Below are 115,343 nucleotides of genomic sequence, written 5' to 3' on the forward strand. Positions count from 1 at the left end.
TGGCCATTGCCAGGGCGGTGGCGGTGAATGCCGAACTGCTGGTGCTGGATGAACCTACCGCTTCCCTACCCGCCAACGACGTACGCCACCTGTTTGCGGTGATCAACCGGCTGCGTGCCAAAAAGGTCGGCATGATTTACGTCACCCATCGCCTGGATGAGGTGATTGAAATTGCCGATCGGGTTTGCGTGATGCGTGACGGGCGCTACGTTGCCGGGGGCAATACCGCCGATTATTCCCTGCGCGATCTGGTGCAGATGATCGTGGGTGAAGCGATGGCGGAAGATCAGCGTGAACCGCTGCCGCAGCACCAGCCGCCGGTATTGCAACTGCATAACATCACCGTCGGGGATATCGGCCCGGTCAGCTTTGAATTGCAGCCGGGTGAAATGCTCGCTCTTGCCGGGCTACGCGGCGCTGGCCAGGAGGAGATTGGCCGCCTGCTGTTTGGCCTGCGCCAACGGGACAGCGGAGAAATCCAGTTTCGCGATAAACCTTACTCAGCCACCACGCCGCAGCAGGCTATGGCCTGTGGAGTGTCGCTTGTCGCTGGCGATCGCACCGGCGAAAGCCTGGTGATGTCGATGAGCGTACGGGAAAACCTGTTTATCAACCCCTGCGCCAGCGGCCATAAGCTGTTCTCGCGCTATAGCCGCCGAGCCGAAATCGGTGCCAGTTGGTGGAAGGTGCAACTGTTCGACGTGCGGCCCAAAGACGTCAATATCGATATCAGCGCCCTGTCCGGCGGCAATCAGCAAAAAGTGGTGATGGCCCGCTGGATGCATCTTGCGGCACCGTTGCTGATCCTGGAAGACCCTACCGCTGGGGTTGACGTGGGCGCCCGCGCCGAAATCTATCATCTGTTAAATAAATCCCTGGCAGCCGGCGTGGCGGTATTGGTGATCTCCAACGATTTTGAAGAGATCGCGCATATCTGTAACCGCGCCCTGGTGTTTAACCGGGGGAAAGTGGTGGGCGAATTGAAGAACCAACAAGTCTCGTTCGCCAATTTATTGGAGCTGGCCTCTGCCAGCGCTGGGGAAGCCGTTGTGGAGGAATACCATGTCGAATAAAACGTCCGTCAAATCAACGGCGCTGGAACAGCGCGTCAGCCTGGGACAGGACGGCGTTGGCCCATGGCTGATGCAAATCATTACCCGTTATGGCCTGCTGCTGCTGTGTATTGCGTTAGTGATCGTCTTCTCGCTCACCACGCCGTCGTTCGCCTCGATGCTGACGGTACAGGCGATCCTCTCCAGCAAGGCCAAGATCGCCCTGCTGGCGCTGGCGGCCACCATTCCGATGATCGTCGGCAAGATCGACCTGAACGTCGGTTTCGGTATCGTACTGTGGCACATTCTGGCGATCACCTTACAGGTGGAATATGGCTTCTCCTGGCAGATGGCGGTGCTGACCGTGTTGGTCATTTCCGCGCTGTACGGCCTGCTTAACGGCATCCTGGTAGCGCTGGCGGATATCGACAGCTTCGTGGCCACCCTGGGTTCAGGCACCGTGCTGTATGCGCTGGCGCTATGGCACTCCGGCGGGCGGCAGATTGTCGGCGACCTGCCCGACGCCTTTATCGCCCTGCATCACACCGAAATCGCCGGGATCCCGATTGTGGCCTTCTATGTGCTGATCGTCGCCGTCATCCTGTGGCTGATCACCGAACATACCCCGCTGGGCCGGTGCATGTATGCGGTAGGCGGCAATCCGGCTGCGGCGCGGCTCAACGGTATTTCGGTCAATCGCTTCACCATTGGCGCCTTTATCGCCTCGAGCGTGCTCACCGGTTTTAGCGGCGTGCTGATCGCTGCCGAACAGGGCGTAGGCCAGGCCAGCGTCGGGATGGATTACCTGTTACCCGCCCTGGTGGGGGCATTTCTCGGCAGTACCACCATTCGTCCAGGCCGAGTGAACGTCTGGGGCACCGTGGTCGGCATTGCCATTCTGGCGATCGGCATCGCGGGGATCCAACAGTTTGGTGGAGAGTTCTGGGTCGAACCGTTATTCAACGGCGCAACGCTGCTGCTGTCCATCACATTGGCCGGTTATGCCCAACGCCGTCGGTTACTCAATCAGAAAGCAGTACAACGCAGTCAGGCGGCATCTGCCGACAACAACAACCAAAAAGCGATCAATCCTTAATCAGGAGCACAGCCATGAAACATTGTTGGATTTTGCCCGGGATCACCACTCTGCTGTTGGCCACCTCACCGGCCTGGGCAGATGCCTATCTCGATCAGGCCACGGCGGCGGTAGCCAAAGCCACGGCCAGCAGTACCCAATGGGATGGCCCTACCAGCGGGCCGCAGTTGCAGGCGAACAAGAAAATCATCTTTATTGCCTCTGACATGAAAAACGGCGGCGTGCAAGGAGTGCAACAAGGGCTGAGCGAAGCAGCCAAGGTGGCGGGCTGGCAGTTGGAAACGCTGGACGGCGGTGGTTCGGTGAAAGACCAACTGTCGTCGCTGAATCAGGCCATTGCCCAAAAGCCGGACGGGATCGTGATCGGCGGCTGGAACCCCAACGTGGCTAAAATCCCGCTGAAAAAGGCGGTGGCTCAGGGGATCGTTCTGACGGCCTGGCACGCGGTGCCGGAGCCCGGCCCCATCGCCAAATACGATGTGTTTTATAACGTCACTTCCGATTCCAATGAGGTAGCACGCATCGCCGCACAGTACGCGGTCGTGAAATCCGGTGGGCAGGCCAGCGTGCTGATCTTTACCGATTCGCTGTACCAAATCGCTCTGGACAAGGCCAACGTGATGAAAGAAGAAGTGGCCAAATGCAGCGGCTGTAAGCTGGTGGAGTTTATCGACACCCCGCTGGCAGATACCGCCAGCCGCATGCCAGCCATGACCTTCAGTCTGTTGCAGAAATACGGTGACAAGTTCCAGTACGCGCTGGCGATCAACGATCTGTATTTCGATTTTATGGCCCCGGCGCTGAAAACTGCTGGTAAAGGTGGCAGCAATGCGCCGTTTAATATCTCGGCCGGTGACGGCTCTATTTCTGCCTATCAACGCATTCGTTCCGGTGACAGCCAGTCTGCCACCGTGCCCGAGCCGCTGAAGCTGCACGGCTGGCAGTTGCTGGATGAGTTTAACCGTGCCTTCGCCAAGCAGGCACCTTCCGGTTACGTGACTCCGGCCCATCTGGTCACCCGCGAGAATATCGCCAATGACGGTGGCCCAAATAACATGTATGACCCACAAAATGACTATCAGGGGCATTACAAAACGATTTGGGGCGTGAAGTAATCAGGAGGCTGAGATGATCGAACAACGACTGGAACGTTTGTGTTCCCCCGCCGTTTGGGCCGAAGGCCCGGTATGGCTACCACAGCAGGATGCGGTGGTATTCAGCGATGTAAAAGGCAACCGCATGTTCCGCTGGGCCCGTAATGGCGAGCTCAGCGTATGGCGAGCGGCATCCAACTATGCCAACGGTAACGCCCGTGATGCCGAGGGGCGTGTCATCAGCTGTGAACATGGGCGACGGGGTATCAGCCGCACCGAGCACGACGGCAGTGTACGACTGCTAGTCGACCGGGTGGACGGCAAACGCTTCAACTCACCAAACGACATCGTGGTGCGCTCCGACGGCACATTATGGTTTACCGATCCACCGTACGGCATCATCGGCGATGAAGAGGGCTACAAGTCCGAAAGCCAGGTGATCGGCTGCTATCTGTATTGCTTCGATCCCCGTGATGGCTCGCTGAACATTGCCGCCAGCGATCTGCAGCGGCCCAACGGCCTGGCCTTCTCTCCGGATGAAAGCCTGCTGTACGTGGCGGATATGTCGATTATTGACTTCCCTACTCTTGGACGTCGCGAACTGCGGGTGTATCAGGTGGAAGGACGGGAGTTGAAGGCTGGCAGGCATTTTGCCCAGGTCGCACCGGGGATCCCGGACGGCTTCTGCCTGGATAGCGCCGGTAATCTGTTTTGCAGCTGTGCCGATGGCGTGATTATCTTTAATCCTCAAGGGGAACAAATTGGCAAAATCCCGGTGCCGGAGTGCGTTTCCAACTGTACCTTCGGCGGGCCGGAAGGCAATGAGCTCTACATTACCGCCACCACATCGCTGTACCGCATTGTCCTGAATACCCACGGGTAATCATGGGCTGGTCATCACGCAGGGGGAGTTCGCCTCTCCCTGCTTTGTCACGTCTGTAGCACGTCAGCACCCTCAAACTGTGTTGCCGATCACATAATCACCAGGTTAATTTAACTGACTGTTTTTCAATAAAAATTTACTTCACTCTGGCTTTGACTTCATCCCGACAGGGGTATAGCATTTATTTGAAATGCAATTTCGCATATTGAAATTAAAAGAACACAAAACACCCAGTTCACCATAAGGGAGAAGCAGTATGAGAGTGAGCTACACCGAATTAAAGCAGCAATTCAAACGCGTGTTGCTGGCACGGGGAGTGGCGGAAACCACGGCAGATGAGTGTGCCACTCTGTTTGCCGATACCACCGAAAGCGGCGTCTATTCCCACGGGGTCAACCGCTTCCCACGTTTCATTCAGCAGTTGGACGCAGGTGATATCGTGCCTGACGCCGAACCGAGCAAGCTACTGTCGTTAGGCGCCATCGAACAGTGGGATGCCCATCAGGGCATTGGCAACCTCACCGCCCGTAAGATGATGGATCGTGCCATGCTATTGGCGGATCAACACGGAATTGGCCTGGTGGCGTTACGTAATGCCAACCACTGGATGCGTGGCGGAGGTTACGGCTGGCAAGCTGCAGAACAAGGCTATATCGGCATTTGCTGGACTAACTCGATCGCCGTCATGCCGCCTTGGGGGGCTAAAGAGTGCCGTATCGGCACTAACCCGTTGATCGTCGCCGTGCCAAGTAACCCGATCACCATGGTAGATATGTCGATGTCGATGTTCTCCTACGGCGCGCTGGAAATGAATCGCCTGGCGGGCAAAAAACTGGCGGTAGACGGCGGATTCGATAACGACGGCAACCTGACGCGCGATCCGGCCACCATTGAGGAAAATCGGCGTATCTTGCCAATGGGCTATTGGAAGGGGTCTGCGCTGTCGATAGTGCTGGATATGATCGCTACCCTGCTCTCTGGCGGTTCATCAGTCGCAGAAGTTACCGAAGATAACCGTGATGAATACGGCATTTCGCAGGTGTTTATCGCCATTGAGATCGACCGCCTGATCGATGGCAAAACCCGTGATGAAAAGCTGCAGCGCATAATGGATTACGTTACCAGCGCCGAGCGTGATAACCCAGAAGTCGCCATTCGCTTGCCAGGCCACCGCTTCCCGCACGTCCGCGCCGAAAATCAACGCGAAGGCATCCCGGTAGACGATCGCGTCTGGGCCCGCATTCAGGCACTTTAAGGAGCTGTTTATGATCTTCGGCCATATTGCCCATACGGCAGCAGAACACTACCCCCCGGCGATTGCCAAAGCCGTGGCCTATTTGCAGAACACCGACTTTACCATTCTGTCTGCCGGGCGTTATGAGGATCCGCAAACCGGTTATGTAGTGCAGGTGCTGGATCTTCACACGCAACATAAAGATGAGTTGCGCCCTGAAGTACACCGTAAAAATATCGACGTGCAGTTCCTGGTAAGCGGCACTGAATTAATAGGCGTTGCGGCAGACAGAGGAAATAACGTTATTCATCAGGAATTATTAGCGCAGCGTGACATTATTTTCTATCAGGACGTAGAAGACGAATCCTGGTTAACCATGCAGCCCGGTAATTTTGCGGTATTTTATCCGCAGGATGTCCATCGCCCTGCCTGTATTAATCAAACGTCCTGCGATATCAGAAAGGTGGTAGTGAAAATACCGATAACATTACTTTCCAGCACGATGAATTAAAGACTATCTCATAACGTGAATTTAGCCGTTTCATTGATTGCGATAATATCAGGTGAAAAATATGGAAAACACAACGCCGGGCTTTATTATTGGTGCTTATCCTTGCGCCCCTTCATTTCATCAGCTCGAACGTGAGAAGGAAGTTCAATTCTGGGATCGGCTGACTGAACTGCCGCTGATCCGTGGGCTGGAGCAGCCTTGCCTGGACGAACTGCATCCTTATGGTGACGATTTCTTGCTTAAGCAGATCCCCAGCCACTGGCAACTGGTGCTTACAGCAGTAATGGGGACCATGCAACGACGCGGCAGCGGGCGGGATTTTGGCCTCGCCGCCCGTAATGAGGAGGAGCGCCAGGCAGCGGTGGATTATATCCGTTCAATACATGACAAAGTTAAGCGCACCAACGATCGCGCCGGTCGCCAACAGGTGGTAGCCCTGGAGCTTCAATCGGCCCCCAACCGGCAGGAAAAAGACAGTGCCGCGGCGCGGCAGGCCTTCATTGCCTCGTTGGAAGACATTGCCGGTTGGCACTGGGAATGCGATTTGGTGATTGAGCACTGCGATGCACTGACCGGGCCCAAGCCACGCAAGGGTTTCCTGACGCTGGAAGATGAGATCATCGCGGCACAGGCGATTAACCGCCACTTTGGCGATACGCTAACCCTGGCCATCAACTGGGGCCGCTCTGCTATTGAAGGGCATAATGACCTCCTGCCTTTACAACAGGTGAAACAGTGTCAACAGGCAGGGTTATTAAGCGCCCTGATGTTCTCCGGCACCGCCAGCCACGGTGCTTATGGCGAATGGGAGGATACGCATGCACCCTTTGCTTCATTTGATGGGAGTCATTATGTTTGTCATGAATCCTTAATGACGCTGGACAGTGCGCGGCAATTATTTAATCAGGCTCCGTTGGCAGAATTAAACTATGCCGGTATCAAATTACTGTCCACCTCGGCACAAGAGAGTATTGAACAACGGATCGCTATTATCAAGGATGGTATCAACGCCTTGGCGTTAAGCAGCGGCCTAATTACGACACCAATAAGATAGAACATCACATAATACCCATAAAACGGTAAACAATAATACGGATTTATTCCGAGCCCCCTACATATGCGAAGGTATCAATAACATGAATACTGCTTCTGTTGCTGTTAGCCAAAATCAGGCCATACCCAAATTACGCTGGCTGAGAATTGTGCCGCCTATTCTGATCACCTGCATTATTTCTTATATGGACCGCGTTAATATCGCCTTCGCCATGCCTGGCGGCATGGACGCTGAATTGGGGATCACCGCCTCCATGGCCGGCTTGGCGGGCGGCATCTTCTTCATCGGTTATCTGTTCCTGCAAGTGCCCGGCGGCAAGCTGGCGGTTAACGGTAACGGCAAAAAGTTTATTGGCTGGTCGCTGCTTGCCTGGGCGGTGATCTCGGTGCTGACCGGTTTGGTGACCAATCAATACCAACTGCTGTTCCTGCGCTTTGCTCTGGGTGTTTCAGAAGGCGGTATGCTACCGGTAGTGCTGACCATGATCAGCAACTGGTTCCCGGACAAGGAACGTGGCCGCGCCAATGCCATCGTGATCATGTTCGTGCCGATCGCCGGTATCCTCACCGCCCCGCTCTCCGGCTGGATCATCACCGCCTGGGACTGGCGCATGCTGTTCCTGGTGGAAGGTGGTCTATCACTGGTGGTGATGGCGTTATGGTGTTTCACCATCAGCAACCGCCCACAGGAAGCCAAGTGGATCTCACAGGCTGAAAAAGACTACCTGATCAAAACCCTGCATGACGAACAGTTGCTGATCAAAGGCAAAACGGTGCGCAATGCTTCGCTGCGGCGCGTGCTGGGCGACCGGATCATGTGGCAACTGATCCTGGTTAACTTCTTCTACCAAACCGGGATCTACGGCTACACCCTGTGGCTGCCCACCATTCTGAAGGGCCTGACCAACGGCAATATGGAACAGGTGGGCTGGCTTGCCGTGCTGCCCTACATTGGCGCCATTTTCGGCATGCTGATCGTTTCCGCCTTGTCCGATCGCACCGGTAAACGCAAAGTGTTCGTTGCCCTGCCGCTGGCCTGCTTTGCTATTTGCATGGCGCTTTCCGTACTGCTGAAAGATCACATCTGGTGGTCTTATGCCGCGTTAGTCGGTTGCGGCGTGTTTATTCAGGCGGCCGCAGGCGTGTTCTGGACTATTCCCCCCAAATTATTCAACGCTGAAGTGGCCGGTGGCGCACGCGGTGTGATCAATGCCTTGGGCAATCTTGGCGGTTTCTGCGGCCCCTATATGGTCGGCGTGCTGATCACTCTGTTCAACAAGGACGTTGGTGTTTATAGCCTGGCAGCCTCACTGGCGATCGCCGCAATGCTGGCGCTGATGTTGCCAAACAGGTGCGACCAGGTCGCCGGGAGCGAGCAATGAAATACTGGCTCGGGCTCGATTGCGGCGGCACCTTTATCAAGGCCGGATTGTATAACGCCGAAGGTAAAGAACTGGGCATTGCTCGCCGTAATTTGGCGATCGTCGCCCCACAGCCTGGCTGGGCGGAACGGGATATGCCCGCACTATGGCAAACCGCCGCCAGCGTGATCCGCGAGGTGTTGGAACATAACGGTGTCACCGCGGCAGCCGTTCACGGGCTGGGGATTTCGGCCCAGGGCAAAGGCGTGTTCCTGTTGGATAAACAGGGAAAACCGCTGGGTAACGCCATTCTGTCTTCCGATCAGCGGGCACTGGCACAGGTGATGGCCTGGCAACAAGCGGGCATGCCGCAAGCGCTGTACGAGCAGACTCGCCAGACGCTATGGACCGGCCATCCGGTTTCGTTGCTGCGCTGGATCAAGCAGCATCAACCCGAGCGCTACACACAGATCGGCAGCGTGCTGATGGCGCATGACTACCTGCGCTACTGCCTGACGGGCGAACTGGCCTGTGAAGAAACCAATATCTCCGAATCCAACCTGTATCAGATGGAGCGCGGCTGTTATGACCCGGCGCTGGCACAGTTGCTTGGCATCGACGAGATCGTGCCAACCCTACCGCCGATTGTCGGTTCTGCCGAGATCGCCGGGCGCGTTAGTGCTGAAGCCGCGGCGTTGACCGGCTTGCAAGTCGGCACCCCGGTGGTGGGCGGTTTGTTTGACGTGGTATCCACTGCACTCTGTGCCGGGTTGCAGGATGAAACCCGACTCAACGCGGTGATGGGCACCTGGTCGGTCACCAGTGGGATAACCGCAACGATCGCTTCCGACTCCGGCTATCCGTTCGTTTATGGCCGCCACGCCGAGCAAGGTAAATACATCGTCCACGAAGCCAGCCCTACCTCCGCTGCCAATCTGGAGTGGTTTTGCCAGCAATGGGGCTTGCACGACTACGCGCAACTCAACCGCTGGGTGGCAGACCTGCCCAAGGCTGGCAGCCAGTTGCTGTTTGCCCCCTTCCTTTATGGCTCCAACGCCGGGCTGGGATTGAGTGCCAGCTTCTACGGCATCCAGGCCTTCCATCAGCGCGAACATCTGGTCCAGGCGATTTTCGAGGGCGTGGTGTTCTGCCATATGACCCACCTGAACCGTATGCGGCAATGTTTCCCCCAGACCAAGGCACTGCGCGTCACCGGGGGGCCAGCTAAATCGGCCCCCTGGATGCAAATGTTTGCCGACGTCAGCGGCTTACCGGTCGAGCTGCCGCAGGTGGAAGAAACCGGCTGTCTGGGCGCGGCGATGGCCGCCATGGTGGGTACCGGCGCTTTTAGCGACTTTGCCGCCGCGCAGCGGGCATTGGCTCCACGCATCGAAACCGTTCTGCCAGATCCCGCTGCTCAGGATGTTTACCACCGCAAATACCAACGTTATCAGGCGCTGGTTGCCACGCTACAAACGTTGCAACACGGCAATTTCAAGGAGGCTGTATGACCATCAAACCGCGCCTGCAACTGGCGCTCGATCACACCCGGCTGGATGCCGCTCTGCAAACGGTCGACCGTCTGCATCCGTACGTCGACATCATCGAGGCAGGCACCATTTTATGCATCAGCTCAGGGATCCGGGCCGTGAGCGCCCTGCGTGAACGTTGCCCGCAACATACGCTGGTCGCCGATCTGAAGGTGGCCGATGCCGGAGCAACTCTGGCCGAACAGGCTTTTTCGCAGGGCGCCGACTGGATGACCGTGATATGTGCAGCTCCCCTGGCCACCATGGCTAGCGCGCTGGAGGTGGCCGAACGCTACCGGGGCGAAATCCAGATCGAACTGTTTGGCCGCTGGACGCTGGAAGATGCCAAAGCCTGGCGCAATCTGGGTATCAAACAGGCGATTTACCATCGTGGCCGCGATGCTCAGGCCAGCGGGCAAACCTGGGGTCAACAGGATCTGGACACCATGAAGGCGCTGTCCGATCTGGGGATTGAGCTTTCGGTTACCGGCGGGATCGTCCCGGCCGATTTGCCGCTGTTTAAAGACATCGCCGTGACGGCGTTTATTGCCGGGCGTGCGCTGGCCGAGGCTGCCGATCCGGTGGTGGCCGCACGTCAGTTTCATACCGCCATTGATGACATTTGGAGATCTTGATATGCGCCAGCATCCGTTGGGAATTTACGAAAAAGCGCTGCCGAAACACCTGAGCTGGCCAGAGCGGCTGGCATTGGCCAAGGCCTGCGGCTTTGATTTTGTCGAGATGTCGATCGATGAAAGTGATGAACGGCTGGCACGTCTGAGCTGGAGCAAAGAGCAGCGTCTTTCGCTGGTCAGCGCCATGTTGGAAACCGGCATCAGCATCCCCTCGATGTGCCTTTCCGGCCATCGCCGTTTCCCGTTCGGCAGCCATGACGAGGCTACGCGGCAACAGGCTTATCTGATCATGGAACAGGCTATCCAACTGGCCAAAGACGTTGGCATTCGCACCATTCAGTTGGCGGGTTATGACGTTTATTACGAGCAGCAGGACGAAGGAACTCTCGCCCGCTTTACCGAGGGTATGCAATGGGCGGTGGAACGTGCCGCTGCCGCACAGGTGATGCTGGCGGTCGAAATCATGGATACCGAATTCATGAGTTCCATCAGCAAGTGGAAAAGCTGGGACTCCCTACTGGCTTCTCCTTGGTTCACGGTATATCCAGACGTTGGCAACCTTAGCGCCTGGGGTAACGACGTCGCGCAAGAATTGCAGCTCGGCATTGACCGCGTCGCGGCCATTCACCTCAAAGACACCTTCCCGGTCACTGAGACGTCACCGGGTCAGTTCCGCGATGTGCCATTCGGTGAAGGCTGTGTGGATTTTATCGCCCTGTTCCGCACGCTGAAGCAGCTCAACTATCGCGGCGCTTTCCTGATTGAGATGTGGACCGAAAAGGCCGACGAACCGGTTGCCGAGATCGTGCAAGCCCGCCGTTGGATTGAACAACAAATGCAGCAAGGAGGAATGACATGCTAACTCTGCCACAGCTTAAACAGCAGGTATTGGAGGCCAACCTCGACCTTCCGCGCCACAAGCTGGTGACCTTTACCTGGGGCAACGTCAGTGCCGTTGACCGTGAACGCGGATTGGTGGTGATCAAGCCTTCCGGCGTGGAATATGCGCATATGCAGGTGGAGGATATGGTGGTAGTCAATCTGGCCGATGGACAACGAGTTGAGGGTAACAAGAAGCCTTCTTCAGATACCGCTACCCATTTGGCGCTGTACCGCGAGTTTGCTGACATCGGCGGCATCGTGCATACCCATTCACGCCATGCCACTATCTGGGCACAGGCCGGGTTGGATATCCCTGCCTGGGGGACCACTCATGCCGACTATTTCTACGGCGCGATCCCTTGCACCCGGTTGATGACCGCAGACGAGATCGAGCACGATTATGAACTGGATACCGGCAAGGTGATTATTGAAACCTTCCGCCAGCGCGGCATCAGCCCAAGCGCCATTCCGGCGGTGCTGGTCAATGCCCATGGGCCGTTTGCCTGGGGTAAGGATGCGCATGACGCAGTGCACAACGCGGTCGTACTGGAAGAAATTGCTTATATGGGGATTTTTTCGCGGCAGTTGACGCCGGGGATTGGCAACATGCAGCAGGTGCTGTTGGATAAGCATTACCTGCGCAAGCATGGCAAGAACGCCTATTACGGCCAATAGCATCCCCTCACCCCAACCCTCTCCCACAGGGAGAGGGAGCTGTTAGCCCCTGCGCTTTTGGAAGTAAAGAGGTCATCTCAGCAAACTCGATCGCTCCTCCTTCAAAGTGAATTACTACCATTTCAAACACACTCGATCGGTCCTCATTCAAAGTGGGTTACTACAATTTCAAACACTCTCGAACGGTCCTCATTCAAAGTGGGTTAATACAATTTCAAACACTCTCGAACGGTGCTCATTCAAAGTGAGTTACTACACTTTCAGCCCAACTCGATCGGTCCCCTCTCCCTGTGGGAGAGGGTTAGGGTGAGGGGTCAGTTCGATAAAAAAATGCCAGCCACTGAAAAGTGGCTGGCATTGTGTTTTTCCTACAGTGATATTACAGCGCGCGCAGGATCGCTTCCACGCTGGCCTTGGCATCGCCAAACAGCATCTGGGTGTTCTCTTTAAAGAACAGCGGGTTCTGCACACCGGCATAGCCGGTATTCATCGAGCGTTTGAACGCGATAACGTTTTGCGCTTTCCACACTTCCAGCACCGGCATACCAGCAATTGGGCTGCGCGGATCTTCCAACGCCGCCGGGTTCACCGTGTCGTTGGCACCAATGACCAGGACGGTATCGGTGTCCGGGAAGTCATCGTTGATCTCGTCCATTTCCAGCACCACATCGTACGGCACACGGGCTTCCGCCAGCAGCACGTTCATGTGGCCCGGTAAACGACCCGCCACCGGGTGAATACCAAAGCGCACCTTGATGCCGCGCGCGCGCAGCTTCTCGGTGATTTCCGCAACCGGATACTGCGCCTGCGCCACCGCCATGCCGTAGCCTGGGGTGATGATCACCGAGGTGGAGTTACGCAGCTGTTCGGCCACTTCTTCCGCCGTGGTTTCGCGGTATTCGCCCATTTCTTCTGCGTCGCCGGTTGAGGAACCATCGGTACCAAAACCACCGGCAATCACGCTGATAAACGAGCGGTTCATCGCTTTACACATGATGTACGACAGGATCGCACCGGAAGAACCGACCAGCGCACCGGTTACGATCAGCAGATCGTTGCTCAGCATAAAGCCTGCCGCCGCTGCTGCCCAACCGGAGTAGGAGTTCAGCATCGACACTACCACCGGCATGTCTGCCCCACCGATTGACGCCACCAGATGCCAGCCGAAGCCAAGAGCAATCACGGTCATGATCAGCAGTGCGAACACTTCCCAACCAACGCTGTTGGTACGCACGAACAGCACCATCAGCAGGAAGGAAACCACCAGAGCAGCCAGGTTCAGCTTGTGACGATTAGGCAGCATCAGCGGCTTGGAAGAGATGATGCCGCGCAGTTTGCCAAAGGCCACGATAGAACCGGTAAAGGTCACCGCACCGATGAAGATGCCGAGGAACACTTCGGTAAGATGGATATTTTCCATCACCGGTTCCATGGCCACCGTACCGTGATCCAGGTAGCTGTTGAAGCCGACCAGCACCGCAGCCAGACCCACAAAGCTGTGCAGCACCGCCACCAGCTCTGGCATTTCGGTCATTTCGACCTTCTTGGCCAGATACACGCCAATGGAACCACCGATGATCATCGCGATAATGATCCAGCCCACGTTACCGGAATCCGGCCCGAGGATGGTGGCGATCAACGCGATCGCCATCCCGGCCACGCCGAACAGGTTACCTTGCTTGGACGTTTCATGGCGCGAAAGACCGGCCAGGCTGAAAATAAACAGAATAGCGGCAACAATGTATGCAGCTGTAACTAATCCACCAGACATTTTTGCTACCCCTTAGTTTTTGCGGAACATCTTCAGCATGCGCTGAGTGACGGTGAATCCACCAAAAATGTTGATGCTGGCGATCAGTACCGCGACAAAGGAGAGGAAACTCACCCAGCCGCCATGACCAATCTGCAACAACGCACCGACCACGATAATCCCTGAGATCGCGTTAGTGACCGACATCAACGGGGTATGCAATGCATGGCTGACGTTCCAGACCACGTAGTAACCTACCACGCAGGCCAGCGCAAACACGGTAAAGTGAGACAGGAATTCTTTCGGTGCCGAATTGGCAAACCAACCGAACAGGATGATCGCCAGTGCGATCAGACCGTATTTCACTATTGGTGAGGTTGGTTTCTTTTCAACTTTCTCGATTGGCGCGGCGGCAGCCTGCTTAGGCTGGGCGGAGACCTGGATCGGCGGTGCTGGCCAGGTAACTTCGCCATCGCGAACTACGGTCACGCCGCGGATCACGGTGTCTTCGAAATCGATATTGATTTCGCCGTTTTTCTCTTTCGACAACAGCTTCAGCAGGTTCACCAGGTTGGTGCCGTATAGCTGTGAGGACTGCGTCGGCAAGCGGCTTGGCAGATCGGTATAACCGATAATCTTCACGCCGTTTTCGGTAACGGTCACCTGATCGGCCACGGTCAGCTCACAGTTGCCACCGGTTTGCGCGGCCAGATCGACAATCACGCTGCCCGGCTTCATGGAAGCCACCATCTCTTTGGTAATAAGCTTTGGTGCCGGGCGGCCAGGGATCAGCGCCGTGGTGACGATAATGTCTACTTCCTCTGCCTGAGCGGCAAACAGCGCCATTTCCGCTTTGATAAAGGCTTCAGACATCACTTTGGCATAGCCATCGCCGCTGCCTGCTTCTTCCTCAAAGTCCAGCTCGAGGAATTCTGCGCCCATACTCTGCACTTGCTCTTTCACTTCCGGGCGGGTGTCGAAGGCGCGAACGATCGCCCCCAGGCTACCAGCCGCACCGATAGCGGCCAAGCCAGCAACCCCAGCACCAATGATCATCACTTTGGCCGGGGGAACTTTACCGGCGGCGGTGATCTGGCCGGTGAAGAAACGCCCGAATTCGTGCGCCGCCTCAACGATAGCGCGATAACCGGCGATATTGGCCATTGAGCTCAGAGCATCCATGGACTGCGCACGTGAAATACGTGGCACGGAATCCATGGCCATAGCGGTCACGTTGCGGGCCGCCAGCTTCGCCATCAATTCTGGGTTTTGTGCCGGCCAGATAAAGCTGACTAACGTACTGCCTTCACGCATTAACGCAATTTCTTCCTCAAGAGGTGCGTTAACCTTCAGGATCAGATCCGATTGCCACACATCGGCTGTATCGGTAATTGTCGCCCCTGCGGCTTGATAAGCTGCATCTTCAAAGCTTGCCAGTTTTCCCGCCGCGCTTTCGATCGCGACGGTAAAGCCCAGTTTCAGCAGTTGTTCTACCGTTTTCGGCGTTGCTGCAACTCGGGCTTCATTGGCCAACCGTTCTCTTGGTACACCAATACGCATAATGTTCCCTTCTCACCTGTTCTGATGATGTTTATTATCGTGTTACCCATAGCGATAGCACCGGCTGGCAAGTTTTTTATCAGCCTTGCCTGTCAGCAAATTAAGGTGCCACCTATAACCTACTGAAAATGTGATCGATGATCCATAATTGCTTACGTTTACCCGTCAGTTTTTACATAAAAATGCAGCTAAGGCTATGACAAATCTCAAATCTGGATGCAAAAACTGCCCGGAAGGCCCTTTTCAACGCACTATTGTGCAGAACCCGCCCTAAGCCATTTCCTGTCAGCCGCGGACAGCGAGCATAAAAGTTATAAAATTGTGAATAATTAACATTAATGAGATTAAACGCTTTATTATTGAAACTTATAACCTGTTGGCCCAACGTGGCTCATCTAGTGTGGCTCGGCTTTGTCGCATCGCATCACATAAAATGCTGAGACACCTGCCAAGGTTACATGGCATAATCTGCGGCTGAATTACACCTAAACTGTTCAGCACGTTATCAACGTTACTGCGCTTGGCGAAAGGATTTTTTATGAAGCTGAAGACCACGATCATCGCATCAGCCTTGTTATCACTTACTGCGCTGTCTGTGCATGCCGCGCAAGAGTTAACTCCTGAGAAAGCAGCGGCCATCAAGCCGTTTGATCGCATCACCATTACCGGCCGTTTTATTGCCATCAACGAAGCTGCCGATGCCGTATCCCGCCGTGCAGATAAAATGGGGGCCGACGCCTTCTATATCCAGGACATCAACAACAGCAACAATGGCGGCAACTGGCGCGTCACCGCAGACGTCTATCATAAAGATGCCCCAGAAGTCAGCAAAGAGACCAAATACCGCGTGATTAACGGCGTGAAAGAACTGCCGAAAGACGAAGCCTTCCTGCTTGAGCCTTACGATACCGTCACCGTCAGCGGCTTCTACCGCAGCCAGCCAGACATCAACGACGCCATCTCCAAAGCCGCACAGAAGAAAGGTGCTGCCTCGTTCTTTATCGTGCGTCAGGTGGATGCCAACCAGGGCGGCAACCAGTTCATCACCGCTTACATCTATAAAGCCGATGCGCCGAAGCGTGTGGTGCAAAGCCCGGATGCCGTACCTGCCGATTCTGAAGCCGGTAAAGCCATGTTGGCTGCTGGTGGTGCAGAAGCCGCCAAGGTCGAGATCCCAGGCGTTGCCTCATCCGGCTCACCAGCCCGCGACGTTGGCCGCTTCTTCGAAACTCAGACCTCTACCGGCCAGCGTTACACTGTAACCTTGCCGAACGGCACAAAAATTCAGGAAGTGAATAACGTCACCGCCGCGCAGATGGTGCCGTTTGATTCCGTGACCTTTACCGGCCACTTCAACAGCATGACCGACGTCTCTACCGAAGTGGCGAAACGTGCCGCAGAGAAAGGCGCCAAGTACTACCATGTGACGCGCCAGTGGCAGAACAAGAGCGGCGGCAACCTGACCGTCAGCGCCGATCTGTTCAAATAATCCCCGCTGTCACCTTGAGCGAAGGGCTGCCACCGTGCAGCCTTTTTTTATGCCGCTGCTGAATAAGTTTTTATCCATTGCGCATAACCAATCATTGCATCTGCAAGCATCTCCCCTTAGAATTTGCGCCAATTTTTAGCTCTATTACCTGCCCTTGCGGTAATTGCCATGACGTTATGGCTGGCCTGCACGGAACGCATAGTTGTTTATTCTGTCTCGGGATCCATCATTGGAAAGAAAACTTGGTCTTACCGCGTTAACCGCCTTGGTGCTCAGCTCAATGCTGGGCGCAGGCGTCTTTAGCCTGCCGCAGAATATGGCCGAGGTTGCCAGCCCGGCGGCCTTGCTGATTGGTTGGGCCATCACCGGCGTCGGCATTCTGTTCCTGGCGTTTGCCATGCTGTTACTGACCCGCCTGCGCCCCGACCTGGATGGTGGCATCTTCACCTACGCCAAAGAAGGCTTTGGCGAACTGGTGGGCTTCTGCTCTGCGTGGGGTTACTGGCTGTGTGCGGTGATCGCCAACGTTTCTTATCTGGTGATCGTGTTTGCTGCACTAAGCCTGTTTACAGACCGCAGCGGCACGGTGATCCTGGGCGATGGCAACACCTGGCAGGCGTTGATCGCCGAATCCTTGTTGCTGTGGATCGTCCACGCCTTGGTATTGCGCGGCGTGCAAACGGCGGCCAGTATCAATCTGGTAGCCACCCTCGCCAAGTTGCTGCCGCTCGGCCTGTTTGCCGTGCTGGCCGCTATCGCGTTCCGCATGGATACCTTCACGCTGGATTTCCACGGTGTTGCTCTTGGTACGCCAGTTTGGCAGCAGGTTAAAGACACCATGCTGATCACCCTGTGGGTGTTTATCGGTGTTGAAGGAGCCGTAGTAGTTTCCGCCCGCGCCAGACAGAAAAAGGACGTTGGCCGCGCCACCATGCTGGCCGTGATTTCCGCTTTAGCGGTGTATCTGGTGATCACCCTGCTGTCGCTCGGCGTGGTGCCACGCAGTGAGCTGGCTGAAATGCGCAACCCGTCAATGGCGGTGCTGATGGTTGACCTGATCGGCCCTTGGGGTGATGTGATCATCGCCACTGGCCTGATCGTTTCGGTTTGCGGGGCCTACCTGAGCTGGACCATCATGGCGGCCGAAGTACCTCTGCTGGCCGCTCAACACGGCGCATTCCCCAAAATTTTCCGCAAGCAAAACCAGAACCACGCCCCGTCAGCCTCTTTGTGGTTGACCAATGGTGCGGTGCAAATTGCGCTGGTAATTATCTGGCTAACCGGCAGCAACTACAATTCGCTGCTGACCATCGCTTCCGAGATGATCCTGGTGCCGTATTTCCTGGTGGGAGCCTTCCTGTTCAAGGTGGCCCGTCAGCGGCAGGACAAGCGGCTGATTTTCGCCGCCAGCGGTGCCTGCCTGTATGGGCTGTGGCTACTCTATGCTTCAGGTCTGATGCACCTGTTGATGTCGGTGCTGCTGTATGCACCTGGCTTGCTGGTGTTTATGTATGCCCGCAGTGGACATCAGGAGGTGAAATTGCTCAACCGACTAGAGAAAGGCACCGTTATGCTGCTGTTGGCTGCAACCCTCCCGGCCGGATGGTTTATGTTGCATTGATCGACTCAATTAACCGGGTGACCTCACCCGGTTAATTGCCAGGCACCGGTTGGGCGTTAATGGTGATCCTCTCACCCACCTGCGTCACTAGCACTGATTCGCCGCACTTTTTCTCAATGGCGTCCAACTGCTCCGCCGCCAGCGGATACGGCAGTTGAATATCAAACACCACCAAACGCTGCTGCCGAGCCAGATCGATCAGGCGAATAATATTGACCTCATCGCTGACCTGCGTCGAAACCACCTGTAACGCCAACTCTTTCAACTGATCCTGACGCGAGCGTGAGTCTGCCACGCGCGATTTCACGACCATGCCAAAAATGGGCATCACACCATAGATTGCATCTATAAAGCGCCACTGCTTCTTGCAGGAAGCAGATAAAAAATGGGTGTAGTCAAAACAGACTCTCTCACTGCGCGCGACGAATGCAAGATGATCGTTGTTCATCTTCGTTACCCTTCTGGTGGCCAGTGCTGAAATGTTATCGATGGCAAGCGTTATCCGCTTTCTGACGTATAATGGCATAATTACCTTAATATTTGCCAGTTTGCTCAGGAGCTTTACTCGATGGTCTCTCACAACTCGGCCCCTGTGCTGATCACCGGCGGTGCCCGCAGAATTGGGCTGGCTCTGGCCAAGTCGTTCTTACAACGGGGCTTTCCGGTCATTATTGCCTATCGCAGTGAATACCCTGCATTAGCCGAACTCCAAGACCTTGGTGCGATCTGCCTGCAGGGTGACTTCTCTGCCCATGAAGGGATCTATCGTTTTGCCGATCAGGTAAAACAGGTTGCCCCAAAGCTGCGTGCCGTGATCCATAACGCCAGTGCCTGGTTGGCAGAATCGGCCGATACTCCGCCGGAACAGGTTATGGCTTCGATGCTCCAGATCCACGTTTACACGCCCTACCTGCTAAACCAACTGCTGGAACCCTGCCTGCTTGGCCAAGGGCAAGCCGGTGCCGATATCATCCACCTGACGGATTATGTGGTGGAGAAAGGCAGCGACAAGCACATTGCCTATGCCGCCAGTAAGGCCGCGCTGGATAATATGACCCGTTCCTTTGCCCGCAAGCTGGCCCCCGAAGTCAAAGTGAATGCGATCGCCCCGGCGCTGATCATGTTCAACACCGGTGATGATGAAACCTATCGTCAGCAGGCACTGACCAAATCCCTGATGCAGATCGCCCCAGGGGAAAGTGAGGTAGTCAACCTGGTGGATTATCTGATGGGTAGCCGCTACGTTACCGGACGCACTCACGGAGTAGACGGTGGGCGACCACTGCGTTAAATAATGGGCATGGCGCAACACCGAACAGCGCGCTATGCTGAATGCCGTTTTTCCTATAAAACCACCCTATTATGACTAAAATTGTTTTTGTAGAAGACGATCCTGAGGTTGGCAAACTGATTGCCGCCTATCTGGGCAAACATGACATCGACGTCATCATCGAACCCCGTGGCGATACGGCACAGGCCTGTATTGAGCGGGAACAACCAGACCTGGTGCTGTTGGATATCATGCTGCCCGGCAAGGACGGCATGACGCTGTGCCGCGATCTGCGCCCGGTTTATCCCGGCCCGATCGTGTTGCTCACCTCGCTGGACAGCGATATGAATCACATCCTGTCATTGGAAATGGGTGCGCATGACTACATCCTGAAAACCACGCCGCCTGCGGTGCTGCTGGCACGCCTGCGTTTACACCTGCGCCAACACGGTGGCAACCAGCCAAAAGAAGAGCAAACGCAGAACATCACCCAACATAATGCCGTGCATTTTGGTTTGTTGTGCATCGATCCGGTCAACCGCCAGGTGACGCTGGGGGAAGAAATCGTCACCCTCTCCACTTCAGATTTCGATCTGCTGTGGGAGCTGGCCACCCATGCCGGGCAAATCATGGCCCGTGAAGCGTTGCTGCAAAACCTGCGCGGTGTCAGCTACGACGGTATGGATCGCAGCATCGATGTGGCCATTTCACGCCTGCGCCGCAAACTGTATGACAATGCCCTGGATCCGTTTCGCATCAAGACCGTGCGCAACAAGGGCTATCTGTTTGCCCCCAACGCCTGGGCATCGGTGCAACAATGAGAAAATTGTTCGTGCAGTTCTTTTTACTGCTGTTCGTCTGCTTTCTGGTAATGGCGATGCTGGTTGGACTGGTTTACAAAGTCACCGCCGAACGCGCCGGGCGCCAATCGATGGACGACCTGATGAAGAGTTCGCTGTATCTGATGCGCAGCGAACTGCGGGAGATCCCGCTAAAAGACTGGAACAAAACCATCGCCACCCTGGATCTAAACTTATCGTTCAAACTGCATATCGAGCCGCTCGGTAAGCAGAACCTGAATGAAGATCTCACCAAGCGTCTGCACATGGGAGAGATTATTGCACTGGACGATCGCTACACCTTTATGCAGCGCATTCCCCGTAGCCACTACGTGCTGGTCGTTGGCCCCATCCCTTATCTGTTTTATCTGCACCAGATGCGCATCCTGGATTTGGTGCTGCTGATTTTTATCGGCTTGTCGCTGGCCCTGCCGGTGTTCCTGTGGATGCGCCCGCATTGGCAGGACTTGCTGAAACTGGAAAATGCCGCCCAACGCCTGGGGGCCGGGCATCTCGATGAGCGTACACACTTTGTACCCACCTCGAGCCTTTACCGGCTTGGCGTTGCCTTTAATCAGATGGCCGATAACGTCAACACGCTGATTGTCAGTAAAAAACAGCTGATTGACGGTATTGCCCATGAGCTACGGACTCCGCTGGTACGCCTGCGCTACCGATTGGCCATGAGCGATAACCTGACCGACGGCGAGCAGCAGGCATTGAATCGGGATATCGGCCAGCTAGAATCCCTGATCGACGAGCTATTGACCTATGCGCGTCTGGATCGGCCTCAGGTCGCGCTAAATATCGAGCCTATCGATTTGCCCGGCTGGCTACAGGATAAGGTGGCCGATATCCAGTTGATCCACCCAGAGCGCGACATTGAGCTGAACATCCCGCATGTCGGTGACTTTGGCGGTGTCGATCTGCGGCTGATGGAGCGCGTGTTGGACAACTTGGTCAACAATGGCCTGCGCTATAGCGAACGGCGTTTACGCGTCGGCCTGTGGTTTGACGGTGACGCCGCATGCTTGCAGGTGGAAGACGATGGCCCTGGCATTCCGCCAGAAGAGCGCGAACGGGTATTCGAGCCCTTCGTCCGCCTCGATCCCAGCCGCGATCGCGCTACCGGCGGCTGCGGGCTTGGATTGGCGATCGTGCATTCCATCGCCGTGGCTTATCAAGGCCAGGTCTTTGTGGAGGCCAGCTCTTTGGGCGGCGCCAGTTTCCGCTTCTGCTGGCCGATTAAACCCCCTTTAGATACCAAAACAGAGCCGGCATAACGATCCGGCCCCGTTGGCTCAACGGATCCACTATGGAGTTGAACAAATGACATCTGCATCATCCACTACGGCCTACGGCCAACTTCGCGCCCTATTCACCCGCCTTTCGCGTTTTGACCATCTCTCGGCCATCAGCGGCTGGGATATGCAAACCATGATGCCGCCGGGGGGCAACAAGGCGCGTTCCGAAGCCCTGGCGGAATTGAGCGTGTTGAAGCATCAAATCCTGACGGCACAGAAAACGTGTGAACTGCTCGACCGCGCGCAACAAGAAGCGCTAGATGAATTTGACCGTGCCAACCTGCTCGAAATGCGCCGCCAGTATGACAATGCCGTGCTGGTGCCAGAAGCGCTGGTCGAAGCCAAATCCCTTGCCGGTGCGCGCTGCGAACATGCCTGGCGAGCACAACGCCCGGCCAACGACTGGGAAGGTTTTAGCGATAACCTACGCCAGGTGGTCAAGCTAAGCCGTGAAGAGGCGCAGATCCGCGCACAGGCAGCGGGCGTCAGCCGTTATGATGCGTTGCTCAATCTGTATGAGCCTGGCATGCGCAGCAGCGATCTGGACCGTATCTTTGGCGATCTGAAAACCTGGTTGCCCGACCTATTGCAAAAGGTGGTCGCCAAACAGCAACAGGAGACTTGCCTGATCCCGCAAGGTCCGTTCGATGTCGACACCCAGCGTAAGCTGAGCCTGAGCGTGATGAAACTGCTCGGCTTTGACTTCGACGGCGGCCGGGTTGACGTTAGTGCTCATCCGTTCTGCGGCGGCGTGCCGGAAGATGTGCGTATCACCACTCGCTACAACGAGAAAGAGTTCCTTACCGCGCTGCTTGGCATCGTGCATGAAACCGGCCACGCCCGTTACGAACAAAACCTGCCGCGTGAGTGGCTAGGCCAGCCAGTAGCGCAAGCTCGGTCGACGGCGATCCACGAATCACAGAGCCTGTTCTTTGAAATGCAGCTGGCTCGCGGTAGTGACTTCCTGAAAGTCCTGCGGCCGCTGATCGTCAATCAGTTTGGTGAACAAGCGGCCCTGGAAGAGAGCAACTTTATTCGCCTTAATCAGCGGGTGAAGCCGGGTCTAATCCGCGTCGATGCCGACGAGGTCAGCTACCCTGCCCATGTGATATTACGCTATGAAATCGAGCGCGCATTGATTGAGGGCGAGATCGAGGTAGAGGACATTCCAGCGCTGTGGAATGAGAAGATGCACAGCTACCTTGGCTTGGATACCGTGGGCGATTATCGCAACGGCTGTATGCAGGACATCCACTGGACGGACGGCGCCTTTGGTTACTTCCCAACTTACACCTTGGGTGCCATGTATGCGGCCCAACTGTTTGACAGTGCACGCAGCGCAATGCCAAAACTGAGCGAAGATATTGCTGCCGGTAATTTAACCGAGCTATTCCATTGGTTACAGCAAAATATCTGGCGTCACGCCAGCCGTTACCCTACCGATACGTTGATCACCAACGCCACGGGTAAGACGTTAGACCCAAGCTATTTCCGCCGGCATCTGGAAAGCCGTTACCTGTAATCTCCGCCCCCTCCGTACGTTAAGGTGTTGCTGGTATAACTTAACGTACGGATTTGCAAAATAGAGTCCACATGACTTTAACCATCAATGTGTTACTTGAAAATCGCCTGGCTGCCGGGGCGGATAAAGCGTTAATCGCCAAAGCCGGGTTGAGCCTGCTAGTTCAGGATGAATCGGACAGCGTACTTTTTGATACCGGTCCGGACGGCAGTTTTTTAAAAAATGCGGCTCAAATGGGGATTAGCCTCAACGACCTGACCGCTACCGTGCTCTCTCATGGCCATTACGATCACAGCGGTGGTGTCCCCTGGTTGCCCGATAACAGCAGAATCATTTGCCACCCCGGCGTGCAAGACGTGCGCTATGCCGCCGTTAATCTTCTGGGCCGGATAAAGAAAATCAAACGGTTATCGCCGGAAGTGGATTACTCGCGCCACGCCATGGAGCTGACCAGAGCCCCAGTGCAAATCAGTGAGCGGTTCCTTTGGTCCGGTGAAATCGAGGTGCCTACCCCCAAAGCCTACGGCATTATTGAAAATGCGCAACAATCCCCTGATTACATCGCCGATGAAGGTGTGCTGATTTATAAATCCGATCGAGGCCTGATAATCATCACTGGCTGCGGCCACCGGGGAATAATCAATATTGTACGGCACTGCCAGAAGATCACCGGTATCGATAAGATCCACGCGCTGATTGGCGGCTTTCACCTGAGATATGCCTCGCCTCTGCGATTATTGCAGGTACAGCGTTTTCTCAAACAAATCAAACCTGAGAAAGTGATGGGCTGCCATTGCACTGGCTCTTGGGGGCAGCTGTGGTTGCCTAATACGATTAGCCCGGCGACGGGGGATAGGATTTCGTTGTTGTAAATCTTCCGGGGCATTGCGCCCCGACACGCCTGCCGTAATAGCGTCCCGCCTTATTCTTACCTGTTAGGCTTAATGATGCCACATAGTGCACACCCTATCCTCGAGCGCAGGTGTTGCAGGCTCGTGGTTTTTACGACTACTTATGTATGTTGTAACTAATGATACCAAGCATAATTACGCTATACAGTATTGACGGAAAGGACGGCCGTCATGCGATAGAATTTTAGCGCAATTTCAATTGGCTCAATCCACATTTTCTTATAGATAAATCATTCGGTCCACGGTTCGTAACGTTGTTTCCCTATGTGCGATTATCACTCTGGTGATATTCAACCTCTTTATTGCCACATTTACGAAACGTTCGCTTTCGCTATCGAGAGAACTCGTTGCTTCATCCATGAATAAAATCCCCGGTTTCCGGTATAGTGCACGCGCAATGAATATACGTTGTTTCTGCCCGCCGGAAAGCCCCTCACCGAGCTCACCTATCAACGTTTCGTAACCCATGGGCATTTTCATTATCACATCGTGGATATAGCTAGCCTTGGTGCACTCCACCATCCAAGCTTCGTCCATCTCTTCGGCAAATCTATATCTCTAATTTCTCTCATCTTCTACTTCCTCCATTTTTTGAAAAAAAACGAATACAAAGCCCACAAAAAAACAACCAAATAGTACAGTTAAAAGATTAATAATATTATTTGAATTAAGATTATTACCTAGAAAGTTCCCTCCTGAGAAAATAAGGAATACATATGTTGAGATTCGCATCCAGTTATTAATGAAGCGGTGAGTGAAATTTTTTATCTTCATAAAATCTCCCTTTTCGCATAAAACAAAAAAGTTAAATTTACATCAAGGTTTTTTGTTTATATTAAAAGAAACCACATTAGCCATACTGGACCTAAAATTTATCACACAATATCTCGAGCCTGCTCATTTCCCAAGACTTGACGCGTTACGTCAGTTAATACCTGGAGCAACAAAGTTTCAGCGACATCCCATGAAACATGCTCTATGGCTGAAACTAGTTGGATCGCTTCCTTGAGAACAAACTGTTTGACTTCATCGACCTTCCTCTGCTCCAAAAACGTATGCAGTAAGATGTCACCAAACACAACACTTCTCAAATCTTCGAGTGTCTTGCATGACATCAGACGATCGAATCCGTGATCATAGTCATATGGGCCAGTACAAAAAAAGGCCGTCCCCATTGCAGTCCTCTTAATGGCTATTAATTGTAGCCTCTCCATAATTATTCCTCATATAAAGAGTGTCCAATTTTCAGTCGCCGATTGCAGGTCAGGCCTCAGCATTTTCCATCAGCACCTTATTAACATACCAGCTTTCACCACAAAATTAAGCCCTCTGGCTTTGTATTAAATAGACCAAGGCCAAAAACTGGACGCCCTCACCCACTGATCATTTCTTATACAGTAAAACATTGATGGGATTATGTAAATTATTTTTTTACAATATTTTCATGCCACTCAACTTACTGATTTTTATTAAATTAAACCTTAAATTACTCTCGTTTTAATCTACTCAGCATGAGCGGGCACGCGATATGTCTCGCCTGGAAAAAACGGATGGGAACCTGAAACTGCAACATAAATCGGAATTATCTTTTTCATTTCGGAATACCTATCTCCCTTTAATACTGCTCCATACTCACTAAGCTCAACTTACTTATACTGTTATCCCAAAGCGCATAACAGCAGTTGCTATCGAAAGGATGATGTAGCTACTACCGTTAAGCACATCGACGCACGAATTCACAGCGTATCAGCGTTCAACATCATCCCCACTAATGGCTAAGTTATAAGAAGCAATTACGGCTACGACTACTACGATCGCACTTCGACTTTACACCTAGCTTAGCCCCTCCTCCCTGACCGATCACATATACTAGCGATAACCTCCCCTAATCGCTCGTACATTAGGTTACACGCCGAAACCAATCACTCACGGAAAGTATTCTTCTGTTTGCATAAGATTGTTTCAACGGCCCCGCAGTGGGGTTACAAACCAACAGATAGTTGAGGATCTACCGATGAAAAAAGTATTAGCTCTGGTTGTTGCCGCTGCAATGGGCTTGTCATCTATCGCTTTCGCCGCTGAGGCCGCCGCTCCTGCTGCTGCACCCGCCGCCACTACCCAAGCCGCACCAGCGAAAACCACCCACGTGAAAAAACATCACGCCAAGAAAACGACCGAGCAAAAAGCTCAGGCAGCCAAGAAGCATCACAATGCCAACGGTAAAAAAGCCCCGGCCCAGAAAGCTCAAGCAGCTAAAAAACATCACAAAAAATCCAGCAACAAAGCAGCAACTCCGGCAGCCTGATAGTCAACCGGCGTGAGGCACCCCTCACCTGTTTTGATAAGAGTTGTCAACACCCGGTTCGCCGGGTGTTTTTTCATCGGGGGTTGTCTATGCTGCGTCGCTATCGGTTCGAAATCATCCTTGGCACCCTGATCGTTTGCGGGCTCATCGCCAGCTTTTTTTATCTGTAATCTCCGATTTTTCTCAGGAAATTATCGGAAAATCAATCACCGACCATCTACACCGCGGCTAAATCAGTCTATAGTTAGCATTCAGTGTGTCTATGGATGATCCGAATTTGTCAGGCAAGAAACCTATGCGCATCTCTGTTTTACTGTTGTTGTGCTCATTTCCTTTGGCTTTATCCCATTCTGCGCATGCTGATAGCCCTTCCGAGGCGTCTGCGGCCGATCAAACCCGTCTGTTTTTTGGCAAAGATAACCGTATTAAAGTCACCGAAACCAGCGGTTGGCCGTGGCAGGCTATTGGCCAGGTAGAAACCGCCAGTGGTAACCTGTGTACCGCTACGCTGATCTCTCCCCATCTGGCGCTAACCGCAGGCCACTGCGTACTGGCCCCTCCTGGCAATCTTGATAAGGCCGTGGCGCTGCGCTTTATTTCCGGTAGCAAAGGCTGGCAATACCAGACGGAAAATATAGAAACGCTGGTCGATAAGTCATTAGGTAAAAAGCTGAAGGCGGATGGCGACGGCTGGATCGTGCCACCAGCGGCGGCAGCGTATGATTTTGCGTTGATCAGGCTAAAAGATAACAAACCGCTGGCGATTAAACCGTTGCCATTATGGCAAGGTGACGGAAAAGCGTTAACGCAAACCTTAAAGTTGGCAAAGCGCCTGGTCACCCAGGCCGGTTATCCAGAAGATCATCTGGACGATCTGTACAGCCATCAAAATTGTAAAGTCACCGGTTGGGCACAACAAGGCGTGTTATCACACCAGTGCGACACCTTACCCGGTGACAGCGGCTCCCCATTGATATTAAAGACCGCCGAAGGCTGGCGACTTATCGCTATCCAGAGCTCTGCACCCGCAGCACAAGACCGCTACCGGGCCGATAACCGCGCACTGTCAGTTACCGGCATTCGCGATGCTTTGGATCTCTTAGCCGCCGGTAAGTAACTCCTCCGAACAGCGCAGGCCACCATTATCCCACCGGAGGGTAATGGTGGCGGGCAAACTGTGCTGCAATACCCTATCAACGTTTGGCCCATCGGTTCGCTGATAAAAGGTGCCGGCCTGCTCCAGTGATGAACCACCACGCATTTTACGCTCGATCAGCCGTGCCCGCAGTTGCTGTGCTGGTGCCTGAATAAATAGCGTTAAGTCGCTGTGACGGGCCAGATCGCGCCAACCTGGCTCATCAAGCAACAACCAGTTACCTTCTACGATCGTTACCGGTGCAGTCACCTCGATAGCGTTGGGTACCGGATCGTGCAACACGCGATCGTAAGTAGGCCACAATACACGTGGTTGATCGAGTGAAGCCAACGCCAACTCAAGCTGCTGACGATCAAAGGTTTCTGGCATTCCCTTCTTGCTGCGCAACCCTTGTGCATCAAGCCAGGAGTTAGGACGGTGAAAGCCATCCATCGGCAGAGTTTGCAAGGCCGGTAATTCATCATGCTGTGCCGATAAATGCTGCCAGAAGGCCGTCAGCGTCGATTTACCGCTGCCAGGAGGTGCCGCCAGGAAAACCACCAGGCGCGCCCCCTTTTGCTGCTGCTTTTGGGCCAACAGGCGCAGTAAAGGTAAGTGCACCTGTTCGACCTCCTCATCGTTAAAAAAGGCATCGATCGTCAGCCCATTAACTGTTAGCGCTATTTTCATTGGTCAGTTCCTTTAACAGCGAAGTCACCGCCAGCGTTAATCCGGTTTTAATCATGTTGCCGTAGCGCTCGTTATTAAAAACCTCAAAGCTGGAAAACTTCATCTTTCTTATCGCACTGAAAAGTTGTTCGTTTTCCGTAATGGCATTCAGGTTGGAAATAAAATCAAAGGTCATTTCATCATGAAAGCTCAGCGAGCTATTTTCCGCCTGCACATGCTGGCTAAATTGTGAAAGACAGATGATATCGGCATAAACGGTTTTTTTGATTTTCCCCAGTGCATACAATAAGCGCAGGGAGACATCCATATTGTCCAAAGGGCCGGATTTTGCCAGCAATGGCTTTACCGCATATTCGAGTATGTCGGGATCGTTATTGACAAACACCTGTGGCAAATAGGTTTTGACAGCAGAAAATAAAATCTCATTTGCCTTCTGTAACCAATTGAGCAATTGTTCCTGCTCGTCCAGTCGTTCAATTATTTCATCTTCTGTCAGCGTTTTCATTCGTCCTGCGATACCATCAATGCAAGTGTAACGTATGAATTCTATTACACGACCCGTCGGTACCATTAATCATAAGGGTTTCTGTGCTCAAGTACCCCTCTTTTTGTTTTATTCCGCCGATAATGTCACCTTTGGTTATCCCGGTTGCCGAAAAAATCACCTCATCACTGGCGATCAGGGCATTGAGCGGCAAAATGGTGTTAATCTCAATTCCCATATTGCTGCAGCGCCGCCGTTCTTCCTGCGCCAATAATCTGTGCTCTGGCGTATCGCCTTTCGCCTGGCAGAAATCGATCAGCTCGGCTTGCATATCTCCGCCCAGCAGACGCACCGCACAGGCCGATATGACCCCTTCCGGCGCGCCACCCAAGGTATACATGATGTCGGCTTCACCACCTGGTAGGCAGGTCATCAGGCTGGCGGCCACGTCACCGTCAGGAATGGCAAAAATCTTCACCCCCAGCGCCTGCGCCTGTTGGCGGATCAGTTCATGGCGCGGTTTATCCAGCGTGATCATGCGCAGTTGATGCAATGGCTTACCCAATGCCTGCGCTACTTGCCGCAGATTTTGCTCCAGAGGCAACCGCAAATCGATAGCCCCTTTAGCTCCTGGCCCCACCACCATCTTGCGCATATACATGTCTGGGGCATGCAACAAAGCATTGTGTGGGGCAAAGGCGATCACGGCCAGCGCATTATATTGGCCCATGGCCACCATCCGCGTGCCTTCGATAGGATCAACAGCAATGTCCACGGCCGGGCCATTCCCGCTCCCCAACCGCTCACCGATATACAGCATGGGAGCCTGATCGATTTCGCCTTCACCGATCACAATCTGCCCCTGCATGGCCATACCACTCAGTTGCTGACGCATGGCCGCGACGGCCACCCCATCAATTTGATTTTTATCACCACAGCCCAGCAGCGGCCAGGCAGCCAATGCAGCCTGTTGAGTGGTGCGTACAATGTCATAAGCCAGCGATTTCATCGGCAGTTATACCCCTGTTTCCACACCAAAATGTTGCAGCAGGAAACGCTCAGCCTGTTCGTTCCAAACGCCGTGGCTTTCAGCCACCAGTTCCGCCAAGCGGGCATAGAATGGGTCTGTTTTCCCGAGTTCTGGGAAGTCGGCAATTGCGGTTAACGGCATGGTGGCAAAGTTATAGATCAGCTTTTTCCCGCCGGGGATCGAAGGTAGATTGATGATGGTTTCCGGCACGGCATCCAGCCCACCTATATGGGTGATCATCACCGAAGGATTAATGCGGCCTTCAGCGGTCAGTTGCAGCGCCTCCAACATATCTCCCGTCGAGCCCCCCGAAGTGCCCACGACATGTGTGGATGCATAATGCACGTTGTAAAAGTTAAACGGCACTTTGAATTCACTGTCGGTTGGGCCCGCAAAGAAATTCAGGCAACCGTCTTCAGCCAGCAGATCATCCCCCAGCACCAGCACATCGGCCACCGCAGCATAAACGAAGACATCGTCAAAGCCGTGGCCCTGCGTCAGGTCACGTAAGGCAGCCACCGGGTCGGTAACCTTGCTGCTGTTGAAATACACCAGTTCAACGCCTTTTTCACGCGCTACGCTTTCCGGCAATAGCAATCTGGCCCGCGCCAAACGCGCCTCGTCGATATCCACGACCACTACCCGCGCAGGGCGGATGTTACCGTTGATGGCATAATCGATCGCACCAATGCCCATCGGCCCGGCACTGGCCAATAACGCCACGTTGCCGCCGGGTTTGATCCCCATGCGATGCTCATAGACATATTGCGTCGTATGGTAATTGGCATGGTAGGCACCTATGATGCAGCACATCGGCTCTGCCAAAGAGGCCGCCGCAAAATAGCTGCCTTCATACGGTAATACACAACCTAGCTCCACAGCCTGCTGTGGAATAATCATATAGGTGGCATTGCCGCCGAAAAACTCGTAGCTATAACCCGCCGAATAACCACTCGGCAATCCCATCGCCGGTTGCAGCACAAAACGTTGCCCAGCCCGGTAGCGTTGCTGTAGGTTTTTGCCCACCTGCTCAATGATCCCGGCACATTCATGGCCAGTGATCGCAGGGTGTTCGGCAACGTCATCAGGTACCCGCTTGTGGTTAGCCCCCAATTTGGCGGCCTTCCAGGTAGACAGGCACACACTGTCGGAAATGACCTTAACCAACAGTTCATCATCACCTAGAGGCGGTAATTCAAACTCACGCAGGCGAACGTCGTTTTGGCCATAAATAGCGGCGGCTTGGGTTTTCATACGGCTTCCTTTTCTGAGTGTGTGGCAACCAGTTGTTCCAACAAACGATCGAGATTGCTGTCACCGAGATAATTGCTGATCAATACTTTGGGTTTATCGCTCACCCGTTCGGCTCGCCCTTCCAGGCTAGAGTGCGTCACGATCAGGTCGGCTTCCGGCGGAATATTTTCAATGGCGTAGTGCTTCACGCTGATCGGCACCCCGGCTTTCTCCAAACGTTTACGGAAGGTGGTTGCCCCCATCGCGCTGGAACCCATGCCTGCATCACAAACAAATGCGATGTGACGGATCGGTTGTGTTTGCCCTTTGCCCGCAGCTTTCAAGGCTTTCACCTGCCGCTGTGAGTCATCAAAACTATCTTCGGTCACCTGCTTTTTCTCGGTTTTCAGGATCAGTGCGGCAATCAGGAACGAAACCAGCGTCCCGGCGGCGACGCCTGCCAAGGTACCAGCAAAGCCACCACGCGGCGTCAGAGCCAGATAGGCAAAGATTGAACCCGGGCTTGGCCCGGCAACCAAACCAGCACCCATCAGATCAAACACGTAGATCCCCGCCATCCCGCCAGCAATCATGGCAATGATCATCAGCGGCTTCATCAGCACATACGGGAAGTAGAGTTCGTGAATACCCCCGAGGAAATGGATAATCATCGCGCCCGGTGCCGACTTTTTGCTCATACCCTGGCCAAATAGCGAAAACGCCAGCAGGATACCAAGCCCTGGCCCTGGGTTAGAGGCCACCATAAAGAACACCGAGCGGCCGTTCACCGCCGTATCCTGCATACCCAGCGGGTAATACACCCCCTGGTCGATGGCGTTATTCAGGAATAACACCTTCGCCGGTTCGTTGATAATCGACAACAGCGGCAGGTATCCAGTGGCTACCAGAGATTCAATGCCAGCACGTACCAAATGGTTAGCCTGCTGTACCGCTGGGCCAATCACCTCGTAGGCAAACAGGCACAAGAACATGCCGACAATCCCCAGTGAGAAGTTATTGACCACCATCTCAAAGCCAGCGGGGATACGCTTATCCAGCTTGGTGTCGATATATTTGATGATCACCCCGCCCAGCGGCCCCATCACCATCGCGCCGATGAACATAGGAATATCTGCCCCCACAATCACGCCGATGGTGCCAATCCCCCCCATCACCGCGCCACGTTTTTCCGCGATCAGGTAGCCACCGGTGGAGCCGATCATCAGCGGTAGCAAATAGGTGATCATCGGACCGACCAGTTGCCCAAAGTGGGCGTTAGGCATCCAGCCGGTGGGAATAAACAGTGCCGTAATAAATCCCCACGCAATAAATGCGCCGATATTAGGGATTACCATAGCCGTCAGGAACCCGCCAAAAGCTTGCACTCTGGCTCGCATTGTTTTATTGGCCATTATAATGATCCTTGAGTGTATAAAATCAGAAGCGCAGAATGATTTCTTTTATTTCTGATACCTTGGTTGCCTGAGTAAGCTGTTCAATTGCCTGGTCATCACAGAACATTTCACTCAATAACTGGATGGCATTGATATGGCTGTCGGCATCTTTTGCCGCCAGGCCGATTAACACTTTCACCTGCGGATTGTCATCATTGAAATAAACCCCCTGCGGCAATACCGTTAGGGTTAATGCCGTGCCCAAAGCCCCTTCTTCCGGACGTGCATGGGGCATAGCCACTTCCGGTGTAAGAATATAATAGGCGCCATTATTTTGCGTACTGTGCTTTATTGCCGCCACATAACGTGGCTCAACGATATTATTTTCCAGCAGACAGCACATCGATAAATCAATAGCCTGCTGCCAGTCGCAATTTTGCTGGTGAACGGTAAATGCATTTTCCGGGAAGTAATCTATCAATCCATTCATGTGTTTTTCCTATCGTTATTCCAAGAGGATTGGGAATTGCTTTGCAGCTTATGGAGTAATAATGGGAAACGCAATCCGATGCCATTTCGTGATTGAAATCACTTTTAATTTGAAATACATTGCAATTGAAGATCTGGTTCACAAAAAATTGATTGAAATTTTCAAATTATAGATTTGTCAATAGTTAAAATGTGACCACTATTGCATTTAACTAATTTTATAAAAATAGAAATATTGTGACATTAATCACCATTGCAGTATTGCCAATCAAGAAAAATAGCAGGAATTACTCCATACTTCGTATCCCACCCGCCATAAACCGCTTTGGCGTGGTGCCGGTATACTGGCGGAAAAAGGCGATAAATGCGCTGTCGCTAGAGAAGGCCAACCGCTGTGCAACCGCGCTTACGGAAGGCAATTGCGCCAGTAACTCAATGGCGTGCATCAAACGCCATTGCTGGCACCACTGCTGATAGCTCAGCCCGGTTTCCCGCTGGAAGATTCGCGTTAACGTTTTAGGATGGAGATTGATCGCCTTGGCTAATACCACCAGCCCAGGGAGCTGATCGACGCCGTTTAAGCTATCAATCCAGGCCGCTATGCGCGGTTCGCTCGGCAGTATCAAGCTGGTATTTTCCTGCTCCGCCACCCTCAGTTCATTGCGCAAGACTCGCAACAGATCTTCCGCCTGGGGATGCTGCTGCGCGTAGTCAAACGGCCAATGTGCGATGCGTTCTATCACCGCGGCCAGTAACGGATTGGCGGCTAACACCGCACTGTGCGGCATTGCCAGCATCGCGGCATCCGTAAAATAGAGCGAACGGTAAGCCACCTGCCCGCGCAGTTGCACGCGATGCCTCACGCCGCTCGGTATCCAGATAATGCGCGTTGGCGGCAGGATCAGCCAGCGTTCGGCTAACGTCACCGTCATACAGCCACGTGGGGCATAGAGGATCTGGGCCCGTTGATGCTGATGTACGCCAGAATCATGTTCCGCCAGTTCGGCACTAATTCCCACCACCGGAGCGAAGTAACTATCCGGATCAAAAACCTGATGTTGCAGGATCAGTGCCATGCCGCAGTCCCATTTTCATTGTTTTTTGTCCTGATGATTGTAATCGAACAATCGCCATCTCCCTATACTGCTGTCACTTATTTGGGAGAATGCTATGTCCGTCAAAAATCTGCCTCTGCCACTGATCATCGTGATGATCATGGCACCACAAATCCTGGAAACGCTCTATAGCCCGGCGTTAACCGCTATCCGCTTTGATTACCATATCGATGCCACGCAGGCCGGCCACACGCTGTCGGTCTATTTTTTCGCCTTCGCTTTCGGCGTGGCGTTTTGGGGAACGATCAGCGACAAATATGGCCGTAGAGCCGCCATGCTCGCCGGTTTGCTGCTGTATACGGCAGGAGCCTTGCTGGCGTTGCTGAGCAACGCTTTCACGTTGCTCATCGTCTCGCGCGCCGTTATCGCCTTTGGTGCCGCCGTTGGTTCTGTGGTGACGCAGACTATGCTGCGCGATGTCTATCAGGGGCAGGCATTAGGCAAGATGTTTGCGATAATTGGTATGGCATTGTCGATAAGCCCGGTGTTGGGGATGTTTAGCGGCGGAATGCTGGTGTTTTGGGGCGGTCGCATGGCCATTTTCTCCGCGCAAGCAGGATTGGCGCTGTTGTTGCTGATCTGGTGTTGGCGAGCGCTGCCAGAAACCCGCCAGCAAACCGCCGGTATCGCTTTACTCTCCTGTTTACAGGAGATGCTGCGCGATAGGCAAATCTGGTGCTCGGCGTTGCTGGTTGCCAGTTTCAACATCATGGCGTTCAGCTACTTCAGTCTGGCCCCGTTTATTTTTGAGACCTTGGGGCTGACCAGCGAACAGTTTGGTTATTCGGGGATTGTTTTGGCCTTTGGCAGCCTGTGCGGCGCAGCGGCAAACCGCTATCTTCTGCAAAAAGGATTATGCGCTTACCGGCAGATCCAAATGGCCAGTCTGTTAGCCCTATTGGCCGCAGTGGGTGCGTGGTATTGGCAGGCAAGTCTGATGATCCTGCTGCCCTGCATGGCGGTGACCGTTGCCTTTGGCTTGGCCATTCCCAATATTCTCAGCCTGGCGCTGAAGCATTACCGCAACCGGCTGGGTGCTGCCGGAGCGGTATTGGGATTACTCTATTATCTGCTGATCGCTGGCGGCCTGGCACTGGCCGCCATGGGTCAGCACCTGCCGTTAACGCTGCTGGGATGTAGCCTGTTAAGCCTCGCCTGTTCAGCAAGGCTTAAAGGTTACGCAGAGAGCTGATCGATGGTCTGCAAGATACGCTTCTCAGAAATCGGGTAAGGCGTACCCAACTGCTGAGCGAACAGGCTGACGCGCAGCTCCTCAATCATCCAGCGTACTGCCTTCACCTCTTCATCCTGCTGGCGTTTTGGCGGCAGCTTGTTCAGCCACTGCTGCCACGCCTGTTGGACCTGCTCCACCCGGATCATCTGAGCGCGATCGCGGTGCGGATCGATCGCCAGCTTCTCCAGGCGGCGCTCAATCGCTTGCAGATAACGCAAGGTGTCCGGCAGGCGGCTCCAACCGTTATTGGTGACAAAACCACGGTAAACCAGGCCATTGAGCTGGGCCTTGATATCGGACAGCGCCAACGCCAACGAGATATCAACGCGCCCTTTCAGACGCTTGTTGATGTTGAAGACCGTCGTCAGGATCTGTTCCACCTGTTTGGCCACGCCCACAACGGTTTCGTTCAGCTCGGCCCGCACCAACTCTTGCAGCCGGGCAAAGTTCTCTTCCGCCCACACCGGCCCGCCGTGTTCGGCAATCAGCTTGTCGATGCCACAGGAGATACAGTCGTCGATCAGATCCAGTACCTTGCCATACGGGTTGAAATACAGCCCAAGCTTGGCCTTGTTCGGCAACTTCTCATGCAGATATTTGATCGGCGACGGGATGTTCAACAGCAACAAACGGCGCGTACCTTGCCACATGGCCTGCTGCTGCTCCTGTTCGCTGTCAAACAGACGGATGGCTACGCTATCTTTTTCGTCCACCAGCGCCGGATAGGCCTTGACCGAGTAACCACCACGCTTCTGCTCATAAAACTCAGGCAGTTTGCCAAAGCTCCAGATATGCAGATTGCTCTGCTCCAGGCCATCATCAGCCACGGCCGACAGCGTCTCTTGCACCTTGTCTTTGAGCTGGGCCCTCAGCGCGGCCAGATCTTTACCTTCGCGCAGGGTTTTGTGTTTCTCACCCACCACGCGGAAGGTCATTTTCAGATGATCGGGCACCTGATCCCACTGCCAATCCTCACGTGACACTGTCACACCAGTTATGCGGCGTAGCTCGCGTTCCAGCGAATCCAGCAGCGGCATCTCCAATGGCGTTGCCCGGCCAAGGAAAGCTTCAGCGTAGTTCGGGGCTGGCACAAAATTGCGGCGCATCGGCTTAGGCAACGATTTGATCAACGCGATCACCAGTTCACGGCGGATACCGGGGATTTGCCACTCAAAACCGGCCTCTTCCACCTGATTGAGGATCGGCAACGGGATGTGCACGGTAACGCCATCGGCGTCAGTACCCGGCTCAAACTGGTAGGTCAGCCGCAACTTGAGGTTGCCCTGATACCAGTAGTTCGGATAATCCAGCGCGCTGACCTTGTTGGCTCCGTCCTTGATCAACATCTCTTTTTCGAAGTTGAGCAGCTCAGGGTTCTGCTTCCCGGTAGTTTTCCACCACTGGTCAAAATGACGCCCGGACACCACGTCGCTCGGAATACGTTGATCGTAGAAACTGAACAGCGTCTCGTCATCCACCAGAATGTCGCGGCGGCGCGATTTATGTTCCAGCTCTTCCACTTCGGCACGCAGCTTCAGGTTGGCAGCGAAGAACGGGTGCCGCGTTTGCCAGTCACCTTCCACCAGCGCATGGCGGATAAACAGTTCACGGCACAGCAGCGGATCGATGGTGCTGTAATTTACCGGGCGAGCTGCGACGATCGGCAGACCAAACAGCGTGACCTTTTCACTGGCCATCACCGCGCCCTGGGATTTGGACCAGTGCGGTTCGCTGTAATGATGCTTGACCAGGTGCTGAGCCATCGGCTCAATCCATTCTGGCTCGATACGCGCGGCAATGCGCCCCCACAGGCGGCTGGTTTCCACCAGTTCTGCCACCATCGTCCATTTCGGCGGCTTCTTGAACAGCCCGGAGCCCGGGAAGATGGAGAAACGGGCGTTGCGCGCACCGGTAAACTCTTGCTTATCCGCATCCTTCTGGCCAATGTGCGAAAGCAGGCCGCTCAGCAGCGCGGTATGTACGCTGCGGTAGTCCGAAGGCACGCTGTTGACCGGCAGGCCCAGCTCTTTCACCACCTGGCGCAGTTGGGTGTAGATATCCTGCCATTCACGTACCCGCAGATAGTTGAGGAAATCGTTGCGGCACAGGCGGCGGAACTGGCTGGAAGAGTTTTCCTTCTGCTGTTCCTTGAGATAATCCCACAGGTTGACGAACGCCATAAAATCGGAGTCTTTGTCGGCGAAGCGGCGGTGTTTTTCATCGGAGGCCTGTTGCTTATCCATCGGCCGCTCGCGCGGATCCTGGATCGACAACGCCGAGGTGATGATCATCATCTCGCGCACGCTACCACTCTTCTGGGCTTCCAGCACCATTCGAGCCAAACGTGGGTCGATCGGCAACTGCGCCAACTGACGGCCCTGTGGGGTCAGTTGATAGTGGCCGTTCTCCGCGGTTTTGATGGCCCCCAACTCTTCCAGCAGGCGCACACCGTCCTGAATATTGCGGTTATCCGGCGCTTCGACAAACGGGAAGGCGGCAATATCGCCCAACCCCAGCGAGGTCATCTGCAATATGACCGAGGCCAGGTTGGTTCGCAGTATTTCCGGGTCGGTAAACGCCGGGCGAGACAGGAAATCCTGCTCCGAGAACAGGCGGATACATATACCGTCCGATACACGACCACAGCGGCCCTTACGCTGGTTAGCAGAAGCCTGCGACACCGGTTCGATAGGCAAGCGCTGCACTTTGGTACGGAAGCTGTAGCGGCTGATGCGCGCCGTACCTGGGTCGATAACGTACTTGATGCCCGGCACGGTCAGCGAGGTTTCTGCCACGTTGGTCGCCAGCACGATGCGGCGGCCATGGTGCGACTGGAACACCCGATTCTGTTCACTGTTGGACAGGCGGGCATACAGCGGCAGTACCTCGGTATGCGGCAGGTTGAGCTTGGTCAGCGCATCGGCGGTGTCACGGATTTCACGTTCACCGCTCATAAAGATCAGGATATCACCAGGTCCTTCACGCCCCAATTCGTCCACCGCGTCGAAGATAGCCTGAAGCTGATCGCGTTCAGTATCGTCGGCGTCGTCCACCACTGGCCGGTAACGTACCTCGACCGGATAGGTACGGCCAGAAACCTCAATGATCGGCGCATTGTTGAAGTGGCGAGAAAAGCGCTGCGGATCGATGGTGGCCGAGGTAATGATCACCTTCAAATCCGGGCGTTTTGGCAACAGCTCCCGCAGGTAACCCAAGATGAAATCGATGTTCAGGCTGCGCTCGTGCGCCTCATCGATGATCAGGGTATCGTACTGCATCAGCAGGCGATCCTGCTGGATTTCGGCCAGCAAGATCCCGTCGGTCATCAGTTTGACCAGGGTATTTTCACCCACCTGATCGTTGAAGCGCACCTTGTAACCGACGCTGCCACCCAGCGGGGTTTCCAGCTCATCGGCAATGCGGTTGGCAACGGTGCGTGCAGCCAGGCGGCGCGGTTGCGTGTGGCCAATCAGGCCTTTGACGCCACGCCCTAACTCCAGGCAGATTTTCGGTAGCTGTGTAGTCTTCCCTGAGCCGGTTTCACCCGCCACGATCACCACTTGATGATCGCGGATGGCGGCAAGAATGTCCTGCTTCTTCTGGCTGACCGGCAGGCTTTCAGGGTAAGTGATTTTCGGGCACGAGGCCGCGCGGGAGCGCACCTTCAGCATGGCTTGCTCGATATCACCCGCTATTTCTGCGGCAACCGCCTGTTGAGCTTCAGGGCTTTTGACTTTGCGCGCACCTTGCAACCGGCGTTGCAGGCGCTGCTGATCACGGAGCATCAAGTCACCCAGTTGGGATGACAATGCCGCGAGCGTAGATTTCACGTTCGGTGTTCCTTGTTTCTTCGCAGCTACTGCTTAACGTCAGGGACTAGGTTTGATGTTATAGCTGACGTGTCGGTGCCAATAACTGCGTTTATTAAATTAGGTTTATCGATTTTTTGACTTAGCGCAGCAGGATACCACAATGGCATTTCTCCCCATAATCCATCCATTTAACCTGGGTTTTCTTGTTCAATAAAATCGAACGTAGATCTCGAAATATTCCGCTATCCCTGTTGGAACAATATGAATAGAGTGTACCTCATGCAACGGGCGACCAGCCCTGATGTCACAGTCAACACGAAAGGAATTATCGATGAGCAACGTATTGGTTCTAAAATCCAGCATCCTGGCAACTTATTCTCAGTCTAACCAATTGGCTGATTTCTTCGTTGAGCAGTGGGCCAATGCTCACAGCAACGATACCATCACCGTGCGTGACCTGGCTGCACAGCCAATCCCGGTGCTGGATGGCGAACTGGTTGGCGCAATGCGTCCTTCAGATGCCCCGCTGACTCCACGCCAGAAAGAAGCTCTGGCCCTGTCAGACGAACTGATTGCCGAGCTGCAAGCCAACGATACTATCGTTATCGCCGCTCCGATGTACAACTTCAACATCCCAACTCAGTTGAAGAATTATTTTGACCTGATTGCCCGTGCCGGAGTGACCTTCCGTTACACCGAGAACGGCCCGGAAGGCCTGGTAAAAAACAAACGTGCCATCATTCTGACCAGCCGTGGCGGCATCCATAAAGGCACCCCAACCGACCTGGTAGAACCTTACCTGCGTCTGTTCCTGGGCTTTATCGGTATTACCGAGGTTGAGTTCGTCTTTGCCGAAGGGATTGCCTACGGTCCAGACGTTGCGACCAAAGCCCAGGCCGATGCCAAAGCGTTACTGGCCGAAGTGATCGCCGCTTAATTAGCGATGCCAGGGCGCAGAGATTGCGCTCTGGTAAGTCACACACCTGCAAAATCCGTTTTACCCTCATAACAATAAGTCGTTTAAATTCCGTTGCGCGCCTAGAGGCGCGCTTTTTTTATTTCTGCAACCACTGGCCGTTAATGCCACGGACATATTCCCCTGCTGGCGCTCGTGTCACCAGCTTCTGCCCGGCCATCCGCGCAACTTCATCGATGGCGATATGATTGCTGGCGGCCACCTGCTGATATTTCTCGGCGCGTCCGGCATTGATTTTTTTCACCAACGCCTGAGTCTCCGCGTCCTGCTTCACCGGAGCGATATAACCACTGAGCGTTTCACCAACCCGCCCCTGCTGTTTGGCTTCATCCAGCGTCAACGCCTGAGCCATCCCACTGAATAACCAACCGGCGGCAATCAACCACAGATAACGTTTTTTCATGCTGGCTCCTAGAACAGACCGCTTTGGTCTTTCAGCAGGTTCTCAACGTCCTTATCCACTTTGATACGGATCTCATGTTCAATTTTGACGTTCATATTGATGGTGATGGGATCTTTAGGCGTCGCCACCTCAATGCGCGGTACGCAACCGCTCAGCAAGGATGCGCCCAACACGGCGGCCAGCAATGGCCCTGTCGCGTTCTTCATTGTTGTTCCTCGGGTTTAGAGAGCGTCTGCTCCAGCCACTCTTGTAAATTGTCGCCGAAGCGCAGGCTGCGCCACAGCTGAAACACGTTTTCCTGATGGCTATAGTTAAGGATAACCTCACGCTTGGCATTTTTCTGCGGATTTACGCCATCGATATGCGCCTTTAGCGTCAATTCGCCCAGGTTATCGAGATCGACCCGCGCCTTTGAGCGGTTGATTTCCATGTAGCGTAGCCAGTCGATGGCGGCACCGGTGGCCAGGTTATTGCTGCCAATGGCATCGGCCATATCTTTATCCAGCCGCAGCGTCATGACCCCCGCATTGGCGATCCAGCCATTTTGCACCAGCCATTTGGGGTGGTTCAGGTAGAGCGGCAACTCGCCGTTGATGCGGCCAGACATGGCGAACTGCTTCGGTTTGAGCGCGGTAAACAGTGCGCTGAGGTCGATTTCTTCCAGTTTGAGCACCGCCGCATCATGCTGCGGCATCCGTAATGCCGAAAGGCTGATATGACCGTTCAGCATATCCACACCGATGTTGCTCAACGTCAACGGATACGCTTCGCTGTAGGGATAGGTACCTTGCAGATCGGCGGTAATATTCTGCATCTCAAACAGCGTCTTTATGGATTTGATGCGCAGCATGATCGGCCGTTTGGCCCCAAGCTGCCACAGGTGGTTCTTAAACCGATAGGGCAAGACAAAGTCCAGCCCGCTCAATTCGCCATCTTGCAGCCACATGCCGCCATTGCGCACCACCCAGTGGCCACCGGCTTCAAACCCCTGCACTCGCGCAGCAGAAAATGCCGACTGTGCATAGAACTCGCCTGCCCGCAGTTTGATGTTCAGATCGGGTGAAATCAGCGGTTGGAATACCGTTAACGACTGTTTTGGCCACCAGCCTTCACCCCGCAGGCGTTCACCATCCCAGCGGCCCCGCAACTTGATTGGCCCAATCTGCTCGGCCTGCAAAGCGCCTTGCCATTGGAAACTGTCTGGCCCCGTACCTTGCAACTGCAAATCCAGTACCGAAGGCGGCAAATAACGGCCTGCACCAAAACTGGTTTTGTCAGCCACCAGTTGCACACCGCCGGTAAGGCTCGGTGCTTTGCTATCCCGCTGCCACTGGATCGGCTGGCTGAGCGTCATGCGCGGCGTCGCGACTGTGACCATGCCGTACTTCAACCGATCAAAACCGGTGGAAAGTCGATCCAGGGTGATGCTGGTGTCCTGCCAACGCCCACTGCCTGCAACATCCCAGGCGGCCTGTAGCGGGGGTAACTTGCCGTTACCCCAAGAGCGCCATTGCCACTGACCATGGTCTGGCCAGAAATCTTGTGCCTGGCCGTCCAGATGCAGCTTGAAACGGCCCCAGTAACTTTCGCTGGCGCTGATAATCGCCTGCAAACGGCCACTGATCCCAAGAGCGGTGACTTTTACTCCAGCCAGCGGCAGCCGAGCCTCATCCAGTTTTATGTCCGGTGCCGGGCGGCCCCAGGCGCGCAGTAAAGACCCCGGCTGTAGCACCAGCGTTGGGTTAAGGACCGAGCCGCTGATAATGCCGGGGATTGACGCCGTAAGCGAGAGATTGGCCAGGTTTGCCTGCCCGGTAAGCTGGAATCCCAGATCGCTGTTGGTCAGACTCAGGCTACCCGGCCCCAACGTCAGCACCGCGTTACCCTTGCCGTTGTGCCCGGCAGTGATCACGTTCAAACGTGCGGTAATTTGGGTTTCGTCAAACCCCTGGCTCCAGTCATGCAACGCCACATTCAAACCACCACTGAGCGGTTGATCCAGATAAGGCCAGCGCCATTCGCCTTTTTCGATGCTGATCTGTTTTGGCGTTAGTGCCCAAGGGAGCGTCGCCAACGGTTGGTCGCTGCCCTTTTCCGTCAGGGTCAATACGCCCTGCTGCTGTTGCCAGTGCAAATCCAGCAGCAAGGGTTTTTCCAGATAGGCGGTTTGTATCTCACCTTGCAACGCCCCTTGGATCGGCAAACTGTCCATATCCAGCGGTACGGTGACTTTGCCTGTCAGTTGAACAGGAACCGTGCTGTTGGGTGGCGTGATGCTAAGCTTGCTTAACGTCAGTTGCTGATGTTCATCCAACTGCGCCTCGGCGGTGACGTTCTTACCTTGATAATGCAACCGTTGGCCAGTGGCCGCAGACGACAGTTGCAATTTACCGGCGTAGGCTTGCCATGGGGTGAGCGTGAGAAGATTGATATTCAGGTCAAACGGCGGCAGCATCGCTTGCAATCGGTCTAGCGCCAATGGCGTGCTGTCCCCCTCGGAGGGGGGCAATTTTGACAGGCAGGCGGTATCCACGTCCGCTCGTTCACCCTTTAAATGCCAACTTCCCATTTGGTAGGCGAGTTGCAGTTCACTGACATTGGCGATGGCGCAGCCTTGGGCGCTAAATTTTAGCCCATCAAGATGCAAAGCCCCCTGCTGCCAACGCAAGGGCCCTTGTAAAACCAGCTGGCTACCCTGCGGTAACCAAGGCGCTATCGCACGCGGCAACCAACGAGGCAAGGTTTGCCACAGCGCGATGATCAACAGGATGATGCCCGTTACGATCGCTACGAATACTTTTAATCTCTTGGTCATTAAGCGCAGGTTTAGTTCCTGATAAACATCGATTAGCCAGGCGCAATGATGACACGGATCCCCTGGCAGGTGAAGGTGAACCCATCTCATCATTTATAGAGCAGGTTTCGCAATTTTGATATTTACCCAGTGAATACAGAAAATGGCTAATACACTGATTATCAGCATAAAACCCTAAAAGGCCTGCCCCGCCACAGGTCGCTAAACCATTGTCGTATTTGGCAAAATATGTTAATTTTATCACATAATCACGCGGGAGAAACCACGATGAAAATGGCGATTTACAGCACCAAACAGTATGACCGTAAGTATCTTGAATTGGTAAATCAGCAGTTTGGTTATGAGCTGGAGTTTTTCGACTTTCTGCTAAGCAAGAAAACCGCCAAAACGGCTATCGGCTGTAAGGCCGTATGCATCTTCGTCAATGACGACGGTAGCCGGGAAGTGCTGGAAGAGCTGGCCGCGCTTGGGGTCGAGATCCTCGCCCTGCGTTGCGCCGGGTTCAATAACGTCGATCTGGATGCGGCGAAAGAGCTGGGTATCAAGGTGGTGCGCGTTCCGGCTTATTCACCTGAAGCCGTCGCCGAACACGCCGTGGGCATGATGATGTGCCTGAACCGCCGCATTCATCGTGCTTATCAGCGCACCCGCGATGCCAACTTCTCGCTGGAAGGGCTGATCGGCTTCAATATGCATAACCGCACCGCAGGCGTGATTGGCACCGGTAAGATCGGCGTAGCCACCATGCGTATTCTGAAAGGCTTTGGCATGAAGCTCTTGGCCTACGATCCCTACCCAAGCGCGCAGGCGTTAGAACTGGGTGCCGAATATGTCGATCTTAAAACGCTGTATGCCCAGGCGGACGTGATCACCCTGCACTGCCCGTTGACGCCGGAAAACCATCACCTGCTGAATGCGGACGCGTTCTCCATGATGAAGGACGGCGTGATGGTGATTAACACCAGCCGCGGTGCCTTGATCGACTCTTCCGCCGCTATCGATGCCCTCAAACAGCAGAAGATTGGTGCGCTGGGGATGGACGTATACGAGAACGAACGCGACCTGTTCTTTGAAGACAAATCCAACGACGTGATCCAGGACGACGTTTTCCGCCGCCTGTCCGCCTGCCATAACGTGCTGTTTACCGGGCACCAGGCGTTCCTGACGGAAGAGGCGTTGACCAGTATCTCGCAAACCACGTTGAAAAATATTGAACAGCTTGCGCGGGGTGAAGCCTGCCCTAATCAGCTTAATGCCTAATACTTTGGGGCGCGCTTAGCGCCCCTGATCCTTCAGACCAAACCTGAACAGGTTCACAATAATGAAAAAACTGATCCCTTTAGCAATGGCCTGTGCGCTATTGGCTGGCTGTGGTTCCGCGCAAACCAAACAACAAACCGTAGTAGAAAGCGATCTGCTGCATCACAACTTTGTGTTGCAAAGCGTGGATGGTGTAGCGGTTGAGGCGAAACAAGGCAGCGGCCCGAGCATCGAGTTCGGCGAGAAAATGAATATTTCCGGATCTATGTGCAACCGTTTCTTCGGCCAGGGCCAGTTAGAAAACGGCGTGCTGACGGTGAAAAACCTCGCTACGACCCGCATGATGTGCGCGGATCCGCAACGTAACCAATGGGATCAAACCATAGGCACACTGCTGGCTAACGGTGCAAAAGTCTCGCTCAACGGCCAACAGCTGACCCTGAGCGGCAGCGATCACCAACTGGTATATACCCTGAAAGACTGGGTCAATTAATTTTCTCCCTCACCCCAACCCTCTCCCAAAGGGAGAGGGAGCTGGCACGGTGATGAAGGTAACAACGGTTGCCAATCTGTCGCACGCTACGTCCGGGATAAATTGGACTTACCGGGAACAGGCTCCACGGCCCAGCGCCGACTCTTCGCACTGTTTGCCGTTCGGCATCTGACACATTCTGAGCGTATCGCCGTTGAGCGAATGGGCAATGGTGGTTACCCCGCCCACGCTGGCACAGCTTTCGCTGGTAGGTATCGCACCAATATTGGCACTGGTGGCGATCTGCTGTGGTTCTTGGTCGTTATTGCTGCTGCAGGCAGCCAAAGAGAGTATGGCGCCGGCAAGCAGCCATTTTGCTGTGATCATTATTCATACCCCTGAACCGAAACGATGCTGTGTAATTTTGCCATTGCTGATAACCCGAGCCACTGGAACGATGGGCCCGTTTGGTTATCTTTGATGTCCACCCGTTGAGCTTCAAGTTGCCGCCTGCTCATCATCAAGCGGCAACCGGAAAGACAACTTTAGTAATCTAGCTTGTTAGCTTAATAATAGAAATATGATTAGCCATTAATTTGGCTTTTTTTTGACCTGAAAGCATTTCGCTCCCGATCAGTGCCCTGCCGACTTGGACAGCAGATTAATCACCAACACACCGGCAATAATCAGCCCCATACCAACCACCGCAGGCAAATCCAGCTTTTGCTGGTAAATAAACACCGCGGCAATCGACACCAGCACGATCCCCAATCCCGACCAGAGGGCATAGACAATCCCTAGCGGCATGGTTTTTACCACCATCGAAAGCCCCCAAAATGCTACCGCGTAACCCAACACGACAAACACCGATGGCCACAAGCGGGTAAACCCTTCAGAGGCTTTCAGCAAGGTGGTGGCAATCACTTCGGCGATAATCGCCATGGCTAAATAGATAAATGCGGTCATTTTCAACTTCTTCTTTCTGTTTCGCGTCACATCAATATTAGGACGCGGAGATTAAATTAGCGTTACATCGCGGCAACGCTTTACCATTACGCTGCAAATAGTAATTATTTTTTAACGAAATATCACCTTACATCCAGATTTTTGTGCGCCACACAAATGCGATAAAGCACAAATAACCCCCTCTGTTAGACTTTACTGATGATTATAAGAAGCTGACTTTTGCAGCTTTGTGAGCACAGAAAGGTACTGCAGATGATTACTACAGATGGTAATAACGCTGTCGCTTCCGTGGCTTATCGCACCAGTGAAGTGATTGCCATTTACCCAATTACCCCGAGTTCGACCATGGCGGAACAAACCGCTGCCTGGTCCAGTGACGGCAAGAAAAACATTTGGGGCGACGTCCCCAACGTGGTGGAAATGCAGTCCGAAGGCGGAGCCATTGCTACCGTGCACGGTGCGTTGCAAACCGGCGCACTTTCCACCTCCTTCACCTCGTCCCAGGGATTGCTGTTGATGATCCCTTCGCTGTATAAGCTGGCCGGGGAGCTAACGCCATTTGTCCTGCACGTTGCCGCTCGCACCGTCGCCACTCATGCATTATCCATCTTTGGCGATCACTCCGACGTAATGGCCGTACGCCAGACCGGTTGCGCCATGCTGTGTGCCAGCAACGTGCAAGAAGCGCAGGATTTCGCGTTGATCGCCCAGACGGCCACGCTAAACAGCCGCCTGCCGTTCATCCATTTCTTCGATGGTTTCCGCACCTCGCACGAAATCAACAAGATCGCCCCGCTGAGCGACGAAACGCTACAGCAGATGATGCCGCAGGACGCCATCGACGCCCACCGCAGCCGGGCTCTCTCACCGGATCATCCCGTCATACGCGGCACGTCAGCCAATCCGGATACCTACTTCCAATCGCGGGAAGCGACCAATCCGTGGTACGACAATACTTACCAGCATGTGCAGCAGGCGATGGACAAGTTTGCGGCCATCACCGGCCGCAGCTATCAGCCGTTTGAGTATTACGGCCACCCGCAGGCCGAACGCGTGGTGATCCTGATGGGGTCCGCCATCGGTACCTGTGAAGAAGCGATCGACCACCTGCTGACGCGCGGTGAAAAAGTGGGCGTTCTTAAAGTTCGGCTTTACCGTCCTTTCTCCGCCAAACATCTGCTCGCCGTACTGCCGGAAAGCGCACAAAAAATTGCGGTACTTGACCGCACCAAAGAACCGGGTGCTCTGGCCGAGCCTTTATACCTGGATGTAATGACCGCGCTGGCAGAAGCCTTTAGCCGTGGCGAACGCGCCAGCATGCCGATGGTGATTGGCGGGCGCTATGGGCTGTCTTCCAAGGAGTTTGGCCCAGACTGCGCGTTGGCCATTTTCCGCGAGTTGATGCTGGATAAGCCCCGCCCCCGTTTTACCGTGGGTATTTTCGACGATATTACCGGTCTGTCACTACCGCTCCACGAAGAAACGCTCCCTCAGCGGGCCTCGCTGGAGGCGCTGTTCTATGGTTTGGGCAGCGATGGCTCGGTTTCTGCCACCAAGAACAACATCAAAATTATCGGCAACAGCACGCCGATGTTTGCCCAAGGCTACTTTGTCTACGACTCGAAAAAGGCCGGTGGCCTGACCGTGTCACACCTGCGGGTTAGCGATAAGCCGATCAATTCGGCGTACCTTATCGACCGTGCCGACTTTGTCGGTTGCCACCAATGGCAGTTTATCGACAAGTATCAAATGGTGGAGCGGCTAAAACCTGGCGGTATTTTCCTGCTTAATACCCCTTATAGCGCGGATGAAGTCTGGTCACGCCTGCCGCAGGAGGTCCAGGCGATCCTGCATCAGCGCCAGGCAAAGCTTTACATCATCAACGCGGCCAAGCTGGCGCGCGAATGTCATTTGGGTGCCCGCATCAATACCGTGATGCAGATGGCCTTCTTCCATCTGACAAAGATCCTGCCGGGTGAAGTGGCGTTGCAGGAGCTACAGGGAGCGATTGCCCGCAGCTACAGCAACAAGGGCCAAGAGGTGGTCGAACGTAACTGGCAGGCCTTGGGCGCCACGCTGAGTGAGCTGACGGAAATCCCGCTGCGCCCACTCGACAGCAACAGTCCGATACGTCCTCCGGTGGTTTCCGACGCCGCGCCGTATTTTGTCAAAACCGTTACCGCCGTGATGCTGGCGGGGCTGGGCGATACCCTGCCGGTTTCTGCATTCCCGCCGGACGGCACCTGGCCTGTAGGCACCACGCAGTGGGAAAAACGCAATATCGCCGAAGAAGTGCCGATCTGGCAGCCGGACCTGTGTACCCAGTGTAACCACTGCGTCGCCGCCTGCCCGCATTCTGCCATTCGCGCCAAAGTGGTTCCACCAGAAGCCATGGAGTACGCCCCTGCCACGCTGCAATCGCTGGATGTAAAATCCCGTGATATGCGCGGCCAGAAATACGTATTGCAGGTCGCCCCTGAAGATTGCACCGGCTGTAACCTGTGCGTAGAGGTTTGCCCGGCGAAAGATCGCCAGAACCCGGAAATCAAGGCGATCAATATGGCATCCCGCCTCGATCATCTGGCAGAGGAAAAGGCTCATTATGACTTCTTCCTGCAACTGCCAGAGATCGACGCCTCGCAGTTGGAACGCATCGATATCCGCACCTCACAGCTGATCTCTCCGCTGTTTGAATATTCGGGTGCCTGTTCCGGCTGTGGCGAAACGCCGTATATCAAGCTGCTGACCCAGCTATATGGCGACCGGTTGCTGATTGCCAACGCCACCGGCTGTTCTTCTATCTATGGCGGTAACCTGCCCACCACGCCTTACACCACCAACGCCGATGGCCGTGGCCCAGCCTGGGCAAACTCGCTGTTTGAGGATAATGCCGAATTTGGTCTGGGCTTCCGCCTGACGGTGGATCAGCACCGCCGCCGCGTATTGCGCCTGCTCGATACCTTGGCTCCGCAATTACCTGCCCAGTTGGTGGCCTCATTGCAGGCAGACGAGATCGCCACCGGCCCGCGCCGCCAGCAGATCGCCGAATTACGTAGCCTGTTGGCTAACGTGGCAGGTAACGACGCCCGTCAGCTAGCTACCGATGCCGACTATCTGGTAGATAAGTCTATCTGGCTGATCGGCGGTGACGGCTGGGCCTACGATATCGGCTTCGGCGGTCTGGATCATGTGCTGAGCCTGACGGAAAACGTCAACGTGTTGGTGCTGGATACGCAGTGCTACTCCAATACCGGCGGGCAACAATCCAAGGCCACTCCACTGGGGGCCGTGACCAAGTTTGGTGAACACGGCAAGCGCAAGGCTCGTAAGGATCTTGGCGTCAGCATGATGATGTACGGCCATGTGTATGTTGCGCAGATCTCGTTGGGGGCGCAGCTTAACCAAACGGTGAAAGCGATTCAGGAAGCGGAAGCCTATCCCGGCCCTTCCCTGATCATCGCCTACAGCCCTTGTGAGGAACACGGTTACGATCTGGCACTGAGCCACGACCAGATGCGGCAGCTAACCGCGACCGGCTTCTGGCCGCTGTATCGCTTCGATCCACGTCGTACTGCGGAAGGCAAAGCCGCGTTGGCGCTGGACTCCCGGCCACCGAACAGTGAGCTGACGGCGACATTGAACAAGGAACAGCGTTTCCGCCGCCTCAACACGCAGCAGCCTGAGGTTGCCGCCGCGCTGTATGAAGCAGCAGAAAAAGAGCTGAAGGAGAAATATGATTTCCTAAGCCTGCTGGCTGGGAAGTCGGAGAAGGCAGCTTCGGAGTAACACTTTTGAGGGCGCGGTTTCGCGCCCTTTTTTGCTCTGGTTCGCCATGAAGAAGCGCTGCATGCTACGCCCATACAAACGATCGTGGTCACCTGAACACTTACGAGCTGTTTTTTAATATCAGTGAGCAAGTGTATTCGCACTCCAAGAGCCAGAAAAAGCGCTTTGCGGTTGCCCTGATGTAATCACACTGTTTTTGACGTGGAATGTCGAAGTGCCTTGGGAACATAACATGTAAATAACCATACTCCTCATCAAAGCAATCAACGAAATCGCTTCGGACTCCATTCCAATAGTTAACAATTCGACTTAACATTGGGCTATCAAAATCATACCAGCGATCGAACGTGTCGATTAACGCGCCCCAAACGACATTTTCATCCTCAGACCAGGCCAAAATCTTAAAGCATCGTCGAAAATAGTAGACCGTGGCCTCCAAGCTATCTGGATAGGGCTTACCGATATCTTTGAGGTATGCAGCAAAATAAGTTTGTACCTCTTCCCTGACTAAATCCTTGTCCAGCCCTAGCGAAGCCAATATCAGCAAATTGCTAGAAGGATCACCAGCCAATACCCTCTGTTCAGCCCAGTCAGTGAAGTCACGTAAGTTTTGAATGGTAAAATCAGGTCTCGTCTTTGCGAGGAGATCCTTTAAATCTGTTGCGATGCCAACCACAGTCTATCCCTGAATGGCTATGAGCCTTGACCTGACATTACCACAGCTCAAACGAATAATGACCAAATCCTCCCAGAGAATGCTAAACTTGCCCGCTAAAAGTGTCATACCGCCGTAGCGCACCCAAATGAGAACGAGCACGATTTAAATGTCAGAAAATCAAACAATTAGCCAAAAAGCTCAGTACAACCTGAACAAACTGCAAAAACGCCTGCGCCGCAACGTGGGTGAAGCCATCGCCGCCTACAACATGATTGAGGAAGGCGATCGCATCATGGTTTGCCTGTCCGGCGGGAAAGACAGCTATACCATGCTGGAAATCCTGCGCAATCTGCAAAAAAGCGCTCCGGTGAATTTCTCACTGGTCGCGGTGAATCTCGATCAGAAACAGCCCGGCTTCCCCGAGCACATCCTGCCAGCCTATCTGGAAAGCCTGGGGGTGGAATATAAGATCGTTGAAGAAAACACCTACAGCATCGTGAAGGATAAGATCCCGGAAGGCAAAACCACCTGCTCGCTGTGTTCACGCCTGCGCCGCGGTATCCTTTACCGTACCGCCACCGAGCTGGGTGCCACCAAGATTGCCCTTGGCCACCACCGTGACGATATCCTGCAAACGCTGTTCCTCAACATGTTCTACGGCGGCAAGCTGAAAGGTATGCCACCCAAGTTGATGAGCGACGATGGTAAACACGTGGTGATCCGCCCGCTGGCCTATTGCCGCGAGAAAGACATCGAGCGTTTCTCGGTAGCGAAAGAATTCCCGATTATCCCGTGCAACCTGTGTGGTTCACAGCCAAACCTGCAACGCCAGGTGATTGGCGATATGCTGCGCGATTGGGACAAACGCTACCCAGGCCGCATCGAAACCATGTTCAGCGCCATGCAGAACGTGGTGCCTTCGCATCTGTGCGATACCGAACTGTTTGACTTCAAAGGTATTCACCACGGCAGCGAAGTAGTTGATGGTGGCGACTTGGCGTTTGACCGTGAAGATATTCCACTGCAGCCGGTGGGTTGGCAGCCGGAAGACTCGGATGACAACGGCTCGCCCGCGTTTGAACGCCTGAACGTGCTGGAAATCAAATAGTCCCTCTCTCCGCCTGTGCCCGCAGGCGGAGGTTTTTTCTCCGCTTAATGTTAGATCCTGTTCACAATTCACGCATAAAGTGCCTGACAGTGCGGTTTTTACCTTATACTGTTTATTTATACAGTCAAAGGAGACCAACGATGAATATCACCCCCTGCCTTTCCCACGTCTCGCTGGGAACCAACAATTTCGATGCCGCTGCACAGTTTTACGACCGGGTTCTCGGGGCGTTAGGCTGCCGACGCGTGCTGGAACACCCTGGCGCTATCGGCTATGGCCGTGACTATCCTGAATTTTGGTTGCAACTGCCGATAGATGGCAAACCCGCAGGCACCGCGAACGGCGTGCATATTGGCTTCTTCGCCACCAGCAAGCAGCAGGTTGATGAGTTTTATCAGCAGGCGGTCGCCGCTGGGGCACAAGGAGACGGTGCACCGGGCTCACGGCCACATTACGGTGCCGCCTATTACGGCTGTTTCGTCCGCGATCTGGATGGCCACAAGATAGAAGCCAGCTTCTGGGACGAAAGCGCGGCTTAGCCTAATCGGGCGGCGTGTTGTTAATTGGGCGATCTTGGACGGCATGTCTCTAACTGGGCGCAGCATGTGAGCGCCCCTACGGAGTGAGCCGGTTGTTTGGGATTCGCCAAAGGGAAAAAAGCATAAAAAAATGCCGGTGATTAAACCGGCATCGTATTGAATTAAATGTGCTATGCAATAATTCTAAAAATAAGTAAATAAAACAATTATGGAGCGCAACGCCCATCGCTTGACGTTGCATTCACCTGCGGGAGTAAGAATGCCGCAGTTCGCGTAAGCAAATGTTGATACTGCTCAACTTTACTCGCGTTTTCGCCACTATTTGTCGTTACAACCAGCGGCTACGCCTCAGCCACCAGGCAACGCCCCCGACCAATGCCACTAACATAAAGCAGAAAGAGGCAAACGCCAGCGGGCTACCGCTGCCTGGGATCCCCCCCAGGTTGACCCCGAACAGCCCAGTCAGGAAAGTGGTTGGCAGGAAGACCATCGCCATCAGCGACATGGTGTAAGTACGGCGGTTCATGGCATCGGCCATCACGGTAGTGATCTCATCAGACAGGATCGCCGTACGGGCGATACTGCCATCCAGATCATCTAATCCGCGCCCCAGGCGATCGGCAATGTCCTGCATGCGGCGACGCTCATCGTCATTCATCCACGGCAGGCGGTCACTCGCTAAACGCGAGAAAACATCGCGCTGCGGGGCCATGTAGCGGCGAAGCACAATCAACTGTTTGCGGATCAGCGCCAATTGCCCACGCTCAGGGATTTGCTGCTCTAATAGTGCATCTTCCAGATCGATGATCTTGTCATGCAGATCTTCGATGAATTCACTGGTGTGATCGGTGAGAGCATCAGCGATTTCTACCAGCCAGTTACCGCTATTAATCGGCCCCTGGCCATTGCGCAATTCATTGACCACCTCATCGATCGAGTAGACCTTACGATGGCGGGTGGAGATAATCATCTTATCGTTGATATAAACGCGGAACGTCACCAGTTGGTCAGGCCGCGAGTCCGTGTTGAAATTGATGCCACGCAGCGTGATCAGCGTCCCGTCGCCCAACCGGGTGACGCGTGGTCGGGTGCTTTCCCCCGCCAGCGCTTGTCTTACCAGATCCGGCAGCAGAGGCGTGTTGGCAAGCCACTCGGCGCTGGCCGGGTGGGCGTAGTCCAGATGCAGCCAGCACGGCTCCTCGCTGGTGATCTTATCGTCATTCTCAATTGGCGTGGTGCCACCCTTGCCGTCGAGTTGATAGGCATAGACCGCGTCGGGCACCTGCAGTTCGCGCCCCTCAATGACATCCATTCAAAACCCTCATTATTTTGCCGTTGATACAGAGTCTAGCGTTATTGCCTTAGGGATCAAAGTGGCAACGCCATAACGGGATCTTAAAGTAAAAAGCCCCCGCGTTGGCGAGGGCTTGGGCAGGCGTCAGGACTCTGAACATCAATGTTTCAGAATATACATTTCCTGACTGTAGGCGACATCTTCTGGGTTAGTGATTGGGTAACCTTTCACCCAAGGCTTGATCAGACGCCCGTTGGTATATTGATAGATCGGGGCGATCGGGGCCTCGGCCGCAATCATCTGCTCGGCCTTGTTATAATCCGCGGTTAACGCCGTTGGATTAGTCTCGCGACTGGCATCGGCCAACAGACGGTCGTATTGCGGGCTGTTAAATTTGGCGATATTCCCGCTGTGTGAAGAGGTCAGCAGTGACAGGAAGGTCGAGGCCTCGTTGTAATCCCCCACCCAGGAGGCGCGAACCACGTCGAAATTGCCGGTGTTACGGCTGTCGATATAGGTTTTCCACTCCTGATTTTGCAGTTTAACGTCAACACCCAAGGTTTGCTTCCACATTGACGCCACGGCAATGGCAATCTTTTGGTGGCTCTCTGAGGTGTTATACAGCAGGGTCAATTTCAGGGGATGGTTCGGGCCATAACCTGCCGCCTGCATCAGCGCCTTGGCTTGCTCGTTCAACTCTTCCTGGGACTGTTGCTGCAGCAGGCTGGTTTCCGGCTTAAAGCCCGCAGTGACATCAGGGGTGAAGTGGTAGGCCGGTTTCTCGCCGGTGCCCAGCACTTTTTCGGCAATGATCTTGCGATCGATAGCGTAAGACAAGGCTTTGCGCACCCGTACGTCATTGGTTGGCGCACGTTGGGTATTGAACGCGTAGTAATAAGTGCCAAGTTGATCCGGCGTGTAAACCTGGTCTGGGATATCCTTCAACAACTTCTGGTACATGTTTTTCGGGAAGGATTCGGTAATATCGATATCACCAGCCTGATAACGCTTGGTGGCGTTAGATTCCTGGTTGATCGGTACAAAGGTCACCTTGGTCAACACGGTGTGTTTATGATCCCAATAATGGTTGTTCGGCACCAATACCAGTTTCTCGTTAACCACTCGCTCTTGCAGTTTGAATGCGCCGTTGCCAACCAGATTGCCCACTTTGGTCCAATCGTTGCCGTATTGCTCAACCACGGCTTTAGGGACTGGGAACAGGCTGAAGTTCGCCGTCAGGCTGACAAAATAGGGCACAGGCTTGTTCAACTGCACTTTTAGCGTATGGTCATCCACTGCCACCACGCCAAGCTTATCGATGGGCAGCTTACCGGCGATAATCTCTTCGGCATTCTGGATCCCGGCTAGCTGAGCAAACCAGGCAAACGGCGACAGGCTTTTCGGATCGACCAGCCGTTGCCAGCTATAAACGAAGTCTTTCGCCGTGACAGGGTCACCGTTGGACCAGCGGGCATCTTTGCGCAGCGTGAAGATATAGGTCTGGTTATCCGAGGTCTGCCAGCGGGTGGCGACACCGGGGATCACTTTGCCATGCGCGTCCTGATTCACCAGCCCTTCAAACAGATCGCGTGCCACCTGCGCTTCTGGCAGGCCCACGGCTTTAATCGGATCGAGCGACGCCGGCTCATCTTTGATGTGCCGCACGATCTCCTGTTTCTCCGCCAGAGCGGTACCTGGGGGAACCTGAGCTGCCATAGCACCACTAATACCCGCGCTGATGGTGACCGCGCAAAGCGTTAAACGAAAACTCGCCAGAATTTTTCTTCTCGTCATGTTAGATATGCCCCAGTTAACCCCATGAATTTTTTATCATATAGCACAAAGATGCCCGCCACCTATAGCCTGGCGTAACAAGAATGTAAAAAGTGGATGTTTGATCCAAAAAAAAGCCCGCAGCCATTATCGGCAATGCGGGCTGATTGCTTAGGCAGGATCAGTCGTAAAGATGAATACTGGCGATCTTATAGCTGAACTCTTCCCCTTCTTCTTCATCGAAGATGGTGAAATAGCCTTTCTCTACCAACGGGTTGAGATGGATATCGGTTTTTTGCAACTGGCGTGATTCGGCGTCGTCAAAACCATAATCGAGGAAAAACTCCCCTTTCTGATGATCCACGTGCAAGGTGAACGGATAGTTGGACTCGTCACCACGCCCATCGTCATTTTTCACTACGCCAAACCATTCACCCTGGCGGATCTGGTTTTCTGCATCCACGCCGCACAGTAGGGTGATGGTGTCTTTTTCATTTTCGCTGTAACGCGCGACTATTCTGGCAACTGGCATGTTAAATCCTCTTTATCGTTAGCACTTGCCGATAGTATAACAATAGACATCACTTTATTCGCTTAACAGACTGGGAAAGATGAGCGAAAGCGTAATACACTCAATAACATCGCATTTCTTTCTGACTTTGGCTTAAAGGGAAACCCCATGACCCAACACAGACCGCGCAGTGAGCGTGGCCAGCTGGCAGTTGCAGGTGAAACTTACGGTAAATCGATGTTAGGCGCCCCACTGCTGTATTTCCCGGCGGCCAGAAGCGGCCCGGATACCGGGTTGGTGATTGCAGGCACCCACGGGGACGAGACTGCCGCAGTGGTGACGTTATCCTGCGCATTGCGCAGTATCGCCCCCGCCCAACTGCGCCATCATGTGATCCTGGCGGTCAATCCGGATGGTTGCCAGCTTGGGCTGCGCTCCAATGCCAACGGCGTCGATCTGAACCGTAATTTCCCGTCGGCCAACTGGCGCTCAGGCGATACGGTCTACCGTTGGAACAGCGCGGCGGAGGCTCGTGACGTGCGGCTCTCCACCGGCGGCAGGCCAGGTTCCGAACCGGAAACCCAGGGATTATGCCATCTGATCCATCGCCTGAAGCCACGCTGGGTGGTGTCCTTCCATGAGCCATTGGCCTGTATAGAAGATCCGGAAAGCTCCGCGCTGGGCGTTTGGCTGGCGCATAAGTTTGCCCTGCCGCTGGTGACCAGCGTTGGCTATGAAACCCCGGGTTCATTCGGCAGTTGGTGCGCAGACTTGTCCTTGCCCTGCATCACCGCCGAGTTCCCGCCGATCTCAGCCGACGCCGCTAGTGAAAACTACCTTGCCGCCATGGTCGAGTTGCTGACCTATGCTGACTAGCGTGAAAGCTCAATAGCACCGCACTCAAAGGCCAAACCGGGCACTACGTCTTTTGCCAGCCAGGTTGGGCCATCGAGATCCACAAAACGGGCACCAGGCACCAACGGCAACGCCGCCGTAATGGCTCTTGAGGTGCAGAGCATACAGCCAAGCATGATCTCGAAGCCCTGAGCGCGCGCCTGTGCGGCAAGCTGTAATCCTTCGGTCAGCCCACCGGTTTTATCCAGCTTGATATTGACCATCTGATAACGCCCCACCAACCGAGGCAGATCGCCGCTGGTATGGCAGCTCTCGTCGGCGCAAATCGGTAATGGATGGATGAAGTTTTCCAGGGCGCTGTCGTCGCTGGCCGGTAAGGGTTGCTCCAGCATCGCCACGCCTAAATCCGCCAGCAGTTGGCAACGCGATGCCAAACCTTCCGCCTGCCAGGATTCATTGGCATCGACGATCAACGTCATCTGCGGCACCGCCGTGCGGATCGCCACCAGCCTTTCGCTGATCAGATGATCGTCGAGCTTGATTTTCAGCAGCGTCGCGCCCTGTTGTTCCAGCTCTTTAGCGGCAAACGCCATCGCCTCCGGCGAGCCAATGCTGAGCGTTTGCGCCATCACTACTCGTTCCGGCTCGGTAACTCCGCTCAATTGCCACAGATCTTTGCCCGCAAGGCGGCATTCCAAATCCCATAATGCCGAATCGACCGCGTTACGAGCCGCCCCCGCAGGCATCAGGCGTTGCAACTCCTGCCGGGTTACCCCTTGTGCGATGGCCGTGGACACTTCGGCCAGTTGCTCCATCACTGAGGTTTCGCTCTCGCCATAGCGCGGATAAGGGGTGCATTCACCGACACCGCACATCCCCTGCTGTTCAATCTCTACCACCACGACTTTGGCTTCGGTCCGGCTACCGCGTGCGATCACAAAGGCGGTGTGCAATGGCCAGGCTTCAGGGTAAAAACGCATGCTTCTCATAACGGCTCCCGAGCGAAAAAACCACATAAAGTCAGTCCACTATACCTGCAGTTGATAAACTTTATCTATCCAAGGTGCGATTGTTGCCTTAAACTGCTTCGAGATTGTGAACTCGGTGTTAATCGGCTTCACATCTTTGTATAAACATCGTTGAAAGGAACCGAGCAATGACTCAGACCGTACATTTTCAAGGCAACCCTGTCACTGTAGCAGGCAAACTGCCACAGCAGGGCGAGCAGGCAAAAAGCTTTACCCTGGTTGCCAAAGACCTGTCAGACGTTGCCCTGAGCAGCTTCGTGGGTAAACGCAAAGTCCTGAACATCTTCCCAAGCATTGATACCGGCGTCTGTGCCGCATCGGTGCGTAAATTCAACCAGTTGGCGAGTGGCCTGGATAACACCATGGTCCTGTGTATCTCTTCCGACCTGCCGTTCGCCCAGTCACGCTTCTGTGGTGCTGAAGGCCTGAACAACGTGGTTACTCTGTCTACCCTGCGCGGCGGTGATTTCAAGCAGGCGTATGGTGTAGAGATTGCCGAAGGCCCGTTGGCCGGTCTGACCGCACGCGCCGTGGTGGTGCTGGATGGCCAGGACAACGTGCTGTATAGCGAGCTGGTAAACGAAATTACCACCGAGCCAGATTATGATGCCGCGCTTGCCGCGCTGAAATAAGCCTGTAAATACCAAAAAGCCCGGTTTATAAACCGGGCTTTTTTATACCTGAAATAAAGTAGCGCTATTCTTCGCTGTCGTCGGTCAGCTTGCGATTGCTCAGCCCGTATTCCCGCAGCTTATTGGCAATTGCCGTATGCGAGACGCCCAAGCGCTTGGCCAGTTTGCGGGTGCTGGGATAAGTGCGATACAGACGAGTCAGCACCGAGCGTTCAAAACGCTTGCTGATATCATCCAGCGAGCCTTCCATCACTTCATCCCCTAACGCTATCTCCACCTCAAAATCCGGCAGAATGATATCTTGCGGGCGCAGCTCGTAACCGTCCGTTTGGGTCAGAGCACGATAGATGGCGTTCTTCAACTGTCGCACGTTGCCCGGCCAGCCGTACTTGCAGAGGAAGCTACTGAGATCGTTGGCCAGTTTCGGCCTGGCGACCCCTTGTTCATCGGCAAAACGCGCCACAAACAGCTCGGTGAGCGGCATGATATCCTGCGGGCGTTCGCGCAGCGGTGGGATGGTGATGGTCAGCACGTTCAAGCGGTAATAGAGATCTTCACGGAATTCACCGCGCTGCACGAGTTCGGTCAGGTTTTTCTGCGTGGCACAAATCACCCGGACATCCACATGCACCTCATGCTCTTCCCCTACTCGACGGAAAGTACCGTCGTTGAGGAAACGCAACAGTTTGGTTTGCATGCGTGGCGACATCTCGCCAATCTCATCGAGCAGCACTGAGCCACCGTTGGCCTGCTCAAAGAACCCCTTCTTACCTTCCAACGCATTCGGATAAGCGCCCGGCGCATGGCCAAACAGTTCGCTCTCCACCACATCATCAGGCAAGGCGGCACAGTTCAGCGCCAGGAACGGCTGTTTACCACGTGGGCTGCGCAGGTGGCAGGCCCGCGCCAAAATATCTTTCCCCGTGCCGGTATCGCCCACAATCAGCAATGGGGCATCCAGCATGGCCAACTTGCGCGCCTGCTCCAGCACGTGGCGCATCTTCGGGCTGACGGCGACAATATGGTCAAACTCGGTATCATCATTGACCGACAGGTTCTGCAGTTGGCGGCCCATGCGGGCGGTGGATTTGAGCATGACCACGGCGCCCACAGGGGAATTCTGTTGTTGCTCATCTTCCAGATAGATCGGGGTGATATCCATCAGGAAATCCTGGCTGCGGATCACCACCCGCTCGGAATGCGGCTTAGTATCTTCACTCTCCAGCCAGCGGCTGAAGTTGTAGCCGCCAATCAGCTGGCTCGCCGTTTGATTGCGGATCTTGTCTTCGCTGAAGTTGAACAGCGTCTGGGCCGCCGGGTTAGTCAGCTCCACCTTGCCTTTCATATCGATGGAAAACACCGGTTCCGGCATCGACTCCAGCAACGCACGTAACGCACGGTGTTCACGTTCAGAAGGCATAAAGTTAACGGTGCGCACATCGGTCACACCGCTGATGCGCCGGATCTCCGCCATCAGCGCGCGGAAGGTATCAAAATCCAGCTGGGAAAAATTGAGGTAAATACGGCCGATAGGATCTATTTCGATGCCGCGCAGGTCGATACTGCGCGATACCAAAAGATCGAGTAATTCTCGAGTGAGACCGAGACGGTCTTCGCAAAATACTTCCAAACGCATCAGTATTGGCCTTATCTCTGCAGGTGCGGGGATGTCTGGTGATGATGATAACCTCTCCCCCCGGAAGGAAGAAGCGATCTGTCAGCAAAAGTTGACAGAGCTCCAGTTTATCACTGCTATTAGCGGTTTTAAACGCCAGCCAATAACACCATCGGCGTAATTTTAGCTTATTTCTAGAGAGTTATTATATTCTGCATTATTTTGGCAGCGGATTATCACGCGATTACAGGCGGATGTTCTTTCGTCAATCTGTGGTTACAAACTAAAAAAAGCGACCTCACTGGTTACAAATGATAGTAATTCTCGTCTGACTATTTTATAGTTGCGCAGAGTAACTATTAACGGGAAATTGACCATGCTTAGAAAGCATACACTGGCAGCATTCTGCTGCACCACGCTGTTGTTGAGCGCCCCAACCCAGGCGCTGGACCTATCCTACAAGGCGCCGGAACCCAGCATTAAAGACGCCCCCGCCCCCAAGGCGACACCAGGGCCCGCAGAAAAAACTGCCAAGGCACCAATGGTTTGGTCAGAATCAAAAGATGAAACCGGCTTCAGTGCCAATCTTGAATGCGACCATCCCAGCTGCAGCCGCCCACGCGACAAATCGTATTCTAGGCTTAATGGCCCGGTGAAAAAAACCGATCGCCTGCGCCAGTCCGATCCCTACTCCACCAATCAGGATCCTGATTACAGCGTGAACATGGGCTATAAATGGTAATGATGCTTTAAGCGTCCTGATAGAAGACCTGTTCAGCCGCATGATCGTGGGTGTCCAAGTAACCTTGCTTACCCAAAAGAGCAACCCCTCTCGCTCATTGAGAGGGTTGCAGGGAGAGGTCATTAATTGAGCGGCGTCTGGCTGGTTTCCTTGATGTACAGGAAGGCAAACAGCGATAAAACACAGCCAGCAATCACGTAAAACGCCGGAGCCGTAGTATTGCCGGTTAGCTTGATTAGATAGGAAGCCGCCGATAGTGAGAAACCACCAAAGATCCCCACGGCAACGCTATACACCAACGATAACCCGGTGGTTCTTACCCGTCTTGGGAATATTTCCGGCAAAATGGTGATGGAAGGCGAAGCACCGATAATATTGATAATGCTCAGCACAATCATCACCGCAAACAGCATTTCAACACTGGGGTGAGTGCTGAGTAAATAAAAGGCCGGATAAATCAGTACAACAATCGCTATTCTCGCCCACGCAATCAACCGAACTCTGCCGACCTTATCTGACCACATCCCGGCCAGCGGGCCACCAATCAACGTAATCAAACCGGCGACGGCACCAATCAACATGCTATAGCTGGTATCCAGCTTTAATATGCTGATGGCGTAGTTGGGAATATAAAACATGATGATCATATGCGGAATGGTTCCCCCCATCGTCAGCAAAATTCCCGCCAAGGTTTCTTTATAGTAGGTAGTTATCACTTCCAGCAGGGGGATTTTGCTGACGCTTTCGCTGGCCGTTGGTAAGGTGTGAGTGGCGGTTTCTTCCAGCTTAAAGCGAATATACAGCCCCACCGGAACAATCACGATGCCAAACAGAAACGGAATACGCCAACCCCAGGCTTCCACACTCGCCTCTGGCATACAATTGACCAGGATCACCAACGTCATGGCGGCAAATACGTTGCCCGCACCTTGGCTCGCGACCTGCCATCCCCCGTAAAACCCGCGATTATGGGGTTTAGCATACTCCACCAGCAGGGTGGTTGATGCGCCTAACTCACCGCCTGCGGAGAAGCCTTGCATCAGCCTGGCCAGGGTAATAATGATCGGGGCCGCAGTCCCGATGCTCTCATATGACGGGGTGATACCAATCGTCAGGGTACTGAGCCCCATCAGCAGGAACGTCAGCGTCATGGCGGGCTTGCGCCCTTTTTTATCGGCATAATGGCCGATGACCAGCGCCCCCAACGGCCTGGCAAGATAACCCATCCCAAAGATCAGGAAGGTCATCGTCATGCTCACCAAAGGATCTGTCGCGGGGAAATAAGCTTTTGCAATGTAGGTCGCAAAAAATGCGTACAGCACCAAATCAAAAAACTCTAAGCCATTGCCTAACGTGGTAGCCACAATGGCCCTTGCCGGGGACTTTCTTTCCTTGACGCTATCCATGGCCTGTCCTTTTATGTAGGAACGCCACATGCGGCGTCCGTCCAGATAATCGATGTTATGCCAGGATCAAACATGTTCGACCCCGACAAATTCAGCAGCATTAGCAAGTTATTAAAGGCCGAGGTTTATTCCTTCAGGAATTCCTGCGTCAACGCAGACCAATAGGCGATCCCTCTGAGTATAATTTCATCATTAAAATCATAGCCGGGGTTATGTACCATGCAGCTGTTTTCACCCTTGCCGTTACCTAATAGTAAATAACTGCCAGGGCACTGGTTCAGCATAAAGGCAAAGTCTTCGCTGCCCATCAACGGTTCTGGAATATCAATTACCTGCTGCGGATGGCTTTCACCCATTAAATTTTGCGCCACCTGCTTGGCAAAACGGGTCATCTCCGGTTGGTTAACCAACACGGGATAGGTGTGATCATAGTCAATATCGATCCTGGCACCGTATGAGGCCGCCTGGGCCGCCACTAACGTCTTGATGCGCTCTTCCAACAGCTCCCTGACTTGCGGATCCAACGCGCGTACACTGAGTTTTAATACCGCAGAGTCGGCGATGACATTACTGGCCATGCCTGACTGGAATGAACCTACGGTGATCACGCCCGGCTCTTGCGCCCCCAAATTACGCGCGACGATCGTCTGCAATGCCATCACAATGCTAGCTCCGACGACCACGGCATCAACGGTGCCTTTCGGCATCGCTCCATGGCCCCCTTTGCCGTGAATGGTGATGGTGACCGTATCACTGGAAGCCATAAACGCCCCCTCACCAAAGACAAACTGCCCCTGCGGGAAGCCCGGCATGTTGTGCATGGCAAAAACGGCGTCACAGGGGAAGCGTTTAAACAGGCCATCGTCGATCATCTTCTGGGCACCTGCCAACCCCTCTTCTGCAGGTTGAAAAATGAGATGCAAGGTGCCATCGAAACAGGCGTGATCGGCCAGATAATGTGCCGCACCAAGCAACATCGCGGTGTGGCCGTCATGCCCACAGGCATGCATGATGCCTTCGTGCTGACTGCTGTAAGGGAGTTGCGTATTTTCCAGGATCGGCAAGGCATCCATATCTGCCCGAATACCTAACGTGCGGGGGCTGTTACCTCTTTTCAGCGTCCCAACCAGGCCGGTGATACCGAGCCCACGTGTCACCTGATACCCCCACGCCTCAAGCTTTCCCGCCACCAGATCGGCGGTTTGTCGTTCCTCAAATCCCAGTTCAGGGTATTGATGAATATGTCGACGGAGGGTTTGGCTTTCATCGGCATAGGGTTGGAAGGTCTCTAAATTCGGCTCACGGTGCGGCATGTTCATTACCTCCTGTCCTTGGGATTGATGTCTTGGTGCTGAAGCAGCAAGTGAATACGGCGGGATTACCCGCTGGCGTAGTCAGATATTCAGATTAATTGTTAGTCAAATATACCGTCTTCTTTGCCGCGGTCCGTGGGATTTTTCGTGACCAAGACCGCAAAACAAACACTTGATTAACTTATCATTAACAATTAATGGGTATTGCAGCGGTGTACAAAAAGAAGGGAGTTTTGGACGGTGCGGCCACCAGGCTGCGTCTGATTGACGCAGCCTGGTGGAGTCAGACCTTGCTTTGACCTTTTTTCATGGTGTCTTTCAGTTGGTTAATCAATTGACCACGGAAATCACCCAGTTTTGGCTTATCGCCTTCTAACCAGGGTAACGGGCGGCACAGTTCCATCGCCTTGATGCCCAATCGCGCCGTCAACAGACCTGCCCCAATCCCCTGCGCTGCCCGCGCAGACAACCGCGCCGCAATATCCTGCGACATCCAGTCCATGCCCACTTCCCGCACCAGTTCAGAAGCACCAGCAAAGGCGATATTCAGCAACACCAGACGGAACAGACGAATACGGCTGAAATAGCCCAGTTCGATGCCATACAGGGCCGCAATGCGGTTAATCAGGCGGATATTGCGCCAGGCGATAAAGGCCATGTCCACCAAGGCCAAAGGGCTGACGGCGATCATCAGCGTCGACTCTGCCGCCGAACGGCTGATTTCGCGCCGCGCCTGATTATCTAACACCGGCTGCACCAGCTTGGCATACAGCGCAACCACTTCGCGGTCGTTCTGGGTTTCATGTAATGAAGCCTGCCAGCGTTGCAATGCGGGGTGCCCTTGATCCAACCCGGCCTGACGCGCCAGCTTTTCACAAAACTCGCGCCCTCTCCCCAGGCCGTGACTGTGCAGCAGTTCCCGAGCTTCGTCACGCTCTTCTGCCCGTTGGCGTAGGCGGTATAGCCTGCGCCATTCCCCGACCACCGAACCGATACCGGCGAAGACGATCAACCCACCGGCGATCCCACCACCCAGCGCAATCCAATCCTGCTGCACCCAGGAGGTATGCACCCACTGGACACCTTGAGCCACCACGCTGACGCCAAACAGCATCAGCCCGGCGTTAACCATTTTACGCCACAAGCTGCGCTTGGGTTTCAACGCTGCGTTAACGATACCTTCCGCGCGCCCTTCCTCTTCTTCCTGCTCCATCTCTGGCGCTGCCGGATAGAATTTCTCGGCTTGCTGTTCGTCAAATTCCAAGCCTGCGCGCAACACCGGTTCCTGTGGCGGCTGCAACGGCTCGGCAAAATCGATACGCGGTTTTAACGGCTCGCTCATCGTAATTTATCTCCCAATAAAAACTCCATCACCGCGTCCAGACGGATATGCGGCAGCGGGCTGTCAACGCTCATCATACGTGGGCGGAACTGGTCAAAATGGAACCCTTGTTGCTGCCAGAACGCCGGGCCAGGCAGGCGCGCAGGCACTTCGCCGGGGAAGACCGTCAGCGGTGCACCATCGTCCAGGCGGTGGCCTTTCAATGCCGGGATCGGCTGCCCATGATGATCGACAATGCCGCTTTCGGTCGCCTGTACCGAAGCCAGGCCGACGCAGTCCATGCTGATGCCTTCAAACGCGGCATTCTGCCAGGCCTCCTGCACCAGTTGCTGTAACAGCGAAACCAGATTGGCGTGCTGATCGGCGGTGATATGATCCGCCTTGGTGGCCGCAAACATCAGTTTGTCGATGGTCGGCGAAAACAGGCGGCGGAACAGCGTACGCTTGCCGTAGTGGAAACTTTGCATCAACTGAGTCAGCGCCAAACGCATATCATTAAACGCCTGCGGCCCGCTGTTGAGCGGTTGCAGGCAATCCACCAGCACGATCTGGCGATCGAAACGAACAAAGTGCTCTTTATAAAACGCCTTGACGATCGACTGACAGTAATAGTTAAAGCGGGCGCGCAGCATACCCGCATTAGTATGTTTGTCCGCCTGTGCCAGGCGCGATTCCCCTGCCGCATCGACGTTCGGCCACGGGAAGAACTGCAGCGCAGGCGCTCCGGCCATATCGCCAGGCAGCACAAAGCGCCCAGGTTGGATAAAGTGCAGCCCTTCAGCCTTACAGCGCAGCAGGTAGTCGGTATAAGCCTGGGCGATTGCCGCCAGCTTGTTTTCATCCGCCGGGACCAACGGATCGAGATCTTTGCACAAGGCCAGCCAAGGCTCGGCCCAGCGCGCGCGGTCGCCCTGCAACAACCCAGCCATCTGACGTGACCAGGCCAGGTAGTCCTGTTCCAGCATCGGCAAATCCAGCAGCCATTCGCCCGGATAGTCGACGATCTCCAGATACAGCGTGGAGGTTTCTTTAAAATGGCGCAGTAGTGAATCATTGGAGCGATAGCGCAGCGCCAGGCGGATTTCGCTGACGCCACGGGTTGGCGTTGGCCAACTTGGCGGATTGCCATACAGCTGCGCCAGGCCTTCATCGTAGGTGAAACGTTGGATACCGAGGTCGCGTTGAGGAATGCGTTTCACCCCCAACAGCCTTTCTTCCCGCACAGGGGAAAACAGCGGCATACGTGCGCCGCTGTGAACATGGAGTAATTGATTGACCAATCCGGTGATAAACGCCGTCTTACCACTGCGGCTCAAGCCGGTGACTGCCAGCCGCAGATGACGATCCATCCCGCGATTGACCAGCGAAGTTAACTCATTTTGCAGTCGTTTCATTGTTCTCCTTGGCATAGCGCCCGAACGCCTTGTTCAGCCCTTTGCGAACCAGCGGTTCCAGCAACAGGGCCAACACGTAACGCAGCGGTTTGCGGCTGACGGTTTTCAGCAACCACGCGGTTGCCCCCGCCGGGCCATAACTCATTAGCGCTATGATGATGACTTTCGACAAGGTCTTCAACAATGCACCTACTCCCCATTTTGGTGAAGCAGTTTTTGGGGCATTAATCGCATAGGTTTTGCTCATGGTTGCGGCCCTCTGGCAAATGTTGGGGAAAAAGTCGGTGCAATGCCTGACCTGCGGCATACGCAGGCCCGTGCATCGTTAAGAGAGGTTACAGTTGGCGAAAACGGCTCTGCACGCCAAAGGTGTCAGACGTGACGTAGCGCTCGACCTTGCGCAACTGCTGCTCCCCGCTGCTCAATTCGTATTCCAGCTTATCGAGCAACTGGCGCGGTGTGGCCTGATGTTCATCCTGATAACGGCTGGCTGGAGCCTCCTCAAGCACGAAGACCAAGGCGATATAGGCGACTACCGTAATGAAGAACAGCCCGAAGAACAGCGACAGCACGGCAATCACCCGGATCAAACGCACGGGCACGTCAAAATAGTGGGCAAGGCCAGCGCAAACGCCCTTCAGCATGCCTTCTTCAGGCACACGGTACAGTTTTTTACTGCCTAACGTGTTGCCCTTGTATGAACCGCTGTCGTCGTTGTAGTAAGAACGATCGTGACGATCGCCAAACTTTCCTCTGTCCTGGTCTCTACGCATTACGACTGCCTCCAATTCGGGTGTTCCGCATCAAGAATGTCTTCCAACGCCTGAATACGATCGCGCATGCGTGAGGCCTGCTCCGCCAGCTGCGTCAGACGTTGCATCTCCTGATGACTCAGTTGAACGCCGCTCTGTTGCCGGTTGCTGTAATGCAACCAAAGCCAAATCGGTGCGACAAACAACACAAAGATTGTCAACGGGATGGCAAGTAATAGAGCACTCATCTCAATTCCTTCTTATTGGCCGTAGTGTGGCGGCCACGCTGGGTGGCCGCTTAAGCATTATTCCGGGCGGTTCATCTTGGCTTTCATTGCCGCCAGTTGCTCACTGATAGCATCGTCCGCCTGCAGTTCGGCAAACTCCTGATGCAGGCTTTTCTTTTTGCCAATGCTGACGCTTTCCGCTTCGGCTTCCATATGGTCGATACGGCGCTCAAACTGTTCAAAACGCGCCATCGCCTCATCCAGTTTACCGCTGTCCAGTTGGCGACGTACATCCCGTGAAGAAGAAGCCGCCTGATGGCGCAGCGTTAATGCCTGCTGACGCGCACGCGTTTCGGTCAGCTTGTTTTCCAGCTCGCCAATTTCACTCTTCATGCGGGCCAGCGTCTCTTCTACGGTAGCCACTTCCTGGCTCAGTGTAGCAAGCAGATCGGCCACTTTCTGTTTTTCGATCAGCGCCGCACGGGCCAGATCTTCTTTATCTTTACGCAGCGCCAGTTCGGCTTTGTCCTGCCAGTCATTGATCTGGTTTTCACCCTGCTCAATGCGGCGCAGCAGCTGTTTTTTCTCCGCCAGGGCACGCGCTGAGGTGGAGCGCACTTCAACCAGCGTGTCTTCCATTTCCTGGATCATCAAACGCACCAGCTTTTGCGGGTCTTCTGCTTTATCGAGCAGAGTATTGATGTTGGCGTTCACGATGTCGGCAAAACGAGAAAAGATACCCATAATTTACTTCCTCTTGGTTCTGAAGGCGTCTGAAGCGCCGAGTTAAGTTATACAACTTGCCCTAAGAGTTAATCAAGAAGCGTGCCAACTTTTATTTCATTGAAATACAAAGATTATTTGTTTTTGACTCTCGCCACGCTTGCTGTAGAGTGAGTGTTTTCACCAAACATTGGCGAATTTCATCATGAGCGAACCGTTAGAGAACCTGTTGGGCGAGGCCAACGCCTTTGTGGAGGTGCTGGAGCAAGTTTCACAGTTGGCCAAGCTCAACAAACCGGTGCTGGTGATCGGTGAGCGCGGCACCGGTAAGGAGCTGATCGCCCACCGATTGCACTATCTGTCCAACCGTTGGCAAGGACCGTTTATCTCCCTCAACTGTGCGGCGCTGAATGAAAACCTGCTGGATTCGGAGCTGTTTGGCCATGAGGCTGGCGCGTTTACCGGCGCACAAAAACGCCATCTTGGCCGCTTTGAACGTGCCGATGGCGGCACCCTGTTTCTGGATGAATTGGCAACCGCGCCAATGCTGGTGCAAGAAAAGCTGTTGCGGGTGATTGAATACGGCCATCTGGAGCGCGTGGGTGGCAGCCAACCGCTGCGGGTGGATGTTCGGCTAGTGTGCGCCACCAATGACGATTTGCCCGCGCTGGCCGCCGCCGGTAAATTCCGTGCCGATCTGCTGGACCGCCTGGCGTTCGACGTGGTGCAACTGCCGCCGCTGCGCCAACGCCAGCAAGACATCATGCTGTTGGCCGAGCATTTCGCCATTCAGATGTGCCGCGAGCTGTCACTGCCGTTGTTCCCCGGCTTTAGTGAACATGCGCGGGCGACGCTGCTCGGCTACTCCTGGCCGGGTAACGTGCGTGAGCTGAAAAACGTGGTTGAGCGCTCCGTTTACCGCCATGGTTCAGGCCAGGATGAACTGGATGAGATCATCATTAACCCCTTTGCCAAGCGTTCAGCGCCGCTTGATGATGAGGCAACCGCGCCGACCAGTGAGTTACCTGCATTGCCGCTGGATTTTAAAAGCTGGCAGCATCAACAAGAGAAAACCCTGCTGGAAATGGCATTGAAACAGGGCCGTTTCAATCAGCGCAAAGCCGCCGATTTACTGGGGCTGACCTATCATCAGCTCCGCGGCATGTTGAAAAAGCATGCGCTGCTGCAAGGTAGCGACCCTGAGGGAAGTTAAACCGACTGGGCGATCAATTCGCGTAACCATTGATGGGCGGGATCGCGATGCGAACGCTCATCCCATAGCATTGCCAGCTCATAGCCTGGGATCTCCACTGGTGGCTCGGCAATCTGTACTTCAGGGCTGTCGCGTACCAGGCGTTCGGGCAGCATCGCCACCAGATCCGTCTTGGCGATCACCGATTTCACAAACAGAAAATGCGGGACGGAAAGCACCACCCGGCGCGAAAGCCCAACCTGATCCAGCGTGTGATCGGTGATGCCGCTAAATCCCCCGCCGTTTGGCGAAACCACTACGTGCTCCAGTTGGCTAAATTGCGCCAGCGTGGGGCGAGCCATCAACGCAGGATGACCGAAGCGGCCCACCAACACATACTTCTCCTTGAATAACACGCGTTGACGCATCCCCGCCGGTGCACTGTCCGGAGTGTGAAAGGCCAGATCGATCTCCCCCAACTCCGCCTGCCGGGCAATCCTGGTCGGTGCCAGTTCCAACACCGCCAATCGGCTGTTGGGGGCAGCCTGACGAAGCCGTGCCAATGTGGGTAACAGCACCGTGGATTCGCCATAATCGGATGCGGCAACGCGCCAGGTGATATTCGCGCTGGCCGCCTCAAAAGGACTGATGGGTGAAACGGTGTGTTCGAGCACTTCCAACGCTTGCCGCAAAGGTTCACGTAATGCCTCCGCTCTGGCCGTTGGCCGCATTCCTCTTGGGCCAGGTAGCAGCAGCGGATCGTCGAAAAACGCTCTCAGTTTGGCCAGATGAGCACTTACCGAAGGTTGCGACAGCGACAACCGCTGCGCCGCGCGCGTAACATTCAATTCCATCAGCAACACATCCAACGTCACCAATAGATTGAGATCCAGTCTGCCGAAATTACTCATGCAAATACCTGTCATCATCTAAATCAATTTTAACTATACCTGGCGCTAACCTACTCTGTTGCTCTCTTTACAGCAATGGAACTTAATGATGAATATTCTGCTGGTCTACGCTCACCCGGAAGCTCAATCGCTTAATGGCTCACTAAAAAACTTTGCGGTCAAACATCTGCAGGACGCTGGGCATCAGATACAGGTTTCCGATCTGTACGCCATGAAATGGAAAGCTTCTTTGGATGGTGAAGACCGTACGGATCGGGATAGCGCTGCCCGGTTTAATCCGGCGATGGATTCCCGGATCGCTCTGGAGCAAGGAACGCAAAGCGCAGATATTGCGCTAGAACAGGAGAAGTTACTCTGGGCGGATACCGTGATCCTCCAGTTTCCGCTGTGGTGGTTCTCCATGCCAGCCATCCTCAAGGGTTGGGTAGAACGCGTGTATGCCTATGGCTTCGCGTACGGCGTTGGCGAGCATTCCGATACGCATTGGGGAGATCGTTATGGCGAAGGTACGCTGGCAGGGAAACGGGCTATGCTGCTGGTCACTGCGGGCGGTTGGGAGTCTCATTACAGCCCACGCGGTATCAACGGCCCGATAGCGGATATTCTGTTCCCGATTCACCATGGCATTCTGTATTACCCCGGCTTTGACGTGCTGCCACCGTTTGTGGCGTACCGTACCGATCGCTTCGACGAGGCGAAATTTCCTGAGCTTTGTGCGGCACTGGGGGAACGACTGGATACGCTGGCAAGCACCGAGCCTTTGCCATTCCGTAAGCAAAACTTTGGCGATTATGCGATCCCACAGTTAACGCTGCGAGAAGACATTGCCCCTGGCCGCGCCGGTTTTGCCGTTCACCTGAAATAGAGGCAAAAAAAAAGCCAGCACCCGAGCTGGCTAAGTAAACACTGGAAGCAATGTGAGCAATGTCGTGCCTTCCACAAAGGGCCACAAGGTGTGGCCTTCCGTGAACTGCCAAATGATGATAATAGTTCTCAGTATCATCTGTAAAGCACTTTGTTGAGAATTTTTCTCATTACCACACTAAGCTTGGGTCATTATCCACCAGCACGGATTTCGGACGGAGGCCGACACGCCAGAAAACAGCGGCAAGCTTAACCAAACCGCCGAAATTTCAGCCATTTTGCTCAAGGAATTGGGCTGTTGGTCAGAGTGCGATACACTAACGTTATTGCTTAATAACCCATGAAGCGTCTATGCGTGGTTTACCTCTTTGGATAATGTCGCTCGGCTGCCTGGCAACGTCTGCCCTGGCCGCGACACCGGCTGTGCCCAGCGCAGCACCACCGCCAGCAGACATCCGCCAGAGCGGCTTTGTCTATTGCGTCAGCGGCATTCTGAACACTTTCAATCCGCAGATGGCCAGCAGCGGTCTGACGGTCGATACTCTGGCCGCCCAGCTTTACGATCGGCTGCTGGACGTCGACCCTTACACTTACCGCCTGATCCCAGAGCTGGCGGAAAGTTGGGAAGTGCTGGACAACGGCGCTACCTACCGCTTCCACCTGCGCCGGGATGTGCCTTTCCAGACCACCGCCTGGTTCCAGCCCACCCGCAAAATGAACGCCGACGATGTGGTATTCAGTTTTCAGCGGGTGTTTGATCAGAAGCATCCGTTCCACAATGTCAACGGCGGTGAATACCCGTACTTCGACAGTTTGCAGTTTGCCGACTCTGTGCAAAGCGTGAAAAAGCTGGACCCATACACCGTCGAGTTCCGCTTGCAGGCGCCGGATGCGTCCTTCCTGTGGCATCTGGCGACCCATTATGCACCGGTGCTATCGGCAGAATATGCCGACAACCTGACGCTGGATGGCACCCAGGAAATGATCGATCGTGAACCGGTCGGCACCGGCCCATTCTTGTTGAACGAATACCGTTCCGGGCAATATATTCGTCTGGCACGTAATGACGTTTACTGGAAAGGGAAACCGCGCATGCCGCAGGTGGTGATCGACATGGGGGCCGGGGGTACGGGCCGCCTGTCTAAATTGCTGACCGGCGAGTGCGATGTGCTGGCCTACCCCGCCGCCAGCCAGCTTTCGATCCTGCGCGACGATCCGCGTTTACGCCTGACGCTGCGCCCTGGGATGAATATCGCCTATCTGGCCTTCAACACCCGCAAGCCGCCGCTGGATGACCTGAAGGTGCGCCAGGCCATTGCGTTGGCCATTAATAACCAGCGCCTGATGCAATCGATCTATTACGGCACGGCAGAGACCGCCGCCTCGATCCTGCCACGCGCCTCCTGGGCCTATGATAATGATGCCCACGTCACCGAATACGATCCGGCCAAGGCACGAGAAATGCTGCGTGAAGCCGGTGTGGGGCCATTGGATCTGAAGCTCTGGGTGCCAACCGCATCGCAATCCTATAACCCCAGCCCGTTGAAAACGGCGGAACTGCTACAGGCGGATTTGGCTCAGGTCGGCATTAATGTCACCATCGTGCCGGTAGAAGGCCGCTTCCAGGAAGCCCGGCTGATGGAAATGAACCACGATCTGACGCTCACCGGCTGGTCAACCGACAGTAACGATCCGGACAGCTTCTTCCGTCCGCTGCTGAGCTGTGCGGCAATCCGTTCGCAAACCAACTATGCTCACTGGTGTGATCCCGCTTTTGATGAACAGTTGCAGGATGCCCTGTTGTCACAGCAGTTATCACAGCGTATCGAGCATTATCAGCAGGCGCAGAAGATCCTCGAACAGCAGTTGCCGGTATTGCCGCTGGCCTCCTCTTTGCGTTTGCAGGCCTACCGTTATGATATTAAAGGACTGGTGTTGAGCCCGTTCGGCAACTCATCATTTGCCGGGGTATACCGTGAACCGGCGGAGGCCGCGAAAAAGTGATTATCTTTACCTTACGCCGCATCCTGCTGCTGCTGATCACGCTGTTCTTCCTGACGCTGGTCAGCTTCAGCCTGAGCTACTTTACCCCGCGCGCGCCGCTAAACGGTGCCGCCTTGCTGGATGCTTACCAGTTCTATTTCGTTAGCCTGCTGCACTGGGACTTTGGCGTTTCCAGCATCAATGGCCAGGCGATCAGCGAACAGCTGCGCGAAGTGTTCCCGGCCACTATGGAACTGTGCATTTTAGCCTTTACGCTGGCCCTGTTTATCGGCATTCCGCTGGGCATTATTGCCGGTGTGATGCGCGGCAAATGGCAAGATACCGCCATCAGTACCTTTGCCCTGCTGGGCTTTTCCATTCCGGTGTTCTGGCTGGCACTGCTACTGATGCTCTATTTTTCACTGCATCTTGGCTGGCTGCCGGTGTCGGGCCGTTTCGATCTGCTGTATCAGGTCAAGCAGGTCACCGGTCTGGCGCTGGTTGACGCCTGGCTGTCTGACTCGCCTTATCGCAATGAGATGATTGCCAGTGCACTGCGCCATATGGTGCTGCCGATTGCCGCTCTGGCGGTGGCCCCAATCACCGAGGTGATCCGCTTGATGCGCATCAGCACCGACGATGTCCTCAGCCAAAACTACATCAAGGCTGCCGCAACCCGTGGCCTGTCGCGCTTTACCATTATCCGCCGTCACGTGTTGCACAACGCGTTACCGCCGATCATCCCAAAACTCGGTCTGCAATTTTCGACCATGCTCACGCTGGCCATGATCACCGAGGTGGTGTTCAGTTGGCCAGGGCTGGGGCGCTGGCTGATTAACGCCATCCGCCAACAGGACTACGCGGCCATCTCCGCAGGCGTGATGGTGATCGGCACGCTGGTGATCACCATTAACGTGCTGGCCGACATTCTGGGCGCGGCAACCAACCCGCTGAAACATAAGGAATGGTATGCCCTTCGATAACGTATACCGCGAAAAGAAAATGCCTAGCCCGCTGCTCTATACCTGGCGGATTTTCTACGGCGATACTTTGGCGATGATTGGTTTTTATGGGGTGCTCGGCCTGCTGTTTCTCTCCCTGTTCGGCAGCCTGCTGGCACCTTATGCCCTCGATCAGCAGTTCCTGGGATATCAGTTGCTACCGCCGTCCTGGTCACGCTACGGTAATGTGTCGTTCTTCCTGGGCACCGACGATCTGGGCCGCGATATCCTCAGCCGCTTGCTGACCGGCGCCGCCGCCACCTATGGTTCGGCACTGATTGTGACCATTGCCGCCGCCGTCTGTGGCGTGATCTTGGGCGTGTTTGCGGGGGTCACCCGTGGCCTGCTGTCTGCGATGCTCAACCATATTCTCGATACCCTGCTCTCCATCCCTTCACTGCTGCTGGCGATTATCGTGGTGGCCTTCCTCGGGCCGAAGCTGGAGCACGCCATGCTTGCCGTCTGGCTGGCGCTGTTGCCACGGATGGTGCGTACCATCTACAGCGCAGTGCACGATGAGCTGGAAAAAGAGTACGTGGTCGCAGCCCGTCTGGATGGCGCTTCGACGATGCAGATCCTGTGGTACGCCGTGGTGCCAAACATTGCCGCCGTACTGATCACCGAATTCACCCGCGCGTTGTCGATGGCCATTCTCGATATCGCGGCGTTGGGCTTCCTCGATCTGGGGGCGCAGTTGCCTTCCCCGGAATGGGGAGCCATGTTAGGCGACTCGTTGGAATTGGTCTATGTGGCACCTTGGACCGTGATGCTGCCCGGTGCCGCTATTCTGATCAGCGTATTGCTGGTTAACCTGTTGGGCGACGGAATACGCCGCGCGATCAATGCGGGAGTGGAATAATGCCGTTACTCGATATCCGCAATCTGACGATTGAATTTATGACCGCCGAAGGGCCGGTGAAGGCCGTCGATCGCGTCAGCATGACGCTGACCGAAGGTGAAGTGCGCGGCCTGGTAGGCGAATCCGGCTCAGGAAAAAGCCTGATAGCCAAAGCCATCTGCGGCGTGACCAAAGATAACTGGCGTGTTACCGCCGACCGCTTCCGCTTTGACGACATCGACCTGTTGCAGCTCAGCCCGCGCGAACGGCGTAAACTGGTGGGCCACAACGTTTCGATGATCTTCCAGGAGCCGCAATCCTGTCTTGACCCTTCCGAAAGTATTGGCCGCCAGTTGGCCCAGGCCATTCCCGGCTGGACTTACAAGGGCCGTTGGTGGCAGCGCTTTAACTGGCGCAAACGGCGGGCGATCGAGCTGTTGCACCGCGTCGGTATCAAGGATCACCTCGATATCATGGGCAGCTTCCCTTACGAACTCACCGAAGGGGAATGCCAGAAAGTGATGATCGCCATTGCGTTGGCCAATCAGCCAAGATTGCTGATTGCCGATGAGCCAACCAACGCCATGGAACCCACCACGCAGGCGCAGATCTTCCGCCTGCTGGCGCGTCTGAACCAAAACAATAACACCACCATCCTGCTGATCAGCCACGATTTGCAGATGATGAGCAAATGGGCCGACAGGGTTAACGTGCTGTACTGCGGTCAGACGGTGGAGAGTGCGCAATGTGAAGATCTGCTTGCCGCCCCTCACCATCCTTATACCCAGGCGCTGATCCGCGCCATGCCGGACTTTGGCCGTTCACTGCCGCATAAGAGCCGCCTGAATACGCTGCCGGGAGCGATCCCCTCATTGGAGCATCTGCCGATCGGTTGCCGCCTGGGGCCACGCTGCCCGTATGCGCAAAAGCAATGTATTGAAACCCCTCGCCTGCGCCCGGTGAAGAATCACCTGTTCGCCTGCCACTTCCCGCTGAACATGGAGGAGCAATAACATGGAAACGCTGTTGGAAGTGCGCAACCTGACCAAAACCTACCGCTATCGCACCGGGCTGTTCCGCCGCCAGCATGTGGAAGCGGTCAAGTCAGTCAGTTTTACCCTGCGTGAAGGCCAGACGCTGGCGATCATCGGTGAGAACGGCTCGGGTAAATCGACCTTGGCGAAGATGCTTTCCGGCATGGTGGAACCCTCTTCGGGTGAAGTGCTGATCGACGACCATGCGCTGGCCTATGGCGATTATCGCTACCGCAGCCAGCGCATTCGTATGATTTTCCAGGATCCGAGCACTTCGCTCAACCCACGCCAGCGCATCGGTCAGTTGCTTGATGCACCGCTACGTTTGAACACCGACCTGGAAGCCGCAGAGCGCGAGGTGCGCATCAACCAGACCCTGCGCCAGGTGGGGATGCTGCCGGACCATGCTTATTATTATCCGCACATGCTCGCCTCCGGGCAGAAACAGCGCGTGGCGCTGGCGCGGGCGTTGATCCTGCAACCCAAGGTGATTGTTGCCGACGAGGCGCTGGCTTCGCTGGATATGTCGATGCGTTCGCAGATCATCAACCTGATGCTGGAGCTCCAGGAAAAGCACGGTATCGCCTATATTTATGTGACGCAGCATCTGGGGATGATGAAGCATATCAGCGACCAGGTGATGGTGATGCATGAAGGGGAAATCGTGGAGCGTGGCAGCACCGCCGAAGTGCTGGCCGCACCGCTGCACGACCTCACCAAGCGGCTGATTGCCAGCCACTTTGGCGAAGCGCTCACTGCCGATGCCTGGCGACGTGACGGCGGCAGGTTTTAATTCCGCTAACACTCGATATCTTACTGTGCCGCAATTAGTTGCCAAAATCCGTGATAATTACCCATAACTGGCGCTAATCTAGCGCCATTACAACCATGGCACGGCGTAGTTATGCCGTGCCATGGTGCAAATCTTGAGCAAGGTTACATCATCTCAGTAAACGTTCAATTACCAGCCATGTTGTATGCTGCGGTAGTTGGAGCCTTGGGGATGCCATCTTGCTACTCATCGATCCGACCGCTAACTATTTTATTCCTTTACGTTATTAATTAGCACTTAACATTATTTTATCTCGCCAAACGAATCGGTGAGGATATCCGCTACGTTGAGCCATGCAAACAACAGGATATCGCGCTGATGAACAATGCTCGCCACCAACGCCTCTCACAACTGATGCTCATCTTCGCCGCCGGCTTCGCTATTTATGGTCATGGTCTATGCAGCCATGACTGACGCCTGCTCCGTGGTTTTTTACCCTGCCACCGTTGCCAACCGCAGCGGTGGCTTGTTGTATTGAAGAAGGATTTTATCCGATGGACCATCGCCTAACCCCTTTCCAGTGGTACCACGAAACCCAGCGTAGTTCAGGCGACAGTTCGCCACTCGAGCCTGCCGCCGCAAGCTTGCGGGAGCGTTTTTTGTTAGGCCTGGGTACGTTTACCGACGAGGGATTGAACGCCGCCCTCAGCCATCGCATTGACGTTTTTACTGCGTCTTCGGCCTGCTATTCAGTGCTGTTCCCCGAGCAAGTTATCGCTTCGCGAGAAGTGACATTGTCACCTTACGATCGTCTGTCGACGGCCCTGACGGTGGCGCAGGTCACCGGCGTACAATCGCTTTGTAGCCATTACGCCGCTCGCCTCGCCCCTCTGGACAGCCCGGATGCTACGCGGGAAAGCAATGTCCGCCTGGCACAAATCACCCAATACGCCCGCCAACTCGCCAGCCAGCCGACCCTGATTTGCTCCAAGGCTATACAACAGCTCGGCGAAGTTGGCCTGAGCACGCAAGATACTGTGACCTTTTCGCAAATCATCGGTTTCATTAGCTATCAAGCACGGGTGGTCGCCGGTATTGCAGCACTTGCAGGCAGACCCGCCGTGGTGTTACCCGGTTTTCCCCAAATCGAAGATGCCGCTCCGGCAGGATTTTCCTGTACGGAACGGTCATGGCAAGCTCGCCTGCCGGAGATCGTTGTCGAGCAGGCCCAGGCTCGGCAGCTCGACATTCTGGACCAAAGCCACCCGGACGCCCGCAGCGAGTCTTATTACCTGCTGTTGGCTCACGACGCGCCTGCCCTACATGAGCGCAATGCGGTATTTAACAGTATTAATCACCCAGTTAACGGACTATCTGCACGCCTGAAGGCTTTGGTTGCTCTGGTGACATCACGCATTAATGGCAGCCATTACTGTGCCGGCACGCTAGCCCATAACATTGCCGATCGGGAGTTGGCACTGGCATTAGTGGCTGGGATTGATAACGCGCTTGAGGTGGCCGACGATCCGGTGACCGCTGCCGTGATCGGCGTGACAGCCGATCTGACGCGAACACCTGAGAAATTCACGGCACAAAACGTGCAGCCGTTGCTTAACAGCGGATTGGATCGGTCGCAGGCATTGGACGTAATTTTAACCGGCGCGCTGTACGCCTGGGAAAACCGGCTGCGTTACAGTCTTGGCGATGCAGTAGAAGTCGAGCTAGCGCAATAACCACGCCTGAGCCGCATCAAAAAAGTGCTGTGCCAGCGGCGTGGCCCTTGCTGGCTCGGCGATCACCAAGGCGGCATGACGTGACATCGGCGCAATGGCAACGCTGCGCCGTTGCAGCTGCGGCACCATTTCCATCTGCAAATTTCCGCTGGGGAATAACCCGCATCCCAAACCGACAAAAATCCCCTGTAGCAGTTGGAAGATCGAGGTGGTTTCCATCCGGGTATGCAACGTTAAGCCCTCATCACGAAACTGCTGATCCAGGTAACGACGGAAGTAACGCGTCGGTTCAGCCAGACATAATGGCAGCTCGGCCACGGTTGCCAGCGTTAGTGGACTTTCCCCCACCAGCTCGGGGAAATGCTGCGGATGAAACACCAGGTCAATGCCGCTGTCGGCCAAAGATTGGGACTGGAAATGCAGTTCCTTGAGCGTTGGTAGCTCAAAGAAACCGATGCCGATATCCACCGTGTGCGCAGTCAGCGCTTCCAACAGTTGATCGGCGCTCAATACCGCTACGCGATAGTCCAACTGCGGGTAACGCTCGCTGACCGCCTTTAACATCTGCGCTAGCGAAATGCTGCACTGCGGCACGGTGCCGATGCGCAACGTGCCGTTCAACCCGTGTTTCAGCGACTCTACTTCCAGCTTCAGCCCCTGATAAACGGAAACAATTTCCCGCGCCCAAGCCAAGACCCGCTCACCTTCGGCGGTGAAGCCCTCAAAGTTGTTGCCACGGTTGATCAACGAGACACCCAGCTCTTTTTCCAGATTTTTCAGCCGCATGGATAAGGTCGGCTGGCTGACAAAGCTGGCCTCTGCGGCGCGGCCGAAGTGGCGTTCCCGCTCAAGATTACACAGGTAGATCAGTTGCTTAATATCCATGTATTGGCTCGGAAAATGGTTTCTGCACGAAGTATATCATTTGCTATGGCCTTGCTGGCAGTTGCGATAAGTGTCGTCTATCCCATCATTGCTCTATTCGATTAGACGCCAAGCCCTCACGCCCCTAGACTTGCCACATAAATACTCAAAATGCTTAAAAAGGCATTCACCTTTTAGCTACATTAATCACCTGCGAAGAAAATCATGAAATTTAAACCGTCAATCAAGCCTTATCGCGGCGCGGCGGGCGGCTGGGGCTCATTGGAAGCCACCACCCGCTATGTGTTCGACAGCAAACAGGCGCTAAAAAATCTGCGCAACCTGATGCGCGTTAACAAAGCGCGCGGTTTTGACTGCCCCGGCTGTGCCTGGGGCGATGACAACCACAGCACCTTCAGCTTCTGCGAGAACGGGGCCAAGGCGGTCAGTTGGGAGGCGACCCGCAATGCGGTGGAACCGGCATTCTTTGCGGCCCACAGCGTCAGCACCCTGCGCGAGCAAAGCGACTACTTCCTGGAGTATCAAGGCCGGTTGACGCACCCAATGCGCTACGACGCCAAGACCGATCGCTATCAGCCCATCACCTGGCCGGATGCCTTCAAACTTATCGCCAGCCATATCCAGGCAATGGATAATCCCAACCAGATTGAGCTGTACACCTCAGGCCGCGCCAGCAATGAAGCCTCCTACCTTTATCAGCTGTTTGGCCGGATGCTGGGCACCAGCAACTTCCCAGACTGTTCCAATATGTGCCACGAAGCCAGTGGCGTAGGCCTCAAGCAGAGCATTGGCGTCGGCAAAGGCACCATCCGTATGGATGACTTCGAGCAAGCCGACGCGATTTTTGTCTTTGGCCAAAACCCCGGCACCAACCATCCCCGCATGCTGCACAGCCTGAAACACGCAGCCAGCCGGGGGGCACGCATCGTCAGTTTCAATACCCTGCGCGAACGCGGGCTGGAAAGGTTTGCCGACCCGCAAAACCCGATCCAGATGCTGACGCCCATATCCTCCCCCATCAGTTCGGCCTACTTCCAGCCCAACCTGGGTGGCGATATGGCGGCAGTGCGCGGCATGGTGAAAGCACTGTTGGAAACCCATCGCCAGCGGATTGCCGCCAATAAACCAGGGCTGTTCGACCAGCCGTTTATCGATCGGCATTGCGTGGGCATCGAAGATTATCTGGCTCAGGTGGATGCCACCTCATGGCAACAGATCACCACGCAATCCGGGTTGAGCGAAACCCAGCTACGTCATGCGGCGGCGATTTACCAAGGCGCAGAGCGTGTTATCTGCACCTGGGCGATGGGCGTGACGCAGCATAAGCACTCCGTACCGACGGTGCGCGAGATCACCAACCTGCAATTGCTGTTCGGCCAGTTGGGCAAGCCAGGTGCGGGCCTATGTCCGGTACGCGGCCACAGCAACGTGCAAGGCAACCGCACCATGGGCATCGATGAGAAAGCCCCCAAGGCGCTGTTGGATAGTTTGGAGCAGCATTTTGGCTTTAGCCCACGCCGCGAGATCGGTCACAATACGGTCGAGGCCATTGAAGCGATGCTGCGTGGTGAGGTCAAGGTGCTGATTGCGCTCGGGGGCAACCTGGCAGCAGCGGCACCGGATACCGAGCGTACCGCCCAAGCCCTACGCCGTTGTGATTTGACGGTGCATATCAGCACCAAGCTGAACCGCAGCCATCTGATCACAGGTAAAGATGCGCTGATCCTGCCGACGCTGGGGCGTACCGAGTTGGATATGCAGGCCAGCGGCCCGCAATACATCACGGTGGAAGATTCCTTCAGTATGGTGCACGCCTCCGAAGGCATCGGCAAACCGCTGGCAGACACCCAGCGTTCTGAAACCGCGATTGTTTGCGGCATTGCCGACGCGGTACTTGGCAACCAACAGCTGGACTGGCTGGAGCTGGCCGACGATTATTCACTGATCCGCCAGCATATTCAGGCCACCATTCCCGGCTTTGACGATTTTAACCAGCGCTGTGAGCAACCAGGAGGGTTCTATCTGGGCAACGCCGCTGCCGAATTGCGCTTTGCAACTCAGAGCGGCAAAGCTGAGTTCAGTGCCGCTCCACTACCCGATACGTTGTTCCCGCAAATCGGGGCAGAAAAAGCGCCGTTCGTGCTGCAAACCCTGCGTTCACACGATCAGTACAACACCACCATCTATGGACTGGACGATCGCTATCGCGGTGTTTACGGCCAGCGCGAAGTGCTGTTTATTCATCCCGAAGATTTAGCCGATCTTGGTCTGCAGGATGGGGAGTTGGTGGAAATCGAAACCTTGTGGAACGATGGCGTAACCAGAAAGGTCAGCGGCTTCAAGCTGGTTAGCTACGATATCCCACGCGGTAATCTGGCAGCCTACTATCCCGAAACCAACCCGCTGGTGCCGCTGGCCAGTTTTGGTGATGGCACCGGCACGCCGACCTCCAAATCGGTTCCCGTCGCCATCCGCCGCTGCGCTCAAGCACCTACGTTGCGTATCGTTTAGTTCGAACGGACGTGGCATGTCGCGTCCCTGGAGCAGTATTGCGTTAATAATCGCGAGCCTTCGTCGGAAAAGCGTGACGTTTGGCTTGCCCGCAAGGAGTGATTCGCGTAAAACTGTCAGCCGCAAATCTTGCCACTCACAACCCATTCACTGGACGATATGTTTCAAGATAACCCGCTGCTGGCGCAGCTTAAACAGCAACTTCACTCTCAAACCCCGCGTGTTGAAGGCGTAGTAAAAGGGACTGAGAAAGGTTTTGGCTTTTTAGAAGTCGACGGGCAGAAAAGTTACTTTATTCCGCCGCCGTACATGAAAAAAGTCATGCATGGGGATCGTATCGTCGCCACCCTGCATACCGAAAAAGAGCGCGAAATCGCTGAACCGGAAACCCTGGTTGAGCCTTTCCTGTCGCGCTTTGTTGGCCGGGTGCAGAAAAAAGACGATCGCCTGTCGATTATCCCCGATCATCCGTTGCTGAAAGACGCGATCCCATGCCGTCCGGCGCGTGAAGTCACCCATAACTTCCAAGCCGGTGACTGGGCCGTCGCAGAAATGCGCCGTCATCCACTGAACGGCGATCGCACTTTCAATGCCGATCTGACTCAGTTCATCACCGACGGTGAAGATCACTTCGCGCCGTGGTGGGTCACGCTGGCTCGTCATAATCTTGAAAAAGAAGCGCCAGACATGGTCGCGATCTCCGAACAAGAGACCGCTCTGATCCGTGAGGACCTGACCGCGCTGGACTTCGTCACCATCGATAGCGCCAGCACCGAAGATATGGACGATGCGCTGCACGTGCAAGACAACGGTGACGGCTCGCTGCTGTTGACCATCGCCATTGCCGATCCTACCGCCTACGTCGAGCAAGGCAGCAATCTGGATGAAATCGCCCGCAAGCGCGCGTTCACCAACTACCTGCCGGGCTTCAATATTCCGATGTTGCCGCGCGATCTGTCCGACAACCTGTGCTCGCTGCGCCCGAATGAGCGCCGCTCGGTGCTGGCTTGCCGCGTGACTATCGCCGCAGACGGTGCGCTGGGCAACGATATCCATTTCTTTGCCGCCGAAATCGAGTCCAAAGCCAAACTGGTTTATGACGAGGTTTCTGACTGGCTGGATGGCGTCGCAGGCTGGCAACCACCGAGCGAGAGCATCGCACAGCAGATCACCTTGCTTAAACAGGTTTGCGATGCACGCAGCGCCTGGCGCCATCAGCATGCGCTGGTATTCAAGGATCGCCCGGACTATCGCTTTGTCCTCGGCGAGAAAGGCGAAGTGCTGGACATCGTGACCGAACAGCGCCGCACCGCCAACCGTATTGTTGAAGAGTGCATGATCGCCGCCAACGTCTGTGCCGCCCTGGTGCTGCGCGATCGTCTGGGCTTTGGCATCTATAACGTGCATAACGGCTTTGATCCGGCCCTGGTTGAGCAAGCGGTCGCCGTATTGCAGGCCAACGGCGTTGAAGCCGATGCCGAGAAGCTGCTGACCCTGGAAGGATTCTGCGAACTGCGCCGTCACCTCGACTCGCAGCCAACCCAGTTCCTGGACAGCCGCATCCGCCGCTTCCAGACCTTTGCCGAGATCAGCACCACGCCTGGCCCGCACTTCGGTCTGGGGCTGGAGGCGTACGCCACCTGGACCTCTCCGATCCGTAAGTATGGCGATATGGTCAACCATCGTCTGCTGAAAGCCATTATCAGCGAGCAGGCAGCGGAAAAACCGCAGGACGACGTCACCGTGCAACTGGCCGAGCGTCGCCGTTTGAACCGCATGGCAGAGCGCGACGTTGGTGACTGGTTGTATGCCCGTTTCCTCAAGGATAAGGCCGGAACCGATGAACGTTTCAACGCCGAGATCATCGACGTAACCCGTGGTGGCCTGCGCGTACGCCTGTTGGACAACGGCGCGATGGCCTTTATCCCTGCCCCGTTTATCCACGCGGTTCGCGACGAGATGGTGTGTAGCCAAGAGACCGGCACCGTGCAGGTGAAGGGCGAAGTGGTTTATCGCCAGAGCGATAGTCTGCAGGTGAACATTGCCGAAGTGCGTATGGAAACCCGCAGCGTAATTGCCAGACCGGTGGCCTAACGTTATCCGTGTTCGATCAAGGCGATACTTCGGTATCGCCTTTTTTTATGCCTGCAACAACCTATTCTGTCCCCGTATGGCACGCTTCTTTCAGCAAACTCCAACTGAGTTCACATTTCTGATCCGACCAGCCACCGTCCGCGTTCAAACCTCCTACGTTTAATGAGTCGTTAACGTTTTGACGTACTCACAAACTAAAAAAATCACCTTTCTACCTCTGCACAACAAGGAGTTGCGGAACATGAAAAACGTCAAGTCAGCCATAATCTGGCTCGCGGTGGCGCTGGTCGGTGCCTTCGCTTTCGGCATGCTTGCCTTGAGCCGTGGGGAACACGTCAACGCTGTCTGGCTGGTGGTGGCTTCCGTCGCCTGCTACAGCATTGCCTACCGCTTTTATAGCCGGTTTATTGCCAAGAACGTCTTTGAACTCGATGACCGTCGGTTAACGCCGGCGGAACGCCATAACGATGGCCTGGACTATGTACCGACCAACAAATGGGTGCTGTTTGGTCACCACTTTGCTGCGATTGCGGGTGCTGGCCCGCTGGTTGGGCCGATCCTGGCAGCGCAGATGGGCTTCCTGCCTGGTACCATCTGGATATTGGTTGGGGTGATGTTGGCTGGGGCGGTGCAAGATTTCCTGATCCTGTTTATCTCCACCCGCCGCGACGGACGCTCGCTGGGGGAAATGGCCAAGCAGGAGTTAGGCGCCTTTGCCGGTGTGGTAACCATGCTGGGCGCACTTGGGGTGATGATCATCATCCTCTCGGCGCTGGCGTTGGTGGTCGTTAAGGCGCTGGCAGACAGCCCTTGGGGTCTGTTCACCATTGCTGCCACCATCCCGATTGCGCTGTTTATGGGCGTTTACATGCGCTTTATCCGCCCAGGCAAGATTGCCGAGGTTTCGCTGATCGGCTTTGTGCTGATGATGATGGCGATCATCTACGGTGGCAACATCGCCATGCATCCATACTGGGGGCCGTTCTTTACCCTGCACGGCACCACCCTGACCTGGGTGCTGGTGATTTATGGTTTTGTCGCTTCGGTGCTGCCGGTGTGGTTGTTGCTTGCTCCGCGTGACTATCTTTCTACCTTCCTGAAAATCGGTGTGATCGTGGGGCTGGCGGTGGGCATTGTGTTCGCGATGCCGGAAATGAGAATGCCGGCGGTGTCACGCTTTATCGATGGCAGCGGCCCGGTGTTTGCCGGTTCACTGTTCCCGTTCCTGTTTATTACCATTGCCTGTGGCGCAATCTCCGGGTTCCACGCCCTGGTCTCCAGTGGCACCACACCGAAGCTGGTTGAGCGTGAGAGCCATATCCGCTTTATTGGCTACGGCGGCATGCTGATGGAGTCCTTCGTGGCCATCATGGCGCTGATTTGCGCTTCGGTGATCGACCCAGGCGTCTACTTTGCCATGAACTCACCGGCGGCGCTGATCGGCACCACGGTGGAAAGTGCTTCACAGGCAATTAACAGCTGGGGCTTTATGGTCACCCCGGAAACGCTGACGCAGATTGCCCATGATGTGGGCGAGAAGTCAGTGCTGTCCAGAGCCGGTGGCGCGCCAACCTTTGCCGTTGGCATGGCTCATATCATCAGCGAGGTGTTTAACAGCCGGGCGATGATGGCCTTCTGGTATCACTTTGCCATCCTGTTTGAAGCCCTGTTTATCCTCACTGCGGTGGATGCGGGCACCCGCGCCTGTCGCTTTATGGTGCAGGATCTGGTTGGCGTGGCCATTCCGCGCTTGGCGAACAACCGCTCCTGGTTCGGCAACCTGGCCGGCACCACCGTGGCCGTGGCCGGTTGGGGCTTCTTTGTTTATCAGGGCGTCGTGGATCCGTTAGGTGGGATCAATACGCTGTGGCCGCTGTTCGGCATTGGTAACCAGATGCTGGCTTCAATGGCGCTGATCCTGGGCACCGTAGTGCTGTTCAAGATGAAGAAACAGCGTTACGCCTGGGTGACCATTTTGCCGACCATCTGGCTGTTTATCACCTCAATGACGGCGGGCTGGCAAAAGATTTTCCATGAAAAACCAAGCATCGGCTTCCTGGCGCAGGCGAAGAAATTCTCTGCCGGGATTGAATCGAACACGGTTATCGCCCCGGCCAAATCCATTGCGGATATGCAGACCATCGTGTTTGCCAATCAGATTAACGCCGCGTTGTGCGCCTTCTTTATGCTGGTTGCGGTGACGATGCTGGTTTCGGCCTTCTTCGTGGTGCGCCGCGCGTTGGGTTCCAAAACGCCTACGGTACGTGAAAGCACTATTGTACTGCGTGAGGAAACCGGGCGTGTCTAACTGAACGGCCAGGCTACGGGATGAGCCAGTTGAAACAGTCTCATCGAATGCCTACAAGGGCGGCCAGGTGCCGCCCTTGTCAATGCACTTTAGCTTATCAGCGTCGTGCCGAAAGCCCCCTGCCAATCCTGTTCAAACTTCTCTACCGCCGCCTGAACCGCCGGAGTGGAAATAAACTGTTCTGCCACATCCACCGGTAAAGTGATCGACTGGCAACCTGCCAACAGACACTCCAACGCCTGACGTGGCGTTTTGAAGCTGGCCGCCAACACCTTGGCGTGAGGAGCATGCAGCGACAACAGCTGTTGTAACTCGTGCACCATTTCAACGCCGTCGCCACCCTGTGCGTCCAGACGGTTAACGTAAGGTGCCACATACTCTGCCCCGGCCAACGCCGCCAGCAGCCCCTGACCAGCGCCGTAAACGGCGGTACCCAAGGTGGGGATCGACATGGATTTCAGCTTCTTGATTGCCGCCAGCCCTTCTGCGGTGGTGGGGATCTTGACTACCAGGCCCGGCACCCGTTGACTCAGCAGGACGGCTTCGGCAACCATACGTTCTGCGTCGTTAGCCATCACCTGGGCAAACAGCTTGCCGGTACCGCCTAACGCATCACGCAAGGCCGGCAGAACCTCCCAGATCGGCTTGCCTTCTTTGGCAACGATGCTGGGGTTGGTGGTCACGCCGTGCAGCGGCAAGACGCGCGCCAAACGTTTCACTGCGCTGACGTCGGCGGTATCGAGATACAGTTCCATAACCTTCTCCTGATTCTTTTGTGGGCAGATTCAAACTGTGAACATAATAAGCGAAAAAAGCCGCCATCATTTGATTAAAATCAAATCAACTTTCATTCGAAACCTATTTAATTTACGTAAGAAGATTTTAGACTTCACAGGTGACGAATGCTTTTCAATCTACAGCGCTACTCAACACATGACGGCCCAGGCATCCGCAGCGTGGTGTTCCTTAAGGGCTGCTCACTTGGCTGCCGCTGGTGCCAGAACCCGGAAAGCCGTTCGCGCCAGCAAGAACTGCTGTTTGATGAGCGCCTGTGTCTGGCGGCCTGTACCCTGTGCAGTGAGAGTTGCCCGCACGCTATCACCCGCGTTGACGACAACACCCTAACCCTGCAACGTTCGTTACTGACTGCCGCCGATTATGACGCATTAAACGGCTGTTGCCCAACTGGCGCGCTGAGCGTCTGCGGCACGGCGCTCGACCTTGATGCGGTGATGGCCGAAGTGATGCGCGATAAACCTTACTATCTGCGTACCGGCGGTGGCCTGACGCTATCCGGTGGCGAGCCGTTTATGCAGCCAGAGGTTGCGGCTGAACTGCTCAAACGCGGGCGCGAGGCCGGTATCCATACCGCCGTAGAATCTTGCCTGCATACGCCTTGGTCCTATATCGAGCCATCTCTGCCCTGGCTAGACCTGATGCTGGCCGATCTGAAACACGTCGATCAAGTTCGCTTCAAGCAATGGACCGAAGGCTCCGCCAAACGGGTGATGGATAACTTCCTCCGTTTGGCCGCCGCTGGCACTCAGATCACCGTGAGGGTGCCGTTAATCCCCGAATTTAACGCCGATCGCGACTCAATCCGCGCCATTACCGACTTTGCCGCCGATGAAATCGGCGTCAAAGAGATCCATTTTTTACCGTACCACACGCTGGGGATGAATAAATACCATCTGCTCGGCGCGCCTTATTACGCTTCCCGTACCCCACTTGACGACCCCGAACTGCTGGCCTATGCCGAAGATTACGCCAGCGCCAAAGGTCTGACCGCCATTTTGCGAGGATAACACCATGACAACGCTGGATCTGACTACCCTGACCGAACGCACGCTAGCGCACAAGAACGCGCTGATCCATATCGTCAAGCCACCGGTCTGTACCGAACGCGCACAGCACTATACCGAAACGTACCAGCAGCATCAGGATAAGCCGCTGCCGGTAAGGCGTGCCATGGCGTTGGCCAACCATCTGGCCAAACGGAGCATCTGGATCAAGAATGATGAGCTGATTATCGGTAACCAGGCTAGTCAGCTACGTGCCGCGCCTATCTTCCCGGAATACACCGTCAGTTGGATCGAAAGCGAAATTGACGAGTTGGCCGATCGCCCCGGCGCTGGCTTCTCCGTCAGCGAACAGGATAAAAAGGTATTGCACACCCTATGCCCATGGTGGCGTGGCCAGACCGTGCAGGATCGCTGCTACGGCATGTTCACCGATGAGCAAAAAGCCCTGCTGGCTACCGGTATCATCAAGGCGGAAGGCAACATGACGTCTGGCGATGCGCACCTGGCGGTCAACTTCCCGCTGTTACTGGAAAAAGGTCTGGATGGCCTGCGTGAGAAAGTGGCTGAGCGCCGTGAGCGCCTGCACCTGACGGACTGGGACGACCTGCATAAGGAACAGTTCCTCAAGGCCATCGACATCTCGCTGGACGCTCTCAGCGAGCACATCCTGCGCTTTGCCCAGTTGGCCCGTGAAATGGCCCAGGCAGAGCAACGCATCTGGCGGCGTGAAGAGCTGTTGACCATGGCAGCCAACTGCGAACTGATCGCCCATCAACCGCCACAGACCTTCTGGCAGGCGCTGCAACTGTGTTACTTCATTCAGCTGTTCCTGCAGATCGAATCCAACGGACACTCGGTATCCTTCGGCCGCCTAGACCAATATCTGTATCCTTGGTATCGCCGTGACGTGGAGTTGGAGCAAAGCCTGCCGCGCGAAAAAGCCATCGAGATGCTGCACAGCTGCTGGTTGAAACTGCTGGAAGTGAACAAGATCCGTTCCGGCTCGCACTCCAAAGCCTCCGCCGGTAGCCCGCTGTATCAGAACGTCACCATCGGCGGCCAGAAACTGGTCAATGGCCAGCCTTGTGACGCGGTCAACCCGCTCTCTTACACCATTCTGGAATCCTGTGGCCGTCTGCGTTCAACGCAGCCTAACCTCAGCGTGCGCTATCACGCCGGGATCAGTAATGATTTCCTTGACGCCTGCGTGCAGGTGATCCGCTGCGGCTTCGGCATGCCGGCGTTTAACAACGATGAGATCGTGATCCCCGAGTTTATCAAGCTGGGCGTCGAACCACAGGACGCCTATGATTACGCCGCGATCGGTTGCATCGAGACCGCCGTTGGCGGCAAATGGGGCTACCGCTGTACCGGGATGAGCTTTATCAACTTTGCCCGCGTGATGTTGGCAGCTCTGGAGCAAGGGCGCGACGCCACCTCCGGCAAGATTTTCCTGCCGCAGGAGCTGGGGCTGTCTCAGGGTAACTTTAGCCAGTTTGACCAAGTGCTGGATGCCTGGGATACGCAGATCCGCTATTACACCCGCAAATCGATTGAGATTGAGTGTGTAGTCGATACCGTGCTGGAAGAAAATGCCCACGACATTGTGTGCTCGGCTCTGGTGGATGATTGCATCGAGCGCGGCAAGAGTGTCAAACAAGGCGGTGCGAAATATGACTGGGTATCCGGTCTGCAGGTCGGGATCGCCAACCTGGGTAACAGCCTGGAAGCGGTACGCAAGCTGGTGTTCGATCAGGGGATTATTGGTCAGCAACAGCTGGCTCAGGCTCTTGCTAACGATTTTGCTGGCCTGGACGGCGAACAGCTGCGCCAACGCTTGATCAATGCGGCGCCAAAGTACGGCAACGACGTGGATGATGTCGATCAGCTGCTGGTACGTGCCTATCAGACCTATATCGACGAGCTGAAGCAGTATCACAACACCCGCTTTGGCCGTGGCCCGATCGGCGGTACCTACTATGCGGGCACCTCCTCCATTTCGGCCAACGTTCCGTTTGGTGCTGCCACCATGGCTACGCCAGACGGCCGTAAAGCGCATACGCCATTGGCGGAAGGGGCTAGCCCGGCTTCCGGCACCGACCATCTAGGCCCAACGGCAGTGTTCAACTCGCTGAGCAAACTGCCTACCGAATCGATTCTGGGTGGCGTGTTGCTGAACCAGAAGCTGAACCCGTCAACGCTGGAGAACCCGCGTGATCGCGAAAAACTGATGCTGATGCTGCGCACTTTCTTCGAGGCTTACCATGGCTGGCACGTGCAGTATAATATCGTGTCACGGGAAACGCTGTTGGCCGCAAAGCAACATCCTGACCAATATCGCGATTTAGTGGTACGCGTAGCTGGATATTCTGCCTTCTTTACCGCATTATCCCCAGATGCGCAGGATGACATTATCGCGCGTACCGAACATACTCTTTAATCAGTGAATCGTTGCGGTCACCCTTTGGTGGCCGCCTATCAGGCCGCTATGAATTCAAGACAACAAACCATTTTGCAGTTGGTGAATGACCGCAGGCGCATCAGCGTTGGCGAACTGGCGCGCGCCTCTGGCGTTTCTGAGGTGACGATCCGTCAGGATCTCAATCTGTTAGAAAAACGCAGCTATCTGAAACGCGTTCACGGTTCTGCCGTTGCGCTGGAAAGCGACGACGTTGATGCCCGCATGATGTCCAACTTCACGCTTAAGCAGAAGCTGGCACAATATGCTGCATCGCTGGTCAACGATGGCGAAACCATCTTTATCGAGAGCGGTAGTGCCAACGCCTTACTGGCCCGCTATCTGGCCGAGCGCAAGCGCGTCACGCTGATCACCGTCAGCCATTACATCGCCCATCTGCTGAAAGAGACCGACTGCGATGTGATCGTTCTCGGCGGCATGTTCCAGAAGAAGAGTGAAACCGTGGTCGGCCCGTTAACCCGCATGTGTATCCAGCAGGTGCACTTCAGCAAGGCGTTTATCGGGGTGGATGGCTATCACGCGGAGACCGGCTTCACCGGCCGCGATATGATGCGTGCCGACGTGGTCAATGCGGTATTAGCCAAAGGCGTAGAGAACATAGTGCTGACCGACTCGTCAAAATTCGGCCAGATCCAACCTAATCCATTGGAACCCATGAGCCAGATTGGGCGGGTGATCACCGACTCGCGTATCGCCAACGACTACCAGCAGTTGCTTAAACGCCAGGGTATCAAGTTGGATCTGGTTAACCAATAACGGCTGCGGGGCCGTTCGGCCCCGTGGTGAGATTACTGCCCATAATAGGCATGTGCTCCGTGCTTGCGCAGATAGTGCTTGTCCAACAGGCTCTGCTGCATATTGCCCAGCCCCGGTGCTAACTGACGCGAGAAGATCCCCATATAGGCCAACTCTTCCAACACCACGGCATTATGCACCGCGCCGTCAGCATCTTTGCCCCAGGCAAATGGACCGTGGGAATGTACCAGTACTGCCGGTATCTGAGCGGCATCCAACCCACGCTCTTTGAAGGTTTCGACGATCACCTGCCCGGTCTCCCACTCATAACGGCCGTTGATCTCTTCGTCGCGCATTAGCCTAGTACAGGGAATATCACCATAGAAGTAGTCCGCATGTGTCGTTCCCCACGCGGGGATGGCTAATCCGGCCTGTGCCCAAATGGTGGCATGGCGCGAGTGGGTATGAACGATCCCACCCGCTGCAGCAAAGTTCAGGTACAGCACCCGGTGGGTATCCGTATCGGAAGAAGGCTTTTTACTCCCCTCCACCACCTTGCCGCTCTCCAGTTCCACCACCACCATATCCTCACGGGTCATGGCATCATACTCAACGCCGGAAGGTTTGATCACCATCAGCCCCTGCTGGCGGTCTACGGCGCTGACATTGCCCCAGGTAAAGGTCACCAGATGATGGCGCGGAAGTTGAAGGTTGGCTTCCAGCACCTGTTGTTTTAGTTCGTTGAGCATGATCTTGTCCTTGTGGCTTGGTCTGCGACTATTGTCAGCAGGCATGCCACTGGGCGGTATGGGATAGATCGCTAAAGACCACGTAGATTTCTGCTGGATACACCAAGATGTGTGGCGGCGGATTCGGAATAATCGCCTGCCGACCCGGGCTAAATTAAGACTATTTCCCTATTTATCCCTCGTCAGAGATTTATACTGAAACAAGGCGAAAAAAACGCCCTGATTTTTTATTTGCCCTGTTTTGTGCAATAAATGCCATTTTTTATTTCAAGGTCGTCTGGAAGACAGTCTCAGGCCAGTTTGCTGATTACTGCCTATACTAAAGCTGTGCTATGCCAGTAAAGTAGTTCCATATAGCCGATGCTAAGGAGAATTCATTATGATCATTAATCAACGTTTGGCCACTGCCGCAGTGGTGATCACCCTGGCTCTGTCGCTGAGTGCCTGTTCGAATATGTCTAAACGTGACCGCAACACGGCGATTGGTGCAGGTGCAGGTGCGGTAGGCGGTGCGGTGCTGACTAACGGCAGCGCGTTGGGGACCGTCGGCGGTGCCGCTGTTGGTGGCATCATCGGTCACCAGGTGAGTAAATAAGCCACGGCTTGCTGATACCTCTGCCGATAGGCTGACAAAAGCGTTCACGCTTTGACGTCTAATTGAAAAAAACTTTCAGGTCTATTTTTACGTTTATCGTTTCGATGAATGCAGCCGCAGTGACACACTGCGGCATATTTCATTTAGCTGCTCAACCGCCAGCCAGCTTAACCTTCATGCCCTTGGCTTCCAGTAATTGCTTTAGCAGGTCACGTTTGTCGCCCTGGATTTCGATCACACCATCCTTCACCGAGCCACCACAACCGCATTTCTTTTTCAGTTCGGCAGCCAGTTTATCCAGTGCCACATCATCCAGATCGACACCGGTGATCAGGCAAACCCCCTTGCCTTTTCTGCCGCTGGTCTGGCGTTGAATACGCACGATGCCATCGCCTTTGACACGCTCTGGCTTGGCTTCTTCCTGCTTGATACGCCCGCTGTCGGTAGAGTACACCAGGCGGCTGTTATCATCATTCATGCTGGGTTCCTTAAACCAGTGAGGCTCGAATAGCGCTGAGCGCTGCCGCGGGATCGGCGGATTGCGTAATCGGACGGCCGATCACCATATAATCAACTCCGGCGGCCAGAGCCTGCACCGGTGTCATCACGCGGCGTTGATCGCCTGCGGCACTGCCTTCAGGGCGAATACCAGGAGTAACCAGTTGGAACTGGTCGCCACAAGCAGCTTTCAGGCGTGAAGCTTCCTGCGCAGAACAGACCACACCGTCCAGGCCACAGTCGCGCGTCAGGCGAGCCAGTCTTTCCGCCTGCTCTGCCGGGCTGAGTTCGATACCAATGGCGCGCAGATCTTCCGCCTCCATGCTGGTGAGCACGGTGACGGCAATCAATAGCGGTGCATCCGCGCCATAAGGCAGCAGCGCCTCTTTGGCTGCGTTCATCATGCGAGCACCACCGCTGGCATGTACGTTCACCATCCATACGCCCAACTCCGCCGCAGCGGCTACGGCATGCGCCGTGGTGTTAGGAATATCGTGGAATTTCAAATCGAGGAACACCTCAAATCCGCGCTGATGCAGATCGCGCACGATCTCAGGCCCGAACAGGGTGAACATCTCTTTACCCACTTTTAGCCGGCAATCTTGCGGATCGATACGGTCGGCAAAGGCCAATGCGGCGGAACGGTCGGCGTAATCCAATGCCACGATGATGGGCGATGATTTTAAGTCATTGTTATTTGAGTTATTTTCAGACTTCATAGCTTCTACCTTGTGTGAAATGGACGTGATGAGTGAGCCGCCAGCAAAACTGACCGCCGCATTCTACATGCCAGACAGCGGAAATCCCAGTCACGCAACCCGTTGCCGTTACGTAATGTTAACACAGCGTTGGTCATCGACTGTCAATAACGCCTTGCGCCCTTAACCCAGGGTGAGTAAAACGCGGTAAAGAAGCGTAAATTCTTAATCAAATAATTTGATTAACATGCTCAAGCCTATCCGATTTCATCCGTTTATAAATGCTATATCATTCAACACATCGAAAGCGGAAACACTTTCACCCTCAAAACCAAATTGGAGATACTCATGAAAGGCATCAAATATTTTGCAGCAGCTACCGTTCTGGTCCTAACCTCATTTGCCAGCGTTGCCGCTGAGCCAGTCAGCCAGCAACAGGCACAGAGCCTGACTGAAGTTGGCGTAGTATCTGCCGGTGGTGTTACCACGCTGAGCAGCCTGGAAGCCAAGCTGGCGGCTAAAGCCAAAGCCCAAGGCGCTAGCAGCTATCGCATTGTCGCCGCCGGTGGTAACAACATGCTGCATGGCAACGCGATCATCTATAAATAAGTTCGAGTCACCCTCTAGATTATCTGAACGGGCGCTGCATAAGGCGCCCATCCCCTTCGACACCACAGCCCACCTGTTTTTATTCTGGTACCAACTTGCGACAGACATTCAGTACCAATTGCCGCAACCAACGATGAGCCGGATCCGCCTCGGCACGTGGGTGCCACAGCTGCGATATCGTAATCAGTCTGGTCGTAACCGGCAGTTCAAAAGCCCAGAGTGTCGCTACGCCCCCATCAATATTGGTTACTGGTTGATTGATAAGGAATGAGGCAGGCACCAACGCCACCAGATCGGACTCCTGAGCGACGGCCAAGGCTGCCGGGAAACTCGGTACCACGGCGGCAATGTTGCGCCGCAAACCTAGTTCAGCCAATGCTTCGTCTACCGGCCCGTAGGTACGCTCACGCCGGGAAGCGACAACATGGCCCAACGCGGCATACTGGCTGGCCTTCACCTCTGGTTCCCGCGCCAGCGGATGCCCCGCTCTTACCACACCAACGAAGCGATCCCTAAACAGCGCCTGCACGCGTATTTCCGGCCCCATGGTCCCCAAAACACCAATCTCAAGATCAACCAGACCCTCACGCAGAGGCTTTGAGGTTTTCTCTGGCTTGGGCGAAAAACGCAGGCGCACCAAAGGCGCAGCCTTGGCGGCTGCCGCAATCAGTGAAGCTCCAAATGCCTCCACAAACCCCTCATTGGCACGAATGTTAAAGGTGCGTTCCAGCGTGGCGAGGTTCAATTCTGTGGCGGATGGGCGCAGCACCGAACGCGCCGCAAATACGGCATTTTGCGTACGTTCCCGCAGCTCCTCGGCATAAGGCGTCAGCACCATGTGGCGGCCGGCACGCACCAACAAGGGATCTTCGGTAACGGTGCGTAGCCGGGTGAGCGTGCGGCTCATGGCAGAAGCGCTTAAACCAAGACGACGCGCAGCACCAGCCACGCTGACCTCAGCGAGCAGCGCATCAAGGGCGATAAGTAAATTGAGATCGGGTTCAGTCATGGCTCATAGTATCTCGGCCAAAAAAATGAGGAAAGCGTAGCGCATTGGTGTAGCCCATTTATGTTACAAAATTATTAAATTTTTATTACACACTGGACAGATCTGCACGGCTGACTTAGCTTGATGGTAACCTCCCGCGTAAAAGGCAGCAAAATGAGCGAGATATCGACACTAACCATCAAGATCCCTCTGGCACTGAAAGAGCAAATCAAGGCGATTGCCTTGGAGAACCAGCTTTCATTGAGTGCAGAGGTTTGCCAACGGCTGGAACATAGCTTCGAAGTCCCTGCCAAAGCCAGTAAGAAAGCGGCTCCGCTGCATCATGACGATATCGATAATCAGGGCACCGAAGAGGAGATTGAACAACCTCTTAGCCAGAAAGAGCTGAAGAAGCTGCGTCAACTGCTGAAAGGCGGCGCGAAAAGCGGCAAGAAAAAGTAACCCGGACAATCTTGGCGGGCGCCGCATGTGCAGCGCCCCTAGCTAACAAGCTGTTTTATTGCCCGTCCAGCCCGCGTATCGGTTTAACCGAAGACCAGGCCCGGCACGAAGGACAATGCCAGTAAAGTGAATGGGCGGTAAAACCGCATTTGTGGCAGCGATACCGCGGTTTGGTACGGATCTGCTCGCCTACCATATCCCGTAGCAACAGCAGGCTTTCTTTGGCGCGACCGTCTTCTGCATCAGCCAGATGATAATCCATCAGGCGATAAAACACGCGCATGGTCGGATGGCGCTGCAGCTGGCGATTGATGTACACCTGTACCACATCGCTCCCTTCCCGTTGCTCGATCACTTCCGCCAGCATCAATTCTGCCGTGGCTCCGGTATTCTCCGCCACACAACGTTTGAGAAAGTCCGCCCAGTCTTGCTCTTGTTGAGGCAAATGCTGGTAGCACTCCTGCAGCATCGGTAACGCTTCGCTGACCAGCTCTTTATCTTGATCCAATACGCGCGTCAGGGTTTCTACCGCCTTGGCATACTCCTCTTGCGCCATGAAGATACGCCCAACCATGATCGACACACGGGCGCACTGTTTATCCGCCGAGGCCGCGCGCTTGAGCAGGCCCATCGCCTTGTCCAGATCGTCACTGCCCATCGCCTGCAGGGCCAGCTCACAATAAAAATGCGCGATCTCGACGCGTTGCTTTTCCTTACCCAGCTTGACCAACTTCTCTGCCACTTCGATGGCTTTCTGCCAGTCGCTGGTGGCCTGGTGGATCACCAGTAATTGCTGCAGCGCGGAAACTCGGAAGTCTTCTTCATTGATCAACTGGCTGAACATGTCCTCGGCGCGGTCATACAACCCGGCGGCCATATAGTCACGCCCCAGTTGCTGTATCGCCAGCAGACGCTGTTCGAAGGTTAAAGAAGCGCTTTCCATCAAGGCCTGATGGATGCGGATGGCGCGATCGACTTCACCACGAGAGCGGAACAGATTGCCCAACGTAAGGTGAGCTTCAACGGTATTGCTGTCCTCTTTCAACATGTCGAGAAACAGATCGACCGCTTTATCCTGCTGGTTGGAAAGCAGGAAGTTAACCCCAGCCACGTATTCACGCGACAGGCGGTTGGCTTCCTGTTGTTTATCCTGCTGAGCACTTCTGCGCCCCATGTACCAACCGTACGCGGCAGCTACAGGCAGCAACAGAAACAGCAGCTCTAACATAACAGATTATTCCTTGCTGACTGCGGGCAACGATGCCGGCTCGACAGGTGCTTCGAGCTGCAGTTCCAGCCTTTTGATTTTCCGCTCTGCACGCCCAAGAGCGATGCGTGTGCGCAGATAAAATAACCCACAAATAATCCAACCCAGCACAAAGCCAGCACCAAACAGGGTGGCCAACAGGGTTGATACCGGATATTCGCCCTGGGCAACCAAATAGTTAAACGTCACCACCTGGTCGTTATGCGCGCCCAGCGTGACTGAAGCCACGAAAATCACCAGAACCAGTAAAAAAATCAGTAAATATTTCACATTCTTTCCCGCAATGCCGAGTGAATCGGATGAACTCTACCCTCAAGGCCACAAACCGGAACCCAATACAGGGTTTGCCGCCCACGGGTAATTGCCGCTAAGTGGCGTCCCTATGACTTAAGTTAGCATTTCCCGTCGTAGCAGGGAAACCCTGGCAGACGATAAAACCGCAGATCTGCTGGGATATTCAGCAACAAATGCAGCGCCTGAGCAAATTAATGAGAAAGCTTCTCAAAATCACGAGTTTGATAAGATATGGGGGCGAAAGGACAGATTGCAATGCAGGGTAAAAACCCGCGTTGATGCGGCCCCGGGTTGGAGCCGCCATTAGTGACAACGTCACACTAAGCTTTCATCACCTCTCCTGCTAAATTACTGCTCGCATTCCCGCTCGCCGATTTCCTGCTGCTCCTGCGGTGGAATGGTGAGTGGCCCAAACCAACGCTGAGTCAACCAACTGGCCAGGGTAACCAGCAACCAGCTAATGACAATCGCCATCGCCAGATCCCGCGGCCAATGCATGCCGAGCATCAGGCGGCTCGCCATCACGCCAAATGCCCAAATCATCAACACCGCTACGGTTTTATAATGCCGCCGCGGCCACAACAGCCCAACCCCCAGCAATGCCCACATAGCGGCAAACATCGTGTGGCCTGAAGGGAACGAGAAGCCGGTTTCAAACTGCCAGTGTTTACTCAACCATTCAGGTACCAGCGCCTGGTCCAGCAACTGCTCTTTGACCAGCGCGCTACGCTGCTTCCTGTCCAGCGAGTAGAAGTATTTTTCGTCAATCTGATGGGTCGACTCCAGCCACACGACAAACGGCCGCGGTGCCTGTACCTGCTCTTTGATGGAAGATTTGATCGCCTGCCCAATCCCGATTGCCGCAGACAACAGGATGAACAGCCCTACCGCCGCTTTCAGCCGAAAGCGTAGACACCACAGAAACCAGGCCGACAGGATCAGGCTGGTGAGAATACCCCAGGGCGCAGTGACGGTTTCCGTTACCCAGAACAGCGCTTTTAACAGGCCGTCATTACCGCCGGGTTGCCAGTGCCAGCCAAACAACCAGACCGCCAGCGGCAACAACATCAGCACAATCGCTCCACCCGCCGTGCGTTTTGCTATCTTTAACATCCCATTATCCTTCCACTGTGGTTAACCCGCAGTGTAACAATCTTGATAACTCAGCAAAACAAGAGAAATTAGATAGATAACTGACCTATTGCAACAATAGGAGCGGTAAAACACCATATGCTGCTTTGCTGAGCACCGCTCGGCCACAAGTTATGGCAAAATAGCTGACAATGAATGAAATAGCGATCGTCGCCGTCTGTTTTAATGCTGGTCAGTCCCCTGTTCCAGTCGTAGGATGCACGCAGCGATTTGACAGGTAGTGTTTTTGGAGAGTGACATGCAGCTTAAACGTGTGGCGGAAGCCAAACTGCCAACACCATGGGGTGATTTTCTGATGGTGGGGTTCGAAGAACTGGCCACCGGGCACGATCATCTGGCACTGGTTTTCGGCGATATTACCGGCGAAACACCGGTCCTCTCACGGGTTCATTCCGAATGTCTGACCGGTGATGCGCTGTTCAGCCTGCGCTGTGACTGCGGTTTTCAGCTGGAAGCCGCGTTGGAACAGATCGCCGAGGAAGGCCGCGGCATTCTGCTGTATCACCGCCAGGAAGGCCGTAATATCGGTCTGTTGAACAAGATACGCGCCTATGCCTTGCAGGATAAAGGAGCGGACACGGTGGAAGCTAACCATCAGCTAGGCTTTGCCGCCGATGAGCGAGACTTCACCCTGTGCGCCGATATGTTCAAACTGCTGGGGGTGGATGCAGTGCGCCTGCTGACCAATAACCCGAAGAAGGTCGAGATCCTGAGCGAAGCGGGCATTAATATCTCCGAGCGCGTGCCGTTGATCGTCGGCCGTAACCCGAAGAACGAACGTTATCTGGCCACCAAGGCCGCTAAAATGGGCCACTTGCTGGACAAAAAATAACAACAAGGGCGCCTTTTGGCGCCCTTGTTCTCTCTACAGCATTTTACGGATAACGTAGTGCAGGATGCCGTCGTTCTGGTAATAAGTCAGCTCATTGCCGGTATCAATACGGCAACGGGTATTCACCACCACCTGCCGACCATCGGCATAGGTGATATTGACCGGTACCATCTGGCCGGGTTGCAACGCCTGCAAACCACTCACGTCGATCAGTTCCTCCCCCGTCAAACCCAGCGTTTTGCGCGTTATACCCTGCGGAAATTCCAACGGCAAGATGCCCATACCGATCAGGTTGGAACGGTGGATGCGCTCAAAGGATTCCGCGATCACCACTCGCACCCCCAATAAACGCGGGCCTTTGGCTGCCCAGTCGCGGCTGGAGCCAGAGCCATACTCTTTACCCGCAATCACCGCCAGTGGTACCTGCTCCTGCTGATACTGCATGGCGGCATCATAGATCGCCATCTGATTCTGCGAAGGTAGATGGCGGGTATAACCGCCCTCCACGCCCGGAACCATTTCGTTACGGATACGGATGTTGGCGAAAGTGCCCCGCATCATTACTTCATGGTTACCGCGGCGCGAACCGTAAGAGTTGAACTCTTTCACCTCGACACCACGTTCGCTCAGGTAGCGTCCCGCCGGGCTGTCACGCTTGATGTTGCCCGCAGGCGAGATATGGTCAGTGGTCACCGAGTCTGCCAGGATTGCCAGAATACGCGCGCCGTGAATGTCCTGCACCGGATCCGGTTGCGCCTTCATGGTACTGAAAAATGGCGGATGGCGAATATAGGTAGAGTCGGCTTGCCATTCGTAGGTCGCGGAACCGGTCACCTGGATCGCTTGCCAACTGGCATCGCCATCAAACACTGCACCATATTCCTTATGGAACATTTCGGTGCTGACTTCGGCCACGGCCTGGGCAATCTCCTGGCTGGTAGGCCAGATATCCTTCAGATAGACCGGTTTCCCGTCGCGACCTACGCCCAACGCATCTTTGGTCAGGTCAACCTTCATGTTACCTGCCAGCGCATAGGCAACCACCAGTGGCGGCGAAGCCAGCCAGTTGGTTTTTACCAGCGGATGGATGCGCCCTTCAAAGTTACGGTTACCGGACAGCACGGCCCCGACGGTGAGATCCCCTTCCTTGATCGCCTGCTCAATCGGCTCGGGCAACGGGCCAGAGTTACCAATACAGGTCGTACAACCATAGCCAACCAGGTTAAAGCCCAATTGTTCCAGGTACGGCGTCAGTTTGGCGCGGTCGAAGTATTCGGTCACCACTTTGGAACCCGGTGCCAGTGAGGTTTTCACCCAAGGCTTGGTCTTCAAACCCTTTTCAACGGCCTTTTTGGCCAACAGGCCAGCGGCCATCATCACGCTCGGGTTGGAGGTATTGGTACAGGAGGTAATGGCTGCGATCACCACCGCGCCAGCATTTAGCTCCAGGTTTTTGCCACCCAGCGTGAAGCTTTTCACTTCCTGCTTATCTTTCTGACCGCCAATTTCCAGCTCGGTCGCGGCGGTGAATGCTGTTGGCACCTGCGGTAGCGCGACGCGATCCTGCGGGCGTTTTGGCCCTGCCAGGCTTGCCTCAACCGTCGACATATCCAGCGACAGCGTGCTGGTAAACACCGGTTCATCGCCTGGATTGCGCCACATCCCCTGAGCCTTGGCATAGGCTTCCACCAATGCGATCTGCTCAGCGCTACGACCACTTAACTGCAGGTAGCTCAGCGTCACGTCATCCACCGGGAAGAAGCCACAGGTTGCCCCAAACTCTGGCGACATGTTGGCAATGGTTGCCCGGTCCGCCAGCGGTAAATCGGCCAGCCCATCACCATAAAACTCAACAAACTTGCCGACGACGCCATGCTTACGCAGCATTTGGGTGACCGTCAACACCAGGTCGGTGGCCGTAATCCCCTCAGGTAACTTACCGCTGAGTTTAAAGCCCACCACATCCGGGATCAGCATCGAGACCGGCTGGCCCAACATGGCAGCTTCGGCCTCAATACCGCCAACGCCCCAACCGAGGATACCAAGGCCGTTAATCATGGTGGTGTGGGAGTCGGTCCCCACCAGGGTATCGGGGTAAGCAATGCGTTGGCCATTCTCTTCGGTATGCCAAACGGTTTGCCCCAGATACTCCAGGTTCACCTGATGGCAGATGCCGGTGCCGGGTGGCACCACGCGGAAGCGGTTGAAGGCCTTTTGCCCCCAACGCAGGAAGGTGTAGCGTTCGTGGTTTCGCTCCATTTCGATACGCACGTTTTCGCCAAAGGCGTCATCGTCGCCAAACTCATCGACAGTGACCGAGTGGTCAATAACCAGATCGACCGGTGATAGCGGATTCACCTGATCGACTTTCCCGCCCAGGCGCAGAACGGCCTCACGCATTGCCGCCAAATCCACCACGGCAGGCACGCCGGTGAAGTCCTGCATCAGCACCCGCGCCGGGCGATAAGCAATTTCGCGATCGGCATGGCCGGTTTGCAACCAGCCTACGATCGCCTTCAGATCGTCAACCTGTACCGTATCACCATCCACATGGCGCAACAGGTTTTCCAGTAACACTTTCATCGATTTCGGCAGCCGGTCAATATCCCCTAACTGTCTGGCCGCCAGTGGCAAACTGTAATAGTGATACTCACTACCCAATGCTACCAGCTTATCCATACTCGTTTTACGAAGATCGGACGACATAGCTCCTCCATTTTTTATTATGTCAAACCAGGGTGATTTCTGAGGTGTTATTTAAAGATAACACAAACGCCATGTAACGTTTTGATAACAACACGTATTGATCATAACGATAGGCAAGAGCAATCAAAGGCGGGAAGCTACTGGTAGGTCAATGAGTTAGCAGGTATCAGACAATGGAAAACCGCCCTTCGGCGGTTTAAATGGTGTAATGCGGCTCAAGTTAACGGCCTATTTGGTCGGCAGTTTGATGTCCTTGAACATGGCTTCGATCTCATCATTGGTACGTAAAGCCACGGCGGTATCGACCACGTCGCGCGTCAGATGCGGAGCGAAACGCTGGATAAAATCGTACATATAGCTGCGCAGGAAGGTACTGCGACGGAAACCGATCTTGGTGGTGCTATAGGTAAAGATATCGCGGGCATCCACCATCACCAAATCCGGATCCTGCACCGGATCGACCGCCATGCTGGCGATCACGCCAACACCCAGCCCCAGGCGTACATAAGTCTTGATCACGTCTGCATCGGTAGCGGTAAACACGATGCGCGGCGTCAACCCCGCCCGGTTAAACGCGGTATCCAGCTCTGAGCGCCCGGTAAAGCCGAAGGTATAGGTAACGATAGGATACTCGGCCAGCTCTTCAATGGTGATGTGGCTCTTTCCCGCTAAAGGATGATCGGGCTTCACTACTACCGCCCGGTTCCAGTGGTAGCACGGCAGCATGATTAAATCGTCATACAGATGCAATGCTTCGGTAGCGATGGCAAAGTCTGCCGAGCCTTTGGAAACCGCTTCGGCAATCTGCGTTGGCGAGCCCTGGTGCATATGCAGCGATACGCGCGGGTAACGCTCGATAAAGCCTTTGATCACATTGGGCAAGGCGTAGCGTGCCTGGGTATGGGTGGTTGCCACATACAGCGAACCTTTGTCAGGGTAAGTATGTTCCCCGGCAACGGCCTTGATGGCCTCCACTTTGGACAGCACTTCGCGAGCAATACGGATAATTTCCTGGCCAGCAGGCGTCACCTGGGTAAGGTGCTTGCCGCTACGGGCGAAAATCTGGATGCCGAGCTCATCCTCCAGCATCCTCACCTGCTTGCTAATACCCGGTTGCGAGGTATAGAGACCCTCAGCCGTGGAAGAGACGTTGAGGTTATGATTCACCACTTCTACGATGTAACGAAGCTGCTGCAATTTCATATTTGAATACCATCCTAGGTTAAAACACTGCGGCTTGCCGCAGCCAGGTATCTCGGTGTTGCCCGGTATGCTTAATTCTCACAAGCCTTAAACACAGTGATTTCGCCCAGATGCTGATGAAAACGCCGTTGCTAATAAGCTTTAATCATAAAAAACGTTTTTATATAACCATTATATCATGTCGCGCTACCAAGTATAGAGCCGCTTCACAAGATGATAACGATCTTTTCGCATGATTATCAACGCCGAGCCTTGCCGATAAAAATAAGAAAAAGCAGAGAAGAATAGATCCGCCAGCCGATTTTCGCCAATAAAAAACCAGCTCAGTGAGCTGGTTTTTTGCTGTTGCCTTGCGTACGGGTTACTTCTTGCCTTCAACCCATTTGCCATCAACGAAGAATGCGGACCAGCCGGTGGCCTTACCGTCTTTCTCTGATGAGACATACTGTTGCTTGGTTTTACGGCTGAAGCGCACCATCGTCTTGTTGCCTTCCGGATCGGCCACCGGCGCATCGGCCAGATAGCGCAATTTCTCCGGCAAACGATCTTTGAAGCGCAGCAACTCTTCCACTAACGGCGCACGGGTTTCGCGCGATTTAGGGAAGGTGTTGGCCGCCAGGAACACGCCTGCCGCCCCATCACGCAACACAAAGTAGGCGTCCGATTTCTCGCACGGCAACTCTGGCAGCGGGACCGGATCCTCTTTCGGCGGCGCAACTTCACCGCTGCGCAGGATCTTACGGGTGTTCTTGCAGTTTTCGTTGGTGCAGCCCATGTACTTGCCAAAGCGCCCCATTTTCAGGTGCATTTCGGAACCACATTTTTCACACTCAACGATCGGGCCGTCGTAACCTTTCAGGCGGAATTCGCCCTGCTCGATTTCGTAGCCGTCACAGGCCGGGTTGTTACCACACACGTGCAGCTTGCGCTGGTTGTCGATCAGGTAGCTGTCCATCGCGGTGCCGCACTTCTGGCAACGCTTACGGGCACGCAGGGCGTTGGTTTCTGCATCATCCCCTTCCAGGATGTTCAGCACTTCCGCTTCCGGCACCAGGTTGATGGTGGTTTTACAGCGCTCTTTCGGCGTCAACGCATAACCGGAGCAACCAAGGAACACGCCGGTACTGGCGGTGCGGATACCCATTTTGCGGCCACAGGTCGGACAGTCAATGCTGGTCATCACCATCTGGTTCGGCCGCATACCGCCCTCTTCAGGGTCTTTCTCGGCGATTTCCAACTGCTCACTGAATTCGGCAAAGAATTCGTCCAGCACCGCTTTCCATTCCGCCTGGTTGTTGGCGACCTGGTCCAGGCCATTTTCCATGCGCGCGGTGAAGTCGTAATTCATCAGCTCACGGAAGTTTTCTTCCAGGCGGTCGGTGACGATCTCACCCATTTTTTCCGCGTAGAACCGGCGGCTCTCTACCCTCACATAGCCACGATCCTGAATGGTCGAGATGATCGAGGCGTAAGTAGATGGACGGCCAATTCCGCGTTTTTCCAATTCTTTAACCAGTGAAGCTTCACTGTAACGCGCCGGTGGCTTGGTAAAGTGCTGGCTCGGGATCAGCTTTTGCAGATCCAGCTCGCTGCCCACTTCCACAAACGGCAAGGTGCGATCTTCATCGCCCTTACGCAGCGCAGGCATCACCTTGGTCCAGCCATCGAAACGCAGCGTACGGCCTTTGGCACGCAGCAGGAAGTCGTCCGCTTTCACCGTCAGCGTGGTGGAGTCGTATTGCGCTGGTGTCATCTGACAGGCGACAAACTGACGCCAGATCAGCTGATACAGTTTCTGCGCATCCGCTTCCATATCTTTCAGCTGTTCAGCCAATACGCTGACATCGGAAGGACGGATCGCTTCGTGCGCTTCCTGGGAGTTTTCTTTGCTGCTGTACTGGTTAGGCGCTTTCGGCAGGTATTTGTCGCCGAAGTTGTCACCGATATAACCACGCACCATGTTGACCGCATCCTGACTCAGGTTGGTGGAGTCGGTACGCATATAGGTGATATGACCGGCTTCATACAGACGCTGCGCCATCATCATGGTTTTCTTCACGCCGAAGCTCAGGCGGGTACTGGCAGCCTGTTGCAGCGTGGAGGTGATGAACGGTGCACCCGGTTTGCTGCTGGTTGGCTTGTCTTCACGATCCAGCACCGTATAACGGGCTTTTTCCAGCAGGTTAAGCGCGGCATGGGTCTGCTCACGGTTAACCGGTTTGAACGGCTTATCGTGGGCGTGGGTGACTTCCATCTGCAGCGCGATTTCGCCTTTCGCCAGCAGATCGGCATGCAGTTCCCAGTACTCTTCGGGTACGAACGCCTTGATGTCGCGTTCACGCTCCACCACCAGCCGTACCGCAACGGACTGCACCCGGCCAGCAGACAGGCCACGGGCAATTTTTTTCCACAGCAGTGGCGACACCATGTAGCCCACCACGCGGTCCATAAAGCGACGCGCCTGCTGTGCGTTGACACGATCGATATTCAGCTCGCCTGGCGCTTGGAACGCCTGCTGGATCGCGTTTTTGGTGATTTCGTTAAACACCACGCGGCTAAAGCGCTTGTCGTCCCCACCGATCACTTCCCGCAGGTGCCAGGCGATGGCTTCCCCTTCGCGGTCAAGGTCGGTTGCGAGGTAAATGTGGTCAGCATTTTCGGCTAACGACTTTAACTCGGCGACCACTTTTTCCTTACCGGGCAAAATCTCATATTGCGCTTCCCACCCGTGGTAAGGATCGACGCCCATGCGATTGACCAGCGCGGTCTTTTCATCTTTCTTGACTTTCTTTTTGGCTTTGTCTTTGGTTTTGTCTTCGGTTGACTCAGCGCTCTTTTTGCTAGCTGAGCCACTGGTCGGCAAATCACGGATATGACCGACGCTGGACTTCACCACGTAGTCATTACCTAAATATTTATTAATAGTTTTGGCTTTTGCCGGGGACTCAACTATTACGAGAGCTTTGCCCATAATTACCTTTACCTGAATTTAATACTTCTAAAAAGAAGCCATTTGTCTCGCCGTACCGCGGCAATTCGTATCTCTTATTTATATTGCGGTACTCTGGCAAGAGATCAACCTGTTTTTTTCTAATGGTTGCCTAACTGGTCAACCTGAACGCATTTCACCAGCCTAACCTGTTCACGCCAAACCCCAGAAGCCAGGCCAGCTATGACCTGCGTTGAGCGTAAACAAATCCTTCCACCGGAAGCCGCAAAATCCCACACTCTACCTGATAACAAACGCGACGCAACTTAATTAGCGCGGAAAACCTCATTTCGCCACGGACGGTCAAATCACTGGCCGTCCAGACGGCAATTAAACCTTAGCTGGTTTGCGGATAAACGCGAACCCGCGCTAGAATACGTTCAGAATTTTCGCTAGCAGGAGAAATAAATGCGTAACAACACTCAACCCATCGAACGAGCAGATCTGCTTACTGAAGCAAATAACATCATCCGCCAACACGAAGATTATATGCACGGCATGGTGGCCACCGACGTTGAGCAGAAAGGCAGCGTGTTGGTTTTCCGCGGCGAGTTCTTTTTAGATCCCGAGGGGCTGCCAACGGCAAAAACCACCGCCGTATTTAATATGTTTAAGCACCTGGCTCATGTGCTTTCCGAGAAATACCATCTGGTGGGTTAACCATTAAAAACGGGGCCATCAGGCCCCGTGCATTCACCGATTTACCGGCTTACAACAGCGGTTTCTCACCGCGCTGCCACCAGCGCAACAGCAGACGATCGACACTCTCTGCCGCACTGCCGGTAAAGCGATCGATCAGGCGTTTTCGGCGGGCATAGCGTACCCCCACCACTTCATGGTTTTCCATCTCGGCAATCAGCAGATCGTCACTGGTGCCGACCGCGTCAACCAGCCCTTTATCTTTTGCCTGAGTGCCATACCAATGCTCACCGGTCGCGACCTCTTCGATAGCCAATGAAGGGCGTTGCTGATGAACAAACTGTTTGAACAACTCGTGGGTTTCGTTCAGATCTTCACGGAACTTTTCCCGCCCTTGTTCGGTATTCTCACCAAACAGGGTCAAGGTGCGTTTGAACTGGCCCGCGGTGTGCAATTCCACATCGATATTGCTCTTTTGCAGCAAGCGATGGAAGTTGGGGATCTGCGCAACCACGCCGATCGAACCAATGATGGCGAACGGGGCCGCCACAATGCGGTCGGCCACGCAGGCCATCATATAACCGCCGCTAGCCGCGACCTTATCCACCGCCACCGTCAGGCGGATACCTCCCTTACGCAGGCGCTCCAGCTGCGACGCTGCCAGGCCATAGCCGTGCACCACCCCACCAGGGCTCTCCAAACGCAGCAACACCTCATCCTTGGCCGTAGCCACCGCCAACACGGCAGAGATCTCTTCACGCAGTGAGCTGACCTCATGGGCATCCATGCTGCCCTTGAAGTCCAGCACATACAGGCAAGGTTTGACGGCCTCTACCGCACCGGCCTTGGCGCGCTGTTTTTTCAGCTTGTCGTCGGCCTTGTTCTGCTTTTTGAACTGCTTGCTCCAGGCCTTCTGCTCTGCCGCCCCCATGCGGGCAAGACGCATTTCCCGCTGCATTTCACGATATTGCTCACCCAGGTCGGTAAGCTGTAGTTCCCCTTTCTGCTGGCTCTTGCGCTGCCCGAGGCTTACCGCCAGCAACACCAGCGCGGCAATAGCAATCACCACCGTGGCAACTTTGGCCAGGAAAAGGCCATAAACAGATATAAACTCCACAGATACCGCCTTTATTTACAGTTTGTTAGTTGAGCGGGCGCAGCATGCAGCGCCCCTAGGTACTTTTTAGCAAATGGCACCACGGCTGTCGCGCCTAAATGAAAATTCAGATTGATGAGCATACGGCACACCTCCGTGCTATGGGGTTGCCCGCAGCGATAACCAAGCCACTATTGTACCGTTTTTGTTACAAAAGAATGCCGTTTCTGTAGGTTACTCATTGAAAATGCGATCCATTTCAGGCATATAACAGACATTATTCATTAAATTACCGACAAAATTCGCAGTGGATCGCCATAGTGGTTGAGCAACCCTGCTCCTGCCAGCGATCCGCTATCCACCCAAGCTCCCAGCCATAGCGCGGGAGCCGCCAACCAGGCGCGAGGAATTATTGTGCATTACCAACCTAAGCAGGATCTGCTCGAACAACGAATTATTCTGGTCACCGGGGCGGGCGATGGCATTGGTCGTGAAGCGGCGCTGACTTACGCTCGCTACGGCGCACAGCTAGTGCTTCTTGGCCGCACGGAAAGCAAACTGCAGGCCGTCCAGGCCGAAATTGCCGCCATCTCCAGCGCCCCGACGCATATCGTTACGCTGGATTTGTTACACACCACGCCAGAGCAGTGCCAAACCCTGGCGGAAGACTTGGCCACCAAGGTGCCACGTCTGGACGGCGTATTACAAAACGCTGGTCTGTTGGGCGACATCGCCCCAATGGCCGAGCTTTCGATGACCATGTGGAACGAAGTGATGCAGGTCAACGTGAATGCCACCTTCATGCTTACCCAGGCGCTGCTGCCGTTGCTGCTGAAATCCAATGCGGGATCGTTGGTGTTCACCAGCTCCAGCGTCGGCCGCACCGGCCGTGCTGGCTGGGGGGCCTATGCCGTTTCCAAGTTTGCTACCGAAGGGATGATGCAGGTATTGGCCGATGAGTATAAAAACCGAAACTTGCGGGTAAATTGCATCAATCCTGGCGGAACTCGCACCAAAATGCGCGCATCTGCATTCCCACAGGAAGATAAAAACAAGCTGAAAACACCGGCCGATATCATGCCGCTCTATCTGTATTTGATGGGCGATGACAGCCGCCGTAAAACCGGCATGAGCTTCGATGCTCAACCCAACCGTAAACCCGGCGCCGCCGAATAAGGAAGCTTTTAACATGGCTGAAGATCGTCACCAACAACGCCAGCAACGGCTGAAAGAACAGGTGGATGCCCGCATTGCCGCCGCGCAGGAAACCCGCGGTCTGTTGCTGGTCTTTACCGGCAATGGCAAAGGCAAGACCACCGCTGCATTTGGCACCGTCACTCGTGCCGTCGGCCACGGGATGAAGGCCGGAGTGATCCAGTTTATCAAAGGCCAGTGGCCCAACGGCGAGAAAAACCTGCTGCAACAGCACGGCGTGGAATTTCAGGTCATGGCAACCGGCTTTACCTGGGAAACCCAGGATCGGGAAAGCGATACCGCCGCCTGCCAGGCCGTCTGGCAACACGGTAAGCGGATGCTGGCCGACAGCAGCCTGGATCTAGTGCTGATGGACGAGTTGACCTATATGGTCACCTACGGCTATTTAGAGCTGTCAGAGGTGCTGGAAGCCCTTGAGCAGCGTCCTGCACACCAGACGGTGATTATCACCGGGCGTGGCTGTCATCGCGATTTGCTGGAGCTGGCGGATACCGTGACGGAGATGCGGCCGGTGAAGCACGCGTTTGAAGCGGGGATCAAGGCTCAGCAGGGTATTGACTGGTAACTGAATAACCCGTGGCCAAGCCAGAAGGCAAGGCCACGGTGATAAATTTAGCTACGCTTGGAAGGCTTGGCCGGTTTACCCGGTTTGCTGCTGCCTGGTGCACCACGACGGCTGCCGGGAGCGACCTGGCTGTGACGTTTTACCGCACGGCGGATCTGGTTGGCCTTCACACGGCGACGATCGCGTTCTACCGGCAGTTTGCTGACGGTTTCCGGCTGCAGTTCCACCAGCTCACGCAGATAGTTGATCGCCTTCAGATCCAGCTCGGTATAGCCGCCACGAGGCAGGCCTTTTGGCAGATCGATATCGCCGTAACGCACGCGGATCAAGCGGCTTACCTGCACGCCAACGGCTTCCCACAGGCGACGCACCTCACGGTTACGGCCTTCGGTCAGCGTGACGTTGTACCACTGGTTGATCCCTTCGCCACCCTGGAAGGTGATGGTGCGGAATGCCGCCGGGCCATCTTCCAGTTGGACACCTTTGCTCAGTTGCTTGAGCTTTTCGTCGTCGATCTGGCCGAACACGCGCACGGCGTATTCGCGTTCAACTTCGCGGCTTGGGTGCATCAGGCGGTTAGCCAGTTCACCGTCAGTGGTAAACAGCAGCAAGCCTGAGGTATTCACGTCCAAACGCCCTACCGCTACCCAGCGAGAACCACGCAGTTTTGGTAGGCGATCGAAGACCGTTGGGCGACCTTCTGGATCGCTACGGGTACAGAGTTCACCTTCCGGCTTGTAATAAGCCAGCACGCGGCAAACCGCTTCTTCGGATTCTTTGATCGAGACAACATGACCGTCCAGGCGAATTTTCATCCCGGCGACCACTTCAACGCGGTCGCCCAGTTTGGCGATCTTGCCGTCGACGCTGATGCGACCTGCCTCAATCATGGTTTCTATTTCACGACGCGAGCCATGGCCAGCATTCGCTAATACTTTCTGTAACTTTTCGCTCATTGAGCAACCTCTAATGTCGCCTTCACAGGCGTCGGGGGGACTTTGCCGCCACTCTCAGCAAGGAGAGACGGCCGCAAAGATTAGCACTTGGTCAAAACCAACCGCTTATTATACAGGCTTTATCCCTCCTTGGCACTGACTTCGTCCGGCAGTTTAGCGGAAAGGCGCTGGATCGCCCGCCCCTTCACGGATCACTTCCGGGGAGGATTCGGTCAGGTCGATAACCGTGGTTGGCTGCTGGCCCAGGAAACCGCCGTGGATCACCAGATCCACCTGCTTGCCAAGGTGTTCGCTGATCTCTTCCGGATCGGATTCAGCAAAATCATTGCCTGGCAGCATTAGCGTGGTCGACATCATTGGCTCATTGAGCACTTCCAGCAATGCCAGAGCGATCGGGTTGGATGGCACGCGCAAACCGATGGTTTTACGCTTGTCATTCATCAGGCGACGAGGTACTTCTTTGGTCGCTTTCAGGATGAAGGTGTAATTGCCGGGCGTATTGTTCTTGATCAGGCGAAACGACGAATTGTCCACATAGGCATAGGTCGACAGCTCGGACAGATCGCGGCACATCAGCGTGAAGTTGTGGTTACCGTCCAACTGGCGAATGCGGCAGATACGCTCCAACGCCGTCTTCTCTTCAAGTTTGCAGCCCAGCGCGTAGCCAGAGTCTGTTGGATAGACGATCACGCCACCCTTGCGCAGCACCTCTACGGCCTGATTGACCAGGCGCGGCTGCGGGTTGTCCGGGTGAATATAAAATAGCTGGCTCATCTCTAACTCCTGAAAATGATGCACGCGCAAAACAACGCCCGCGTTAAATCAATCGACTAAGTTCTGTTGGGGCTGTGGCCAATCACGCCAAACCGGTTCAACACCGCCGGGTAACCACAGTTTGCGCCCCAACTCAATCCACGAACAGGGCTGATGGAAATCCGAACCCTGAGACGCCAATAATTGGTAGTCCTGCGCATATTTAGCCAACACCGTACGCTCATGGGGGGCTTGTTGACACTGCGCCACCTCCATCGCATCACCGCCGTGTTCGGCAAAATAGGCCAACAGACGTTTCAGCCATTTTGCCGTCAGATCGTAACGGCCCGGATGCGCCATCACCGCTTGGCCACCGGATTGATGAATGACATCAATGGCTTGTTCTATTGTACACCACTGTGGCGGAACATAGCCGATTTTCCCTTTGGCGAGATACTTCTTGAACACCTGCGCCATGTTGCCAGCTATGCCCTGCTGCACCAGAAAACGGGCAAAATGCCCTCTGGTAACCGCCCCATCCCCCGCCAGCAGTTGCGCTCCGGCATAGGCATCGGGAATGCGCGCTTTTGCTAACCGAACGCCGATTTCTTGCGCCCGCAGATTACGGCGCTCGGTCTGTTCGACCAGCAGCTGTAACAGCGCCGGATGGGTGATATCGAGCCCCAACCCAACAATGTGGATCTCATGGTTTTCCCACAGCGTAGAAATCTCCACGCCGTTAACCAACTGCAAGGGCAAGGCAAGATCGGCTATCGCGGCCGCGGCCTCTGCCAATCCGTTGGTGGTGTCGTGATCGGTAATAGCCAGCACGCCAACGCGCATCTCAACGGCTCGCTGCACCAGTTGAGTCGGCGTTAAGTAACCGTCCGAAGCGGTGGTGTGGCTGTGGAGATCGTACAGGGTAAAAGCGGAGGATTGTGGGCTGCTGTCTGTCAAAAGGGATATCCTGCGATGGCTTGGCTTTCTATCATACCCGTTATGGTTGGCCGGACGGAAATCTATTCTGCCGATGGCGCTCCCGCCAGATTAACGACTCCACGCTGGCCGCTAACATATTGTGCAAAAAGAGAGTTGACATTGCCTCCTCGTTCCAGTTAACTAGTACACAAGTTCACGGCAATAACCGTGTTGGATGAAAATACAGAGAGCAACATGATGACTAAGCACACTTCTCTTCTTCGCTGGTGGCGTACTTCCCAATCAAGGGTCGAGTAATCACGCATACCTGTCATCTGACACTGCAGATTCCCTAGGCCCGCTCATTACAGCGGGCTTTTTTATGGACAAGATTTGACTGGAACTACCGAAGATGAACATCAAACCACAGCTCAAACTCCTCACGGCACAGGCCGGTTACCGCAGCGATCCGACGGCGATTTTTCATCAGCTGTGCGGCGCGCGCCCTGCCACCCTGTTGCTGGACTCGGCGGAAATCAACAGCAAGCAAAACCTGAAAAGCCTGCTGATTGTCGACAGTGCCCTGCGCATTACCGCCTTGGGCCGTAAGGTCAGCCTTCAGGCGTTGACCGCTAACGGTGCAGCCCTGCTGCCACTGTTGGATGAAGCCTTGCCTGCCGACGTTCAAATCCAGGCTCGGCCTAACGGCCGTGAGCTAACCTTCCCAGCAATTGATACGGTACAAGACGAAGATGCACGCCTGCGTTCACTGTCGGTGTTTGATGCATTGCGCACGATGCTGACGCTGGTCGACGCCCCAGCCGATGAGCGTGAAGCTATGCTGCTCGGTGGCCTGTTTGCCTATGACCTGGTAGCCGGGTTTGAAGACCTGCCAGAGCTGCGCCAAGACCAACGCTGCCCGGACTTCTGTTTCTACCTGGCGGAAACGCTGCTGGTGCTGGATCACCAGCGCGGTGTGGCCCGTTTGCAAGCCAGCGTATTTACCGGTGACCACGCTGAAACTCTGCGTTTGCAGCAGCGTCTCCAACAGCTTCAGGTGCAATTGCAACAAACTCCAATCGCCATTCCTCATCAAAAACTGGAAGACATGCAGCTAAGCTGCAATCAGAGCGATGAAGAGTACGGCGCGGTGGTCAGCCAGTTGCAGCAGGCGATCCGTCACGGTGAGATTTTCCAGGTAGTGCCTTCTCGTCGCTTCTCCCTGCCTTGCCCTAACCCACTGGCGGCTTACCAGACGCTGAAGGAAAACAATCCAAGCCCTTACATGTTCTTTATGCAGGACGACGAGTTCACGCTGTTCGGTGCCTCGCCGGAAAGCGCGCTGAAATATGAAGCTACCAGCCGCCAAATCGAAATTTACCCGATCGCCGGTACTCGTCCTCGCGGACGCCGCGCCGACGGTTCGCTGGATCTGGATCTCGACAGCCGTATCGAACTGGAAATGCGTACCGACCATAAAGAGCTGGCGGAACACCTGATGCTGGTCGATCTGGCCCGCAACGATCTGGCCCGTATCTGTGAGGCTGGCAGCCGCTATGTTGCCGACCTGACCAAGGTAGACCGTTACTCATTCGTGATGCACCTGGTTTCCCGCGTGGTCGGCAAGCTACGTGGCGATCTCGACGTGCTGCATGCCTATCAGGCCTGTATGAATATGGGCACGCTGAGCGGCGCCCCGAAAGTACGCGCCATGCAGCTGATTGCCGCCTCTGAAGGCACCCGTCGTGGCAGCTACGGCGGTGCCGTGGGCTACTTTACCGCTCACGGCGATCTCGATACCTGTATTGTCATTCGTTCCGCGTATGTTGAGGACGGTATTGCCACCGTGCAGGCCGGTGCCGGTGTGGTGCTGGACTCCGTTCCACAGGCAGAAGCCGATGAAACCCGTAACAAGGCACGTGCCGTGCTGCGTGCCATCGCCAGCGCGCATCAGGCCAAGGAGATTTTCTAATGGCCGATATCTTACTGCTCGACAACGTCGACTCCTTTACTTACAACCTGGTCGATCAACTGCGTGCCAGCGGTCATCAGGTAGTCATTTATCGTAACCAGATTGCCGCCGAGATCATCATCGCGCGCCTGCAACAGATGGAGCAGCCTATTTTAATGCTGTCCCCAGGCCCTGGTACTCCAGCCGACGCTGGTTGTATGCCAGAGCTGTTGCAACGCCTGCGCGGCCAGATGCCAATCATCGGGATCTGTCTCGGCCATCAGGCGATTGTGGAAGCCTATGGCGGCCACGTTGGCCAGGCCGGTGAGATTTTGCACGGCAAGGCTTCTTCCATTACTCACGATAACCAGGGGATGTTTGCCGGTATGGCCAACCCGCTGCCGGTCGCCCGCTATCACTCGCTGGTCGGCAGCAATATCCCTGAAGGGCTGACCGTCAATGCTCGCTTCGGCGACATGGTGATGGCAGTGCGTCACGATGAACACCGCGTATGTGGTTTCCAATTCCATCCAGAATCCATTCTGACCACCCAAGGCGCGCGTTTGCTTGAGCAGACGTTGGCCTGGGCGTTGGCGAAATAATCAAGGGGAACCGACTATGCAACCTATTCTTGAAAAACTGTATCGATCGGAGTCGATGAGCCAGGAAGAAAGCCAGCAGTTATTCAGCGCTATCGTGCGCGGTGAGCTGGAACCTAGCCAACTTGCGGCGGCCTTAATCAGCATGAAGATCCGCGGTGAGCACCCGGAAGAAATCGCCGGAGCTGCCAAGGCACTCTTGGCCGATGCTCTACCGTTCCCACGCCCGGACTATGCCTTCGCGGATATCGTCGGCACCGGCGGTGACGGCACCAACAGCATCAATATCTCCACGGCCAGCGCTTTTGTTGCCGCAGCCTGTGGGGTCAAGGTGGCCAAGCACGGCAACCGCAGCGTCTCCAGCCGTTCCGGTTCATCCGATCTGTTGGCCGCCTTCGGGATCCGTCTGGATCTGCCTGCAGAAGAATCCCGCAAGGCTTTGGATGAACTGGGCGTATGTTTCCTGTTTGCGCCGCAGTATCACACCGGTTTTCGCCATGCGATGCCGGTACGCCAACAGTTGAAGACCCGCACGGTGTTCAACGTACTCGGGCCGTTGATTAACCCGGCTCGCCCACCGTTGGCGTTGATTGGGGTCTACAGCCCGGAGCTGGTGCTGCCAATCGCCCAAACCCTGCGCGTATTGGGTTATCAGCGCGCCGCCGTCGTGCACGGTGGCGGTATG

At 54.9% G+C, this 115,343-nt stretch carries 104 protein-coding genes, 1 pseudogene and 1 other annotated feature (2 of these 106 running past the window's edge); of the genes and pseudogenes, 56 read left to right on the plus strand and 49 right to left on the minus strand.

Features of this window, described 5'->3' with window-relative positions:
* The 12 genes from KGP21_RS15085 to araD (KGP21_RS15140) form a co-directional block, all read left to right on the plus strand.
* On the plus strand, positions 1-1,073 hold the 3' portion of the coding sequence (locus KGP21_RS15085; RefSeq protein WP_037375957.1) for a sugar ABC transporter ATP-binding protein. It extends 469 nt beyond the left edge of the window; the window shows 1,073 of its 1,542 coding nt (coding positions 470-1,542); its start codon lies beyond the left edge, outside the window; it ends in the stop codon at positions 1,071-1,073.
* Positions 1,063-2,148, plus strand: a complete 1,086-nt coding sequence (locus KGP21_RS15090) for an ABC transporter permease (RefSeq protein WP_059200894.1) — start codon at positions 1,063-1,065, stop codon at positions 2,146-2,148. Before KGP21_RS15085 ends, KGP21_RS15090 begins: the two co-directional genes overlap by 11 nt.
* 14 nt (positions 2,149-2,162) lie before the next feature.
* Positions 2,163-3,263: a substrate-binding domain-containing protein gene (locus KGP21_RS15095; protein WP_021806488.1), complete on the plus strand. Its 1,101-nt coding sequence runs from the start codon at positions 2,163-2,165 to the stop codon at positions 3,261-3,263.
* A 13-nt stretch (positions 3,264-3,276) separates the two neighbouring features.
* Positions 3,277-4,125, plus strand: a complete 849-nt coding sequence (locus KGP21_RS15100; protein WP_223535556.1) for an SMP-30/gluconolactonase/LRE family protein — start codon at positions 3,277-3,279, stop codon at positions 4,123-4,125.
* A gap of 256 nt (positions 4,126-4,381) precedes the next feature.
* Positions 4,382-5,380: a 3-dehydro-L-gulonate 2-dehydrogenase gene (gene yiaK, locus KGP21_RS15105; RefSeq protein WP_021806490.1), complete on the plus strand. Its 999-nt coding sequence runs from the start codon at positions 4,382-4,384 to the stop codon at positions 5,378-5,380.
* Positions 5,381-5,390: 10 nt separating this feature from the next.
* The gene (locus KGP21_RS15110) at positions 5,391-5,870 is read left to right on the plus strand and encodes a YhcH/YjgK/YiaL family protein (protein WP_059200897.1); all 480 of its coding nucleotides are present in this window, start codon (positions 5,391-5,393) and stop codon (positions 5,868-5,870) included.
* A gap of 61 nt (positions 5,871-5,931) precedes the next feature.
* Entirely contained in the window at positions 5,932-6,924 is a 993-nt protein-coding gene (locus KGP21_RS15115; RefSeq protein WP_223535558.1) for a DUF4862 family protein, read from the plus strand.
* Between the two features lie 82 nt (positions 6,925-7,006).
* On the plus strand, positions 7,007-8,305 hold the full coding sequence (locus tag KGP21_RS15120; protein WP_223535560.1) for an MFS transporter: 1,299 nt from the start codon (positions 7,007-7,009) through the stop codon (positions 8,303-8,305).
* Positions 8,302-9,795, plus strand: a complete 1,494-nt coding sequence (locus KGP21_RS15125) for an FGGY-family carbohydrate kinase (protein ID WP_223535563.1) — start codon at positions 8,302-8,304, stop codon at positions 9,793-9,795. The genes KGP21_RS15120 and KGP21_RS15125 overlap by 4 nt, the downstream gene beginning before the upstream one ends.
* Positions 9,792-10,448, plus strand: coding sequence for a 3-keto-L-gulonate-6-phosphate decarboxylase UlaD (ulaD, locus tag KGP21_RS15130; RefSeq protein ID WP_223535566.1), 657 nt, complete (start codon positions 9,792-9,794; stop codon positions 10,446-10,448). Before KGP21_RS15125 ends, ulaD begins: the two co-directional genes overlap by 4 nt.
* 1 nt (position 10,449) lies before the next feature.
* On the plus strand, positions 10,450-11,310 hold the full coding sequence (locus KGP21_RS15135; protein WP_223535569.1) for an L-ribulose-5-phosphate 3-epimerase: 861 nt from the start codon (positions 10,450-10,452) through the stop codon (positions 11,308-11,310).
* Positions 11,304-12,005, plus strand: coding sequence for an L-ribulose-5-phosphate 4-epimerase (gene araD / locus KGP21_RS15140; RefSeq protein WP_021806497.1), 702 nt, complete (start codon positions 11,304-11,306; stop codon positions 12,003-12,005). The genes KGP21_RS15135 and araD (KGP21_RS15140) overlap by 7 nt, the downstream gene beginning before the upstream one ends.
* A gap of 379 nt (positions 12,006-12,384) precedes the next feature.
* Here the strand turns inward: araD (KGP21_RS15140) and pntB are convergent, their stop codons facing one another.
* Together pntB and pntA are read right to left on the minus strand one after the other, a co-directional pair.
* Entirely contained in the window at positions 12,385-13,776 is a 1,392-nt protein-coding gene (gene pntB / locus KGP21_RS15145; RefSeq protein ID WP_021177867.1) for a Re/Si-specific NAD(P)(+) transhydrogenase subunit beta, read from the minus strand.
* Between the two features lie 12 nt (positions 13,777-13,788).
* Positions 13,789-15,315 carry a Re/Si-specific NAD(P)(+) transhydrogenase subunit alpha gene (pntA, locus tag KGP21_RS15150; protein ID WP_071683463.1) on the minus strand — a complete coding sequence of 509 codons (1,527 nt, stop codon included), beginning with the start codon at positions 15,313-15,315 and terminating at the stop codon, positions 13,789-13,791.
* A 538-nt stretch (positions 15,316-15,853) separates the two neighbouring features.
* Between pntA and ydgH the strand changes: the two genes are divergently transcribed.
* Positions 15,854-16,804 (plus strand): DUF1471 family protein YdgH, encoded by a 951-nt coding sequence (ydgH, locus tag KGP21_RS15155; protein WP_021177865.1) that lies wholly within the window; start codon positions 15,854-15,856, stop codon positions 16,802-16,804.
* Between the two features lie 229 nt (positions 16,805-17,033).
* Positions 17,034-18,425 carry an amino acid permease gene (locus tag KGP21_RS15160; protein ID WP_021806499.1) on the plus strand — a complete coding sequence of 464 codons (1,392 nt, stop codon included), beginning with the start codon at positions 17,034-17,036 and terminating at the stop codon, positions 18,423-18,425.
* 31 nt (positions 18,426-18,456) lie between these two features.
* On the opposite strand, the gene KGP21_RS15165 is transcribed toward KGP21_RS15160, so the two are convergent.
* Positions 18,457-18,873: a hypothetical protein gene (locus tag KGP21_RS15165; protein WP_059200902.1), complete on the minus strand. Its 417-nt coding sequence runs from the start codon at positions 18,871-18,873 to the stop codon at positions 18,457-18,459.
* Between the two features lie 120 nt (positions 18,874-18,993).
* On the opposite strand from KGP21_RS15165, the gene folM reads away from it, so the two are divergent.
* From folM to KGP21_RS15190, 5 genes are all read left to right on the plus strand, one after another.
* Entirely contained in the window at positions 18,994-19,716 is a 723-nt protein-coding gene (gene folM, locus KGP21_RS15170) for a dihydromonapterin reductase (RefSeq protein ID WP_223535571.1), read from the plus strand.
* A gap of 71 nt (positions 19,717-19,787) precedes the next feature.
* Positions 19,788-20,516: a two-component system response regulator RstA gene (rstA, locus tag KGP21_RS15175; protein ID WP_223535573.1), complete on the plus strand. Its 729-nt coding sequence runs from the start codon at positions 19,788-19,790 to the stop codon at positions 20,514-20,516.
* A complete protein-coding gene (gene rstB, locus KGP21_RS15180; RefSeq protein WP_021806503.1) occupies positions 20,513-21,817 on the plus strand; it encodes a two-component system sensor histidine kinase RstB in 1,305 nt (434 codons plus the stop codon). Before rstA ends, rstB begins: the two co-directional genes overlap by 4 nt.
* 46 nt (positions 21,818-21,863) lie before the next feature.
* Positions 21,864-23,360, plus strand: a complete 1,497-nt coding sequence (locus KGP21_RS15185; protein WP_223535576.1) for a carboxypeptidase M32 — start codon at positions 21,864-21,866, stop codon at positions 23,358-23,360.
* Positions 23,361-23,431: 71 nt separating this feature from the next.
* Positions 23,432-24,232 carry an MBL fold metallo-hydrolase gene (locus KGP21_RS15190; RefSeq protein WP_223535579.1) on the plus strand — a complete coding sequence of 267 codons (801 nt, stop codon included), beginning with the start codon at positions 23,432-23,434 and terminating at the stop codon, positions 24,230-24,232.
* Between the two features lie 258 nt (positions 24,233-24,490).
* Here the strand turns inward: KGP21_RS15190 and KGP21_RS15195 are convergent.
* Together KGP21_RS15195 and KGP21_RS15200 are read right to left on the minus strand one after the other, a co-directional pair.
* Positions 24,491-24,820, minus strand: a pseudogene (locus KGP21_RS15195) (ATP-binding cassette domain-containing protein); the annotation flags it as partial.
* Positions 24,821-25,146: 326 nt separating this feature from the next.
* On the minus strand, positions 25,147-25,485 hold the full coding sequence (locus KGP21_RS15200) for a hypothetical protein (RefSeq protein ID WP_037375967.1): 339 nt from the start codon (positions 25,483-25,485) through the stop codon (positions 25,147-25,149).
* An 800-nt stretch (positions 25,486-26,285) separates the two neighbouring features.
* Between KGP21_RS15200 and asr the strand changes: the two genes are divergently transcribed.
* Together asr and KGP21_RS15210 are read left to right on the plus strand one after the other, a co-directional pair.
* Positions 26,286-26,576 (plus strand): acid resistance repetitive basic protein Asr, encoded by a 291-nt coding sequence (asr, locus tag KGP21_RS15205; protein ID WP_021806510.1) that lies wholly within the window; start codon positions 26,286-26,288, stop codon positions 26,574-26,576.
* 295 nt (positions 26,577-26,871) lie between these two features.
* Positions 26,872-27,693, plus strand: a complete 822-nt coding sequence (locus KGP21_RS15210; protein ID WP_021806511.1) for a serine protease — start codon at positions 26,872-26,874, stop codon at positions 27,691-27,693.
* Here KGP21_RS15210 and KGP21_RS15215 read toward each other — a convergent pair.
* From KGP21_RS15215 to KGP21_RS15245, 7 genes are all read right to left on the minus strand, one after another.
* Positions 27,676-28,401, minus strand: coding sequence for a nucleoside/nucleotide kinase family protein (locus tag KGP21_RS15215; RefSeq protein ID WP_223535582.1), 726 nt, complete (start codon positions 28,399-28,401; stop codon positions 27,676-27,678). The two genes, KGP21_RS15210 and KGP21_RS15215, sit on opposite strands and share 18 nt — an antisense overlap.
* The gene (locus KGP21_RS15220) at positions 28,379-28,906 is read right to left on the minus strand and encodes an MltR family transcriptional regulator (RefSeq protein WP_223535585.1); all 528 of its coding nucleotides are present in this window, start codon (positions 28,904-28,906) and stop codon (positions 28,379-28,381) included. The genes KGP21_RS15215 and KGP21_RS15220 overlap by 23 nt, the downstream gene beginning before the upstream one ends.
* Before the next feature lie 16 nt (positions 28,907-28,922).
* Complete coding sequence (gene glpX, locus KGP21_RS15225; protein WP_209522885.1) at positions 28,923-29,894, minus strand: class II fructose-bisphosphatase; 972 nt, start codon at positions 29,892-29,894, stop codon at positions 28,923-28,925.
* Between the two features lie 6 nt (positions 29,895-29,900).
* Complete coding sequence (locus KGP21_RS15230; protein ID WP_166732632.1) at positions 29,901-31,169, minus strand: zinc-binding dehydrogenase; 1,269 nt, start codon at positions 31,167-31,169, stop codon at positions 29,901-29,903.
* Positions 31,166-32,560: a PTS mannitol transporter subunit IICB gene (locus KGP21_RS15235; RefSeq protein WP_024486535.1), complete on the minus strand. Its 1,395-nt coding sequence runs from the start codon at positions 32,558-32,560 to the stop codon at positions 31,166-31,168. Before KGP21_RS15235 ends, KGP21_RS15230 begins: the two co-directional genes overlap by 4 nt.
* A gap of 25 nt (positions 32,561-32,585) precedes the next feature.
* The gene (locus KGP21_RS15240; RefSeq protein ID WP_223499865.1) at positions 32,586-33,032 is read right to left on the minus strand and encodes a PTS sugar transporter subunit IIA; all 447 of its coding nucleotides are present in this window, start codon (positions 33,030-33,032) and stop codon (positions 32,586-32,588) included.
* Between the two features lie 286 nt (positions 33,033-33,318).
* Positions 33,319-34,107, minus strand: a complete 789-nt coding sequence (locus KGP21_RS15245; RefSeq protein WP_223535588.1) for a helix-turn-helix transcriptional regulator — start codon at positions 34,105-34,107, stop codon at positions 33,319-33,321.
* A 94-nt stretch (positions 34,108-34,201) separates the two neighbouring features.
* On the opposite strand from KGP21_RS15245, the gene KGP21_RS15250 reads away from it, so the two are divergent.
* The gene (locus KGP21_RS15250) at positions 34,202-35,338 is read left to right on the plus strand and encodes an MFS transporter (protein WP_223535591.1); all 1,137 of its coding nucleotides are present in this window, start codon (positions 34,202-34,204) and stop codon (positions 35,336-35,338) included.
* Here the strand turns inward: KGP21_RS15250 and hrpA are convergent.
* Positions 35,323-39,210, minus strand: a complete 3,888-nt coding sequence (hrpA, locus tag KGP21_RS15255; protein ID WP_223535593.1) for an ATP-dependent RNA helicase HrpA — start codon at positions 39,208-39,210, stop codon at positions 35,323-35,325. The genes KGP21_RS15250 and hrpA overlap by 16 nt on opposite strands.
* Before the next feature lie 313 nt (positions 39,211-39,523).
* Between hrpA and KGP21_RS15260 the strand changes: the two genes are divergently transcribed.
* Positions 39,524-40,129, plus strand: a complete 606-nt coding sequence (locus KGP21_RS15260; protein WP_037375971.1) for an FMN-dependent NADH-azoreductase — start codon at positions 39,524-39,526, stop codon at positions 40,127-40,129.
* 118 nt (positions 40,130-40,247) lie between these two features.
* Here the strand turns inward: KGP21_RS15260 and KGP21_RS15265 are convergent, their stop codons facing one another.
* The 3 genes from KGP21_RS15265 to KGP21_RS15275 are packed head-to-tail and all read right to left on the minus strand — an operon-like array spanning position 40,248 to position 43,386.
* Entirely contained in the window at positions 40,248-40,571 is a 324-nt protein-coding gene (locus KGP21_RS15265; protein WP_021806521.1) for a YdbL family protein, read from the minus strand.
* An 8-nt stretch (positions 40,572-40,579) separates the two neighbouring features.
* A complete protein-coding gene (locus tag KGP21_RS15270; RefSeq protein ID WP_021177849.1) occupies positions 40,580-40,777 on the minus strand; it encodes a YnbE family lipoprotein in 198 nt (65 codons plus the stop codon).
* Positions 40,774-43,386, minus strand: coding sequence for a YdbH family protein (locus KGP21_RS15275; protein WP_223535595.1), 2,613 nt, complete (start codon positions 43,384-43,386; stop codon positions 40,774-40,776). The genes KGP21_RS15270 and KGP21_RS15275 overlap by 4 nt, the downstream gene beginning before the upstream one ends.
* 267 nt (positions 43,387-43,653) lie before the next feature.
* Here KGP21_RS15275 and KGP21_RS15280 point away from each other — a divergent pair, with 267 nt between their 5' ends.
* Complete coding sequence (locus tag KGP21_RS15280; RefSeq protein ID WP_024486550.1) at positions 43,654-44,646, plus strand: 2-hydroxyacid dehydrogenase; 993 nt, start codon at positions 43,654-43,656, stop codon at positions 44,644-44,646.
* Positions 44,647-44,707: 61 nt separating this feature from the next.
* Positions 44,708-45,139, plus strand: coding sequence for a heat shock protein HslJ (gene hslJ, locus KGP21_RS15285; protein WP_024486551.1), 432 nt, complete (start codon positions 44,708-44,710; stop codon positions 45,137-45,139).
* Positions 45,140-45,247: 108 nt separating this feature from the next.
* On the opposite strand, the gene KGP21_RS15290 is transcribed toward hslJ, so the two are convergent.
* Both KGP21_RS15290 and KGP21_RS15295 read right to left on the minus strand, forming a co-directional pair.
* Positions 45,248-45,505: a DUF333 domain-containing protein gene (locus KGP21_RS15290; protein ID WP_021177845.1), complete on the minus strand. Its 258-nt coding sequence runs from the start codon at positions 45,503-45,505 to the stop codon at positions 45,248-45,250.
* Positions 45,506-45,751: 246 nt separating this feature from the next.
* Positions 45,752-46,084 carry an SMR family transporter gene (locus KGP21_RS15295; RefSeq protein WP_059200914.1) on the minus strand — a complete coding sequence of 111 codons (333 nt, stop codon included), beginning with the start codon at positions 46,082-46,084 and terminating at the stop codon, positions 45,752-45,754.
* A 252-nt stretch (positions 46,085-46,336) separates the two neighbouring features.
* Here KGP21_RS15295 and nifJ point away from each other — a divergent pair, with 252 nt between their 5' ends.
* On the plus strand, positions 46,337-49,870 hold the full coding sequence (nifJ, locus tag KGP21_RS15300) for a pyruvate:ferredoxin (flavodoxin) oxidoreductase (RefSeq protein WP_223535597.1): 3,534 nt from the start codon (positions 46,337-46,339) through the stop codon (positions 49,868-49,870).
* Positions 49,871-49,970: 100 nt separating this feature from the next.
* Here nifJ and KGP21_RS15305 read toward each other — a convergent pair whose 3' ends face one another.
* Entirely contained in the window at positions 49,971-50,546 is a 576-nt protein-coding gene (locus KGP21_RS15305) for a hypothetical protein (RefSeq protein WP_186486424.1), read from the minus strand.
* Positions 50,547-50,694: 148 nt separating this feature from the next.
* Here KGP21_RS15305 and ttcA point away from each other — a divergent pair, with 148 nt between their 5' ends.
* Positions 50,695-51,636, plus strand: a complete 942-nt coding sequence (gene ttcA / locus KGP21_RS15310; protein WP_059200917.1) for a tRNA 2-thiocytidine(32) synthetase TtcA — start codon at positions 50,695-50,697, stop codon at positions 51,634-51,636.
* A 140-nt stretch (positions 51,637-51,776) separates the two neighbouring features.
* The gene (locus KGP21_RS15315) at positions 51,777-52,175 is read left to right on the plus strand and encodes a VOC family protein (RefSeq protein WP_021806533.1); all 399 of its coding nucleotides are present in this window, start codon (positions 51,777-51,779) and stop codon (positions 52,173-52,175) included.
* A 328-nt stretch (positions 52,176-52,503) separates the two neighbouring features.
* On the opposite strand, the gene zntB is transcribed toward KGP21_RS15315, so the two are convergent.
* The 3 genes from zntB to KGP21_RS15330 form a co-directional block, all read right to left on the minus strand.
* Positions 52,504-53,487, minus strand: a complete 984-nt coding sequence (gene zntB / locus KGP21_RS15320) for a zinc transporter ZntB (RefSeq protein ID WP_071683442.1) — start codon at positions 53,485-53,487, stop codon at positions 52,504-52,506.
* 141 nt (positions 53,488-53,628) lie between these two features.
* The gene (locus tag KGP21_RS15325; RefSeq protein ID WP_021806536.1) at positions 53,629-55,263 is read right to left on the minus strand and encodes an ABC transporter substrate-binding protein; all 1,635 of its coding nucleotides are present in this window, start codon (positions 55,261-55,263) and stop codon (positions 53,629-53,631) included.
* A gap of 160 nt (positions 55,264-55,423) precedes the next feature.
* Positions 55,424-55,774, minus strand: coding sequence for a hypothetical protein (locus KGP21_RS15330; protein ID WP_021182239.1), 351 nt, complete (start codon positions 55,772-55,774; stop codon positions 55,424-55,426).
* Positions 55,775-55,921: 147 nt separating this feature from the next.
* Between KGP21_RS15330 and mpaA the strand changes: the two genes are divergently transcribed.
* Positions 55,922-56,629 (plus strand): murein tripeptide amidase MpaA, encoded by a 708-nt coding sequence (gene mpaA / locus KGP21_RS15335; RefSeq protein WP_059200921.1) that lies wholly within the window; start codon positions 55,922-55,924, stop codon positions 56,627-56,629.
* On the opposite strand, the gene ycjG is transcribed toward mpaA, so the two are convergent.
* Positions 56,626-57,597 carry an L-Ala-D/L-Glu epimerase gene (gene ycjG / locus KGP21_RS15340; protein WP_223535599.1) on the minus strand — a complete coding sequence of 324 codons (972 nt, stop codon included), beginning with the start codon at positions 57,595-57,597 and terminating at the stop codon, positions 56,626-56,628. The two genes, mpaA and ycjG, sit on opposite strands and share 4 nt — an antisense overlap.
* A 167-nt stretch (positions 57,598-57,764) precedes the next feature.
* Here ycjG and tpx point away from each other — a divergent pair, with 167 nt between their 5' ends.
* Positions 57,765-58,268 (plus strand): thiol peroxidase, encoded by a 504-nt coding sequence (tpx, locus tag KGP21_RS15345; protein ID WP_021806539.1) that lies wholly within the window; start codon positions 57,765-57,767, stop codon positions 58,266-58,268.
* Positions 58,269-58,332: 64 nt separating this feature from the next.
* Here the strand turns inward: tpx and tyrR are convergent, their stop codons facing one another.
* Positions 58,333-59,904: a transcriptional regulator TyrR gene (gene tyrR / locus KGP21_RS15350; RefSeq protein ID WP_021806540.1), complete on the minus strand. Its 1,572-nt coding sequence runs from the start codon at positions 59,902-59,904 to the stop codon at positions 58,333-58,335.
* Positions 59,905-59,935: 31 nt separating this feature from the next.
* On the opposite strand from tyrR, the gene KGP21_RS29640 reads away from it, so the two are divergent.
* Together KGP21_RS29640 and KGP21_RS15355 are read left to right on the plus strand one after the other, a co-directional pair.
* A complete protein-coding gene (locus KGP21_RS29640; protein ID WP_256461354.1) occupies positions 59,936-60,064 on the plus strand; it encodes a hypothetical protein in 129 nt (42 codons plus the stop codon).
* A 195-nt stretch (positions 60,065-60,259) separates the two neighbouring features.
* Positions 60,260-60,625, plus strand: a complete 366-nt coding sequence (locus tag KGP21_RS15355; RefSeq protein ID WP_059200923.1) for a hypothetical protein — start codon at positions 60,260-60,262, stop codon at positions 60,623-60,625.
* Positions 60,626-60,747: 122 nt separating this feature from the next.
* Here KGP21_RS15355 and KGP21_RS15360 read toward each other — a convergent pair whose 3' ends face one another.
* From KGP21_RS15360 to pspA, 8 genes are all read right to left on the minus strand, one after another.
* Positions 60,748-62,031 carry an MFS transporter gene (locus KGP21_RS15360; RefSeq protein WP_037375979.1) on the minus strand — a complete coding sequence of 428 codons (1,284 nt, stop codon included), beginning with the start codon at positions 62,029-62,031 and terminating at the stop codon, positions 60,748-60,750.
* Positions 62,032-62,156: 125 nt separating this feature from the next.
* The gene (locus KGP21_RS15365; RefSeq protein ID WP_037375980.1) at positions 62,157-63,350 is read right to left on the minus strand and encodes a M20 aminoacylase family protein; all 1,194 of its coding nucleotides are present in this window, start codon (positions 63,348-63,350) and stop codon (positions 62,157-62,159) included.
* Positions 63,351-63,627: 277 nt separating this feature from the next.
* Entirely contained in the window at positions 63,628-64,686 is a 1,059-nt protein-coding gene (locus KGP21_RS15370; RefSeq protein ID WP_024529301.1) for a YcjF family protein, read from the minus strand.
* Positions 64,683-66,080, minus strand: a complete 1,398-nt coding sequence (locus tag KGP21_RS15375) for a YcjX family protein (RefSeq protein ID WP_209527158.1) — start codon at positions 66,078-66,080, stop codon at positions 64,683-64,685. The genes KGP21_RS15370 and KGP21_RS15375 overlap by 4 nt, the downstream gene beginning before the upstream one ends.
* Entirely contained in the window at positions 66,061-66,327 is a 267-nt protein-coding gene (pspD, locus tag KGP21_RS15380) for a phage shock protein PspD (RefSeq protein ID WP_021182062.1), read from the minus strand. Before pspD ends, KGP21_RS15375 begins: the two co-directional genes overlap by 20 nt.
* A gap of 88 nt (positions 66,328-66,415) precedes the next feature.
* Entirely contained in the window at positions 66,416-66,724 is a 309-nt protein-coding gene (pspC, locus tag KGP21_RS15385) for an envelope stress response membrane protein PspC (RefSeq protein ID WP_046808503.1), read from the minus strand.
* 128 nt (positions 66,725-66,852) lie between these two features.
* Entirely contained in the window at positions 66,853-67,080 is a 228-nt protein-coding gene (gene pspB / locus KGP21_RS15390; RefSeq protein WP_021182064.1) for an envelope stress response membrane protein PspB, read from the minus strand.
* Positions 67,081-67,137: 57 nt separating this feature from the next.
* Positions 67,138-67,803: a phage shock protein PspA gene (gene pspA / locus KGP21_RS15395; RefSeq protein WP_021182065.1), complete on the minus strand. Its 666-nt coding sequence runs from the start codon at positions 67,801-67,803 to the stop codon at positions 67,138-67,140.
* Positions 67,804-67,987: 184 nt separating this feature from the next.
* Between pspA and pspF the strand changes: the two genes are divergently transcribed.
* Positions 67,988-68,995, plus strand: coding sequence for a phage shock protein operon transcriptional activator (gene pspF, locus KGP21_RS15400; protein ID WP_179247535.1), 1,008 nt, complete (start codon positions 67,988-67,990; stop codon positions 68,993-68,995).
* Here the strand turns inward: pspF and KGP21_RS15405 are convergent.
* Positions 68,992-69,885, minus strand: a complete 894-nt coding sequence (locus KGP21_RS15405) for a LysR family transcriptional regulator (protein WP_179247536.1) — start codon at positions 69,883-69,885, stop codon at positions 68,992-68,994. The two genes, pspF and KGP21_RS15405, sit on opposite strands and share 4 nt — an antisense overlap.
* Positions 69,886-69,973: 88 nt before the next feature.
* Here KGP21_RS15405 and KGP21_RS15410 point away from each other — a divergent pair, with 88 nt between their 5' ends.
* The 7 genes from KGP21_RS15410 to KGP21_RS15440 all read left to right on the plus strand — a co-directional run bounded on the left by KGP21_RS15410 (position 69,974) and on the right by KGP21_RS15440 (position 78,110).
* Positions 69,974-70,750, plus strand: coding sequence for an NAD(P)H-dependent oxidoreductase (locus KGP21_RS15410; protein ID WP_223538529.1), 777 nt, complete (start codon positions 69,974-69,976; stop codon positions 70,748-70,750).
* 350 nt (positions 70,751-71,100) lie between these two features.
* Positions 71,101-72,753 carry an ABC transporter substrate-binding protein SapA gene (sapA, locus tag KGP21_RS15415; RefSeq protein WP_094981316.1) on the plus strand — a complete coding sequence of 551 codons (1,653 nt, stop codon included), beginning with the start codon at positions 71,101-71,103 and terminating at the stop codon, positions 72,751-72,753.
* The gene (gene sapB, locus KGP21_RS15420) at positions 72,750-73,715 is read left to right on the plus strand and encodes a putrescine export ABC transporter permease SapB (RefSeq protein WP_021806550.1); all 966 of its coding nucleotides are present in this window, start codon (positions 72,750-72,752) and stop codon (positions 73,713-73,715) included. The genes sapA and sapB overlap by 4 nt, the downstream gene beginning before the upstream one ends.
* Positions 73,702-74,592, plus strand: coding sequence for a putrescine export ABC transporter permease SapC (gene sapC, locus KGP21_RS15425; RefSeq protein WP_021182070.1), 891 nt, complete (start codon positions 73,702-73,704; stop codon positions 74,590-74,592). The genes sapB and sapC overlap by 14 nt, the downstream gene beginning before the upstream one ends.
* A complete protein-coding gene (gene sapD / locus KGP21_RS15430; protein WP_021806551.1) occupies positions 74,592-75,584 on the plus strand; it encodes a putrescine export ABC transporter ATP-binding protein SapD in 993 nt (330 codons plus the stop codon). Before sapC ends, sapD begins: the two co-directional genes overlap by 1 nt.
* Position 75,585: 1 nt before the next feature.
* Positions 75,586-76,398 (plus strand): putrescine export ABC transporter ATP-binding protein SapF, encoded by an 813-nt coding sequence (gene sapF, locus KGP21_RS15435; RefSeq protein WP_021182072.1) that lies wholly within the window; start codon positions 75,586-75,588, stop codon positions 76,396-76,398.
* 533 nt (positions 76,399-76,931) lie between these two features.
* Positions 76,932-78,110: a hypothetical protein gene (locus tag KGP21_RS15440; protein ID WP_021806553.1), complete on the plus strand. Its 1,179-nt coding sequence runs from the start codon at positions 76,932-76,934 to the stop codon at positions 78,108-78,110.
* Here the strand turns inward: KGP21_RS15440 and KGP21_RS15445 are convergent.
* Positions 78,099-78,995, minus strand: a complete 897-nt coding sequence (locus tag KGP21_RS15445) for a LysR family transcriptional regulator (RefSeq protein WP_021806554.1) — start codon at positions 78,993-78,995, stop codon at positions 78,099-78,101. The two genes, KGP21_RS15440 and KGP21_RS15445, sit on opposite strands and share 12 nt — an antisense overlap.
* A 204-nt stretch (positions 78,996-79,199) precedes the next feature.
* Between KGP21_RS15445 and KGP21_RS15450 the strand changes: the two genes are divergently transcribed.
* From KGP21_RS15450 to KGP21_RS15460, 3 genes are all read left to right on the plus strand, one after another.
* Positions 79,200-81,506, plus strand: coding sequence for an FdhF/YdeP family oxidoreductase (locus tag KGP21_RS15450; RefSeq protein WP_223535601.1), 2,307 nt, complete (start codon positions 79,200-79,202; stop codon positions 81,504-81,506).
* A gap of 159 nt (positions 81,507-81,665) precedes the next feature.
* On the plus strand, positions 81,666-83,600 hold the full coding sequence (locus KGP21_RS15455; protein WP_071683698.1) for an exoribonuclease II: 1,935 nt from the start codon (positions 81,666-81,668) through the stop codon (positions 83,598-83,600).
* A gap of 241 nt (positions 83,601-83,841) precedes the next feature.
* The gene (locus tag KGP21_RS15460; protein ID WP_021806557.1) at positions 83,842-85,908 is read left to right on the plus strand and encodes a carbon starvation CstA family protein; all 2,067 of its coding nucleotides are present in this window, start codon (positions 83,842-83,844) and stop codon (positions 85,906-85,908) included.
* Positions 85,909-85,997: 89 nt separating this feature from the next.
* Here KGP21_RS15460 and fsa read toward each other — a convergent pair whose 3' ends face one another.
* Positions 85,998-86,663, minus strand: a complete 666-nt coding sequence (gene fsa / locus KGP21_RS15465; protein WP_021806558.1) for a fructose-6-phosphate aldolase — start codon at positions 86,661-86,663, stop codon at positions 85,998-86,000.
* 147 nt (positions 86,664-86,810) lie between these two features.
* Here fsa and KGP21_RS15470 point away from each other — a divergent pair, with 147 nt between their 5' ends.
* The 3 genes from KGP21_RS15470 to KGP21_RS15480 are packed head-to-tail and all read left to right on the plus strand — an operon-like array spanning position 86,811 to position 90,945.
* Positions 86,811-87,713 carry a glycyl-radical enzyme activating protein gene (locus KGP21_RS15470; RefSeq protein WP_059200933.1) on the plus strand — a complete coding sequence of 301 codons (903 nt, stop codon included), beginning with the start codon at positions 86,811-86,813 and terminating at the stop codon, positions 87,711-87,713.
* 4 nt (positions 87,714-87,717) lie between these two features.
* Positions 87,718-90,150, plus strand: a complete 2,433-nt coding sequence (locus tag KGP21_RS15475) for a formate C-acetyltransferase/glycerol dehydratase family glycyl radical enzyme (protein ID WP_071683429.1) — start codon at positions 87,718-87,720, stop codon at positions 90,148-90,150.
* Positions 90,151-90,198: 48 nt separating this feature from the next.
* Positions 90,199-90,945: a DNA-binding transcriptional regulator YciT gene (locus KGP21_RS15480; RefSeq protein WP_209527075.1), complete on the plus strand. Its 747-nt coding sequence runs from the start codon at positions 90,199-90,201 to the stop codon at positions 90,943-90,945.
* Between the two features lie 32 nt (positions 90,946-90,977).
* Here KGP21_RS15480 and araD (KGP21_RS15485) read toward each other — a convergent pair whose 3' ends face one another.
* Positions 90,978-91,673, minus strand: a complete 696-nt coding sequence (gene araD / locus KGP21_RS15485) for an L-ribulose-5-phosphate 4-epimerase (protein WP_059200935.1) — start codon at positions 91,671-91,673, stop codon at positions 90,978-90,980.
* A gap of 376 nt (positions 91,674-92,049) precedes the next feature.
* On the opposite strand from araD (KGP21_RS15485), the gene osmB reads away from it, so the two are divergent.
* On the plus strand, positions 92,050-92,268 hold the full coding sequence (gene osmB, locus KGP21_RS15490; RefSeq protein ID WP_037375983.1) for an osmotically-inducible lipoprotein OsmB: 219 nt from the start codon (positions 92,050-92,052) through the stop codon (positions 92,266-92,268).
* A gap of 151 nt (positions 92,269-92,419) precedes the next feature.
* Here the strand turns inward: osmB and yciH are convergent, their stop codons facing one another.
* Positions 92,420-92,746 carry a stress response translation initiation inhibitor YciH gene (yciH, locus tag KGP21_RS15495; RefSeq protein WP_209522867.1) on the minus strand — a complete coding sequence of 109 codons (327 nt, stop codon included), beginning with the start codon at positions 92,744-92,746 and terminating at the stop codon, positions 92,420-92,422.
* A 10-nt stretch (positions 92,747-92,756) separates the two neighbouring features.
* Complete coding sequence (pyrF, locus tag KGP21_RS15500) at positions 92,757-93,485, minus strand: orotidine-5'-phosphate decarboxylase (protein ID WP_021182086.1); 729 nt, start codon at positions 93,483-93,485, stop codon at positions 92,757-92,759.
* Positions 93,486-93,812: 327 nt separating this feature from the next.
* Between pyrF and KGP21_RS15505 the strand changes: the two genes are divergently transcribed.
* Positions 93,813-94,073, plus strand: a complete 261-nt coding sequence (locus KGP21_RS15505; RefSeq protein WP_059200936.1) for a YdgH/BhsA/McbA-like domain containing protein — start codon at positions 93,813-93,815, stop codon at positions 94,071-94,073.
* A gap of 79 nt (positions 94,074-94,152) precedes the next feature.
* Here KGP21_RS15505 and KGP21_RS15510 read toward each other — a convergent pair whose 3' ends face one another.
* Entirely contained in the window at positions 94,153-95,082 is a 930-nt protein-coding gene (locus tag KGP21_RS15510; protein ID WP_094981322.1) for a LysR family transcriptional regulator, read from the minus strand.
* A 153-nt stretch (positions 95,083-95,235) separates the two neighbouring features.
* Between KGP21_RS15510 and KGP21_RS15515 the strand changes: the two genes are divergently transcribed.
* The gene (locus KGP21_RS15515) at positions 95,236-95,523 is read left to right on the plus strand and encodes an Arc family DNA-binding protein (protein ID WP_021806568.1); all 288 of its coding nucleotides are present in this window, start codon (positions 95,236-95,238) and stop codon (positions 95,521-95,523) included.
* Positions 95,524-95,578: 55 nt separating this feature from the next.
* On the opposite strand, the gene lapB is transcribed toward KGP21_RS15515, so the two are convergent.
* The 3 genes from lapB to pgpB form a co-directional block, all read right to left on the minus strand.
* On the minus strand, positions 95,579-96,751 hold the full coding sequence (gene lapB / locus KGP21_RS15520; RefSeq protein ID WP_179251656.1) for a lipopolysaccharide assembly protein LapB: 1,173 nt from the start codon (positions 96,749-96,751) through the stop codon (positions 95,579-95,581).
* A 6-nt stretch (positions 96,752-96,757) separates the two neighbouring features.
* Positions 96,758-97,060, minus strand: a complete 303-nt coding sequence (locus KGP21_RS15525) for a LapA family protein (RefSeq protein ID WP_059200939.1) — start codon at positions 97,058-97,060, stop codon at positions 96,758-96,760.
* Between the two features lie 372 nt (positions 97,061-97,432).
* Positions 97,433-98,197 (minus strand): phosphatidylglycerophosphatase B, encoded by a 765-nt coding sequence (pgpB, locus tag KGP21_RS15530; RefSeq protein ID WP_223535604.1) that lies wholly within the window; start codon positions 98,195-98,197, stop codon positions 97,433-97,435.
* A 277-nt stretch (positions 98,198-98,474) separates the two neighbouring features.
* On the opposite strand from pgpB, the gene ribA reads away from it, so the two are divergent.
* Entirely contained in the window at positions 98,475-99,068 is a 594-nt protein-coding gene (gene ribA / locus KGP21_RS15535) for a GTP cyclohydrolase II (RefSeq protein WP_021182092.1), read from the plus strand.
* Between the two features lie 33 nt (positions 99,069-99,101).
* Here the strand turns inward: ribA and acnA are convergent, their stop codons facing one another.
* The 3 genes from acnA to topA form a co-directional block, all read right to left on the minus strand.
* Positions 99,102-101,774 carry an aconitate hydratase AcnA gene (gene acnA / locus KGP21_RS15540; protein WP_223535606.1) on the minus strand — a complete coding sequence of 891 codons (2,673 nt, stop codon included), beginning with the start codon at positions 101,772-101,774 and terminating at the stop codon, positions 99,102-99,104.
* Positions 101,775-102,002: 228 nt separating this feature from the next.
* Positions 102,003-102,977, minus strand: a complete 975-nt coding sequence (gene cysB, locus KGP21_RS15545) for an HTH-type transcriptional regulator CysB (protein WP_021181263.1) — start codon at positions 102,975-102,977, stop codon at positions 102,003-102,005.
* A 361-nt stretch (positions 102,978-103,338) separates the two neighbouring features.
* A complete protein-coding gene (topA, locus tag KGP21_RS15550) occupies positions 103,339-105,948 on the minus strand; it encodes a type I DNA topoisomerase (RefSeq protein WP_223535609.1) in 2,610 nt (869 codons plus the stop codon).
* 426 nt (positions 105,949-106,374) lie between these two features.
* Here topA and KGP21_RS15555 point away from each other — a divergent pair, with 426 nt between their 5' ends.
* Positions 106,375-106,626 carry a YciN family protein gene (locus tag KGP21_RS15555; RefSeq protein WP_021806572.1) on the plus strand — a complete coding sequence of 84 codons (252 nt, stop codon included), beginning with the start codon at positions 106,375-106,377 and terminating at the stop codon, positions 106,624-106,626.
* A gap of 49 nt (positions 106,627-106,675) precedes the next feature.
* Here the strand turns inward: KGP21_RS15555 and sohB are convergent, their stop codons facing one another.
* Positions 106,676-107,722 carry a protease SohB gene (sohB, locus tag KGP21_RS15560; RefSeq protein ID WP_223535612.1) on the minus strand — a complete coding sequence of 349 codons (1,047 nt, stop codon included), beginning with the start codon at positions 107,720-107,722 and terminating at the stop codon, positions 106,676-106,678.
* Between the two features lie 393 nt (positions 107,723-108,115).
* Between sohB and KGP21_RS15565 the strand changes: the two genes are divergently transcribed.
* Entirely contained in the window at positions 108,116-108,877 is a 762-nt protein-coding gene (locus tag KGP21_RS15565; RefSeq protein WP_059200952.1) for a YciK family oxidoreductase, read from the plus strand.
* A gap of 13 nt (positions 108,878-108,890) precedes the next feature.
* On the plus strand, positions 108,891-109,481 hold the full coding sequence (gene cobO / locus KGP21_RS15570) for a cob(I)yrinic acid a,c-diamide adenosyltransferase (RefSeq protein ID WP_021806577.1): 591 nt from the start codon (positions 108,891-108,893) through the stop codon (positions 109,479-109,481).
* A gap of 47 nt (positions 109,482-109,528) precedes the next feature.
* On the opposite strand, the gene rluB is transcribed toward cobO, so the two are convergent.
* The 3 genes from rluB to KGP21_RS15585 all read right to left on the minus strand — a co-directional run bounded on the left by rluB (position 109,529) and on the right by KGP21_RS15585 (position 112,147).
* A complete protein-coding gene (rluB, locus tag KGP21_RS15575; RefSeq protein ID WP_021806578.1) occupies positions 109,529-110,437 on the minus strand; it encodes a 23S rRNA pseudouridine(2605) synthase RluB in 909 nt (302 codons plus the stop codon).
* Positions 110,438-110,590: 153 nt separating this feature from the next.
* Positions 110,591-111,211, minus strand: a complete 621-nt coding sequence (locus KGP21_RS15580) for an L-threonylcarbamoyladenylate synthase (protein ID WP_021181255.1) — start codon at positions 111,209-111,211, stop codon at positions 110,591-110,593.
* 48 nt (positions 111,212-111,259) lie between these two features.
* Positions 111,260-112,147 (minus strand): PHP domain-containing protein, encoded by an 888-nt coding sequence (locus KGP21_RS15585; protein WP_021806579.1) that lies wholly within the window; start codon positions 112,145-112,147, stop codon positions 111,260-111,262.
* 240 nt (positions 112,148-112,387) lie between these two features.
* Positions 112,388-112,492 (plus strand) — a sequence feature (Trp leader region).
* 28 nt (positions 112,493-112,520) lie between these two features.
* Here KGP21_RS15585 and KGP21_RS15590 point away from each other — a divergent pair.
* The 3 genes in view from KGP21_RS15590 to trpD are tightly spaced (at most 16 nt apart) and all read left to right on the plus strand, a layout consistent with a single transcriptional unit that may run on beyond the window.
* The gene (locus tag KGP21_RS15590) at positions 112,521-114,080 is read left to right on the plus strand and encodes an anthranilate synthase component 1 (RefSeq protein WP_209527069.1); all 1,560 of its coding nucleotides are present in this window, start codon (positions 112,521-112,523) and stop codon (positions 114,078-114,080) included.
* Positions 114,080-114,661 (plus strand): gamma-glutamyl-gamma-aminobutyrate hydrolase family protein, encoded by a 582-nt coding sequence (locus KGP21_RS15595; protein ID WP_021806581.1) that lies wholly within the window; start codon positions 114,080-114,082, stop codon positions 114,659-114,661. The genes KGP21_RS15590 and KGP21_RS15595 overlap by 1 nt, the downstream gene beginning before the upstream one ends.
* A 16-nt stretch (positions 114,662-114,677) precedes the next feature.
* On the plus strand, positions 114,678-115,343 hold the 5' portion of the coding sequence (gene trpD, locus KGP21_RS15600) for an anthranilate phosphoribosyltransferase (protein ID WP_021181251.1). 333 nt of this gene lie beyond the right edge of the window; the window shows 666 of its 999 coding nt (coding positions 1-666); the start codon lies at positions 114,678-114,680; the stop codon falls past the right edge of the window.

The sequence above is a fragment of the Serratia sp. JSRIV004 genome, assembly GCF_019968705.1.
GTDB lineage: Bacteria > Pseudomonadota > Gammaproteobacteria > Enterobacterales > Enterobacteriaceae > Chania > Chania fonticola_B.

What these genes read in the sequence shown, in the direction of transcription:
- KGP21_RS15245 (WP_223535588.1), bottom strand. Translation starts at nt 34,107, where the DNA reads ATGGCACTGATCCTGCAACATCAGGTTTTTGATCCGGATAGTTACTTC.
- KGP21_RS15505 (WP_059200936.1), top strand. Translation starts at nt 93,813, where the DNA reads ATGAAAGGCATCAAATATTTTGCAGCAGCTACCGTTCTGGTCCTAACC.
- fsa (WP_021806558.1), bottom strand. Translation starts at nt 86,663, where the DNA reads ATGGAACTGTATCTCGATACCGCCGACGTCAGCGCAGTGAAACGTTTG.
- pntB (WP_021177867.1), bottom strand. Translation starts at nt 13,776, where the DNA reads ATGTCTGGTGGATTAGTTACAGCTGCATACATTGTTGCCGCTATTCTG.
- KGP21_RS15215 (WP_223535582.1), bottom strand. Translation starts at nt 28,401, where the DNA reads ATGAAAATAGCGCTAACAGTTAATGGGCTGACGATCGATGCCTTTTTT.
- KGP21_RS15355 (WP_059200923.1), top strand. Translation starts at nt 60,260, where the DNA reads ATGCTTAGAAAGCATACACTGGCAGCATTCTGCTGCACCACGCTGTTG.
- KGP21_RS15590 (WP_209527069.1), top strand. Translation starts at nt 112,521, where the DNA reads ATGAACATCAAACCACAGCTCAAACTCCTCACGGCACAGGCCGGTTAC.
- KGP21_RS15510 (WP_094981322.1), bottom strand. Translation starts at nt 95,082, where the DNA reads ATGACTGAACCCGATCTCAATTTACTTATCGCCCTTGATGCGCTGCTC.
- KGP21_RS15115 (WP_223535558.1), top strand. Translation starts at nt 5,932, where the DNA reads ATGGAAAACACAACGCCGGGCTTTATTATTGGTGCTTATCCTTGCGCC.
- lapB (WP_179251656.1), bottom strand. Translation starts at nt 96,751, where the DNA reads ATGTTAGAGCTGCTGTTTCTGTTGCTGCCTGTAGCTGCCGCGTACGGT.
- KGP21_RS15515 (WP_021806568.1), top strand. Translation starts at nt 95,236, where the DNA reads ATGAGCGAGATATCGACACTAACCATCAAGATCCCTCTGGCACTGAAA.
- ribA (WP_021182092.1), top strand. Translation starts at nt 98,475, where the DNA reads ATGCAGCTTAAACGTGTGGCGGAAGCCAAACTGCCAACACCATGGGGT.
- KGP21_RS15090 (WP_059200894.1), top strand. Translation starts at nt 1,063, where the DNA reads ATGTCGAATAAAACGTCCGTCAAATCAACGGCGCTGGAACAGCGCGTC.
- ttcA (WP_059200917.1), top strand. Translation starts at nt 50,695, where the DNA reads ATGTCAGAAAATCAAACAATTAGCCAAAAAGCTCAGTACAACCTGAAC.
- KGP21_RS15370 (WP_024529301.1), bottom strand. Translation starts at nt 64,686, where the DNA reads ATGAGCGAGCCGTTAAAACCGCGTATCGATTTTGCCGAGCCGTTGCAG.
- cobO (WP_021806577.1), top strand. Translation starts at nt 108,891, where the DNA reads ATGGCTGAAGATCGTCACCAACAACGCCAGCAACGGCTGAAAGAACAG.
- KGP21_RS15125 (WP_223535563.1), top strand. Translation starts at nt 8,302, where the DNA reads ATGAAATACTGGCTCGGGCTCGATTGCGGCGGCACCTTTATCAAGGCC.
- araD (WP_021806497.1), top strand. Translation starts at nt 11,304, where the DNA reads ATGCTAACTCTGCCACAGCTTAAACAGCAGGTATTGGAGGCCAACCTC.
- KGP21_RS15210 (WP_021806511.1), top strand. Translation starts at nt 26,872, where the DNA reads ATGCGCATCTCTGTTTTACTGTTGTTGTGCTCATTTCCTTTGGCTTTA.
- KGP21_RS15275 (WP_223535595.1), bottom strand. Translation starts at nt 43,386, where the DNA reads ATGACCAAGAGATTAAAAGTATTCGTAGCGATCGTAACGGGCATCATC.
- KGP21_RS15235 (WP_024486535.1), bottom strand. Translation starts at nt 32,560, where the DNA reads ATGGCCAATAAAACAATGCGAGCCAGAGTGCAAGCTTTTGGCGGGTTC.
- KGP21_RS15265 (WP_021806521.1), bottom strand. Translation starts at nt 40,571, where the DNA reads ATGAAAAAACGTTATCTGTGGTTGATTGCCGCCGGTTGGTTATTCAGT.
- cysB (WP_021181263.1), bottom strand. Translation starts at nt 102,977, where the DNA reads ATGAAATTGCAGCAGCTTCGTTACATCGTAGAAGTGGTGAATCATAAC.
- ydgH (WP_021177865.1), top strand. Translation starts at nt 15,854, where the DNA reads ATGAAGCTGAAGACCACGATCATCGCATCAGCCTTGTTATCACTTACT.
- pspB (WP_021182064.1), bottom strand. Translation starts at nt 67,080, where the DNA reads ATGAGTGCTCTATTACTTGCCATCCCGTTGACAATCTTTGTGTTGTTT.
- KGP21_RS15120 (WP_223535560.1), top strand. Translation starts at nt 7,007, where the DNA reads ATGAATACTGCTTCTGTTGCTGTTAGCCAAAATCAGGCCATACCCAAA.
- KGP21_RS15315 (WP_021806533.1), top strand. Translation starts at nt 51,777, where the DNA reads ATGAATATCACCCCCTGCCTTTCCCACGTCTCGCTGGGAACCAACAAT.
- nifJ (WP_223535597.1), top strand. Translation starts at nt 46,337, where the DNA reads ATGATTACTACAGATGGTAATAACGCTGTCGCTTCCGTGGCTTATCGC.
- KGP21_RS15595 (WP_021806581.1), top strand. Translation starts at nt 114,080, where the DNA reads ATGGCCGATATCTTACTGCTCGACAACGTCGACTCCTTTACTTACAAC.
- pspF (WP_179247535.1), top strand. Translation starts at nt 67,988, where the DNA reads ATGAGCGAACCGTTAGAGAACCTGTTGGGCGAGGCCAACGCCTTTGTG.
- KGP21_RS15555 (WP_021806572.1), top strand. Translation starts at nt 106,375, where the DNA reads ATGCGTAACAACACTCAACCCATCGAACGAGCAGATCTGCTTACTGAA.
- KGP21_RS15410 (WP_223538529.1), top strand. Translation starts at nt 69,974, where the DNA reads ATGAATATTCTGCTGGTCTACGCTCACCCGGAAGCTCAATCGCTTAAT.
- KGP21_RS15100 (WP_223535556.1), top strand. Translation starts at nt 3,277, where the DNA reads ATGATCGAACAACGACTGGAACGTTTGTGTTCCCCCGCCGTTTGGGCC.
- KGP21_RS15470 (WP_059200933.1), top strand. Translation starts at nt 86,811, where the DNA reads ATGCTTTTCAATCTACAGCGCTACTCAACACATGACGGCCCAGGCATC.
- pspD (WP_021182062.1), bottom strand. Translation starts at nt 66,327, where the DNA reads ATGAGCAAAACCTATGCGATTAATGCCCCAAAAACTGCTTCACCAAAA.
- KGP21_RS15460 (WP_021806557.1), top strand. Translation starts at nt 83,842, where the DNA reads ATGAAAAACGTCAAGTCAGCCATAATCTGGCTCGCGGTGGCGCTGGTC.
- zntB (WP_071683442.1), bottom strand. Translation starts at nt 53,487, where the DNA reads ATGGATGTCATTGAGGGGCGCGAACTGCAGGTGCCCGACGCGGTCTAT.
- KGP21_RS15325 (WP_021806536.1), bottom strand. Translation starts at nt 55,263, where the DNA reads ATGACGAGAAGAAAAATTCTGGCGAGTTTTCGTTTAACGCTTTGCGCG.
- KGP21_RS15250 (WP_223535591.1), top strand. Translation starts at nt 34,202, where the DNA reads ATGTCCGTCAAAAATCTGCCTCTGCCACTGATCATCGTGATGATCATG.
- KGP21_RS15135 (WP_223535569.1), top strand. Translation starts at nt 10,450, where the DNA reads ATGCGCCAGCATCCGTTGGGAATTTACGAAAAAGCGCTGCCGAAACAC.
- KGP21_RS29640 (WP_256461354.1), top strand. Translation starts at nt 59,936, where the DNA reads ATGTCTGGTGATGATGATAACCTCTCCCCCCGGAAGGAAGAAGCGATC.
- KGP21_RS15165 (WP_059200902.1), bottom strand. Translation starts at nt 18,873, where the DNA reads ATGAACAACGATCATCTTGCATTCGTCGCGCGCAGTGAGAGAGTCTGT.
- araD (WP_059200935.1), bottom strand. Translation starts at nt 91,673, where the DNA reads ATGCTCAACGAACTAAAACAACAGGTGCTGGAAGCCAACCTTCAACTT.
- KGP21_RS15405 (WP_179247536.1), bottom strand. Translation starts at nt 69,885, where the DNA reads ATGAGTAATTTCGGCAGACTGGATCTCAATCTATTGGTGACGTTGGAT.
- pntA (WP_071683463.1), bottom strand. Translation starts at nt 15,315, where the DNA reads ATGCGTATTGGTGTACCAAGAGAACGGTTGGCCAATGAAGCCCGAGTT.
- glpX (WP_209522885.1), bottom strand. Translation starts at nt 29,894, where the DNA reads ATGAAATCGCTGGCTTATGACATTGTACGCACCACTCAACAGGCTGCA.
- KGP21_RS15230 (WP_166732632.1), bottom strand. Translation starts at nt 31,169, where the DNA reads ATGAAAACCCAAGCCGCCGCTATTTATGGCCAAAACGACGTTCGCCTG.
- KGP21_RS15200 (WP_037375967.1), bottom strand. Translation starts at nt 25,485, where the DNA reads ATGGAGAGGCTACAATTAATAGCCATTAAGAGGACTGCAATGGGGACG.
- tyrR (WP_021806540.1), bottom strand. Translation starts at nt 59,904, where the DNA reads ATGCGTTTGGAAGTATTTTGCGAAGACCGTCTCGGTCTCACTCGAGAA.
- mpaA (WP_059200921.1), top strand. Translation starts at nt 55,922, where the DNA reads ATGACCCAACACAGACCGCGCAGTGAGCGTGGCCAGCTGGCAGTTGCA.
- yiaK (WP_021806490.1), top strand. Translation starts at nt 4,382, where the DNA reads ATGAGAGTGAGCTACACCGAATTAAAGCAGCAATTCAAACGCGTGTTG.
- KGP21_RS15440 (WP_021806553.1), top strand. Translation starts at nt 76,932, where the DNA reads ATGGACCATCGCCTAACCCCTTTCCAGTGGTACCACGAAACCCAGCGT.
- folM (WP_223535571.1), top strand. Translation starts at nt 18,994, where the DNA reads ATGGTCTCTCACAACTCGGCCCCTGTGCTGATCACCGGCGGTGCCCGC.
- KGP21_RS15295 (WP_059200914.1), bottom strand. Translation starts at nt 46,084, where the DNA reads ATGACCGCATTTATCTATTTAGCCATGGCGATTATCGCCGAAGTGATT.
- tpx (WP_021806539.1), top strand. Translation starts at nt 57,765, where the DNA reads ATGACTCAGACCGTACATTTTCAAGGCAACCCTGTCACTGTAGCAGGC.
- KGP21_RS15480 (WP_209527075.1), top strand. Translation starts at nt 90,199, where the DNA reads ATGAATTCAAGACAACAAACCATTTTGCAGTTGGTGAATGACCGCAGG.
- pspC (WP_046808503.1), bottom strand. Translation starts at nt 66,724, where the DNA reads ATGCTGAAGGGCGTTTGCGCTGGCCTTGCCCACTATTTTGACGTGCCC.
- asr (WP_021806510.1), top strand. Translation starts at nt 26,286, where the DNA reads ATGAAAAAAGTATTAGCTCTGGTTGTTGCCGCTGCAATGGGCTTGTCA.
- hslJ (WP_024486551.1), top strand. Translation starts at nt 44,708, where the DNA reads ATGAAAAAACTGATCCCTTTAGCAATGGCCTGTGCGCTATTGGCTGGC.
- KGP21_RS15330 (WP_021182239.1), bottom strand. Translation starts at nt 55,774, where the DNA reads ATGCCAGTTGCCAGAATAGTCGCGCGTTACAGCGAAAATGAAAAAGAC.
- KGP21_RS15455 (WP_071683698.1), top strand. Translation starts at nt 81,666, where the DNA reads ATGTTTCAAGATAACCCGCTGCTGGCGCAGCTTAAACAGCAACTTCAC.
- acnA (WP_223535606.1), bottom strand. Translation starts at nt 101,774, where the DNA reads ATGTCGTCCGATCTTCGTAAAACGAGTATGGATAAGCTGGTAGCATTG.
- KGP21_RS15365 (WP_037375980.1), bottom strand. Translation starts at nt 63,350, where the DNA reads ATGAACATGCCGCACCGTGAGCCGAATTTAGAGACCTTCCAACCCTAT.
- rluB (WP_021806578.1), bottom strand. Translation starts at nt 110,437, where the DNA reads ATGAGCGAAAAGTTACAGAAAGTATTAGCGAATGCTGGCCATGGCTCG.
- KGP21_RS15240 (WP_223499865.1), bottom strand. Translation starts at nt 33,032, where the DNA reads ATGAATGGATTGATAGATTACTTCCCGGAAAATGCATTTACCGTTCAC.
- KGP21_RS15095 (WP_021806488.1), top strand. Translation starts at nt 2,163, where the DNA reads ATGAAACATTGTTGGATTTTGCCCGGGATCACCACTCTGCTGTTGGCC.
- ycjG (WP_223535599.1), bottom strand. Translation starts at nt 57,597, where the DNA reads ATGAGAAGCATGCGTTTTTACCCTGAAGCCTGGCCATTGCACACCGCC.
- yciH (WP_209522867.1), bottom strand. Translation starts at nt 92,746, where the DNA reads ATGAATGATGATAACAGCCGCCTGGTGTACTCTACCGACAGCGGGCGT.
- KGP21_RS15450 (WP_223535601.1), top strand. Translation starts at nt 79,200, where the DNA reads ATGAAATTTAAACCGTCAATCAAGCCTTATCGCGGCGCGGCGGGCGGC.
- KGP21_RS15375 (WP_209527158.1), bottom strand. Translation starts at nt 66,080, where the DNA reads ATGAAACGACTGCAAAATGAGTTAACTTCGCTGGTCAATCGCGGGATG.
- KGP21_RS15270 (WP_021177849.1), bottom strand. Translation starts at nt 40,777, where the DNA reads ATGAAGAACGCGACAGGGCCATTGCTGGCCGCCGTGTTGGGCGCATCC.
- sapD (WP_021806551.1), top strand. Translation starts at nt 74,592, where the DNA reads ATGCCGTTACTCGATATCCGCAATCTGACGATTGAATTTATGACCGCC.
- rstA (WP_223535573.1), top strand. Translation starts at nt 19,788, where the DNA reads ATGACTAAAATTGTTTTTGTAGAAGACGATCCTGAGGTTGGCAAACTG.
- KGP21_RS15290 (WP_021177845.1), bottom strand. Translation starts at nt 45,505, where the DNA reads ATGATCACAGCAAAATGGCTGCTTGCCGGCGCCATACTCTCTTTGGCT.
- pyrF (WP_021182086.1), bottom strand. Translation starts at nt 93,485, where the DNA reads ATGAAGTCTGAAAATAACTCAAATAACAATGACTTAAAATCATCGCCC.
- KGP21_RS15475 (WP_071683429.1), top strand. Translation starts at nt 87,718, where the DNA reads ATGACAACGCTGGATCTGACTACCCTGACCGAACGCACGCTAGCGCAC.
- KGP21_RS15280 (WP_024486550.1), top strand. Translation starts at nt 43,654, where the DNA reads ATGAAAATGGCGATTTACAGCACCAAACAGTATGACCGTAAGTATCTT.
- KGP21_RS15360 (WP_037375979.1), bottom strand. Translation starts at nt 62,031, where the DNA reads ATGGATAGCGTCAAGGAAAGAAAGTCCCCGGCAAGGGCCATTGTGGCT.
- KGP21_RS15260 (WP_037375971.1), top strand. Translation starts at nt 39,524, where the DNA reads ATGAGCAACGTATTGGTTCTAAAATCCAGCATCCTGGCAACTTATTCT.
- KGP21_RS15220 (WP_223535585.1), bottom strand. Translation starts at nt 28,906, where the DNA reads ATGAAAACGCTGACAGAAGATGAAATAATTGAACGACTGGACGAGCAG.
- pspA (WP_021182065.1), bottom strand. Translation starts at nt 67,803, where the DNA reads ATGGGTATCTTTTCTCGTTTTGCCGACATCGTGAACGCCAACATCAAT.
- rstB (WP_021806503.1), top strand. Translation starts at nt 20,513, where the DNA reads ATGAGAAAATTGTTCGTGCAGTTCTTTTTACTGCTGTTCGTCTGCTTT.
- pgpB (WP_223535604.1), bottom strand. Translation starts at nt 98,197, where the DNA reads ATGTTAAAGATAGCAAAACGCACGGCGGGTGGAGCGATTGTGCTGATG.
- KGP21_RS15445 (WP_021806554.1), bottom strand. Translation starts at nt 78,995, where the DNA reads ATGGATATTAAGCAACTGATCTACCTGTGTAATCTTGAGCGGGAACGC.
- KGP21_RS15110 (WP_059200897.1), top strand. Translation starts at nt 5,391, where the DNA reads ATGATCTTCGGCCATATTGCCCATACGGCAGCAGAACACTACCCCCCG.
- KGP21_RS15185 (WP_223535576.1), top strand. Translation starts at nt 21,864, where the DNA reads ATGACATCTGCATCATCCACTACGGCCTACGGCCAACTTCGCGCCCTA.
- ulaD (WP_223535566.1), top strand. Translation starts at nt 9,792, where the DNA reads ATGACCATCAAACCGCGCCTGCAACTGGCGCTCGATCACACCCGGCTG.
- topA (WP_223535609.1), bottom strand. Translation starts at nt 105,948, where the DNA reads ATGGGCAAAGCTCTCGTAATAGTTGAGTCCCCGGCAAAAGCCAAAACT.
- KGP21_RS15580 (WP_021181255.1), bottom strand. Translation starts at nt 111,211, where the DNA reads ATGAGCCAGCTATTTTATATTCACCCGGACAACCCGCAGCCGCGCCTG.
- sapC (WP_021182070.1), top strand. Translation starts at nt 73,702, where the DNA reads ATGCCCTTCGATAACGTATACCGCGAAAAGAAAATGCCTAGCCCGCTG.
- sapA (WP_094981316.1), top strand. Translation starts at nt 71,101, where the DNA reads ATGCGTGGTTTACCTCTTTGGATAATGTCGCTCGGCTGCCTGGCAACG.
- sapF (WP_021182072.1), top strand. Translation starts at nt 75,586, where the DNA reads ATGGAAACGCTGTTGGAAGTGCGCAACCTGACCAAAACCTACCGCTAT.
- KGP21_RS15190 (WP_223535579.1), top strand. Translation starts at nt 23,432, where the DNA reads ATGACTTTAACCATCAATGTGTTACTTGAAAATCGCCTGGCTGCCGGG.